This window comes from Mesorhizobium sp. B2-3-14 (genome assembly GCF_006442175.1).
GTDB classification, from domain to species: Bacteria; Pseudomonadota; Alphaproteobacteria; order Rhizobiales; family Rhizobiaceae; genus Mesorhizobium; species Mesorhizobium australicum.
This window is the reverse complement of record NZ_VFVP01000004.1, coordinates 163,460-274,544: the sequence shown is the minus strand read 5'-3', so window position 1 is coordinate 274,544 and position 111,085 is coordinate 163,460. Positions and strand designations below refer to the sequence as shown.

At 62.9% G+C, this 111,085-nt stretch carries 112 protein-coding genes, 3 tRNA genes and 1 pseudogene (1 of these 116 only partly in view); 64 read left to right on the top strand and 52 right to left on the bottom strand.

Annotation, left to right across the window (positions count from 1 at the left end; all coding sequences use genetic code 11):
- Positions 1-83 carry the final stretch of an AI-2E family transporter gene (locus FJ950_RS13110; RefSeq protein WP_015318277.1) on the top strand. The gene continues 1,126 nt to the left of window position 1, outside the view, so the window shows 83 of its 1,209 coding nt (coding positions 1,127-1,209); its start codon lies off the left edge, out of view; it ends in the stop codon at positions 81-83.
- Positions 84-93: 10 nt separating this feature from the next.
- Here the strand turns inward: FJ950_RS13110 and FJ950_RS13105 are convergent, their stop codons facing one another.
- From FJ950_RS13105 to FJ950_RS13095, 3 genes are all read right to left on the bottom strand, one after another.
- Positions 94-990, bottom strand: coding sequence for a DMT family transporter (locus tag FJ950_RS13105; protein ID WP_041163860.1), 897 nt, complete (start codon positions 988-990; stop codon positions 94-96).
- A gap of 131 nt (positions 991-1,121) precedes the next feature.
- On the bottom strand, positions 1,122-1,880 hold the full coding sequence (locus tag FJ950_RS13100; protein ID WP_015318275.1) for an arginyltransferase: 759 nt from the start codon (positions 1,878-1,880) through the stop codon (positions 1,122-1,124).
- A 139-nt stretch (positions 1,881-2,019) separates the two neighbouring features.
- On the bottom strand, positions 2,020-2,490 hold the full coding sequence (locus FJ950_RS13095) for an RDD family protein (protein ID WP_140617080.1): 471 nt from the start codon (positions 2,488-2,490) through the stop codon (positions 2,020-2,022).
- Positions 2,491-2,694: 204 nt separating this feature from the next.
- Here FJ950_RS13095 and sthA point away from each other — a divergent pair, with 204 nt between their 5' ends.
- Positions 2,695-4,083 carry a Si-specific NAD(P)(+) transhydrogenase gene (gene sthA, locus FJ950_RS13090; protein WP_140617079.1) on the top strand — a complete coding sequence of 463 codons (1,389 nt, stop codon included), beginning with the start codon at positions 2,695-2,697 and terminating at the stop codon, positions 4,081-4,083.
- A 1-nt stretch (position 4,084) separates the two neighbouring features.
- Here sthA and FJ950_RS13085 read toward each other — a convergent pair whose 3' ends face one another.
- From FJ950_RS13085 to FJ950_RS13065, 5 genes are all read right to left on the bottom strand, one after another.
- Entirely contained in the window at positions 4,085-5,194 is a 1,110-nt protein-coding gene (locus FJ950_RS13085) for a hypothetical protein (RefSeq protein ID WP_140617078.1), read from the bottom strand.
- Positions 5,194-5,811 (bottom strand): 5-bromo-4-chloroindolyl phosphate hydrolysis family protein, encoded by a 618-nt coding sequence (locus FJ950_RS13080; RefSeq protein ID WP_140617077.1) that lies wholly within the window; start codon positions 5,809-5,811, stop codon positions 5,194-5,196. The genes FJ950_RS13085 and FJ950_RS13080 overlap by 1 nt, the downstream gene beginning before the upstream one ends.
- 11 nt (positions 5,812-5,822) lie before the next feature.
- A complete protein-coding gene (locus FJ950_RS13075) occupies positions 5,823-7,352 on the bottom strand; it encodes a substrate-binding domain-containing protein (protein WP_246681318.1) in 1,530 nt (509 codons plus the stop codon).
- A 53-nt stretch (positions 7,353-7,405) separates the two neighbouring features.
- On the bottom strand, positions 7,406-8,485 hold the full coding sequence (locus FJ950_RS13070) for a toxic anion resistance protein (RefSeq protein WP_140617075.1): 1,080 nt from the start codon (positions 8,483-8,485) through the stop codon (positions 7,406-7,408).
- Positions 8,486-8,619: 134 nt separating this feature from the next.
- A complete protein-coding gene (locus FJ950_RS13065; RefSeq protein WP_140617253.1) occupies positions 8,620-9,783 on the bottom strand; it encodes a TCR/Tet family MFS transporter in 1,164 nt (387 codons plus the stop codon).
- Between the two features lie 112 nt (positions 9,784-9,895).
- Between FJ950_RS13065 and FJ950_RS13060 the strand changes: the two genes are divergently transcribed.
- Complete coding sequence (locus FJ950_RS13060; protein WP_140617074.1) at positions 9,896-10,516, top strand: TetR/AcrR family transcriptional regulator C-terminal domain-containing protein; 621 nt, start codon at positions 9,896-9,898, stop codon at positions 10,514-10,516.
- 27 nt (positions 10,517-10,543) lie between these two features.
- Here FJ950_RS13060 and FJ950_RS13055 read toward each other — a convergent pair whose 3' ends face one another.
- Complete coding sequence (locus FJ950_RS13055) at positions 10,544-11,203, bottom strand: alpha/beta hydrolase (protein ID WP_140617073.1); 660 nt, start codon at positions 11,201-11,203, stop codon at positions 10,544-10,546.
- A 201-nt stretch (positions 11,204-11,404) separates the two neighbouring features.
- Between FJ950_RS13055 and FJ950_RS13050 the strand changes: the two genes are divergently transcribed.
- A complete protein-coding gene (locus FJ950_RS13050; protein ID WP_140617072.1) occupies positions 11,405-12,601 on the top strand; it encodes an OpgC family protein in 1,197 nt (398 codons plus the stop codon).
- An 18-nt stretch (positions 12,602-12,619) separates the two neighbouring features.
- Here the strand turns inward: FJ950_RS13050 and FJ950_RS13045 are convergent, their stop codons facing one another.
- Positions 12,620-13,696: a substrate-binding domain-containing protein gene (locus tag FJ950_RS13045; protein WP_140617071.1), complete on the bottom strand. Its 1,077-nt coding sequence runs from the start codon at positions 13,694-13,696 to the stop codon at positions 12,620-12,622.
- 164 nt (positions 13,697-13,860) lie between these two features.
- Between FJ950_RS13045 and FJ950_RS29500 the strand changes: the two genes are divergently transcribed.
- Positions 13,861-14,004 (top strand): hypothetical protein, encoded by a 144-nt coding sequence (locus FJ950_RS29500; RefSeq protein ID WP_015318269.1) that lies wholly within the window; start codon positions 13,861-13,863, stop codon positions 14,002-14,004.
- Between the two features lie 60 nt (positions 14,005-14,064).
- Entirely contained in the window at positions 14,065-14,214 is a 150-nt protein-coding gene (locus FJ950_RS29495) for a hypothetical protein (RefSeq protein WP_181171193.1), read from the top strand.
- 15 nt (positions 14,215-14,229) lie between these two features.
- On the opposite strand, the gene FJ950_RS13040 is transcribed toward FJ950_RS29495, so the two are convergent.
- Entirely contained in the window at positions 14,230-14,592 is a 363-nt protein-coding gene (locus FJ950_RS13040) for a DUF423 domain-containing protein (protein WP_140617070.1), read from the bottom strand.
- Between the two features lie 32 nt (positions 14,593-14,624).
- Positions 14,625-15,878 carry a multidrug efflux MFS transporter gene (locus FJ950_RS13035; protein ID WP_140617069.1) on the bottom strand — a complete coding sequence of 418 codons (1,254 nt, stop codon included), beginning with the start codon at positions 15,876-15,878 and terminating at the stop codon, positions 14,625-14,627.
- Positions 15,879-15,993: 115 nt separating this feature from the next.
- On the opposite strand from FJ950_RS13035, the gene FJ950_RS13030 reads away from it, so the two are divergent.
- Both FJ950_RS13030 and FJ950_RS13025 read left to right on the top strand, forming a co-directional pair.
- On the top strand, positions 15,994-16,659 hold the full coding sequence (locus tag FJ950_RS13030; protein WP_015318265.1) for a GntR family transcriptional regulator: 666 nt from the start codon (positions 15,994-15,996) through the stop codon (positions 16,657-16,659).
- Between the two features lie 103 nt (positions 16,660-16,762).
- Complete coding sequence (locus FJ950_RS13025; protein ID WP_015318264.1) at positions 16,763-17,023, top strand: DUF982 domain-containing protein; 261 nt, start codon at positions 16,763-16,765, stop codon at positions 17,021-17,023.
- Between the two features lie 67 nt (positions 17,024-17,090).
- Here the strand turns inward: FJ950_RS13025 and FJ950_RS13020 are convergent, their stop codons facing one another.
- Entirely contained in the window at positions 17,091-17,237 is a 147-nt protein-coding gene (locus FJ950_RS13020) for a hypothetical protein (RefSeq protein WP_015318263.1), read from the bottom strand.
- Positions 17,238-17,432: 195 nt separating this feature from the next.
- Between FJ950_RS13020 and FJ950_RS13015 the strand changes: the two genes are divergently transcribed.
- Both FJ950_RS13015 and FJ950_RS13010 read left to right on the top strand, forming a co-directional pair.
- Positions 17,433-18,404, top strand: coding sequence for a glycosyl transferase family 90 (locus FJ950_RS13015; RefSeq protein WP_140617068.1), 972 nt, complete (start codon positions 17,433-17,435; stop codon positions 18,402-18,404).
- A gap of 137 nt (positions 18,405-18,541) precedes the next feature.
- Positions 18,542-19,513: a glycosyl transferase family 90 gene (locus FJ950_RS13010; RefSeq protein WP_140617067.1), complete on the top strand. Its 972-nt coding sequence runs from the start codon at positions 18,542-18,544 to the stop codon at positions 19,511-19,513.
- A gap of 23 nt (positions 19,514-19,536) precedes the next feature.
- Here the strand turns inward: FJ950_RS13010 and FJ950_RS13005 are convergent, their stop codons facing one another.
- Entirely contained in the window at positions 19,537-20,580 is a 1,044-nt protein-coding gene (locus tag FJ950_RS13005; RefSeq protein WP_140617066.1) for an aldo/keto reductase, read from the bottom strand.
- 282 nt (positions 20,581-20,862) lie between these two features.
- On the opposite strand from FJ950_RS13005, the gene ppk2 reads away from it, so the two are divergent.
- On the top strand, positions 20,863-21,783 hold the full coding sequence (ppk2, locus tag FJ950_RS13000; RefSeq protein WP_015318259.1) for a polyphosphate kinase 2: 921 nt from the start codon (positions 20,863-20,865) through the stop codon (positions 21,781-21,783).
- Between the two features lie 69 nt (positions 21,784-21,852).
- On the opposite strand, the gene FJ950_RS12995 is transcribed toward ppk2, so the two are convergent.
- The 4 genes and pseudogenes from FJ950_RS12995 to FJ950_RS12980 all read right to left on the bottom strand — a co-directional run bounded on the left by FJ950_RS12995 (position 21,853) and on the right by FJ950_RS12980 (position 24,966).
- Entirely contained in the window at positions 21,853-22,497 is a 645-nt protein-coding gene (locus tag FJ950_RS12995) for a dihydrofolate reductase family protein (RefSeq protein WP_140617065.1), read from the bottom strand.
- A 144-nt stretch (positions 22,498-22,641) separates the two neighbouring features.
- Positions 22,642-22,752: pseudogene (locus FJ950_RS12990) on the bottom strand (glyoxalase superfamily protein); the annotation flags it as partial.
- A 248-nt stretch (positions 22,753-23,000) separates the two neighbouring features.
- A complete protein-coding gene (gene hemB / locus FJ950_RS12985) occupies positions 23,001-24,032 on the bottom strand; it encodes a porphobilinogen synthase (protein ID WP_140617064.1) in 1,032 nt (343 codons plus the stop codon).
- A 112-nt stretch (positions 24,033-24,144) separates the two neighbouring features.
- The gene (locus FJ950_RS12980) at positions 24,145-24,966 is read right to left on the bottom strand and encodes a DUF2066 domain-containing protein (protein WP_140617063.1); all 822 of its coding nucleotides are present in this window, start codon (positions 24,964-24,966) and stop codon (positions 24,145-24,147) included.
- A 163-nt stretch (positions 24,967-25,129) separates the two neighbouring features.
- Between FJ950_RS12980 and FJ950_RS12975 the strand changes: the two genes are divergently transcribed.
- From FJ950_RS12975 to FJ950_RS12915, 13 genes are all read left to right on the top strand, one after another.
- Positions 25,130-26,170, top strand: coding sequence for an enoyl-CoA hydratase/isomerase family protein (locus tag FJ950_RS12975; RefSeq protein ID WP_140617062.1), 1,041 nt, complete (start codon positions 25,130-25,132; stop codon positions 26,168-26,170).
- Positions 26,167-26,589, top strand: coding sequence for a DUF6163 family protein (locus FJ950_RS12970; protein WP_140617061.1), 423 nt, complete (start codon positions 26,167-26,169; stop codon positions 26,587-26,589). Before FJ950_RS12975 ends, FJ950_RS12970 begins: the two co-directional genes overlap by 4 nt.
- 341 nt (positions 26,590-26,930) lie before the next feature.
- Entirely contained in the window at positions 26,931-27,446 is a 516-nt protein-coding gene (locus tag FJ950_RS12965; protein WP_013896002.1) for a winged helix DNA-binding protein, read from the top strand.
- A gap of 350 nt (positions 27,447-27,796) precedes the next feature.
- Entirely contained in the window at positions 27,797-29,050 is a 1,254-nt protein-coding gene (locus FJ950_RS12960) for a murein L,D-transpeptidase (RefSeq protein WP_015318251.1), read from the top strand.
- A gap of 135 nt (positions 29,051-29,185) precedes the next feature.
- Positions 29,186-30,826 carry a Na+/H+ antiporter gene (locus FJ950_RS12955; RefSeq protein WP_140617060.1) on the top strand — a complete coding sequence of 547 codons (1,641 nt, stop codon included), beginning with the start codon at positions 29,186-29,188 and terminating at the stop codon, positions 30,824-30,826.
- Positions 30,827-31,006: 180 nt separating this feature from the next.
- Positions 31,007-32,320, top strand: coding sequence for a serine hydroxymethyltransferase (gene glyA, locus FJ950_RS12950; protein ID WP_140617059.1), 1,314 nt, complete (start codon positions 31,007-31,009; stop codon positions 32,318-32,320).
- Positions 32,321-32,414: 94 nt separating this feature from the next.
- Entirely contained in the window at positions 32,415-32,996 is a 582-nt protein-coding gene (locus tag FJ950_RS12945) for a hypothetical protein (protein WP_246677731.1), read from the top strand.
- Between the two features lie 158 nt (positions 32,997-33,154).
- Positions 33,155-33,634 carry a transcriptional regulator NrdR gene (nrdR, locus tag FJ950_RS12940; protein WP_015318247.1) on the top strand — a complete coding sequence of 160 codons (480 nt, stop codon included), beginning with the start codon at positions 33,155-33,157 and terminating at the stop codon, positions 33,632-33,634.
- Between the two features lie 2 nt (positions 33,635-33,636).
- A complete protein-coding gene (gene ribD / locus FJ950_RS12935; RefSeq protein ID WP_140617057.1) occupies positions 33,637-34,773 on the top strand; it encodes a bifunctional diaminohydroxyphosphoribosylaminopyrimidine deaminase/5-amino-6-(5-phosphoribosylamino)uracil reductase RibD in 1,137 nt (378 codons plus the stop codon).
- Between the two features lie 6 nt (positions 34,774-34,779).
- Positions 34,780-35,397, top strand: a complete 618-nt coding sequence (locus FJ950_RS12930) for a riboflavin synthase (protein WP_140617056.1) — start codon at positions 34,780-34,782, stop codon at positions 35,395-35,397.
- 108 nt (positions 35,398-35,505) lie between these two features.
- Positions 35,506-36,000, top strand: coding sequence for a 6,7-dimethyl-8-ribityllumazine synthase (ribH, locus tag FJ950_RS12925; RefSeq protein WP_140617055.1), 495 nt, complete (start codon positions 35,506-35,508; stop codon positions 35,998-36,000).
- Entirely contained in the window at positions 35,997-36,497 is a 501-nt protein-coding gene (gene nusB, locus FJ950_RS12920; RefSeq protein ID WP_015318243.1) for a transcription antitermination factor NusB, read from the top strand. Before ribH ends, nusB begins: the two co-directional genes overlap by 4 nt.
- Positions 36,494-37,705 carry an MFS transporter gene (locus tag FJ950_RS12915; RefSeq protein ID WP_140617054.1) on the top strand — a complete coding sequence of 404 codons (1,212 nt, stop codon included), beginning with the start codon at positions 36,494-36,496 and terminating at the stop codon, positions 37,703-37,705. The genes nusB and FJ950_RS12915 overlap by 4 nt, the downstream gene beginning before the upstream one ends.
- Positions 37,706-37,719: 14 nt before the next feature.
- Here FJ950_RS12915 and FJ950_RS12910 read toward each other — a convergent pair whose 3' ends face one another.
- Positions 37,720-38,292, bottom strand: a complete 573-nt coding sequence (locus tag FJ950_RS12910; protein ID WP_023773263.1) for an NADPH-dependent FMN reductase — start codon at positions 38,290-38,292, stop codon at positions 37,720-37,722.
- A 248-nt stretch (positions 38,293-38,540) separates the two neighbouring features.
- On the opposite strand from FJ950_RS12910, the gene FJ950_RS12905 reads away from it, so the two are divergent.
- The 5 genes from FJ950_RS12905 (at position 38,541) to FJ950_RS12885 (ending at position 44,706) form a co-directional block, all read left to right on the top strand.
- Entirely contained in the window at positions 38,541-39,419 is an 879-nt protein-coding gene (locus FJ950_RS12905) for an ABC transporter substrate-binding protein (RefSeq protein WP_224691512.1), read from the top strand.
- Positions 39,420-39,455: 36 nt separating this feature from the next.
- The gene (locus tag FJ950_RS12900) at positions 39,456-40,619 is read left to right on the top strand and encodes an ABC transporter permease (protein ID WP_140617052.1); all 1,164 of its coding nucleotides are present in this window, start codon (positions 39,456-39,458) and stop codon (positions 40,617-40,619) included.
- Positions 40,616-41,554, top strand: coding sequence for an ABC transporter ATP-binding protein (locus FJ950_RS12895; RefSeq protein WP_140617051.1), 939 nt, complete (start codon positions 40,616-40,618; stop codon positions 41,552-41,554). Before FJ950_RS12900 ends, FJ950_RS12895 begins: the two co-directional genes overlap by 4 nt.
- A complete protein-coding gene (locus tag FJ950_RS12890; protein WP_015318237.1) occupies positions 41,551-42,300 on the top strand; it encodes an ABC transporter permease in 750 nt (249 codons plus the stop codon). The genes FJ950_RS12895 and FJ950_RS12890 overlap by 4 nt, the downstream gene beginning before the upstream one ends.
- 264 nt (positions 42,301-42,564) lie before the next feature.
- The gene (locus FJ950_RS12885) at positions 42,565-44,706 is read left to right on the top strand and encodes a sodium-translocating pyrophosphatase (RefSeq protein ID WP_023773259.1); all 2,142 of its coding nucleotides are present in this window, start codon (positions 42,565-42,567) and stop codon (positions 44,704-44,706) included.
- Between the two features lie 104 nt (positions 44,707-44,810).
- Here the strand turns inward: FJ950_RS12885 and FJ950_RS12880 are convergent, their stop codons facing one another.
- From FJ950_RS12880 to FJ950_RS12870, 3 genes are all read right to left on the bottom strand, one after another.
- Positions 44,811-45,794: a glycosyltransferase family 2 protein gene (locus FJ950_RS12880; protein WP_140617050.1), complete on the bottom strand. Its 984-nt coding sequence runs from the start codon at positions 45,792-45,794 to the stop codon at positions 44,811-44,813.
- Between the two features lie 16 nt (positions 45,795-45,810).
- Positions 45,811-46,356, bottom strand: coding sequence for a dTDP-4-dehydrorhamnose 3,5-epimerase family protein (locus FJ950_RS12875; protein ID WP_015318234.1), 546 nt, complete (start codon positions 46,354-46,356; stop codon positions 45,811-45,813).
- Positions 46,357-46,510: 154 nt separating this feature from the next.
- Positions 46,511-47,026 (bottom strand): outer membrane protein assembly factor BamE, encoded by a 516-nt coding sequence (locus FJ950_RS12870; protein ID WP_140617049.1) that lies wholly within the window; start codon positions 47,024-47,026, stop codon positions 46,511-46,513.
- Between the two features lie 114 nt (positions 47,027-47,140).
- Here FJ950_RS12870 and FJ950_RS12865 point away from each other — a divergent pair, with 114 nt between their 5' ends.
- The 8 genes from FJ950_RS12865 (at position 47,141) to FJ950_RS29490 (ending at position 52,365) form a co-directional block, all read left to right on the top strand.
- A complete protein-coding gene (locus FJ950_RS12865; protein WP_015318232.1) occupies positions 47,141-47,683 on the top strand; it encodes a ubiquinol-cytochrome C chaperone family protein in 543 nt (180 codons plus the stop codon).
- Between the two features lie 3 nt (positions 47,684-47,686).
- Entirely contained in the window at positions 47,687-48,235 is a 549-nt protein-coding gene (locus FJ950_RS12860) for a DUF177 domain-containing protein (protein WP_140617048.1), read from the top strand.
- Between the two features lie 113 nt (positions 48,236-48,348).
- On the top strand, positions 48,349-49,419 hold the full coding sequence (plsX, locus tag FJ950_RS12855) for a phosphate acyltransferase PlsX (protein ID WP_140617047.1): 1,071 nt from the start codon (positions 48,349-48,351) through the stop codon (positions 49,417-49,419).
- Between the two features lie 9 nt (positions 49,420-49,428).
- Entirely contained in the window at positions 49,429-50,400 is a 972-nt protein-coding gene (locus FJ950_RS12850) for a beta-ketoacyl-ACP synthase III (RefSeq protein ID WP_140617046.1), read from the top strand.
- A 101-nt stretch (positions 50,401-50,501) separates the two neighbouring features.
- Complete coding sequence (locus FJ950_RS12845; protein ID WP_010915609.1) at positions 50,502-50,825, top strand: integration host factor subunit alpha; 324 nt, start codon at positions 50,502-50,504, stop codon at positions 50,823-50,825.
- A gap of 215 nt (positions 50,826-51,040) precedes the next feature.
- Complete coding sequence (locus tag FJ950_RS12840; protein WP_015318228.1) at positions 51,041-51,580, top strand: MerR family transcriptional regulator; 540 nt, start codon at positions 51,041-51,043, stop codon at positions 51,578-51,580.
- An 88-nt stretch (positions 51,581-51,668) separates the two neighbouring features.
- Positions 51,669-51,971: a hypothetical protein gene (locus FJ950_RS12835; RefSeq protein ID WP_140617045.1), complete on the top strand. Its 303-nt coding sequence runs from the start codon at positions 51,669-51,671 to the stop codon at positions 51,969-51,971.
- 256 nt (positions 51,972-52,227) lie between these two features.
- Entirely contained in the window at positions 52,228-52,365 is a 138-nt protein-coding gene (locus FJ950_RS29490; RefSeq protein WP_157163662.1) for a hypothetical protein, read from the top strand.
- A 273-nt stretch (positions 52,366-52,638) separates the two neighbouring features.
- Here FJ950_RS29490 and FJ950_RS12830 read toward each other — a convergent pair whose 3' ends face one another.
- Positions 52,639-53,253, bottom strand: a complete 615-nt coding sequence (locus FJ950_RS12830) for a hypothetical protein (RefSeq protein ID WP_015318225.1) — start codon at positions 53,251-53,253, stop codon at positions 52,639-52,641.
- 276 nt (positions 53,254-53,529) lie between these two features.
- Between FJ950_RS12830 and FJ950_RS12825 the strand changes: the two genes are divergently transcribed.
- Positions 53,530-53,814 carry a helix-turn-helix transcriptional regulator gene (locus tag FJ950_RS12825; protein ID WP_015318224.1) on the top strand — a complete coding sequence of 95 codons (285 nt, stop codon included), beginning with the start codon at positions 53,530-53,532 and terminating at the stop codon, positions 53,812-53,814.
- 201 nt (positions 53,815-54,015) lie between these two features.
- Positions 54,016-54,477, top strand: coding sequence for a YbaK/EbsC family protein (locus FJ950_RS12820; protein WP_140617044.1), 462 nt, complete (start codon positions 54,016-54,018; stop codon positions 54,475-54,477).
- A gap of 98 nt (positions 54,478-54,575) precedes the next feature.
- Here FJ950_RS12820 and FJ950_RS12815 read toward each other — a convergent pair.
- The 5 genes from FJ950_RS12815 to FJ950_RS12795 all read right to left on the bottom strand — a co-directional run bounded on the left by FJ950_RS12815 (position 54,576) and on the right by FJ950_RS12795 (position 59,301).
- A tRNA-Pro gene (locus tag FJ950_RS12815) sits at positions 54,576-54,652 on the bottom strand.
- 36 nt (positions 54,653-54,688) lie between these two features.
- Positions 54,689-55,978 carry an O-antigen ligase family protein gene (locus FJ950_RS12810; protein WP_140617043.1) on the bottom strand — a complete coding sequence of 430 codons (1,290 nt, stop codon included), beginning with the start codon at positions 55,976-55,978 and terminating at the stop codon, positions 54,689-54,691.
- Complete coding sequence (locus FJ950_RS12805; RefSeq protein ID WP_140617042.1) at positions 55,975-57,510, bottom strand: undecaprenyl-phosphate glucose phosphotransferase; 1,536 nt, start codon at positions 57,508-57,510, stop codon at positions 55,975-55,977. The genes FJ950_RS12810 and FJ950_RS12805 overlap by 4 nt, the downstream gene beginning before the upstream one ends.
- An 86-nt stretch (positions 57,511-57,596) precedes the next feature.
- The gene (locus FJ950_RS12800; RefSeq protein ID WP_140617041.1) at positions 57,597-58,727 is read right to left on the bottom strand and encodes a glycosyltransferase; all 1,131 of its coding nucleotides are present in this window, start codon (positions 58,725-58,727) and stop codon (positions 57,597-57,599) included.
- 10 nt (positions 58,728-58,737) lie between these two features.
- On the bottom strand, positions 58,738-59,301 hold the full coding sequence (locus FJ950_RS12795; RefSeq protein WP_041163468.1) for a polysaccharide biosynthesis/export family protein: 564 nt from the start codon (positions 59,299-59,301) through the stop codon (positions 58,738-58,740).
- Positions 59,302-59,554: 253 nt separating this feature from the next.
- Here FJ950_RS12795 and FJ950_RS12790 point away from each other — a divergent pair, with 253 nt between their 5' ends.
- Positions 59,555-61,873: a Wzz/FepE/Etk N-terminal domain-containing protein gene (locus tag FJ950_RS12790; protein WP_140617040.1), complete on the top strand. Its 2,319-nt coding sequence runs from the start codon at positions 59,555-59,557 to the stop codon at positions 61,871-61,873.
- 80 nt (positions 61,874-61,953) lie between these two features.
- Here FJ950_RS12790 and FJ950_RS12785 read toward each other — a convergent pair whose 3' ends face one another.
- A complete protein-coding gene (locus FJ950_RS12785) occupies positions 61,954-63,183 on the bottom strand; it encodes a GNAT family N-acetyltransferase (RefSeq protein ID WP_140617039.1) in 1,230 nt (409 codons plus the stop codon).
- A gap of 90 nt (positions 63,184-63,273) precedes the next feature.
- Here FJ950_RS12785 and FJ950_RS12780 point away from each other — a divergent pair, with 90 nt between their 5' ends.
- Positions 63,274-64,332, top strand: a complete 1,059-nt coding sequence (locus tag FJ950_RS12780) for a polysaccharide deacetylase family protein (RefSeq protein WP_140617038.1) — start codon at positions 63,274-63,276, stop codon at positions 64,330-64,332.
- Positions 64,333-64,356: 24 nt separating this feature from the next.
- Here FJ950_RS12780 and FJ950_RS12775 read toward each other — a convergent pair whose 3' ends face one another.
- Positions 64,357-64,572, bottom strand: coding sequence for a DUF2842 domain-containing protein (locus FJ950_RS12775; RefSeq protein WP_015318215.1), 216 nt, complete (start codon positions 64,570-64,572; stop codon positions 64,357-64,359).
- A gap of 153 nt (positions 64,573-64,725) precedes the next feature.
- Between FJ950_RS12775 and FJ950_RS12770 the strand changes: the two genes are divergently transcribed.
- Entirely contained in the window at positions 64,726-65,820 is a 1,095-nt protein-coding gene (locus FJ950_RS12770; RefSeq protein ID WP_140617037.1) for a COX15/CtaA family protein, read from the top strand.
- An 84-nt stretch (positions 65,821-65,904) separates the two neighbouring features.
- Here FJ950_RS12770 and FJ950_RS12765 read toward each other — a convergent pair whose 3' ends face one another.
- The 3 genes from FJ950_RS12765 to speB are packed head-to-tail and all read right to left on the bottom strand — an operon-like array spanning position 65,905 to position 68,708.
- Positions 65,905-66,747: an aminoglycoside phosphotransferase family protein gene (locus FJ950_RS12765; protein ID WP_210242355.1), complete on the bottom strand. Its 843-nt coding sequence runs from the start codon at positions 66,745-66,747 to the stop codon at positions 65,905-65,907.
- Positions 66,744-67,670 carry an N-acetyl-gamma-glutamyl-phosphate reductase gene (gene argC, locus FJ950_RS12760; RefSeq protein WP_140617035.1) on the bottom strand — a complete coding sequence of 309 codons (927 nt, stop codon included), beginning with the start codon at positions 67,668-67,670 and terminating at the stop codon, positions 66,744-66,746. The genes FJ950_RS12765 and argC overlap by 4 nt, the downstream gene beginning before the upstream one ends.
- Before the next feature lie 30 nt (positions 67,671-67,700).
- A complete protein-coding gene (gene speB, locus FJ950_RS12755; protein ID WP_015318212.1) occupies positions 67,701-68,708 on the bottom strand; it encodes an agmatinase in 1,008 nt (335 codons plus the stop codon).
- A gap of 123 nt (positions 68,709-68,831) precedes the next feature.
- Here speB and FJ950_RS12750 point away from each other — a divergent pair, with 123 nt between their 5' ends.
- Together FJ950_RS12750 and FJ950_RS12745 are read left to right on the top strand one after the other, a co-directional pair.
- Positions 68,832-70,040: an acyltransferase gene (locus FJ950_RS12750; RefSeq protein WP_140617034.1), complete on the top strand. Its 1,209-nt coding sequence runs from the start codon at positions 68,832-68,834 to the stop codon at positions 70,038-70,040.
- A gap of 235 nt (positions 70,041-70,275) precedes the next feature.
- Positions 70,276-71,334 carry a glycerophosphodiester phosphodiesterase family protein gene (locus FJ950_RS12745; protein WP_140617033.1) on the top strand — a complete coding sequence of 353 codons (1,059 nt, stop codon included), beginning with the start codon at positions 70,276-70,278 and terminating at the stop codon, positions 71,332-71,334.
- A 67-nt stretch (positions 71,335-71,401) separates the two neighbouring features.
- Here the strand turns inward: FJ950_RS12745 and rpsI are convergent, their stop codons facing one another.
- The 3 genes from rpsI to FJ950_RS12730 all read right to left on the bottom strand — a co-directional run bounded on the left by rpsI (position 71,402) and on the right by FJ950_RS12730 (position 73,066).
- Positions 71,402-71,884 carry a 30S ribosomal protein S9 gene (gene rpsI, locus FJ950_RS12740; RefSeq protein ID WP_015318209.1) on the bottom strand — a complete coding sequence of 161 codons (483 nt, stop codon included), beginning with the start codon at positions 71,882-71,884 and terminating at the stop codon, positions 71,402-71,404.
- Between the two features lies 1 nt (position 71,885).
- On the bottom strand, positions 71,886-72,350 hold the full coding sequence (rplM, locus tag FJ950_RS12735; protein WP_010915638.1) for a 50S ribosomal protein L13: 465 nt from the start codon (positions 72,348-72,350) through the stop codon (positions 71,886-71,888).
- 251 nt (positions 72,351-72,601) lie between these two features.
- Positions 72,602-73,066 (bottom strand): PaaI family thioesterase, encoded by a 465-nt coding sequence (locus FJ950_RS12730; RefSeq protein ID WP_015318208.1) that lies wholly within the window; start codon positions 73,064-73,066, stop codon positions 72,602-72,604.
- A 154-nt stretch (positions 73,067-73,220) separates the two neighbouring features.
- Between FJ950_RS12730 and FJ950_RS12725 the strand changes: the two genes are divergently transcribed.
- The 6 genes from FJ950_RS12725 to FJ950_RS12700 all read left to right on the top strand — a co-directional run bounded on the left by FJ950_RS12725 (position 73,221) and on the right by FJ950_RS12700 (position 77,562).
- Entirely contained in the window at positions 73,221-74,045 is an 825-nt protein-coding gene (locus tag FJ950_RS12725; RefSeq protein ID WP_140617032.1) for an enoyl-CoA hydratase, read from the top strand.
- A gap of 4 nt (positions 74,046-74,049) precedes the next feature.
- Entirely contained in the window at positions 74,050-74,472 is a 423-nt protein-coding gene (locus tag FJ950_RS12720) for a VOC family protein (RefSeq protein WP_140617031.1), read from the top strand.
- Positions 74,472-75,254, top strand: coding sequence for an AAA family ATPase (locus tag FJ950_RS12715; protein ID WP_140617030.1), 783 nt, complete (start codon positions 74,472-74,474; stop codon positions 75,252-75,254). Before FJ950_RS12720 ends, FJ950_RS12715 begins: the two co-directional genes overlap by 1 nt.
- Positions 75,251-75,772 (top strand): CoA-binding protein, encoded by a 522-nt coding sequence (locus FJ950_RS12710; protein WP_140617029.1) that lies wholly within the window; start codon positions 75,251-75,253, stop codon positions 75,770-75,772. The genes FJ950_RS12715 and FJ950_RS12710 overlap by 4 nt, the downstream gene beginning before the upstream one ends.
- A gap of 158 nt (positions 75,773-75,930) precedes the next feature.
- Positions 75,931-77,211: an O-acetylhomoserine aminocarboxypropyltransferase gene (locus tag FJ950_RS12705; RefSeq protein WP_023773229.1), complete on the top strand. Its 1,281-nt coding sequence runs from the start codon at positions 75,931-75,933 to the stop codon at positions 77,209-77,211.
- Between the two features lie 6 nt (positions 77,212-77,217).
- Positions 77,218-77,562 carry a cupin domain-containing protein gene (locus FJ950_RS12700; RefSeq protein WP_140617028.1) on the top strand — a complete coding sequence of 115 codons (345 nt, stop codon included), beginning with the start codon at positions 77,218-77,220 and terminating at the stop codon, positions 77,560-77,562.
- 50 nt (positions 77,563-77,612) lie between these two features.
- Here the strand turns inward: FJ950_RS12700 and FJ950_RS12695 are convergent, their stop codons facing one another.
- Positions 77,613-78,863 (bottom strand): cytochrome P450, encoded by a 1,251-nt coding sequence (locus FJ950_RS12695; protein WP_140617027.1) that lies wholly within the window; start codon positions 78,861-78,863, stop codon positions 77,613-77,615.
- Positions 78,864-78,967: 104 nt separating this feature from the next.
- Here FJ950_RS12695 and FJ950_RS12690 point away from each other — a divergent pair, with 104 nt between their 5' ends.
- Complete coding sequence (locus tag FJ950_RS12690; RefSeq protein WP_140617026.1) at positions 78,968-80,071, top strand: FAD-dependent oxidoreductase; 1,104 nt, start codon at positions 78,968-78,970, stop codon at positions 80,069-80,071.
- A gap of 2 nt (positions 80,072-80,073) precedes the next feature.
- Here FJ950_RS12690 and FJ950_RS12685 read toward each other — a convergent pair whose 3' ends face one another.
- Entirely contained in the window at positions 80,074-80,667 is a 594-nt protein-coding gene (locus FJ950_RS12685; RefSeq protein WP_140617025.1) for a hypothetical protein, read from the bottom strand.
- 334 nt (positions 80,668-81,001) lie between these two features.
- Here FJ950_RS12685 and clpP point away from each other — a divergent pair, with 334 nt between their 5' ends.
- The 4 genes from clpP (at position 81,002) to FJ950_RS12665 (ending at position 86,356) form a co-directional block, all read left to right on the top strand.
- A complete protein-coding gene (clpP, locus tag FJ950_RS12680) occupies positions 81,002-81,631 on the top strand; it encodes an ATP-dependent Clp endopeptidase proteolytic subunit ClpP (protein WP_015318198.1) in 630 nt (209 codons plus the stop codon).
- Between the two features lie 295 nt (positions 81,632-81,926).
- Positions 81,927-83,201 (top strand): ATP-dependent Clp protease ATP-binding subunit ClpX, encoded by a 1,275-nt coding sequence (gene clpX, locus FJ950_RS12675; RefSeq protein WP_013532190.1) that lies wholly within the window; start codon positions 81,927-81,929, stop codon positions 83,199-83,201.
- 274 nt (positions 83,202-83,475) lie between these two features.
- Positions 83,476-85,887: an endopeptidase La gene (gene lon / locus FJ950_RS12670; RefSeq protein WP_015318197.1), complete on the top strand. Its 2,412-nt coding sequence runs from the start codon at positions 83,476-83,478 to the stop codon at positions 85,885-85,887.
- Between the two features lie 196 nt (positions 85,888-86,083).
- A complete protein-coding gene (locus tag FJ950_RS12665) occupies positions 86,084-86,356 on the top strand; it encodes an HU family DNA-binding protein (protein WP_015318196.1) in 273 nt (90 codons plus the stop codon).
- Positions 86,357-86,439: 83 nt separating this feature from the next.
- Here the strand turns inward: FJ950_RS12665 and FJ950_RS12660 are convergent, their stop codons facing one another.
- Entirely contained in the window at positions 86,440-87,462 is a 1,023-nt protein-coding gene (locus FJ950_RS12660) for an aldo/keto reductase (RefSeq protein ID WP_140617024.1), read from the bottom strand.
- Positions 87,463-87,652: 190 nt separating this feature from the next.
- On the opposite strand from FJ950_RS12660, the gene FJ950_RS12655 reads away from it, so the two are divergent.
- Both FJ950_RS12655 and FJ950_RS12650 read left to right on the top strand, forming a co-directional pair.
- On the top strand, positions 87,653-88,219 hold the full coding sequence (locus FJ950_RS12655) for an SIS domain-containing protein (RefSeq protein ID WP_140617023.1): 567 nt from the start codon (positions 87,653-87,655) through the stop codon (positions 88,217-88,219).
- 3 nt (positions 88,220-88,222) lie between these two features.
- A complete protein-coding gene (locus FJ950_RS12650) occupies positions 88,223-88,966 on the top strand; it encodes a creatininase family protein (RefSeq protein ID WP_140617022.1) in 744 nt (247 codons plus the stop codon).
- A 45-nt stretch (positions 88,967-89,011) separates the two neighbouring features.
- Here the strand turns inward: FJ950_RS12650 and FJ950_RS12645 are convergent, their stop codons facing one another.
- The 3 genes from FJ950_RS12645 to FJ950_RS12635 all read right to left on the bottom strand — a co-directional run bounded on the left by FJ950_RS12645 (position 89,012) and on the right by FJ950_RS12635 (position 92,791).
- On the bottom strand, positions 89,012-89,929 hold the full coding sequence (locus tag FJ950_RS12645; protein ID WP_015318192.1) for a carbohydrate ABC transporter permease: 918 nt from the start codon (positions 89,927-89,929) through the stop codon (positions 89,012-89,014).
- Between the two features lie 6 nt (positions 89,930-89,935).
- Entirely contained in the window at positions 89,936-91,057 is a 1,122-nt protein-coding gene (locus FJ950_RS12640) for a sugar ABC transporter permease (protein ID WP_140617021.1), read from the bottom strand.
- A 69-nt stretch (positions 91,058-91,126) separates the two neighbouring features.
- Positions 91,127-92,791 carry a sugar ABC transporter substrate-binding protein gene (locus tag FJ950_RS12635; protein ID WP_015318190.1) on the bottom strand — a complete coding sequence of 555 codons (1,665 nt, stop codon included), beginning with the start codon at positions 92,789-92,791 and terminating at the stop codon, positions 91,127-91,129.
- 277 nt (positions 92,792-93,068) lie between these two features.
- Here FJ950_RS12635 and ugpC point away from each other — a divergent pair, with 277 nt between their 5' ends.
- The 3 genes from ugpC to rbsK are packed head-to-tail and all read left to right on the top strand — an operon-like array spanning position 93,069 to position 95,532.
- Entirely contained in the window at positions 93,069-94,118 is a 1,050-nt protein-coding gene (gene ugpC / locus FJ950_RS12630; protein ID WP_140617020.1) for a sn-glycerol-3-phosphate ABC transporter ATP-binding protein UgpC, read from the top strand.
- Positions 94,119-94,145: 27 nt separating this feature from the next.
- Entirely contained in the window at positions 94,146-94,598 is a 453-nt protein-coding gene (locus FJ950_RS12625; protein WP_140617019.1) for an RbsD/FucU family protein, read from the top strand.
- A gap of 4 nt (positions 94,599-94,602) precedes the next feature.
- Positions 94,603-95,532: a ribokinase gene (gene rbsK / locus FJ950_RS12620; protein ID WP_140617018.1), complete on the top strand. Its 930-nt coding sequence runs from the start codon at positions 94,603-94,605 to the stop codon at positions 95,530-95,532.
- Between the two features lie 72 nt (positions 95,533-95,604).
- On the opposite strand, the gene FJ950_RS12615 is transcribed toward rbsK, so the two are convergent.
- Together FJ950_RS12615 and FJ950_RS12610 are read right to left on the bottom strand one after the other, a co-directional pair.
- The gene (locus tag FJ950_RS12615; protein WP_015318186.1) at positions 95,605-96,120 is read right to left on the bottom strand and encodes a hypothetical protein; all 516 of its coding nucleotides are present in this window, start codon (positions 96,118-96,120) and stop codon (positions 95,605-95,607) included.
- Positions 96,121-96,432: 312 nt separating this feature from the next.
- Positions 96,433-96,509: transfer RNA gene (locus FJ950_RS12610), tRNA-Asp, on the bottom strand.
- A gap of 217 nt (positions 96,510-96,726) precedes the next feature.
- Between FJ950_RS12610 and FJ950_RS12605 the strand changes: the two genes are divergently transcribed.
- Positions 96,727-96,802: transfer RNA gene (locus FJ950_RS12605), tRNA-Val, on the top strand.
- Positions 96,803-96,855: 53 nt separating this feature from the next.
- Here FJ950_RS12605 and FJ950_RS12600 read toward each other — a convergent pair.
- The 6 genes from FJ950_RS12600 to FJ950_RS12575 form a co-directional block, all read right to left on the bottom strand.
- Positions 96,856-97,626: an SDR family NAD(P)-dependent oxidoreductase gene (locus FJ950_RS12600; RefSeq protein WP_140617017.1), complete on the bottom strand. Its 771-nt coding sequence runs from the start codon at positions 97,624-97,626 to the stop codon at positions 96,856-96,858.
- 30 nt (positions 97,627-97,656) lie between these two features.
- Positions 97,657-98,652 carry an ABC transporter permease gene (locus tag FJ950_RS12595; RefSeq protein ID WP_140617016.1) on the bottom strand — a complete coding sequence of 332 codons (996 nt, stop codon included), beginning with the start codon at positions 98,650-98,652 and terminating at the stop codon, positions 97,657-97,659.
- Between the two features lie 117 nt (positions 98,653-98,769).
- Positions 98,770-99,810 carry a sugar ABC transporter substrate-binding protein gene (locus FJ950_RS12590; RefSeq protein ID WP_015318183.1) on the bottom strand — a complete coding sequence of 347 codons (1,041 nt, stop codon included), beginning with the start codon at positions 99,808-99,810 and terminating at the stop codon, positions 98,770-98,772.
- A gap of 39 nt (positions 99,811-99,849) precedes the next feature.
- Entirely contained in the window at positions 99,850-100,614 is a 765-nt protein-coding gene (locus tag FJ950_RS12585) for an ATP-binding cassette domain-containing protein (protein ID WP_135864119.1), read from the bottom strand.
- Entirely contained in the window at positions 100,611-101,777 is a 1,167-nt protein-coding gene (locus tag FJ950_RS12580) for an ROK family transcriptional regulator (RefSeq protein WP_140617015.1), read from the bottom strand. The genes FJ950_RS12585 and FJ950_RS12580 overlap by 4 nt, the downstream gene beginning before the upstream one ends.
- 192 nt (positions 101,778-101,969) lie before the next feature.
- Complete coding sequence (locus FJ950_RS12575) at positions 101,970-103,274, bottom strand: M23 family metallopeptidase (protein ID WP_140617014.1); 1,305 nt, start codon at positions 103,272-103,274, stop codon at positions 101,970-101,972.
- 301 nt (positions 103,275-103,575) lie between these two features.
- Here FJ950_RS12575 and FJ950_RS12570 point away from each other — a divergent pair, with 301 nt between their 5' ends.
- Positions 103,576-104,577 carry a sterol desaturase family protein gene (locus FJ950_RS12570; RefSeq protein ID WP_140617013.1) on the top strand — a complete coding sequence of 334 codons (1,002 nt, stop codon included), beginning with the start codon at positions 103,576-103,578 and terminating at the stop codon, positions 104,575-104,577.
- Positions 104,574-105,713: a GNAT family N-acetyltransferase gene (locus FJ950_RS12565; protein ID WP_015318178.1), complete on the top strand. Its 1,140-nt coding sequence runs from the start codon at positions 104,574-104,576 to the stop codon at positions 105,711-105,713. The genes FJ950_RS12570 and FJ950_RS12565 overlap by 4 nt, the downstream gene beginning before the upstream one ends.
- Positions 105,714-105,752: 39 nt before the next feature.
- On the opposite strand, the gene FJ950_RS12560 is transcribed toward FJ950_RS12565, so the two are convergent.
- Complete coding sequence (locus FJ950_RS12560; RefSeq protein WP_015318177.1) at positions 105,753-106,220, bottom strand: peroxiredoxin; 468 nt, start codon at positions 106,218-106,220, stop codon at positions 105,753-105,755.
- A gap of 95 nt (positions 106,221-106,315) precedes the next feature.
- Here FJ950_RS12560 and FJ950_RS12555 point away from each other — a divergent pair, with 95 nt between their 5' ends.
- On the top strand, positions 106,316-109,696 hold the full coding sequence (locus tag FJ950_RS12555; RefSeq protein WP_140617012.1) for a DUF3971 domain-containing protein: 3,381 nt from the start codon (positions 106,316-106,318) through the stop codon (positions 109,694-109,696).
- Between the two features lie 76 nt (positions 109,697-109,772).
- Here FJ950_RS12555 and tyrS read toward each other — a convergent pair whose 3' ends face one another.
- Positions 109,773-111,026 carry a tyrosine--tRNA ligase gene (tyrS, locus tag FJ950_RS12550; RefSeq protein ID WP_140617011.1) on the bottom strand — a complete coding sequence of 418 codons (1,254 nt, stop codon included), beginning with the start codon at positions 111,024-111,026 and terminating at the stop codon, positions 109,773-109,775.
- Between the last annotated feature and the right edge of the window lie 59 nt (positions 111,027-111,085).

The following is a 111,085-nucleotide window of genomic DNA, read 5'->3' as shown; positions in this document are numbered from 1 at the left end:
TCGTGCCGCCGAATGAAATCGAAGCCGGTCCACAGATCGAGGTCCTGCCCGAACCCAGCGTGGTCAAGAAAGCCAGCGCCTGAATCTCGACCTCTACGCCGGATGGTGTACCGCGAGGTCGCCGCGGCGCTTGCGCCCATCATGCAACTGCCAGAGCGAATGGGCGACGAGCGTGACGATCAGGATGCCGCCGCCGATCAGGCTGTTGCGGGTCGGCGTCTCGGCAAAGATCATCCACACCCAGATCGGCGCTAGCACGGTTTCGAGCAGGTAGAACATCGCCACTTCCGGTCCTGAAATGTATTTCGGCCCGGCGGCGAGGCAGAAGAACGAGATCGGCATGATGACGGCGCCGTTGAAGATGATCCACCATGGCGCGTTTACGTGAAAGCCTTCGCCGCTCACCATGAAGGCCGCCAGCCCAAGCGGCAGAAGTACGCCGATCAGCGAGGTGAATCCCATATCTTTGCCGCTGGCTCGCGAGAGGGTGATGGCCACCGCGATGAAGAAAGCCGAGCACAGCGCCATGAAATCACCGAACAGCTTGCCGCTGCCAACCGAACCGCCGACGATGACCAGCACGCCGAGAATCATGACCAGCATGGCCGCGATCGTCACCGCTCCCGGCCTTTCCCGTAGGAATATCCAGGACAAGAGTGCGGCGAAGACGGTGTTGAAGGCCAGGATGAACACCAGGTCGGCGGTCGAGGTGTGGAAGACCGCGGTAACGAAGGTGATCGAGGTCAGCCCATAGCATATCGCCACGATCAGCCCGGACCAGCCGGGGATAAGCGGCGGGACATTCCGGCTCAGCGCGCGCCAGACCGACCAGATGATCATCGCGGCGATGAAGGTGGTTCCGGTTCGCAGCAAAAGGATGGTCCACGCGCCGCCATCCGCAAGGCGGATCAACGGTATGTCGACGGTCAGTATCAGTCCGCCGATGGCGGTTATCAGAAGGCCCTTCTGGTGATCATGGTGAGAGGACATGCAGGAACTTTCGCAATTGAATTGCAGGCGGCCGGTCGGCGCAAGCGCGCACTCTCTCCAGCCGAGCGGCTGAAAGACCAGCATCCCCTGCCTTGAAACAGTTTAAGCGTGGATCGGGGGAAAACTCAGCGTCAGACCGCTTCGTTGGTATAGCGCTCCCAGCCTTTTGGGCCGAGATGCTCCTGCGGCATGAAGCGCATCTTATAATTCATCTTGCGCGAACCATTGACCCAGTAGCCAAGGTAGACATGGGGCAGCCCCATCGCCTTGGCACGGGCGATATGGTCGAGGATCATGAACGTGCCGAGCGAGCGGCTTTCGAAATCGGGATTGAAATAGGAATAAACCATCGACAAGCCGTCGGCCATCTTGTCGGTGAGCGCCACCGCTATGAGTTCACCCTGGCCTTTGCCGGTGATGAAGGTGTCGGGTCCGCGCCGCCGGTATTCGATCACCTTGGTGTCGACATGGGTATCCTCGACCATCATGGCGTAGTCGAGCACCGTCATGTCGGACATGCCGCCGCGGCGGTGGCGGGCATCGAGATAGCCGCGAAACAGTGAATATTGTTCGGTCGAGGGCTCGGCGTTGTGCATAGCGCCGACGAGGTCGGAATTGTGCTGCAGCACGCGCTTCATGTTGCGGCTGGCGGTGAACTCCTGTGCCAGGATACGCACCGACACACAGGCGCGGCAGGTCTCGCAGGCTGGTCTGTAGGCGATGTTCTGCGAGCGCCGGAAGCCGCCTTGCGTGAGCAGGTCGTTCATCTCCGAGGCCTTGTCGCCGACCAGATGCGTGAACACCTTGCGCTCGAACTGGCCGTCGAGATAGGGGCACGGCGACGGCGCGGTCAGGAAGAACTGCGGCGACTGGGTCGGGTGCTGCGTCATCGAGCCTTGGAAACACTCCTTCGAATCGCTCTACCTTTGGCTCCGGCGGCGAAAAATTCAACAGGATTGTGAAGGTGTGGGCAACTCAACACCTTCACATTTGCGCTCAAGGGGGCTGCGGCTTTGCTTCAGGGCGGTTTCAGCGGCCGGTGCGGCTGACGACGGTGCCGAGCAAAAGATCGTGCAGCGTGCGCTTGCGGTCCGAGAACAGGGTCACCAGCAGGACCAGCGGCGACAGGATGACGTTGCCGGCCCAGAACAATACGGAATGGACGACCGCGGTCAGCCCGTCGATGCGGGTGCCGTCGAGACGGTCGAGGCGGATGCCCATCATCTTCATGCCCGTGGTGGCCTGGTCGGCGCTGCCCAACGTGTTCCAGATGTAGAGGATGGCGACTGCCGGCATCAGGACGCCGAACAGCATCCAGCCCAGGCCGAGGGTCAAGAGCCCGAGGAAGAACACCAGGATGGCGACCGGAATGCTCAGCAGGCCGACGATGAGATAGTCGAGCACGAAAGCCAGAATGCGCCTTGTGCGCACGCCTTCAAAAGCCCTGACATCGTCGAGCCGGGTGTTGATGATTTCGCCGTCGAGAACGCGAGCGTTCATGTCATTTCCTCGTAACAGGGGCCTGCTTAGCCTGCGCCCCACCGCACCAGAAATGGTGAAGGCTCATGGTGGAATCAAGATCGGACCGTTTCGCCGCGGCGCCAGGCGGGACAGAATGGGCTGAGGGTCCGAAGCGGTTGAATTTGCAGCACGGATGGCGTTAGCTTGCTGCGGCGCAACAAGACGCCGAGGGGACGGGGCAATATGGACTACGACATGCTGGTCATCGGCAGCGGCCCCTCCGGCCGCCGCGCCGCCGTGCAATCGGCCAAACTCGGCAAATCGGTGCTGGTGGTCGACCGGGGCCGGCGCCTTGGCGGCGTCTCGGTGCACACCGGCACCATTCCTTCCAAAACGCTGCGCGAAACGGTGCTCAATCTCTCGGGCTGGCGCGAGCGCGGCTTCTATGGACGCGGCTATCGGGTCAAGCAGGATATCTCGGTCGGCGACCTGATCGAGCGCCTGCACAAGACACTCGACCATGAGGTCGAGGTGCTGCAGCATCAGTTCATGCGCAACACGGTCAAAAGCGCGCGCGCGGCGGTGAAATTTCTCGGGTCCAACAAGGTCAGCCTGACATCGGACAATGGCGACTACAGCGAAGTCGGTTTCGCCAACGCACTGATCGCCGTGGGCACCAGGCCGCATCGGCCTGGTGACGTGCCCTTCGACAAGACCCGTGTCTTCGACAGCGACGAAATGCTTGAACTCGACCGCCTGCCACGCACGCTGACGGTGATCGGCGCCGGCGTCATCGGCGTCGAATACGCCACGATCTTTTCCGCGCTCGACGTACCGGTGACCCTGGTCGAGCCGCGCAACTCCATCCTCGATTTCGTCGACCGGGAGATCGTCGACGATTTCATCCACCAGATGCGCGACCGCGGCATGACGATAAGACTGGGCAGCGCGGTCAAGGAAATCCGCTCCAAGCCGGATGCCGCCGAGGTGGAACTGGCCGATGGCCGCACCATCCGCTCCGAGGTCGTGCTCTACGCCGCCGGCCGCACCGGCAATGTCGGCAGCCTCGGCCTCGACGTGGTCGGCATCGAAGCCGACTCCAGGGGCCGCATCAAGGTAGATCCCCAGACGTTTCAGACCAGCGTGCCGAACATCTACGCGGCCGGCGACGTCATCGGGTTTCCGAGCCTCGCCTCGACCTCCATGGAGCAGGGCAGGGTGGCCGCCTGCCATGCCTTTGGCGTGACCCTGCCCGCGCCGCCGGAGACCTTTCCCTACGGCATCTACGCGGTGCCGGAGATATCGACGGTCGGCCAGTCCGAGGAGCAGGTACGCCAAAGCGGCGGCGCCTATGAGGTTGGCGTCGCGCGCTTCCGTGAGACGTCGCGCGGCCACATCATGGGCGTCGACACCGGCTTCCTGAAGCTGTTGTTCTCGATCGAGACGCGGCGCCTGCTCGGCGCGCACATTGTCGGCGAGGGCGCCACCGAACTCATTCATATCGGCCAGGCGGTGATCAATCTCGGCGGCACGGTCGACTTCTTCGTCAACAACACCTTCAACTATCCAACCCTGGCCGAGGCCTACAAGATCGCCGGCCTCGACGCCTGGAACAGGATGGGGCGAGGGTAGATCAGCCTTCCAACTGCGACAGCAGCGCCAGCATCACGTCGGCAGAGGGCATCGGCAGCACCGCCTCGATTTCCGCCGGCCGCACGCCGGCGATCGCGGCATCGGCGCCGCCGCTGACGGTGCCGAGCGGCCCGCGAAAACCGTGTTTCGACCAGGCAAGCTCTTGCAGCTTTGGGCTGGTCAGCGCCTCCAGCAGCCTGTCGACCGCGGGGTCGACGACGATCAGCGGATGCGCCGAATAGACGGTTGGCCTGGGGTAGAGAATCTCGGGCTTGGCGCCCATGCCGGCCTGCACCCTTTGCCAGCGCGCGGGATCGGCGAGCGCCCATTCCACCAGTTGGTTCTCATAACCCACCACCATCGGCTCGGCACCGAGACCGCCGGCGATGTATTGGTCGAACAGCTTTCCCGACGAGGACGACTTCAGCCCCATGCTGCGGAAGATCGCCTTGGCCTGGTCGCCGTGCTGGGCAAGCAGTTCCTGGGTCGCCACGTCGCCGCTCATCAGGCTGAGCACCAGGCCGGCGAACATGAAACCGGAGTTGGAGCGGTTGGGATCGGTGGAGACGATGCGGGCGCGGCCATAAAGCTCGTCAATGCCGAGATCGGCCCAGTTCTTGCCGGCCAGAATGGCGTCGAGCAAGGCCTTGAGATCGAGCTGGTTGTAGCCGCCCTTGGCGGCGACCGTGACCAGCCCGCTCTTCTTCAGCCCTTCGACTACAGGTCCCCAGGTGTAGACGACGATCGGGGAGTTGAGCACGACCTGGTCGTTGCGGATCGAGACACCGCTCTTGCGCGCGAGGTCGACCATGATCGAGGAAGAGGGCCACAGGAATTGCGGTTTTTGGGTGAGCAATGCCGGCTCGCGCACCATCTCCACGGAACCGGCGACACGCGCATCGAGTTCCAGCCCGTAGCCGCCAAGCGCATGCACGACGTCCGGATCGGCCAGGAATGCCTGCTTCTCGCCGCCGATGAAGCCGAACAGATGCGCTTTGTTGCCAAGATAGCCACGGAACTCGGGACGATCCTTCAGCGTCAAATAGCCGCCGGTGCCGGCAGCGGCGGCACCCAGCAGACCCAGTCCGAAAGCGCGGCGCGAAATGGCCATCAGCGTCCGATATCCTCTTTCAACGACTCCTGAATGAGTCGCAGGTCGACGTCGAGCGTGCCGAGTTCGCTGTCGGCCAGGCTGTCGGCATAATGCACGAAGGCGTCCTGAAGCTTGGTGATGACGGCGCCGACATTGGCGAGCCGGACCTTGCTGGGTGCACGTCGGTTCGCCAGCGTCGCGTAGCCTTCCGCCACTTCCGCCGCCTGCGGCACGTAGTAGGTGAGGAAACGCCGCACCGAGGGCGCGGTTTCCGGCTTCGTCTCGACTTTGGAAATCACGTCGGCGGCGATGTCGGACAGGTTCTTCACCTTGGCTTTCATGTCCTTGTCGGCGATCGAACCGGCCGTTGCCGACAGCCGGTCCGCGGCTGGCTGCGCTTGCGCCAGGAGTTCGCGGGCGAAGGCCACTTTGCTGCCGCTGAGGGTGCTGAGGTCGAGCCCTTCGAAAAGCTGTCGCGGCGCCAGCACGAACACCAGTCCGGCAAAGACGAGGGCCGCGATGATGGCCGACACCAGGAACGGGAACTGGGTCAGAAAACCCAAGCCGACAAGCAGCACCGCAGATATCCCGCCCGCCGCGATCCAGTTCCAGTCATTGCCGAACAAGCCACGCATCCCGGCAGGCTCTAATTGTAGCCGCGCGCGGCGCGGAAGGCGCCGGCCAGATCGCCGCTGCCATCGAAGACCCGTGCCGACGTCGCCTTGGCGAGACTGTCGAGCTGGCTCTTGTCGGCGTCGCCGAAGGTGACGCCGAAGACCGGCACGCGCACGGCGGCGTTGCGCCAGTCAGCGAGAAACAGGTCCGCGCCGCCATCGGTGCGGCCATCGGTCATGATGACGATGGCCGGGAGGTATTTCGAAAGATCCGCCGTGGCAACGATCTTCTGCAGGGCCTGGTCGGCACAGGCATACATATCGGTGCCGCCGCCGGCGCGTTGCTGGGCAACGTCCGCCAGCAGCTCGCTCTGGCCCGCCGAGTCGCCTTTCGCCTCGAATGTGTCGCGCACGACGGCGTCGAAAGGCAGCACGAAGATGTGGTCGGACGGCGTCCATTGCACCAGCACCTCGCTTGCCTTTTCCGGCGTGAACAGGAATTGGGCGGCGGCCTGCAACTGTTTCTCGCCCTGGTCTTCCATCGAGCCGGAAAAATCGAAGCACAGCGCCGTCAGCGAAGGCTTGCGCAAGGCCTCCTGGTAGAGGTCGAGCGCCTTGCGGATCACGGCCGGCTCCGGCATGCGGATCGACGTCACCAGCTTGCCGGGATCAAAATTCCAATCCGGCTCGGCGGCGGCCTGGATGGCCGCGCCGCCGAGCGGCAGCCGCCGACCGGTATCGGCGATGCGTTTGCGTGCCGCGTCCGACTGCAGATAGGCGAGAAGGTCGGTGAAGAATTTTTCGACATCGGCTCCGCGTCCATGATCGATGAAACCCAGCGGCGAGTCGCCGACAGCGACGCCGTCGGCCGGATAGATGGCATAGAGCGGCTCGTTGCCCATCTGCTTGAGTTTGTCGTTGGTCTCCTTCAGCGTCGCCTCGTAGTTCCACATCGCGTCGTAGACGGTGCCCTTGCCGGCGCTGTCGACGTAAAGATCGGCGAGCCAGCCCGACGAACCGGACGAACGCTCGACGCCTTGCAGCAAGGCACTTACTGTGTCGTGCACGGCGGGATTGTCGAGGTCGCCCGGCTCGATCACCTGCTTGCCGCCGAGCGCGCTGGACAGCATGGCGAGATAGGCGCTGGCGCCCGAATTGGACTGCGTCGCCGACGTCATCAGGAATTTCAGCTTGCCGTCCTTCACCGCGGCCAGGATGTCCTTCATGAAGACCGGCTTGCCGACCAAGCCGAGTTCGGTGGCCTTGGATTTGCGCACGCCCAGAATGACCGGCATCTGCGCGATCGACGTCAGGTTGCGCACCTTGCGGCCGCTGTCGAACAGGTCGACCCAGACGCTGGAGGCCGGCCAAACCGCATCCTTGTCGAGGCCGCCAGGCTTTTGCAGTCCGAGCCCGATGTCGAGCGAGCCTTGATAGGAAATGGTGCAGGTCGCGCCTTGCTTGGCGCAGAATTCCTGGACGATCGGCTCCAGCACCGTATTCTCGGAGCCGGAGACGATCGAGAATTTGACTTGGCTGGAATTGCAGGCCGTCAAAAACATCGCGAAGGCGAGCAGCAGAACGGACGTCAGCGTCTTCGGCATGGCGGTTCCGATCAGGACTGGGTCAGCGCTTTCTTCAAGTCGATCGTCATCTGGTCCATCTGTTTTTCGGCGTCGGCCCGCTTCTGGCGGCCCTCCTGCTGGACTTTCAGCACACCTTGTACCGTGTCGATGAGATCGCGATTGGCCTGCGCCAGCGTCTCGACGTCGACGATGCCGCGCTGCGCCTGTTCCTCGACCGAAATCGCCTGGTCCTTCATCATTTTCGACGTTTGGCGGATCATCTCGTTGGTTGCGTCGGTCACGGTCTTTTGCAGTTCGAGCGCCGACTTCTGGTTGGTCAGCCCAAGCAGGATGACCATCTTCTGCTTCCATGCCGGCACGGTCAGCGCCGAGGTTGCTTGCAAATTCTCGATCAGTGTCTCGTCGCCCGACTGGACGATGCGGATCTGCGGCAGTTGCTGGATGCCGAGCTGGCGCGCCTGCACCAGGTAGAAGATCCGCTTTTCCAGGCGGTCGAGCGCCTGCACGGCGTCCTGATAGGTTTGCGCCTCCAGCGTGCCTCCAGTGTCGCCGCTAGCGGTATCCGCCGCGGCCTTCAGCTTCGGCAACTCGTTGGCGCGGTAGTCATCGACGAATTTCTTGCCGGCCTGCACATAGGCATCGAGCTTGAGGATGGAGCCCTTGGTCTGCTCATGGAGGTCGTCGAGCACGGCAATGTCGCGCCGCAGCGTGTCCTTGTGACGGTCGAGTTCGAGGCCGATGCGATCGATCTGTCCCGCCACGTCCTCGTATTTCTCCTTGAAGCGCTCGAGCCGCGCCTTGAACGAGGAGAACAGGCCGCTGAGGAAACCCTGGTCCTTGAGCGAGGCCGGATCGAGATTCTTGGCCTTCATGATGATGTCGGTCAGGAGATCGCCGGTGTCGCCGAGGTCCCGGTTGCGCAACTGGGACAATATCTTGTCGGCATAGTCGCTGACTGCCTGCTGGGCACGGTCGCCATAGACAGAAATGCCGGCACGGTCTCTGACGTCGATCGTGCTTTCGATTCTGGCGATGTCGGACGGATCGGCTACGATTGCCGGCAATGTCGAAGTGTCGTCGAGCAGAGTGATGCTGTTCTTGTCGGCCATGCAGACTTCCCCTCGGTAACAGCATCTCGATAGGTAATCTGTGACAGTGATATGTCGCCGCTGTGGAAAACGGTAGTCCGAGGCCGTTTTCGGCGGTGAACAGTGCCGTCTTCCGGCCTAGCGTCAAGAAATATCTATTCGGCGGCCTCCCGCACGGCTGGAGATGACCCGGTTCGCAGGAGCAATGGCAGGCACAGCACATAAAGCGCCGCCCCCGCGATCCAGACTGTGCCGGGAAAGACGGTGCGCGTGCGGAAATAGAGCATGGCGATGATGAAGGGTCCGAACACCGAGACCAGGCTGGTCATGCTGGTGAGCACGCCCTGCAGCCGTCCCTGATGGTCGGCGCCGACGCGTGAGGTCAACAGCGACTGCAATGCCGGAGCTCCGATCCCGCCGAGACAGAACAGCGGCAGCAGGGCGAAGGCCATCCAGCCCTGCCAGGCCAGCGCTATCGATATATAGGCCGTGCTGTCGGCGAGGATGGCGATGATCAGCGCTGCTTTCTCGCCCCAGCGCTCGGTGATCGGCCCGGCAACAAAACCCTGGGCTCCAGCATGGAAGAGCCCGAACAGCGCCAACGAGATGCCGACGGTGAACAGGTCCCAAGCGAATTTGCCTTGGACATAGAGCACCCAGATGGTGCCGCCGACTTCGCCGACCAGGGCAAGAACGGCGAAGGCACCAAGCAGCGGCAAAAGGGCCGGGAAAGTCAGCGCCCAACGCAACGGCGCCAGCGGGTTGAAAGACGGCATTTCGCTTGCGCCGCCCGCGCGCTTCGGTTCCGGCAGCAGGAAGAAAGCCAGTACCAGGTTGATCCCGTTGAGTGCTGCCGCAACCAGGAAGGGCGTGCGTAGCCAAACGTCACCAAGCAGGCCACCGAGCGCCGGACCGGCTATGAAGCCGACGCCAAAGGCGGCGTTGAGATGGCCAAAACCCCGAGCACGACGATCCTGGCTGCTGATATCTGCCATGTAGGCGGAAGCTACCGCCATGCTGGCGCCGGTGACGCCCGCGATCAGCCGGCCAACGAACAGCAGCGGCAGTGTTGGCGCGAAGGCCATGAACAGATAGTCCGCCATCGATCCCGTGAGCGAGACGAGCAAGACCGGCCGACGGCCGTAGCGGTCGGACAGGGCGCCGAGCAGCGGCGAAAAAAGCACCTGCATGGCGGCGTAGGCCGACAGGAAGGCGCCAAAAATCCAGCCGATATCGTCGACATGGCCGACCGTGCGCAGCAAGCCCGGCAGCACCGGCATCATCAGCCCGACGCCCACGGCGTCCAGTGCCATCGCCATCAGGACGACGAGATAAGCTCTTTTCACGATCGGACTCAGGAATTTATCGTTGATAAGGAAGGTTTATCACTGATAAATTCACGGCGCAAGCTGGAGGACCAGACGGATTCGCATGAAACTGGACAAGACGATGATCGTCGACGAAGCGCTAGGCTTGCTCAACGAGGTTGGCATCGATGCGCTGTCGACCCGCCTTTTGGCGCAGCGGCTCAAGGTGCAGCAGCCGGCACTCTACTGGCATTTCAGGAGCAAGCGCGCCTTGCTCGACGCGATGAACGAAGAGATCTTGCGGCGCGGCCATCGGCATCGAACACCACGGCTCGGCGAGACCTGGCAGGATTTCGTGCGCAAGAATGCCCGCAGCTTTCGCAGCGCCCTGATTGCCTATCGCGACGGCGCGCGTGTCCACGCCGGCACGGAAGCGGATCCGCAAGAGCTCGGGCACTTCGAGCGGCTGCTGGAATTCCTGGCGGGCGAGGGCATGGCGGCGATTCCAGCCATGGAATTGCTGATGACGGTCGGCCGCTACACGGTCGGCTGTGTCACAGAGGAGCAAGCCGAATATCCGTCAGGTCCGGGGCGTGGCGAAGCGCTGGATGCCGCGGCGCATGATCATCCGCTCTTGCGCGAAGCCTTGGTGCACTACCGTGCCGGCGGACACGAGGCGCTGTTTGAAAGCGGGCTCGCCCTGCTGATCGCCGGGGCAGAAGTTCGAATGGTGGCCGAACGCTGATTGGGCAGCGAGCGGTCGCAAAGGCGGTCAGCCTCCCTGTGCCGCTCCGGCCAGCCATCGCTCGACGATCGCGGCGTCCGGGTCGCCGATTTCGTGGCCTGATGGAACGATCCGGGCGTCGATCTCGCTACCGTGCCGGCTGAGCAGCGTCACCAGCGCCAACGCGAAAGGCCCGTAGGTCTCGTCCGCCGCCCCGGCAATGATCAGCGTCCGTGTGCCCATGAGGTCCGTTGAAGGCACCTTGTCGAGCACCGGCATTGGCCTCAGCAGCGCCGCGCTCCGGACAATGCCGGGATGGAGCAGCATCAGGCTCGAAACCAGATTGGCGCCGTTCGAATAGCCAATGAATGTCGCGTGGGCGAGATCGAGCCCATGGCGCGCGGCGACTTCGCTTGCGAATGCCGCGAAGGCGGCGGTTTCGACACGGATGCTTTGCTGGCCGAAGCGCGTCGGCGTGATTCGCTCGAACCAGCGAAAACCGTCCTCCTGCGGGATGCGGCCCCGTACCGCGATCAGGGGGGCGTCGGGCGCGATGCGCCTCGCCAGCGGCACCATGCTTGTCTCGTCGACACCCGATCCATGCAGCAGGAACAGGCACGCGCGGCCGCTTTTGCCGGCACCGAGGAGGCGATAGGGAAAGGCTAGATCCAGCATCGGAGGGCCATTTTCGACACTGGCGCCAGTCATACCGCATCCCGTTGATTATATGAGGCTTCGCTCAATTTGCCGGCTTCAAAACGCAATATTTTCATGCTCCGCGAAAGTTGATTGAACCAGGCTCATTCCGGCCCGTTTCTGCGCCGATACACTCCCTGTGGGAGGAATCGAAGCGGTGCGTCGGGGGTCGCATTGCTGGACATGAACAACCAGCTTTGAGGCCTTTTGTCGATGACTACCCCTGTTTCGCCAGATCGCGATTTGCGTATCTTGGAACGCGACACGCGTATCGATGTATTGCGCGCGCTGGCACTGCTCACCATCTTCGTCGACCATGTGCCGGGCACGGCTTTCGAGACCCTGACCTACAAGAATTTCGGGTTTTCGGACGCGGCCGAGGCGTTCGTGCTGATATCAGGCATTTCGGTCGCACTCGCCTACGGCACAAAGTTCCGGCCGGGTGGCCGGCTTCTGGCGACCTTGAAAATGTGGCGGCGGGCCGGCGTGCTCTACGTCGCCCACATCGTCACGACGATGGTGGTGATGGCCCTGTTCTGCGCCGTGGCGGTGTTTGCCAAGCGGCCGGAACTGCTGACGCTCATCAACATCGAGCCCTTGATGAAAAACACGCCGCAAGTGCTGGTCGGCATCGTCACGCTCGGCCATCAGCTCGGCTATAACAATATCCTGCCGGTCTATGCGGCGCTGCTTTTGATGGCGCCGGCGTTCGTCCTGTTCGTCAGCTCCAGGCCCGCCGCGGCGCTTGTCGTGTCCGGCACGCTATGGCTGGTTGCCGGAATTTGGGAGATCGCTCCGCCCAATTACCCCGAGCCCGGTTTCTGGTTCCTCAACCCGTTGTCCTGGCAGTTCCTGTTCAACATCGGCCTTGCCGCCATGCTGCATGTCAGGCGCGGCGGTGTCATTCCGGTCAACCGCTGGCTTGTCGGCGCGGCCGCGACCTATGTGCTGGCGGCTCTGGTGTGGGTGCATAGCCCGCTCTGGGGACAGATAACGTGGTTCAACCTGCCGGTGGTGATCGGCGGCTTCGACAAGACCTTCCTGTCGTTGCCGCGGCTGTTGCACGTCCTGGCGGTCAGCTACCTCGTCGTCGCCCTGCCGACGGTGTCAAACCTGTTCCGCACCAGCCCCGACCATCCGCTGGCCATACTGGGCAAAAGATCGCTGCCGGTCTTCATCGCCGGCACGGTGATCGCCATGGTCGCGCAGGTGATGAAGCTGATCAATCCGGGCGGGCTCGTCTATGACAGCCTGCTGATATCGGCCGGCATCGCCATGCAGTTCGCGCTCGCCTTCTATCTCGAATGGCTGTCGACCATCGGCGGTTCGGGCAAGGCCCGCACGGCCCAAACGGTTCCCTCGCCGGTTCGTGCGCCTTTGGGGACTGCCATGGCAAGAGCCAATCGGTAGGCGGTTCGGCCGTGCGGTTCAGCCGCGTGGCGAAGCCGTCGAGGCTCGCACGATCAGTTCGACCGGCAGTTGATGCCGGCTGACCGGCCCGTCGCTCTCCAGGATCGCCCTGACGGCAAGGCGGCCCATCTCGGCAATCGGCTGGGCGATCGTGGTCAATGGCGGCTCGGACACCGCTGCTTCCGGAACACCGTCGAAGCCGACGACGGAAACGTCGTCAGGCACGCTCAGCCCGCGTGCGCTCAGCCATTCGAGCGCCACCAGGGCTATTCTGTCCGACATGGCCAGAATGGCGGTGGGCGGCGTGTCGGAGGCGAAGATGGTCTCGAGCCCCGCCTTCGTGCTCGCCACGTCGTTGGCGGTCTCGTAGACAGGCACTTTGGACATGTCGACGCCAACCCGCGAAAGCTCCCGGAGATAGCCGGTGAGGCGATCGCGCGTTCCGGCATAGGTCGCCGCCCGAACCTGTTCGGCCGAAACAAGGCCCGTCCTGTTGTCGGCGAAGGGCAGGGCCATGACGGCGAAGCGGCGATGGCCGAGATCCGTGAGATGGCGGGCCGCCATGCCGGCGCCGGCGATGTTGTCAACTCCGATCGCGGCGACCGAGCCGTCCTCGGAGTCGAGGTCGAGCGCGACGAAGGGCAGCTTGCGCTCACGTGCCAACTCCACCAGGCGCGAGCCACCTTCGATGCAAAAGACGATGAAGCCGTCGACCAGAGCGCTCTGGATGTTCCAGGCAAGCTGCTCGTTGTTGGCGGCCGAGACCAGGGAAATGCCGGCTCCGGTCGCATCGCAAGCTTGCGAGATGCCCGCCATCATGACGCGCGCAAACGGATCGTCGAAGAAATAGGAGAGGGGCTCGGCGGTGGCCACGCCGATGGCGTTGACCTTGCCGGCCCGCAGCAGCCTGCCCTTTGGATCGGGGCCGCCATAACCCATTGCCTCGGCCGCGGCGCGAACCCGTTCGCGGACTTCCTCGCGCACGATCTCGGGGCGGCTGAATACGTTGGACGCGGTGCCGTGCGAAACACCGGCGGCCTTGGCGATGTCGGCCAGCCGTACGGGTCGTCGATTGCCTGCGGTGAGTGACGCCATTTGTGCGTGCCTCCTGACATCCATGTAGCACGTTCTTCCGCCGCATCTAGTATTTTCGTTGGATCGATTCAAATTTTGCTTGACCTGCGCCGGTTTCGATCCTAGGTTTGAATCGATCCAAGTGACAGCTTGTTCTGCTGAATAGCCAAAAAGGGAGGAGCGCCATGCATCCCGTCAACTACCTGTTCGCCGACATCTACCGCAACGACTGGAATATCGGGTCAGCCACCAACAAGGCTAGGCATCGTGGTGAGACGGGCCCATGGGTTCGCGATCTTCGCTTCTTGGTGGCGCGCAAGCGGAGCTGATCAAACCGACTTTTTTCGCGCCCGACGATTGGATCGATTCAAAGACAAGGAGGATGAGTCATGCATCCCATCAAGCATCTGTTCGAAGATATCTACCGCAACTACTGGGGCATCGCACCGGCCACACAGCGACCGGAAGCGCGACGGCGGGTGAAACCTGCTGTTGGCGGCCGTGCCCTTTGGGTCCGCCCGGAACGCCGCCGGGATTGACCTCAAGCAATCATTTCAGGGTCGTGGACGTGCCACGGCCGAGATCGCTATCGCCAGCCAGCCTGCAATGAGCAGGGTGCCGCCGATCGGCGCCGACATCGGAAACAGCCTTGAGCCCCAGAAATCGCGGGCGAGAAGATCGCCCGCGAAGAGGAGCAGCCCGGCGAGCAGAATGAGGCTGGCGATGCGCAGCCAGCGGTTCGCGCCGATAAGGCCGATGGCGAGGAAGACCGGCGCATGCATCAGCAGGAACGACGCGGCGGTGCCGGTAAAGGCGCCGCCGCGGTGGGCGGCGGCCGCCGAAAGCGCCACCCCCGCCGCGCCGACGAGGCCGCCGGCAAGCACGAGGAGGCGGCTGCCGTTTGGATCGGGGTTCATGGCCGGCGTGCTCCTTCTTTCTTCAGCAAGCGTCAGGGCTTGCGCGCTTCCAGCGCCATATGCCGCGTCCGCCGCGATTGGACGATCCAGTTGTAGGCCGCCCCGAGCGCCATCAGCACCGACGTGCCGAGAAACACCGCCGGCATGCCGAAATGGCCGCCCACAAAACCGCCGGCCAGTGGCCCCGCGACCTGTCCGACATACTGCGCCGAGATCGCCAGGCCAAGCACGTTGCCGCCAACGCCGTCGGGGATGTTGTGCCTGATGACACTGGTGATGCAGGGCAGGAGGCCGCCCAGCGCCAGGCCCATCAGGAAACGCAGGCCGATAAGCTGCCAGCTATTGGTGACAAAAGCCTGCGGGATAAGGAGCAGCGCCGAAACCGCCAGTGCTCCCACGACAACGTTCCAGTGCCCGATCCGGTCCGCGAGCTTGCCGAGCCAAGACGCCGAGAGGATGGTGCCCAGCGCGGCGGCCGACATCACAACGCCGGCGACGAGCGTCACCCTGCTCTGGTCCTCGATGAGCTGCTGCACATAGACGGTGATGATCGGCTCGATCGACATTGTGGCGAAGGCGAGCAGCATGCCGGTGGTCAGCATGGCCACGACCGGGCGCTTGTCCGGGATCTGCGACCAGCCGCTTTTCGGCTTTGCCGCCGACACCGGTTTGGCTGGCTTCGGACGCGGGCTCTCCTTGATGAGGAAGGTCGTTGCCAGGAAGGCGAGGAAGATCACACCGCCTGACAAGAGGAAGGTGGCGCGAATGCCGATCACCGGCGGCAGCACGCCGCCCAACAGGGGACCGACCAGCGAGCCCGCCGTAATGCCCGCCGACAGCACGCCAAGCGCCCAGCCGGAACGCTCCTTCGGCGTCTGCATGGCCACCAGTATGGTTGAACCGGAGGAGTAGCCGCCCGCGAAGCCGATCAGCAGGCGCAGCAGCACCAGTTGCCAAACCGTCTCGACCATGCCCGTCAGCGACATGCAGATCGCCATGCCGAAGGAGGCGCGCACCAGCATCACCTTGCGCCCGTAGCGGTCACCCAGGCGCCCCCATAGCGGCGCTACTGTGGCCGCGGCGAAGAAGGTGGCGCCATAAGCGACGCCGGACCACTGCACGATTGCCGCGTGGCCCTGTGCGCCGAGCTGTTCGACATAGAGCGGCAGGAATGGCAACAGCAGGGTCATGGCGATGAGCGTGCTGAACGAGCCCGCGAAACAGACCGCGAGATTGCGCCGCCAGTGAATGTTGTAGCCGCTTTGCTGCGTGTCTTCCTGCGTCATGCCCTGCCTGCCGGGTATCAGCGCTTGTTGCGGATACCATTTTGGGATACCAAACTGGTCTCCGTCATGAACTTCACGCCGGTCGCTGTCAATGCGGCTTCGGAAAGGGCGCGCGATGTCGCAGATGCAGAATGTCGAACGGCAGCTTCGCGAGATGATCCTGGCGCTCGAGATCGGGCCGGGAGAGCGGCTGACCGAACGCTGGATCGAAAGCCAGTTCGGCGCCTCGCGCACGCCTGTCAGGGCGGCGCTGCTGCGGCTGGAGACCGAAGGGCTGGTCGGCAGGGACGGGCGCGGCTGGACCGTTTCGCCCATCAATCTGGCCGAACTCGAGCAGGTTGCGGTCTATCGCGAGGCGGTCGAGATCGCGGCATTGCGGCTGACGTGCGGGCAAGCCGACAAGAGCGCCATCGATGTCATCGAGGCGATGCTCGATTCCTGCGACGAAAATACGCCGCGCGAGGAGTGGCATCGTGTCGGCATGGATTTTCACATCGAGCTGGCGCGGCTCTCCGGCAACGAATTCCTGTTCCGGGCGGTTCGTGACGCGATGACGCGCCTGTCGCGCGCCCGCTGGCTGGAAGTGCGTGACGAGACGGCCCTTGGCCGTGCCTGGGTCGAACATCGCGCCATTCTTGCCGCGACACGCCTCGGTCAGGCCGATGAAGCCGCGCGGCTGCTGTCGGCCCACATCGTCGGCAGCCGTGATCGGCTGGTGACGTCGCTTGCCAACGATCGACGTGGCCTTCGCGCCAGGGGATTTGCCGTCGTCGCCGCTTAATGCGGTCCATGCGCTGCGGCGCGCTGGCCGGAAAAACAGACGGGTCTGACGTGAAGCGCACTTTCGGCCTCGCTTCAAGGAAGCCGATGGCGTAAGAGCGGCGATGGAAAACAACCGGTTTGAAACACCTGTGACCGTCAAATCCGTCACGGCGGGAAGCACTCAGCTCTTGCGTTCGGCAAGGGAGGCTTCCGATTACCTCCTCAACAACTGGCCCGGCAAGCGCAGCCCCAAGCATCGTGCGGCGCTGCAGGCCTGTCACGACGCGCTCGCCGGCGACAAGCCGGCGATGAATGCCAGGCGCGCTTTCATCGCCGCGGCGCGGGAAGTGGATGTCTTCATCAGCGACAAGGCGCCAGCCTGATATTAGCTCGCGGTTTGGGCTGACAATTGGATTTGAGGCTCGGCCCGCATTAGCGGGCCGGATGCCGTTAATCCTTCGTTTCGGTCTCAGTCTCGGTTTCAGGCTTCGTACGTTCGCGCGCGGCAACCTTGGCCGCCAGCTTTTCAGCCTTCTTGGCCGCTTTCTGGCGGTCGCGCTCCTTGCGTTCCTGATCGTAGTTTGGTGCTCGCGCCATGTCGGCTCCTTTTGTGACTGCCTTGCGGCCCTGAGCCTGCCTAGGAGCATTAGCCGTCAAACACAACAGCCGAAGCGACAATGCGTGGCTGCGGCATCGAAGAGATGGGGCGCTTGCCAGATCGGCGCCACAATGATGTAGGACATGCGGGCGCCAATGAATTGAGAACCGCCCGTTTGTTTTGATCAGTGACCGATGGCCACAATTTCGCGGACCGCAGCAAAAATTTTCTATTATGCGAGAAACGTCGCGCGCGATGTCGCTCCGCAAGCGTTGTTTCGTGCCCGGCTGGCTGGCCGTCTCGAAAGGGCCAGGCTTTCCGGTGAGGCGGCGCGCCGCAGGCTGAATTACTACAACAAGTTGCAGGATGGTTTCGCGCCAAGCGCCGATGCCATGCGCATCGGCAAACTGCCCTTCACGCCGACCATGTACTATTACGACCTGAAGGAGTTCGCCCGCTACTTCGATCCCGGCCTGCTCATCGACCTGGAATTCGGCGACGTCAGGAATGTCCCCAAGGTGCCTTCGATCGTCAAGGACCGGCCAATCTGTGCTGACGACAAGAACGCGATCATCATGAAACTCGACAAGTTTCGTCATTTCCAGATGCCGGCTGACGCGATGTCGTTCGCCGACAAGCTGCCGTCCGTTGTCTGGCGCGGTGATCTCAACAATCCGATCAGGACAAGATTTCTGAACGCTGTGCGCGACCTGCCGTTCTGCGATGCCGGTTCGCACAAGCCGAACGCACCGCCCGAATACGCCAGGCCTTTTCTCAGCATCAGCCAGCACCAGCGCTATCGCTACATCGTCTCGCTCGAGGGCAACGACGTGGCGACCAATCTCAAATGGATCATGAATTCGAAGTCGCTCTGCATGATGCCGCCGCCGACCTATGAGACATGGTTTGCGGAGCGGCAGCTCGAAGCCAACGTCCACTATGTGCCGCTCGCGGCGGATTTCTCGAACCTTGAGGACCACGTCGCCTATTTCGAGCGGAATCCGGCGGAGGCGGAGCGCATCATCGCGGCTGCGAACGCCTATTGCCGGACATTCGACGACGAACAGACCGAGCAGACGATCTCCCTGCTGGTGCTCTACAAATACTTCGTGCTGTCGGGCCAGATCAAACCGGATGCCGAGGTGTGGCGCTACATAACGGGCTAGTTGCGGCGCTCGGTCGAGGCCGCCAGCCGCATTCGGGCGCTATCGGAATGCGTGGCTGGATGGTAGGGCAATCATGCTGCGGGAACCATCCCGACCTTCACTTGTTCAACCGCGTTTATCTTTGATCAAAAGAGTCCATGGCCACCCTCCAACGAACGACGGCAAAGGTCTTCTACTATGCGCGGAACGTCATGCGCGATATCGCGCCCCAGGCGATCTTCCGGCGGCGATTGGCCAGCCGCCTGCAGCAGGCCAGGCTCTCGGACGAGGCCGTGCGCCGGCGACTGAATCACTACAACAAGCTGCAGGACGCTTTTACACCAGGCCCGGATGCTGTGCGCATCGACAAGATACCGTTTGAACCGAGCATGTACTATTACGACCTGAAGGAATTTGCCCGCTATTTCGATCGATCATTGCTCATCGACCTGAAGTTCGGCGATGTCATCGGCGTGCCCAAGCTGCCGACCCTCGTCAAGGACCGGCCAATCCGCGCCGACAACGGCAATGCCGTCGTCATGAAGTTCAACAAATTCCGCCACTTCCACATGCCCGTCGATACCGTCGCCTTCGCCGACAAGCGCCCTGCCGTGGTCTGGCGCGGCGACCTCAACAACCCGATCAGGACACGGTTCCTGGATGTCGCGCGCGACTTGCCGTTCTGCGATGCCGGTTCGCACAAGCGCAGCGCACCGGCTAAGTACAGCAAGCCTTTCCTCAGCATCAGCCAGCACCTGCGCTATCGCTACATCGTCTCGCTGGAGGGCAATGACGTGGCGACCAACCTCAAATGGATCATGAATTCCAACTCGCTCTGTCTGATGCCGCCGCCGACCTACGAAACATGGTTCGGCGAGAGCCAGCTCGAGGCCGGTGTCCACTATGCGCCGCTCGACCCGGATTTTGCCGATCTCGGCGAAAAAGTGCGCTATTTCGAAGCGCACCCGGCCGCGGCGGAGCGCATCATCGCCGCAGCCAATGCCTATTGCCGCAAATTCTCCAATGAACGGGACGAGCATGCGATCTCCTTGCTCGTCCTCTACAAATATTTCGTGCTCGGCGGCCAGATCGAACCCGATCCCGAACTCTGGCGGTTTATCGGCGGCTAGCTCTGCTCTCGGCCTGACGCCGATCAGATATCGCTGCGGTCGAGAACCAGATCGGCGGGGCCGAAGCGATCCTTCGCTGTCAGTTGCTGGTGCCAGTAGGGGTAGAGCAGGGGCGGCCGGCTGACCGCGTCGAGGCGCTGGCGTTCTTCGGTGCCGAGCTTCAGGGCCGCCGCCGCAAGATTGTCCTTGAGCTGGACGTCATTGCGGGCGCCGATCACCAGCGAGGAGACGGCAGGGCGGCCGAGCAGCCAGGCAAGCGCCACCTGCGCCGCCGAGACGCCATGATCCTTGCCGATCTCGACCAGCACATCGACAATCCGCCACAGCCGGTCCTCGTCGCGGATCGGCGGCTCGAACCAGCCGGCAAGCTGGCGAGCGGTCGGGCTGTCGCGGCGGTATTTGCCCGACAGCAGGCCGCCGGCGAGCGGACTCCAAACCAGAACGCCCAGCCCCTGGTCGACCGAGATCGGCAAGAGCTCGTACTCGGCCTCGCGCGCTTCCAGCGTATAGTGGATCTGCTGGGTGACGAAGCGTTGCTGGTGACGGCTGTCGCTGATGGAAAGCGCCTTCATCACCTGCCAGCCGGAATAGTTGGAGCAGCCGATGTAGCGCACCTTGCCCTGGCTGACCAAACTGTCGAGGGCGGCAACGGTCTCCTCGAGCGGAGTGAGGCCGTCCCATTGGTGGACGAAATAGATGTCGATGACATCGGTCTTCAAGCGCTTCAGGCTGCTCTCGCATTCACGGATCAGATGATGGCGCGACAGGCCCTCGTCGTTCGGGCCCTTGCCGATCCGCATCCGCGCCTTGGACGCGATCAGCACATCGTTCTTGCGCTTGCCGCCGAGAGCTTCGCCTATGATCTCTTCGGAGAGGCCGTTGGAATAGACATTGGCGGTGTCGATGAGGTTGATGCCGGCATCGATGCACATATCGATCATCCGCTTGGCTTCGGCGAGATCGCTGTTGCCGACCGCGGCGAAGGGCCCGGCGCCGCCGAATGTCATGGTGCCAAGCGTCAGTGTCGAAACCTTCAGGCCGGAACGGCCAAGGGTGCGGTATTCCATGTCAGATCCTCACGATTTTGTTGAAGAGGCGTGCCGGCAAGGCAGGCCTGGAAGGCGACCGCGCATTTGTAGGACAATTCGGCCGGCTTGTCGCCATGCGACGACGGTCGATCGATCAGACATCGCGGAATTTGCAACGTCGGCAATTGCGCCTGTGCTGCAATAAAACCGTCACCGCCGGCCTATATTGAAGTCGGCTCAGGTGTTTCCATTCCCGGCCGCCGGCCAGCAATTTGGAGCGCCCAGTGGTAACCGACAGGGCTTGCAAGCGGAGCAGTTGATATGACCGAGCTGAAACAGAATTCCCCTGCCAAGGACTGGCTTGAAGCCGAGCTCGCCGACACGCTCGACGAGGACTATGAGCTCGAAATGTCGGAGCCGGCCCTCTCGATGGAGATCGCCAAGATCTACAAGAACTCGCATCCGCCTTCGATCGATCGCATGCAGTATTTTCGCGACCTGATCAGCCTCCAGTCCGAATTGATCAAGCTGCAATCCTGGGTCGCCTACCACAAGAAGAAACTGGTGGTGATATTCGAGGGCCGCGACTCCGCTGGCAAGGGCGGCGTCATCAAGCGCATCACACAGCGGCTCAATCCGCGTATCTGCCGCGTCGTGGCGCTTCCGGCTCCGACCGAACGCGAGAAGTCGCAATGGTATTTCCAGCGCTATGTCCCGCATTTGCCGGCAGGCGGCGAGATCGTTTTGCTCGACCGCTCCTGGTACAACCGCTCCGGCGTCGAACGGGTAATGGGTTTTGCCAGCCCCGAGCAGGTCGAGGAGTTCTTCCATGACGTGCCGGAGTTCGAGCGCATGCTGGTGCGCTCGGGCATCACCGTGGTCAAATATTGGTTCTCGATCACCGACGAGGAACAGCAAATGCGCTTCCTGATGCGGATCCACGACCCGATGAAACAGTGGAAGCTGTCGCCGATGGACCTGCAGTCGCGGGTGCGCTGGGAACACTACACCAAGGCCAAGGAGGAGACCTTCGCCCGCACCAACATTCCCGAGGCGCCCTGGTTCATCGTCGAGGGTAACGACAAGAAGCGCGCGCGGCTGAACTGCATCGACCATCTGCTCAAGCAGCTGCCGTATGAAGAGGTGCCGCACGAGGAGATCACGCTGCCGGAGCGCGTCTTCAACCCGGAATACGAGCGCCAGGTGCTGCCGCGCGAGCTTTACGTGCCGGAGAAGTATTGAGCGAGAGTTTTGTCTTTCTCCCCGTATAGTGACGGGGAGAAATGGGCTTTCGTCGAGGGTTTCTCCACCTTACGCCCGTTTGATGACGACGTGCGTGGCCAGTGCCGTCGCAACCTGTTCGCTGCACTGGTAGCCAAGATTCAGCATGTTGAGGCCCGCAAAAAGGTTCTCGCCTCTGCCAAGCAGCACCGGCGAGATCGCCACGTGCATGTCGTCGATCAGCTTTTCCTGCAGATACTGCCGGATGGTGGAGATGCCGCCGCCGACCCGCACATCCTTGCCTGACGCGGCGGCTTTGGCCTGTTCGAGAGCCGAATGGATGCCGTCGGTTACGAAATAAAAAGTCGTGCCGCCTTCCATCACGATGGGATCGCGCTTGTAATGCGTCAGCACGAAGGTCGGGACGTGATAGGGCGGATTGTCGCCCCACCAGCCCTTCCAGCTGTCGTCAGGCCACTCGCCCCGGATCGGCCCGAACATGTTGCGGCCGAGGATCCAGGCGCCGACATTCTCGAAGCTGCGCGCCGCAAAGTCTTCGTCAACGCCTGTCTCGCCGCCTTCCTGGCCAAACATCTTGCGGAAGGTGCGAGTGCTGAAAGCCCATTTGTGCAGGGCCGGTCCGCCGACACCGAGCGGATTTTCAAGGCTCTGATCGGGGCCGGCGCCATAGCCGTCAAGCGACAGGCTGAAAGCGTTGACGCGAAGTTTGGACATGAGAACCTCCTCCTTGAGAACCAGTTGTCTTTTGCAAGTGGTTTCTTCTAGCAAACTGATTTTGAATTGCAAGTGGTTTTTCGAGCCGGAAAAGGTATTTCCGATTGCCGCCAAGCTACGGCCGCCGCCTCATTGGCCGGTCGGTTGGCGCGCGACGATCTCAAGGGCCTCGCTGTGGCTGATCGTCAGTCTGCGGGCGGCAAGCGCCTCCCGCATGGCTTTCGCCATCGTCTTGGCATCGCGATAGGCAAGCATGTCCGTTTCTTCGGGTCACGGCGAAGCCTTTGTCAGTGCCCGCAATGCCGACACCTTCGCCCGACGGAGAAACGGGTCAGGAAGCATCCTCAGGAGGCGTTCGCCATACCTCTTGGCCGAGGTGCGGGCTGCCGGCCGCTCCCATCATAGCTGCAGCCGCCAGTTTTTGTCAGCGGGTTTTCGATAGAACCGCCGACCAGTCGAAAGAGTGGTGACATCTACTGAAGTGCCTTGCCCGGGAAGTCGGGCTACCCCTTCAGCATCACAGCCACTTCGGGTGCGAAATAGGTCAGGATGCCGTCGCAGCCGGCGCGCTTGAAGGCGAGCAACGATTCCAGCATCGCCTTCTCTCCATCGATCCAGCCATTGGAATCAGCCGCCTTGATCATCGAATATTCGCCCGAGACCTGGTAGGCGAAGGTCGGCATCTGGAATTCGTCCTTCAGCCGGCGGATGATGTCGAGATAGGGCAGGCCGGGCTTGACCATCAGCATGTCTGCGCCCTCGGCGAGGTCCTGTTCGGCCTCGCGCACCGCCTCGTCCGAATTGGCGTGGTCGATATAATAGGTCTTCTTGTCGCCCTTGAGCAGACCGGCGGTGCCGACCGCCTCGCGATAGGGGCCGTAAAAGGCCGACGCGAACTTTGTGGCGTAGGACATGATCGCCACGTCCTGGAAACCGTTGGCGTCGAGCGCGTCGCGGATGGCGCCGATACGGCCGTCCATCATGTCGGACGGCGCGATGATGTCGGCGCCGGCCGCCGCCTGGATGACGGCCGCCGCCGCGACTTGTTCGACGGTCTCGTCATTGACGATGATGCCATCGCGCAGGATGCCGTCATGGCCATGGCTCGTGAACGGGTCGAGTGCGGCGTCTGTGATGATGCCGATCTCGGGTACCGCGTCTTTGATGGCGCGTGTGGCGCGGTTGATGATGTTTTCAGGGTCGAGGATGTGGGAACCCGTCTGGTCGCGCAGGCCGAGATCGACGTTGGGGAAGGTGGCAAGGGCCGGGATGCCGAGCTTGGCCGCCCGTTCGGCCTCCTTGACGGCAAGGTCGACCGAAAGCCGGAAGACGCCGGGCATGGCGGCAATCGGCTCTCGGACATTCCTGCCCTCGACGACGAAGATCGGCCAGATCAGGTCGTCGACCGAAAGCCTGTTCTCCTGCACGAGCCGGCGCGACCAGTCGGCCTTGCGCATGCGGCGCAGGCGGCGGCTGCCGGTGACGTCATCGACGCTGCGCGTGCCGGCAGCTTTTGCTGGGGTGAATTTGTTCATGGCCAAAACTCCGGATCCGCGGCTTTTACCACGAGCCCTTGTGCTGACCAATGCGACACGTTTGTGCCAGCGCCGAAAGCTGCCACAGCGCTGTCCCGCCACGCCTATTGGTTCAGGGCTGCCCGTTGCCCGAAAGGATCTGTGCCGCGCCTCCGATTGCCACACGGAACGCGTCGTCGAAGCTGACACCGCGCACCTGCCAACGATAGGTCTTGCCGTGATCGGCCAGTCGCCAATCGGCGACCCAGCCCAGTTCCTTGTCGCTCCACACGATGGTGCCGGCGAGCGCTCGGTCGCCTCCGGCTTGCTTGGCCACTCGATCCAGCCTTGCCATGTCCGTCGCGCGCAGCGCTTCTTCGCCCAAGCCGGCAAGTTGCGCGGCCTTGGGAAACGCGACATGCATCAGCATCGGCCCGCTGGCATTGACGAAGGATTCGCGCATCGTCTCGCCACGCCCTTCCTCGGCGCTCAGCATGAAATGCCGCGCGCCTTGTTCGGTCGTGAGGAAGACGGTGAGTGTCGGCCGCTCGCCAAGCCAGGGCCTGCTGCCGAGCGACGCCAGCAGCCTGTCGATCACATCAGGCTTGTAGAAGCAGGTGAGATCATGCGGCCGGTCATGCGTCCCTTGCTCGTCATGGATCGGAATGCCCTCCATCCGGTCATGGTAGCGGAACGAGTCGACAAAGCTGCCGGCCTTGTCGCGCAGCGCGTCCATTTCGCGTCTGGCAAGCAGCCGCTGATCGCCCGAAACACGGACGAGCACCTTGTCGAGGCAGGTCCTGAAGCCGAGCTGACGATTTTCTTCACCCTGGCCGGTGACAATGGTCTGCGAGTGGTAAAGGTCGCCAAGGTCGGCTGCCCCCGCGGGGACATTGGTTGCCCACAAAAACGACAGGCAACTCAGAACAAAGGCAAAGCGCAAAAAATGCGGCATGGCTAACTATCCTGCTCTCGGCCTGTCGTAGCGGCCACCAATGTCTAGCATCGGCGACCGCTAGCCGCCAAGATCGAGGCGGCCGGGCTGCAGCCATTGACGCACCCATGTGCCGCCTTTAGCACTTCAGTCCCGCAGGCGCGGGAACAAGGATTCTCTGGCGATGGATTTTGGTGGAGGCGACGAAATTCGCTTCGAAAGGTTGGGCAGGGCCGGGGTCGTCACGCTGACGCGGCCGCAGGCGCTCAACGCCGTCACCCATCGCATGATCAAGGCACTGGGCAAGGCCCTGCGGTCTTGGGAGCGCGACGAGGGTGTGGATGTCGTCGTGGTCAAAGCCGAGGGCAGGGCGTTTTCGGCCGGGGGCGACATCCTGCACATCTACGAAGCCGGCCGGGCTGGAAACCCACCGGTCGAATTTTTCGCCGACGAGTATCGCCTCAACGCCTACATCGCGCGTTTCAAGAAGCCCTATGTGGCGCTCATCGACGGTATCGTGATGGGCGGCGGGGTCGGCATTTCCTTCCACGGTTCGCACCGGGTGATGACCGAGAATGCCCAGTTCGCCATGCCGGAGGTCGGCATCGGTTTTTTCCCGGACGTCGGCGCCAGTCATCTGCTGCCCGACCTTGGCGGTTCCTTCGGCATGTACCTGGCGCTGACCGGGAACCGCATTCGTTATGGCGATGCGCTGTGGTCGGGGCTGGCCACCCACACCATCAAGGCTGAAGACCAGGCAAGCTTCCTCGATCGGCTGGCGCTGACGGGCGATCCGGAATCGGTGCTGCGCGGTTTCTTTGTTCCGGCCAAGCGGGAGACCGACAGGCCGATCCTGGAGGCGATCTCCCGCCATTTCGCCCAACCGTCGCTGCCGGATCTGATCGACAGCCTGGACCGCGCGGGCAATGACGAATTCGCCACCGGGACGCTGGCAACGATCCGCACGCGCTCGCCGACCAGCCTTCGCGTCGCCTGGCGACAGATCAGCGCCGGGCAGACATTGTCGATGGACGACTGCATGAGGATGGAGTTCCGCATCCTGAACCGGATGCTGGCCGGCCACGATTTCTACGAAGGCATCCGCGCCGCCATCATCGACAAGGGCTCGAAGCCGCAATGGCGGCCGGCAGCGATCGATGCGGTTAGCGAGGCGGATGTCGAGGCCTATTTTGCCCCGCTCGGCGATCGGGAGCTCGAGTTGTGAGCGAAGTGACATCGAGACGCGTCATCCTGCAGCCCTCGACGGTCGAGGTGATCTTCGCCTGGTTCCAGCGCGTCATCGCGGGCTACTGCCTGCTGTTCGGCATCCTCTACTGGATCAAGCTGATCGGCTTCTATCCGGGCCCGCTGTGGCGGTTCGACCTTATGCCGGTGCATTGGCAGGTGGCGGCGGTGATGCTCGCCGTGTTCTTTCCCTTCGCTGCGGCGGGGTTGTGGATGCTGGCGTCCTGGGGTCCGGTGATCTGGTTCATCTGCGCGGTCACGGAGACGGTCATGTATGCCGCCTTTCCCGAGCTTTTCGGCCATCGTCTGCTGATTATCGTCTCGCATGCCTGCGTGGCGCTGCTCTATATCGTCTTTCGCGTCGTCATCTACCTGCAGAAACGACCGGCACGGCACTAATGCATGTCGCCCCGAAGTGTCCTCGGTTGCGGGACAACGACATGCATAAAATCAGAAGCCTGCGGCAGGTCGGGCGAATCCTATTCGCCGCGACATGCTGCAAGCCCTTGTACGCGTTGACGACCTGGCGACCGCCTGAATCCGGCGCGGCGATCATTGCCTAAATCTTTAGGTTAATCATCCTTGCTCGGGTGACCGTTCGTTAAGCGTCTTGCGAAACCTCTTACCGGTAAGCTCTTGTTAGCCCTAGCGTTTAAGTCGAATTTTATGAGTATTCGATAGTGTCGCGATCAAGGTGAAAAACAAAAAATCACCAAGGCGACAAACGAGAGGCAAAGACAATGATCAATTCGCGTCCGGCGGCGAAGACCGCCAACGTTTCCGACGATCGCCGCGAGGCTATCCGGTCCCTGTACATGGAATCGCTGCAGCTGGTCGAGCGCCTGCACCGCCGTCTGCTTGATGTCATCAAGGACGAATTCGACCGCAACGGCCGCTCCGACATCAACGCCATCCAGGCGCTGCTGCTCTTCAACATCGGCAATTCCGAGCTGACCGCCGGCGAACTGCGCTCGCGTGGCTATTATCTCGGCTCGAACGTCTCCTACAATCTGAAGAAGCTGGTCGATCTCGGCTTCATCAACCACCAGCGCTCGCGCATCGACCGCCGTTCGGTCCGCGTCTCGCTGACGCCGAAAGGCAATGAAGTGGCAGACGTGGTTGCCGGTCTCTATGAGCGCCATGTCGGCTCGATCGAACAGGTCGGCGGCATCAACACCGACGAGTTCAAGCAGATGAACCGCGCTTTGCAGCGGCTCGACCGCTTCTGGAACGACACGATTGCCTACCGGATGTAAGAGCATCCAGGAAACGGAGCCGCGCCGCAGAAGCGTGGCCGAAACAGCGACCTTCAGTCAGGGCCGGTGCCGAAAAGCACCGGTCTTTTCTTTCTTGCGTCCGGCCAAAGCAAATTACGGGCCAAGGCCACGTTGCCGCCATATTCCAATGGAACCGAGAGCGGCAGTGATGCTGTGGTGAAGACCATGCGTCCACCCGCAACCGTGTCGCGCCCCTTGCCTTGGTCGCCAATGTGATACGGACCATGGTTGGCTAATTGTTAAGATTGCCGATTTTAGAGTGCGGGCGAGATCGCGCGATGGTTGACGCAGCAAGTGATCGAACCGCCACAAGAATGTCTGGAACGTCCATGAGAACCAGCCGCCGCTTTTTCCTTTCCGGAGCCTCCGCGCTCGCCGCCGCCGTGATGGCTGGGCGTGCGAATGCGCAGGATGTGATCGGGGATATCCTGAAATCCTCGGCCCGCGGCAACTGGGACGATCAGTTCGATGCCCGCGCCAGCGAAGGTGGCAAGGTGGCCTCGACGCTGCCCATCTTCAGTCCCCAGACCGTCGCCTTCACCGAGCAGGCGGTCGCGCAGTATCAGAACATTGTCGGGCAGGGCGGTTGGACGGACGTTCCCGCGACCAAGAAGCTGCAACTCGGCGTCGACGATCCGGACGTGGTGCCGCTGCGCAAGCGCCTGATGGTTGCGGGCGACCTGTCGCAGAGCGCCGGCATTTCGACGGCTTTCGATTCTTACGTCGATTCGGCGGTCAAGCGCTTCCAGTTGCGCCACGGCCTGCCGGCTGACGGCTCGATGGGCAAATACACCTACGCCGCAATGAACGTTTCGGCGCAGATCCGGCTCGGCCAGTTGCAGACCAATCTGCAGCGGCTGAAGGAAAAGGCCGGCACGCTGGGCAGCCGTTATGTGCTGGTCGACATTCCGGCGGCGCAGATCGAAGCGGTCGAGAACGACCGCGTCGTGCTTCGCCACACCGCGATCGTCGGCAAGATCGATCGCCAGACGCCGATCGTCAATTCCAAGATCAACGAGATCATCGTCAATCCGTACTGGAACGCCCCGGTCTCGATTGTGCGCAAGGACATCATTCCGCTGATGCGGAAGGATCCCGATTATCTCAAGAACAGCCATATCCGCCTGTTCGCGCCCGATGGCAGCGAAGTCGATCCGATGAATGTGGACTGGTCGACGGACGATGCCGCCAAATACCGTTTCCGCCAGGATCCCGGTTCCGAAAACGCCATGGCGTCGGTCAAGATCAATTTCCCGAGCCCGGACGGCGTCTACATGCACGACACGCCGCAGCAGAGCCTGTTCGGCAAGATGATGCGCTTCGATTCCTCGGGCTGCGTGCGTGTCCAGAACGTGCGCGATCTCGTCACCTGGATCCTTCGCGACACGCCCGGCTGGGATCGCCAGCATTTCGAGGCGGCCATCAAGACCGGCCAGAACACGCCGATCCAGGTCACCAACCCGGTGCCGGTGCATTTCCTCTATCTCTCTGCCTGGTCGACAGGACCCGGCGTCGTCCAGTTCCGCGACGACGTCTATGCGCTCGACGGCAACAGCGAACTGCAGATCACGTCTTCGCTGTAACGAGCTGATATTTTTTCCAAAAAGCCGCTCTCAGGGGCGGCTTTTTTGTTGCGGACGCCGTCAGATCCACTCATTCGACCGGCTGGACGAAGCTCAGGCGATTGGCGGTGGTCGGCAAACAGCCGGGATCGTGCCATGGACGTCGCCATCTTCATTCTCGTCGTGCTCGTCTTCGTTGCGCTGTCGGGCGCGCTCGTCCGGCTGGTTCGGGTGCCGCTGCCGGTGCTGCAGATCGCCATCGGCGCGGCCCTTGCCTGGCCGGCCAAGGGCCTGCATGTCGAGATAGATCCGGAGCTTTTTCTGCTGGTGTTCATTCCGCCGCTCCTGTTCGGCGACGCCTTCGCGGCGCCCAAACGCGAACTCGTCGCCTTGCGCGGACCCATACTCGATCTCGCCGTCGGGCTCGTCTTCTTCACCATTGTCGGCTTCGGCTATGCCTTGCATTGGCTGGTGCCGAGCATTCCGCTCGTCGTCGCATTCGCGCTGGCTGCCGTGCTGTCGCCGACCGACGCCGTGGCGGTGTCCGCGATCGTCGACAGGAATGTGGTTCCGTCCCGGCTGATGCACATATTGGAGGGCGAGTCGCTGCTCAACGACGCGTCGGGCCTGGTCATGTTCCGCTTTGCGGTGGCGGCGGCATTGACCGGCAGCTTCTCCTTCGCGGGAGCCTCGCTCAGCTTCCTCTACGCCGTCGCCGCCGGCATCCTGGCCGGTGTCGCGGCGCTGTTTATCGCCGCCAAGGCGCTGCAGCTGCTCAACCGCATCGGCGGCGTGCCAGCGGAGGCGCAGGTTCTCGTCATGATCCTGCTGCCTTTCGTCGCCTATCTCGGCGCCGAGCATGTCGGTGCTTCGGGCATCCTGGCGGCGGTCACTGCCGGCCTGTTGACCGGGGCTTCCGGCATGTACCGCTTCCTCGGTGTGTCGGCGCGCATGCAGACCCTGTCGCTTTGGGCGACGCTCACCTTCGTCTTCAATGGCGCTCTGTTCATCCTGCTCGGCCTGCAGCTTCCCGACATCATCCGCAAGGTCCCACCGGAACTGTCCAGCCGTCATTGGCTGATCGAGCCGGTGGCGACGGTGCTGATCCTGACGCTCTGCCTGATCGGACTGCGCTTCCTGTGGATCTGGGTCGGCGACATCGCCCAGGCGATCGCGGCGCGCATCGGCAAACGCGAGGCCGAGCCGTTCGGATTTCGCGTCCGGCTTGCCGGCTCCGTGGCCGGCGTGCGCGGCGCCATCACATTGGCGGGCATCCTGTCATTGCCGCTCGCTTTGCAGGACGGCTCTCCCTTTCCGGCACGCGATGTGGTGATCTTCCTTGCCGCCGGCGTCATCATCTGCTCGCTTCTGATCGCCAGCCTTGCCTTGCCCAGGGTCGCGCGGGGGCTGGTCGAGCCGGGCCAGGATCCGGCGGCGGCTGAAGAGCGCCGTGCGCGCGTCGGCGCCGCCAATGCGGCGATCGCCAGGATCGAGAGCATCGCCAATGAGGCGGGCGAGGGCGAAGCGGTCCAGGCTCGGCTGGCCGTCGCCGACAGCATCGTGGCAGGTTACCGTAGACGCATCGCGGCTTCGGACGAAGCCGACGAGGCCCGCGCCGAGGCTCGCGAGGCCGGCAGGCTGGAACTGGAACTCAGGGTGGCCGGCATCGAAGCCGAGCGCTCCGCGCTGCGCGCCATGTTCCGCAGCCAGGAGATCAACGATCACACGATGCGCGCGCTGTTTTCTGAAATCACCTTGACCGAGGCCTTGTTGAAGCAGCGGCGGGACAGGAAATAGCGATCCGCCGCGATCCGTTGGCGCAAACCGGCCAGCAAATTTCGCGCTGCAAACGTGGCGAGCCCAAAACAACTGTGTTAATGGCCCGGCGAACGCAATGCATGTCGCCCAAGGCCGTTGAGTGGTTCGGGACGACGGCGTGCACGAATTTGCCCTTCCAACCCTAGGGGAACTCAGGCCATGGCAACAGCAGCGGCGGCGTCCAACAAATTCGAATCCTTCTTCGAAACCACTTTGGAAGATGCCGATCCGGAGATCTTCGGCGCCATCCGCAACGAGCTCGGTCGCCAGCGCCACGAGATCGAACTGATCGCCTCCGAAAACATCGTCTCGCGCGCCGTGCTCGAGGCGCAGGGGTCGATCATGACCAACAAATATGCCGAGGGCTATCCGGGCAAGCGCTACTATGGCGGCTGCCAGTTCGTCGACGTGGCCGAGGAACTGGCCATCGAGCGTGCGAAAAAACTGTTCGGTTGTAACTTCGCCAACGTCCAGCCGAATTCCGGCAGCCAGATGAACCAGGCGGTGTTCCTGGCGCTGCTGCAGCCCGGCGACACTTTCATGGGCCTCGACCTCAATTCCGGCGGACATCTCACCCATGGCTCGCCGGTCAACATGAGCGGCAAGTGGTTCAAGGTCGTCTCCTATGGCGTGCGCAAGGACGACCATCTGCTTGACATGGACGCCATCGAAAAGACCGCGCACGATACCAAGCCGAAGCTAATCCTGGCCGGCGGCACAGCCTATTCGCGCATCTGGGACTGGAAGCGTTTTCGCGAGATCGCCGACGCCGTCGGCGCCTATCTGATGGTCGACATGGCGCACATTGCCGGCCTCGTTGCCGGCGGTGTGCATCCCTCGCCCCTGCCGCACGCCCATGTGGTGACGACCACCACGCACAAATCGCTGCGCGGCCCGCGCGGCGGCATGATCCTGTGCAATGACGAGGATATCGCCAAGAAGATGAACTCGGCGGTGTTCCCCGGCCTGCAGGGCGGACCGCTGATGCATGTCATCGCCGCCAAGGCGGTAGCCTTCGGCGAAGCGTTGAAGCCGAGCTTCAAGGTCTATGCCGAAAGCGTGGCCGCCAACGCCAAGGCGCTTGCCTCCAGCCTCAAGGAAACGGGCCTCGACATCGTCTCCGGCGGCACCGACAACCACCTGATGCTGGTTGATCTCAGGCCCAAGAACGCCACCGGCAAGCGCGCCGAGGCGGCCCTTGGCCGCGCCAACATCACCTGCAACAAGAACGGCATCCCCTTCGATCCGGAGAAGCCCTTCGTTACCTCTGGCGTGCGGCTCGGCACGCCCGCCGGCACCACGCGCGGCTTCGGCCAGGCCGAGTTCCGCGAGATTGGCAAGCTGATCGCCGAGGTGCTGGATGGGCTCAAGGTCGCCAATTCCGACGAAGGCAATGCCGCGGTCGAGGCGGCGGTCAAGTCCAAGGTCGTCGCATTGACCGATCGATTCCCCCTCTATCCCTATCTCGGTTGATCGCTTATCTCGGTTGACCGGGCGCGAAGCGTCATCTTTTATCCACCGGCATCGCGTCACCCCTGATCGGGTGACGCATCGAACCGGAGAATTGATGATGCGCAATTTCTGTCTTGCTTCTCTCGGCGCCTTCGGTTGGCTGGCCGCCTGCGGCCCCGTTTTGGCGCAGACGCAGCCCGCCGCGGACATGCCTGCCACCAGCACTTTCGGCCGGTGGACGACAATGGTCGATACGCTCGACACCGGCCAGGACGCGCACAAGACCTGCGCGGCTTCCACAGCCTTCTTCGATGCGAGTGGCAATTCGGGCACGCTGACATTGTCGATCTCGACCGGCGACGCGCTGCCGCCCGATGCTTATCCGGCAATCTTGATTACCATCGACAACAAGAGCCTGCTAACCGGCAAGAAGATCGCGGCGACTTTCGGCGATCCCGGCGTCAAGGTTTCGACGACTGTCTATTCCAATGACGCCGTCAACGGCCGTCCGAGCTGGACGATCGACAACCAGGCCAAGGCCAGTCTTGCGCTGCTGCGGGCCATGCGCCAGGTTACCTCGCTCGATGTGGCTTTCGGCAAGCAGGCTGTCGCCAGCATTCCGATGGACGGTTTTACAAAGGCCTATCGCAATCTCGGCGCGTCTTGTGGCTTTCCAACTAAGGACGTGGCGCCATAGCGGGCTGGCCGGCGCAACTGCTTGCCGTGCTGGCAATCTTCCTCGCGCCTCGCTATCTCTGAGGTACGGCAGGCCGTGGAAAAGCGGAACTGCTTCAATCCGCACCGGAAAGGTTCTAAGCCTTTCACCCCGCCAGATTCGCGAACCCAAGGCTCTCCATGCGCTGTCCCTATTGCCAGTCCGAAGATACGCAGGTGAAGGATTCGCGCCCCGCCGAGGATGGCGCGGCGATCCGCCGGCGGCGTGTCTGCCCCGATTGCGGCGGCCGTTTCACGACGTTCGAGCGCGTGCAGTTGCGCGACCTCGTCGTGGTCAAGAAGTCGGGACGAAAAGTGCCGTTCGACCGCGACAAGCTGTTGCGCTCGGTCGAGATCGCGGTGCGCAAGCGCAATGTCGATCCCGAGCGCATCGATCGCGCGGTGACCGGGATCGTGCGCCAACTGGAAAGCTCCGGCGAAACGGAAGTGGCCTCGGGGGAGGTCGGCCGGCTGGTCATGGATGCGTTGAAATCGCTCGACGATGTCGCCTATGTGCGCTTCGCCTCGGTCTATCGCAATTTCCGTGAGGCCAAGGATTTCCACGAGCTGCTCGGCGAGCTGAAGGGGGACGAAGAAAAGAGCGAAGAGGACGCCGGCTGAGCATGGCAGCACCGCAACGCAGCGAGGCCGAACAAGCGGCCCTTGACCGCCGTTTGATGGCCGCGGCCTTGCGGCTGTCGCGCAAGAACGCCGGACGCACCTCGACCAACCCTTCCGTCGGCACGCTGATCGTGCGCGATGATGGGACCGGGCCGATGATCGTCGGAACCGGCGTCACCGCCGTCGGCGGCCGGCCGCACGCCGAGACCGAGGCGCTTGCCGAGGCCGGCGAACTCGCGCGTGGCGCAACCGCCTATGTCACGCTCGAGCCTTGCGCCCATCACGGCCGCACACCGCCTTGTGCCAACGCGCTGGTCAATGCCGGCATTGCGCGTGTCGTGGGTGCCGCCAGTGATCCCGATCCGCGGGTCTCCGGCAAGGGTTACGCCATCCTGCGCGAGGCCGGTGTCGAAGTGGTCGAAAAGGTCCTCGCCACGGAAGCTGCCGAACAGATGGCGGGCTATTTGATTCGCTCTCTGAGAAAGCGCCCGGAAGTAATTCTGAAGCTTGCGCTTTCCAGCGACGGCAAGATCGGCAGGGAAGGCGCCGGCCAGGTCGCGATAACAGGGGACATGGCGCGCCGCGAAGTCTACCTGATGCGCGCCGAGGCGGACGCCATCCTGGTCGGCATCGGCACGGCGCTGGAAGATGATCCGGCACTGACGGTGCGTTTGCCCGGACTGGAGAACCGGTCGCCGGCACGCATCGTGCTCGACCGCCAGATCAGGCTGCCGGAGGGCTCGAAGCTGGTGTCGGGCGTCGATCGCGTACCTCTTTATGTGGCGGCTTGCCTGGAGGCAGATCCGCAGCGCCGGGCCGTGCTCGAGCGCGCCGGCGTGCGCTTCATCGGTACGGAGACGCACGAGGGCGGCGTCGCATTGCCGGAGCTGCTCGAGGATTTGGCGGCGCTTGGCATGGCAAGCGTGCTGGTCGAGGGCGGCGCCAAGGTGGCGAGCGCCTTCCTGGCCGACGGGCTGGTCGACCGCATCGTGCTGTTCCAGGGACCGGAAGCGATCGGCCAAGACGGCATTGCATCGCCTGTCGACGCTGACCATATTCCGGCGGGTTTTCGCAAGCTGCGCGAGATGCGGTTCGGCGAAGACGGTTACGCCGAATGGATCAGGGATTTTCAGGGATAGCGATCGATGTTTACCGGGATTGTCACCGATATCGGCACCGTGGCCGCCACCAAGCCGCTGCGGGAAGGGGTGGGACTGCGCATCGACACCGCCTATGATCCCGAGACCATCGCCATCGGCGCCTCGATTTCCTGCGGTGGCGTCTGCCTGACGGTCACCGCTTTGCCCGACAGCGGCTCGAACGCGCGCTGGTTCGAGGTCGAGGCCTGGGAGGAGGCGCTCAGGCTGACGACGGCGGCGGGTTGGAAATCGGGCACCAGAATCAATCTGGAGCGGGCGCTGAAGATCGGCGACGAGCTTGGCGGCCACATCGTTTCGGGCCATGTCGACGGTACCGCCGAGATCGTTGAACGCAGGGACGAGGGCGATGCGGTGCGCTTCACACTCGAAGCGCCGCGCGATCTGGCGAAATTCATCGCGCCGAAAGGCTCCGTGGCGCTGGATGGCACCTCGCTCACTGTCAACAGCGTGGCGGGCACCCGCTTCGACGTGCTGTTGATCCATCATTCGCTGACCGTCACCACCTGGGGCGAGCGCAAGGCAGGCGACCGCGTCAATCTCGAGATCGATACCATGGCCCGCTACGCCGCCCGGCTGGCGGAGGCGGCGAAAGAGGGGCTTTGATCGCCTGCGGGACAGTCCGACCCACGGCAAGCTGATACGCGTCGGGCAATCTTCCGCTTGCGATCAAACCGGCTTCGGCCTAAGTCACCGGCGACTCCGGAGACATCTATGGCTGGCACATCCCAACACGGCAAGGCGTTCATTCGTCCCAAGAAGAAGGCTCACCTCCTCGTCATCGAGGCGCGCTTTCACGACGACCTCGCCGACGCACTGCTCGATGGCGCGACAAGCGCGCTCGACGAAGCGGGCGCGACTTACGACGTCGTCACCGTTCCCGGTTCGCTTGAAATTCCCGCGGTGATCACCTTCGCGCTCGACGGCATGGCCGAAGGCGGGACGGGCTATGACGGTTTTGTCGCCCTCGGCACGATTATTCGTGGCGATACCTATCATTTCGACATCGTCGCCAATGAATCCAGCCGTGCGCTCATGGACCTGTCCGTGCAGGACTCGGTCTGCATCGGCAACGGTATCCTGACCACCGAGAACGATGTGCAGGCGTGGACGCGGGCCAAGCGCTCCGAAGGCGACAAGGGCGGCTTTGCCGCGCGCGCGGCGCTGACCATGATCGCGTTGAAGGAACAACTGGGAGCGCAATCGTGAGCGAACCCGCTTCGCCCGGACAGCCTGCGGTGCGCCACGCCAACAAGCGCGGCGCTGCCCGTCTGGCCGCCGTGCAGGCGCTCTATCAGATGGATGTCGCCGGCAGCGGCGTGTTCGAGATCACCGCCGAGTACGAGGCGTTCCGTCTCGGCAAGGAAGTCGACGGCGCGCTCTATCGCGAGGCGGACGCGCAGTGGTTTCGCGCCATCCTGACCGGCGTCGTCGAGAACCAGAAGACCATCGATCCGATCATCCGCCAGGCGCTGACCGACGACTGGCCGCTGTCGCGCCTCGATTCGACGCTGCGTGCCATCCTTCGCGCGGGCGTCTACGAACTGATGAAGCGCGAGGACGTTCCTGTCGCGGTCATCGTCACCGAATATGTCGACATCGCCAAGGCCTTCTACGAAGAAGACGAGCCGAAGCTGGTCAATGCCGTGCTCGACCGCGTGTCACGCCGGGTGCGTGGCGAGGGACGCGGCAAGGACGCTTCGTGACCGCCATCGCCGTCGAGGCGGGCAAGGAGGCGCGGCGCACCGCGCTGATCCTCGCTGCCTCGCAGGCGATCATCGGCTCGGCGGCTCCCATCGCCATTTCCATGGGCGCGCTGGCCGGGCAATATCTGCTCGGCGCCGACAAATCCCTGGCGACCGCGCCGATCACCGGCTTCAATCTCGGTGTGGCGCTAGGCGCCTTGCCCGCGGCCGCCATTATCCGCTGGCTGGGGCAGCGTGGCGGTTTCATGACCGGAACCGTGGTCACCGCGCTCGGCGGGCTGGTCGCCACCCTGGCTCTATTCCACGGCAGCTTTTGGCTGTTCGCGTTCGCGTTGCTCGTCATCGGTGTCGGCGGCGCCTTCGTCCAGCAGTTCCGTTTTGCCGCGGCCGACAACGCGCCGCCGGCGTTCAAGGCCCGCGCCATCTCCTTCGTGCTCGCCGGTGGCATCATCACCGCCATCGTCGGGCCGCAGATCGTCATCTTCACGCGCGAATTATTCGCACCAGTCATGTTTGCCGGTTCCTTCGCCTCGATCCTGCCGCTGGCGGCTGTCGGCGCCGTCATCCTGTCGTTCCTTCGTTTGCCGTCGAGGACCGCGAGCAAGGTGGACGTTGCCGACGGCGATGCCCGACCCCTTTCCGAAATCGTCACCAAGCCGCGTTTCGTCGCGGCGCTCTTCTGCGCCGTCGGCAGCTACGCGCTGATGAGTTTCGTCATGACCGGCGCGCCGCTCGCCATGGTGGGCTGCGGCCTGTCGGAGGACGATGCGACGCTGGGCATCTCCTGGCACGTCATGGCGATGTTCGGGCCAAGCTTCTTCACCGGCTCGCTGATCCATCGTTTCGGCGCCGAGCGCATTGTCGCCCTCGGCCTGCTGTTGCTGATCGGCTGTGCCGTCGTTGCCTTGTCGGGCCTGGCGCTGTGGCAGTTCTGGACGGCGCTGATCCTGCTCGGCCTCGGCTGGAATTTCAGCTTCATCGGCGCCACCGCCATGGTGGCGGCCAGCTACCACCCTTCCGAAAAGGGCAAGGTGCAGGGCTTCCACGACTTCGTCCTGTTCGGCTCCGTCGCCTGTGCGTCGCTGATGTCGGGCATGGTCTACAACGCCTGGGGCTGGACGATGCTCAACTGGATGATCTTTCCGGTCGCCGCACTTTGCTTCGTGGCACTCGGCGCGCTGAAGATCACAAGCTTGCGGCCGGCTTGACGCGAATTCGAAAGCTATGCGTCCGGCGGCAGAACCTGAAGCACCCGCGCTATGAACATATGGAACTCAGCCATGTAATTGCGCAGGAAATCCTCAGTGGATTCAACCGTCACCTCGCCGTCATCCGTGATCAGTCCCGGCGTGAACTGGATATAGGCTTCGGGCGCGTTCATCTGCGGTGAGTTGCAGAAACTCAGCACGCTGCGCAGGCTTTGTTGGGCGACAGCGGTCGCGATCGCGCCCGGCGATGTTCCGATGACGGCCGACGGTTTGCGCGCGAATGAATTCTTGCCGTAGGGGCGGCTGGCCCAGTCGATCGCGTTCTTCAGTCCGCCGGGGATCGAGCGATTATACTCCGGGGTGACGAACAGCACGGCCTGGACGGAGGCGATCGCCTTTTTGAAAGCCTGGGCGGCCGGCGGGAAATTGGCGTCGTAGTCGTAACTGTAGAGAGGCAGATCCTTGAAGCCGATTTCCGTCATTTCGAGCTCGGGAGGGGCAAGTTGAACAAGCGCCTTCGCGAGCTTGCGGTTGATGGATGCCTGGGCAAGGCTGCCGATGAGATAACCGACCTTGTGTATGGCCATGACACGCTCTCCGTGTTTGCCGCCACCCTCGTGGCATTATTCACCCGATAGCGGCCAATCGCCAGCCCGCTGTTGCCGCCAAGCCCAAATCGGCGCGTCCGGAACAAAAATATTGCGCTGGTCCCCCTTCTTATGAAACCGTGTGCCCCGACTGGCCGTTGAAGCCATGCTCATATGCGGCCACCGCATTCCGGTTTACAGCAAGGGGTTTCACAATGTTTTCAGTCAAGGTTCTGGCCAGCGCGGCGATGGCGCTCGCCATCACGGCGGCTTCCGCGAGCGCTCAGGTCGTCGTCTCCTCGAAGATTGACACCGAGGGTGGCGTGCTCGGCAACATTATCCAGCTCGTCCTCAACGCCAACAACATCAAGACCACGGACCGCATCCAGCTCGGCGGCACGCCCGTGGTGCGCAAGGCGATCACCGCCGGTGAGATCGACATCTATCCCGAATACACCGGCAACGCCGCCTTCTTCTTCGAGAAGGCCGATGATCCCGTGTGGAAGGATGCCGCCAAGGCCTATGAGACGGCCAAGAAGCTTGACTACGACGCCAACAAGATCGTCTGGCTGTCACCGGCACCGGCCAACAACACCTGGGCGATCGCCCTGCGCAAGGAAGTGACGGACGAGAACAAGCTCGTCACGCTGTCGGACTTCGGCAAATATGTCGCCGGCGGCGGCAAGGTGGTCCTGGCGGCCTCCGCCGAGTTCGTCAATTCGGCGGCAGCCCTTCCGGCCTTCCAGACTACCTACGGCTTCACGTTGAAGCCGGACCAGCTGATCACCCTCTCTGGTGGCGATACGGCGGCAACCATCGCGGCCGCCGCCAACCAGACCAGCGGCGCCAATGCTGCCATGGTCTACGGCACCGACGGGGGCATCGCGCCATCGGGCCTCGTGGTGCTGACTGACGACAAGGGCGTGCAGCCGGTCTATCAGCCGGCGCCGATCATCCGCGAATCCGTGCTGAAGGAGCATCCCGAGATCGAAACGCTGCTGAAGCCGGTCTTCGCCAAGCTCGATCTCGTCACGCTGCAGGAGCTGAACGGCCGCGTGCAGGTCGGCGGCGAGCCGGTCAAGGGCGTCGCCGAGGACTTTTTGAAGAAGAACGGGTTTTTGAAATAGCGACGCGTCGATAGCGACGTCAGGGCGAGGCGCCTTATGACCCCGCGTTTCGATAAGCTCGGCGTGGTCATCGCTGCACTCGCTGCTTACGCCGCGTTTCTCGCGCCGTTCGCCACCTTCCGCGCGAACCGCATCGTTCCCGGCCAGGCACGCTCTATCGTCGAGGCACTGCCGCAGGCGATAGGGCCGTTGCTGCTCGCAATCATTGTCGCGGCGGCAATCATCGCGCTCCTCAAAACGCCGCTCGTCTTGCGCCTTGCGGCGAGCGTCGTGACGCTTGTCGCGCTGGCGCTGCTCATCGGCGTCGCCGGCACATTCCTCACTCCAGCCGGCAATACCTTTGCTCGGGTCTCGCCGGCATCCGGCTTCTGGATTCTCATCTTCGCCTTCACGCTGTTGCTCGCCGACGTGCTGACCCGGCTCAACCTGTCGCCCTCGGCGCGCGTCGGCGTGCTTGTCGTTGCGGCGCTGGCCATCGGCTTGCTGCTGATTTCGGGACGCTGGGACAGCCTCTCGATCCTCAAGGAATACTCCAACCGCGCCGACAGCTTCTGGGCCGAAGGCTCCAAGCATGTGACCCTTGCTCTCGGCTCGTTGCTTGCCGCCGTGATCGTCGGCCTGCCGCTCGGCATCCTGTGCCACCGTGTCGAGAGCCTGCGGGCCGGCGTCCTCAACGTCTTGAACATCATCCAGACCATTCCCTCGATCGCGCTGTTCGGGCTGCTGATCGCGCCGCTTGGCTGGGTCGCGGCCCACGTTCCGGGGGCCGCCGCGCTCGGTATCAGGGGCATCGGCACGGCGCCCGCCTTCGTCGCCCTGTTCCTCTATTCGCTGCTGCCGGTGGTGGCCAACACCGTGGTCGGCCTTGCCGGCGTGCCGCGTGCCGCCAATGACGCGGCGCGGGGCATGGGCATGACGGACCGCCAGCGCCTGTTCGGTGTGGAGTTTCCGCTGGCCTTTCCGGTGATCCTCACCGGCATCCGCATTGTGCTGGTGCAGAATATAGGCCTTGCCACCATCGCCGCGCTGATCGGCGGCGGCGGTTTCGGCGTGTTCGTCTTCCAGGGTGTCGGCCAGACGGCGATGGATTTGGTGCTGCTTGGCGCAGTGCCGACCGTGGCACTCGCCTTTGCCGCCGCCATCATCCTCGACGCCGTGATCGAAATGACCGCCACCAAGCGCAGGGTTGAAACGGCATGATCGAAATCGAAGGCATCACCAAGCGCTATGACGCGACCACTGTCGTCGACGACGTCTCGATGGTCGTCGAGCCGCGTACGGTCTGCGTCATTGTCGGCACCTCGGGGTCCGGCAAGACGACGCTGCTGCGCATGATCAACCGGCTGGTCGAACCGACCGCCGGCGTCATCAAGCTCGATGGTGCCGACAACCGATCGGTGCCGGGGTACGAACTGCGCCGCAGCATCGGCTACGCTATCCAGGGCCACGGCCTGTTTCCGCATCGCACGGTGGCGCAGAACATCGCTACCGTGCCGGTGCTGCTTGGCTGGGACAACGCACGCATCAAGTCCCGCGTCGACGAGCTGATGACGCTCTACCAACTCAACCCCCAGGAATTTGGGCCGCGCTACCCGCATGAACTGTCCGGCGGCCAGCAGCAGCGCGTCGGCGTTGCCCGCGCGCTCGCCGCCGAACCCAACGTGCTGTTGATGGACGAGCCGTTCGGCGCACTCGACCCGATCATCCGTACCAAGGCGCAAGAAGATCTGCTGGCAATCCAGAAGCGCTTCGGCACCACCATCATCCTCGTCACTCATGACATGGAGGAGGCCGTGCACATGGGGGACAAGATCGCGGTGATGGATGCCGGCAAGCTCGTGCAATATGCAAGGCCGGCGGAGATCCTGGCGAACCCGGCCAGCAGCTTTGTCGAAACCCTGGTCGGAGCCAGCGAAAAACCATTCAGGCTACTGTCGCTGGGGCGGGTACGCGATGCGGTGGAGCAGGGCGGTGCCGAAGGCGAGGCGATCCCCGGTGACGCCAGCCAGCGTGACGCGCTCGCGGAACTTCTCTGGTCCGGCAGGCCGGCGCTGCCGGTGAAGGGTGCCGACGGCCAGCCGATCGGCCGCGTCACCGTGGACGGACTGGTCAAGCGCGCGGCGAGGCCGGCATGAAGGCTTGGCTGCCGCTGCTGCTCAGGCTTGCGCTGGTGGTGTTGCTTGTTGCCTTCATCACCAGTCCGGGGTGGTTCGAGCCGTTGCTGAAGCCGCTGACCGAAAACAACGCTCCTGTAATCTACAACCAGGGCAGCCTGCTGACGCTGACGCTGCTGCATCTGCGCACCGTGTTGATCGCGACCGTCGCGGCCACCATCGTCGCGGTGGCGCTCGCCATCCTCGTCACCCGGCCGGCTGGCGTCGAATTTCTGCCGTTGTCGCGCAGCCTGGTCAACATCGGCCAGACCTTTCCGCCCGTGGCGGTGCTGGCGCTCGCCGTGCCGGCAGTCGGCTTCGGGGAGAAGCCGACGCTGATCGCGCTGTTTCTCTATGGACTGCTGCCTATCTTCGAGAACGCACTGACCGGGTTGACGACGCTGCCGGCTAACGTCGTCGAGGCGGCGCGTGGCGCCGGCATGACCGGCTGGCAAAGGCTCACCAAGGTCGAGTTGCCGCTCAGTGCACCGATCATCCTTGGCGGCATAAGGCTCTCCGTGGTGATCAGCCTGGCCACGGCCACCATCGGCTCGACGGTGGCCGCCAAGACGCTCGGTGAGGTGATCATCGCCGGCCTGCTATCCAACAATCTCGCCTTCATCCTGCAGGGCGGCCTGATCGTGGCGGCCCTTGCCGTGCTGATCTATGACGGACTGTCGGCGGTAGAGCGCTACACGGCGCGCCGGATGGGCCGCGAAGCGGAATGATCCTCGGGCAGACCGGCGGTCTTGCCCCGGATGGTTCCCTGGCGTGATTTCAATCGATCTAAATCGAAAGCCCTTTCGGCTCTGCCGTCGCGGTTTTTGTCTTTTGGGCGAAAGCCGGGCAAAAACCGAACAATATCTTGACGTTCGCGGCCCTGTTTCGCATACACCGATGCGAAGAGGTGGATTCCGCGCGCGGAATCCGGTCTTTGTCTCAACGGCCCAGGGAGGGGTTCTTTTGGGCCAACAATCGAGGAAAATTCGGCAATGACCATTATTTCCGCCGTCATCGCCTGCGGCCTGCTTTCAATCCTATACGCCATCTGGGCGACACGTTCGGTCCTCGCGGCCGATCAGGGCAATGCACGCATGCAGGAAATCTCCGCCGCCATCCGCGAAGGCGCCCAGGCCTATCTGGCGCGCCAATACACCACCATCGCCATCGTCGGCGTGGTCGTGCTCGTGCTCGCCTGGTGGCTGCTGTCAATCACCGCCGCCATCGGCTTCCTGATCGGCGCCGTTCTGTCGGGTGCCGCCGGCTTCATCGGCATGCATGTTTCGGTGCGGGCCAATGTACGCACCGCGCAAGCGGCTTCCAACAGCCTCGCCGCCGGCCTCGACATCGCTTTCAAGTCGGGCGCCATCACCGGCATGCTGGTGGCTGGCCTCGCTCTGCTGGGCGTTTCCATCTATTATCTTATCCTGACTCATTTCATGGGTCTTCAGCCCAACGATCGTATCGTCATCGACTCGTTGGTCTCGCTCGGCTTCGGCGCCTCGCTGATCTCGATCTTCGCCCGTCTCGGCGGCGGCATCTTCACCAAGGGCGCCGATGTCGGCGGCGATCTGGTCGGCAAGGTCGAAGCCGGTATTCCGGAGGATGATCCGCGCAACCCGGCCACCATCGCCGACAATGTCGGCGACAATGTCGGCGACTGCGCCGGCATGGCCGCCGACCTGTTCGAAACCTATGCGGTGACGGTTGTCGCCACCATGGTTCTGGCCGCCATTTTCTTCGGTGGCACCGCTGTCCTCGGTGCGGCGATGCTGTATCCGCTCGCCATCTGCGGCGCCTGCATCCTGACCTCGATCGTCGGCACCTTCTTCGTCAAGCTCGGCTCCAACGGCTCGATCATGGGCGCGCTATACAAGGGCCTGATCGTGACCGGTCTGCTGTCGATCGTCGGCCTCGGCGTCGCCACCTCGGCCACGCTCGGCTGGGGCGAGGTCGGCACCGTCGCCGGCATGACGATCACCGGCAAGAACCTGTTCATCTGTGGCCTGATCGGCCTCGTGGTGACCGGGTTGATCGTGGTGATCACCGAGTACTACACCGGCACCAACAAGCGCCCGGTCAACTCCATCGCCCAGGCGTCGGTGACCGGCCACGGCACCAACGTCATCCAGGGCCTCGCGGTCTCGCTGGAATCGACGGCACTGCCGGCAATCGTCATCGTCGGCGGCATCATCGCCACCTACCAGCTCGGCGGCTTGTTCGGCACGGCGATCGCCGTCACCACCATGCTCGGCCTCGCCGGCATGATCGTGGCGCTCGACGCCTTCGGTCCGGTCACCGACAATGCCGGCGGCATTGCCGAAATGGCGGGCCTTCCCAAGGAAGTGCGCCACTCCACCGATGCGCTCGACGCCGTCGGCAACACCACCAAGGCGGTGACCAAGGGCTACGCCATCGGTTCGGCCGGCCTCGGCGCGCTGGTGCTGTTCGCAGCCTACTCGAACGACCTGAAGTTCTTTGCCGCCAATGGCGACAAATATCCCTACTTCCAGGGCATGGGCGAAATCTCCTTCGATCTCTCCAACCCTTACGTCGTCGCCGGCCTGATCTTCGGTGGCCTGATCCCGTATCTGTTCGGCGGCATCGCCATGACGGCGGTCGGCCGCGCGGCGGGCGCCATCGTCGAGGAGGTGCGCAAGCAGTTCCGCGAGGATCCGGGCATCATGGCCGGCACCTCGAAGCCGAACTATGCGCGCGCGGTCGATCTCCTGACCAAGGCGGCGATCCGGGAGATGATCATCCCGTCGCTGCTGCCTGTGCTGGCGCCGCTCGTCGTCTATTTCGGCGTGCTGCTGATCTCGGGCTCGAAGGCGTCCGCCTTCGCAGCGCTCGGCGCCTCGCTGCTCGGAGTCATCGTCAATGGCCTGTTTGTCGCCATCTCGATGACCTCGGGCGGCGGCGCCTGGGACAACGCCAAGAAGTCATTCGAGGACGGGTTCACCGACAAGGACGGCGTCAAGCACCTCAAGGGCTCCGAGGCACACAAGGCTTCGGTGACCGGCGACACCGTCGGTGATCCCTACAAGGACACCGCCGGCCCGGCGGTCAACCCGGCGATCAAGATCACCAACATCGTAGCGCTCCTGTTGCTGGCCGTGCTCGCGCACGGCTGAGCGGGAGCGGTTGAATAACCCGCGGGGAGCGATCCCCGCGGGTTTTTCATGTCAGCTGACTGGTCGCTTGGTCCGGCATCTGGACGCCGCGTGCGCGACAGCCGCTATTCTCCGGTTTCTTCCCGCTTGCTGCCTCTGCGGTACATAGCCAACAGATCATCCACGGTCGGCTCCCGTTCAGGCATGGGTGGCAGGCCGCGTACCTTTCGCAGCATGGAGACAAAAGCACCGCGTTGGTATTTGCGGCGAAACTCGACGGATCTCGGATGAACGCCGCATGCAGCCCAAACCCTGCGTTTCAGATAACTGGATTTCTTCAGGCGAGACGGCACCGCCGCCGCGGCAAGAACGTTGACACGCAGGTCGTCCGGTATGCGCATGCGGTCGATGAGTTCCTCCTGCTCCATTGCCGTGTCTTCGAGATAACTGCCGCTGCGCTGGCCGGAGAAGATACTCAGCACCGTCAGGTGCGGCATGGTCGCGATCACGGCTCCCTTTCGCCAGGCCCGGAAGAGCCAGTCCTGCGAACTTTCGCATGAGCATTCGCTGGCAGGCCGCCAGGGGCCGAGCCAGTCCAGCGACGCCCGCCTGACCACCTGTGCCGATCCGTATCCGGCCGTGACGACGGGATCGTAAAAACCGTCTTTGCCCATTCCGTAAATCGAGGTCTTGAGAGCATCGTCTCTCGTCCGCACCGGTTCGATGATGGCGCCACGAGCGATGACGACATCCGCGCCGGTCGCATCGATCCATCCCGTGGTTGCCGCCAGATGATCCGGAAACCAGAGGTCGTCGTGATTGAGCACGGCGACAAGCCGGCCGCGCGCCCTGGCAAAACCGATATTATTGGGGCCGGATTGCTCGCCGAAATTGACGGGCAGGTCGATATAGAAGATGCGCGGATCGGCGAATTCGGCGATGATCGCCGGTGTCTCAGGGCGACAGTCGTCGCCGATCACCAGAATTTCAAAATCCTGCAGCGTCTGGCGCAAGACGCTGAACAGCGTCTGTCGCAAGGCTGCGGGACGATTGTGGGTGGCGATCACCACCGAGACGAGCGGCACGCGCTGCCCTGTTGCATCGAACAAGCGCGATCCTTCCACGCTACACCAGCTTGTAGGGGATTTGTTCGGTGTCCGGTGGCAGGCGCCAATGGTCGGGCGCGTCGTAGGCATAGGCCTTGTCGACGAGATTGAGCAGCAGGGCGATCTCCGGCCCGAGTGCCGTCACGCCGTGCCACACGCCTGGCGGGATTATGACGATCGCCGGCCGCAACGCGCCGAGTATCTTGTGCCACACCGTGCCGAAACTGGGCGAAGCCTTCCGGCCGTCATAGAGCGATATGCGGACGCTACCGGCACAGCAGAACAGCCGATCCAGCGTCACCCTGTGCGCATGCCAGCCGGTTACCGCGCCTGGATACATCGTGCGTTGAAACACCTGGCCGACAGGCGATGGATCAAGTCCCCACTCATCCCGAAAGACCTCGGTCAAATAGCCGTTGGATGTAGCGACCGGCCTGATTTCCTTGATTGTGACGCCATCGATCGACGGCGGATCGATGGCAAGCCAGTCTGATGTCACCGTCTGCCGGTCGGGTGTCCCAGTCGCCATCCAGCCAACCGGCATCGCATGGTCGTCACTGCTCATGTCCAAATCCCCCAGTCTGACGGTTTGATATGGGTTTGCCCCATCACTGGCAAGCCGGGCCCCGTTAACAAAAACCCGTGGGATCGCTCCCACGGGTTTTTGGTCGCCTGAGACATTTCTGTTCCCCAAAGTCAAGGAAGCAGGATTCTAGGGATCAGGGGGTGCCGCCGCCGGGAATGCCGGGCGCCAGCTTGCTGGCTCCGTTGATGATCTGGCTGAGGAAGTTCTGGTCCTTGCCGCCGGTTGGCGTGGTGCGCGAAATGAAGTCGAAGATCTTGCCGTCCTTCAAGCCGTAATTGGCGATCTGGGTGACGCGGCTGTCCGGGCCGAAATAGACCGCCAGCACTTTCTGGTCGACCAGCCTCGGCTTGTCGAACGCGACGTAGCGCTTGCGCGTCTGCGAAATATAGTAAAACGCCTCATTGTCGAAAGTCGCCGTGGTCGACGGCGTGCCGAGTGCAAGGAGCACCTGCTCGCGGCTGGAACCGACCGGCACGGAATCGATCGCCTGCTGATCGAGGACATAGCCTTGCGTGAACGTCTCGCTCGGATTGAGGTCGCCGATCATCTTGTTGGTGTGGCATGCCGACAGCGCCGCTACGATAGCCAGCAGCGAGATCGCGCCGGCAGCCCTGGAATTGAAACTCGACTTGAAATTCAGCGCGCGCAACAACAATTCTCCATTATATCGCCGCAACTTGCGCTGGGCCGCAAAACCGGTAAACCAGCTTGCTTGCCGATGCAACAAGGCCAATTCAACAAACGGTCCCCGGAGACCATCCCCATGTTCCAGCGCCTTTTTGGCCGCGAACGCCACGCCAACCGCGCCATCACTGACGCGCTTTACGCACAAATCGTGGCGGCGGCGCGGCAGACTGTTTTTTATTCCCACTGGAATGTGCCGGACACGCCGCTTGGCCGTTTCGAGATGCTTTCGCTGCACATGTTCCTGGTCCAGCACCGCTTGCGCGGAGAGGACGGCGTGGCGCAAGAGATCGCGCAGGTGCTGATCGACGAATTCTTTCTCGACGTCGATCATTCGCTGCGGGAACTGGGCATTGGTGACGTGGGTGTGCCAAAACGCATGAAGAAGCTGGCGAAGATGTTCTATGGCCGCACCGCCGCCTATGATGATGCGCTGGAACGAAACGACCATGACGGTCTGACCGCGGCACTTGCCCGCAATGTCCGTCCCGACGCCGGCGGCTGGCCGGAAGCGTCACGTTTGGCCGGGTATGTCGCCGACGCCAGCCGGCAACTGAGTGCGCAGCCGACCGAATCGATCGTTGCCGGCACTGTGGCGTTTCCCGTAGCCAACGGAGGCTGATCGATGAAAAACGTGGATATGCAAAGTCCGGTATCCTTTTTCGCCAATGTCGCGCGTCTGCCGCACAAAGGGCTGCCGGTTGTGATCGAGGCCGATGCCGCGCAGCGCGCGGCACTTGCCGAGGCCCATGGGCTGCTGTCGGTCGAAGCCTATCGCGCCGAACTGCTGGTTACGTCATGGAAGCGCAACGGCGTTAAGGTCAGCGGCCGTGTCGAGGCGGACATTACCCAGGCCTGCATCGTCACGCTCGACCCCATCGAAGCGCATGTTGAAGAGCCGTTCGAGGCGCTGCTCTTGCCCGAGGACTCCAAACTCGGACGGCAGGGATTCGAAGGTGGCGGCGAAATCCTGCTCGATGCCGACGGCCCCGACAGTCCCGAGACATTTTCGGGCGACACCATCGATGTCGGGGCACTTGCCGAACAGTTCTTCGGCTTGGCCATCGATCCGTATCCGCGCAAGCCCGGCGCCTCGATCGGCGCCGATGACGACACCGGACCGGCCGAGAATGAATTTCAGCAAAAACTGCGATCCTTGCTGCGAAAATCCTGAAAACCTCGCTCGCGACGGAAAAGTCGGTTGTGCGACAGCCTAAAACCGCTATTTTCGCCGAACCTTTGCGATCACTAAAACGACTTGCCGCCTAACCGTGAGATGAATACCGCGTGATCAGGATTTCCATCGATGCCATGGGCGGCGATCACGGACCAGCCGTGGTCATTCCGGCGCTCATGACGGTCGCGACCCGCCGTCCCGACATCCGCTTCGTCATCTACGGACGTGAGGAACTGGTGCGCCCGGAACTCGCCAAATTCCCCAAATTGTCCGAGGTCAGCGAGTTCTTCCACTGCGAGATCGCGGTCAGGATGGATGACAAGCCGAGCCAGGCGCTGCGCCATGGCCGCTGGAAATCGTCGATGTGGAAGGCGGTCGAGGCGGTGAAGTCGGGCGCCGCGGATGCATGCATCTCCGCCGGCAATACCGGCGCGCTGATGGCGATGTCTAAATTCTGCCTGCGCACCATGGCGACCATCGACCGCCCGGCGATCGCGGCATTATGGCCGACATTGCGCGGCGAAAGCGTGGTTCTGGACGTCGGCGCCACCATCGGCGCCGACGCGCACCAGCTCATTGATTTTGCCATTCTCGGCACCGGCATGGCGCGTTCCGTGTTCGGCATCGCCCGACCCACGGTTGGCCTGCTCAATGTCGGTGTGGAGGAGATCAAGGGCCAGGAAGAGGTCAAGGAGGCGGGACGCATGTTGCGCGAAGCCAATATGGCCTCGATGAATTACCATGGCTTTGTCGAAGGCGACGATATCGGCAAGGGTACGGTCGACGTCGTCGTGACGGAAGGCTTTGCCGGCAATATTGCTCTCAAGACGGCGGAAGGCACCGCGCGCCAGATAGCTGGCTATCTACGCGCCGCGATGAGCCGCACCCTTATGGCCAAGATCGGCTATGTCTTTGCCAAGGGCGCCTTCGACCGCCTGCGCGAAAAGATGGATGTCGGCCGCTCCAATGGCGGCGTCTTCCTGGGGCTGAACGGCATCGTCGTCAAAAGCCATGGCGGTGCCGACTCGGACGGTTTCGCCGCGGCGATCGAACTCGGCTATGACATGGTGCGCAACAATCTGCTTGATCGCATCGAGGCCGACCTCGACCTGTTTCATGCGCGCAACCCGCATGCCCTGACATCAAGGAAATCCGACGTCGTTACCGACGCAAGGGAATAGGAAAGAATTTTGATCAGATCAGTTGTGCGCGGCACGGGCGCCGCGCTGCCCCGCCGCATCATGAAGAATGCCGATTTTGAAGGTATGGTCGAGACCTCCGACGAGTGGATCGCTCAGCGCACCGGCATCCGCCAGCGCCATATCGCGGCTGATGACGAGACGACGGCTTCGCTGGGCGAGGCCGCGGCGCGTGCCGCCCTTGCCGATGCGGGATTGACCCCGGGCGACATCGATCTGGTCGTGCTGGCGACCTCGACCCCCAACAACACGTTCCCGGCTACCGCGGTCGAGATCCAGAACCGGCTCGGCATGCAGCACGGTTTTGCCTTCGACATGCAGGCGGTATGCTCGGGTTTCGTCTATGCGGTGACGACAGCCGATCTCTACATCCGCGGTGGTCTGGCAAAGCGCGTGCTGGTGATAGGCTCGGAGACCTTCTCACGCATCCTCGACTGGAGCGATCGCTCGACCTGCGTGCTGTTCGGCGATGGCGCCGGTGCGGTCGTTCTGGAAGCCGGTGAGGGGGCCGGCACGATCGCCGATCGCGGCGTCCTGGCGGCCAGCCTGCGTTCCGACGGCTCGCACAAGGAAAAGCTTTTCGTCGACGGCGGACCGTCGACGACGGGCACGGTCGGTCATCTGCGCATGGAGGGCCGCGAGGTCTTCAAGCACGCGGTCGGCATGATCACCGATGTCATCGAGGCGACCTTCTCGACCGCCGGTATTACCGCCGACGATCTCGACTGGTTCGTGCCCCATCAGGCCAATAAACGGATTATTGACGCTTCGGCAAAAAAGCTTGGGATAGCAGAGCAAAAAGTGGTGGTGACCGTCGATTTGCACGGTAACACCTCGGCTGCTTCCGTACCGCTGGCGCTGTCGGTGGCCGTCGCCGACGGCCGCATCAAGAAGGGAGATCTGGTGCTCCTGGAGGCGATGGGCGGCGGCTTCACCTGGGGCGCCGTTCTGGTTCGCTGGTAAGTGCAGAACGGTCCGGTTTCGGTCCTTGACCTTGCCGGATCAATTACTTAGGCTCTGCCGTTGTTGTGCCGATTTTATGTTTGAGCTGATGGGACGGTCGCATGGGGGGAAAGACACTTACGCGCGCCGACCTTGCCGAGGCCGTCTACCGAAAGGTCGGTCTGTCGCGCACTGAATCCGCCGAACTCGTCGAGGCGGTGCTGGATGAAATCTGCGAAGCGATCGTGCGCGGCGAGACGGTGAAGCTGTCGTCCTTCGCGACATTTCATGTCCGCTCCAAGAATGAGCGGATCGGGCGCAATCCCAAGACCGGGGAGGAAGTACCGATCCTGCCGCGCCGGGTGATGACCTTCAAATCGTCCAACGTCCTGAAGAACCGCATCCTGCGTTCCCACCAGAACAGCAAGGCCAAGGGCGGCAAATAGCCTCCATTGCACGGTTGAAAACCGGCTCCGCGACAACGGCGGACTTGAATATTGCTTCACAAACCGCTGAAATAAGGCCCGATTCGGCAGCATGGCCGGATGGGTGTTCTGGCTTATGATCGATTCCGCACCTGCGGAACTAGCTCTTCTCATTGTTGAGCGGGATCTCGTCGGAGCACCGTTCCGGGCTACACGCCAGCGTGAGGATTTCGCCCATGGACAAGAGCCCTGACGCCTTCCGCACCATCAGCGAGGTCGCTGAAGATCTCGACCTGCCACAGCATGTGCTGCGTTTCTGGGAGACGCGCTTCAACCAGATCAAGCCGATGAAGCGTGGCGGCGGCCGCCGCTACTACCGGCCGCAGGATGTCGAACTGATCAAGGGCATCCGCCATATGCTCTATGACCAGGGCTACACCATCAAGGGCGTGCAAAAGCTGCTGCGGGAAAACGGCAATCATTTTCTGGTCGCCATCGGCAATGGCGACATGGCCGCCGTCGAGGCGATCTCGCAGCGCAAGCAGGCCGATCAGGTGCCGCTGACGCCGGCAGCCCAACCGCGCGGCGGAGATGACGAACTGGTTGGCCAGCCAAGGGTCAAGCCCAGCCGCCGCTTTTTCGGCCTGGGCAAGGGCGACGAGGAAGGTCCGGTTGCGCCGGACGCGTCGAAGCTCTCGCGTGACAACCGCGCGCTGCTGCAGGAAGCGCTTTTTGACCTCCTGGAATGCAAGCGCCTGCTCGACCAGGTGCGCTGACCGCCGCGAAGCGCTTTAAAGCCTCGAAACTGGAACTCGCTTTGGGGTGAGGCGTTACGTTTCCTTCTGCAAGACAAGGAAACGCATGATGGCATCATTTTCGACCCTTTCGGACATCGACCTCGAAAAGCAGGTCGCGGCTCTCTCGAGGGAACTCGCCGCGTTGCGCAAGGCAGTGTCGAAGCGGGGTGGCGCTTACTATGACGACGGCCGTGATGCTGCTCTTGATACGTATTCGGATCTTGCGGAGCGTCTGCGCGATGCCATGCCGGCAATCCGCAAACAGGGCAGGGTGATCGAGAAATCGGCACGCGAACATCCGGCGGCGGCCGCAGCGGTCGGCCTTGTCGTACTCGGTCTGGTCGCCAGCCTGCTGTTCAGCCGGCGCTGACTGCTACCCAAGAATTTCCAGAGAGAAAATGGCGGCTCGCCCTCCGGGCGCGGCCGCTATTCCCATTGACGTCAGCGGTTGCGATACCGCTCCGGAATCTGGCCGAAGCGCGTCGGCATAGAGGCGCACGGCACCGCTGTGCTGCCGGTGCAGAAAGGCGGATCGATCGATCCGCCACAGCCGCTCGATTTCCGCGGCGATCGCCGGGTTTGTCTAGTAGTCCCGGCCTGGCATTGTGACCAGGAGAAAACCAGCCTTGGACAAGAAGCCAGGGCTGGTCTTCTCGTTGCGGTGCTTAGGCCTTGTTGCCCATCTTCTTCATGTGATGATGGTGGTGGCGATGATGGTGACGGTGATGATGGTGGTGACGATGGTGATGATGCTTTGCCATTGAGGCCGCGTCCGCGCTTGTCGCGCCGACCACCGGCACCGCGAAAGCCATTGCAGCTGCAAGCCCGAGGGCCGAGAGGAGGGATTTCTTCATTGGATCGTTTCCTTTTTCGCAAGCAGGTATCGATCGGGCCGATATCCCGACCGCCGCGAACGGAATTACGCTCCTGAATTTTTTCGTCAGTATTTCCCGATTGTAGAATCTTGTTTCTGAACTGTTTCCCAGGAACCGGCTTCCTGCCCCATGATCGCCAGGGCCGAAGCCGGCTGCTTTGGCTTACATGGGCGGGATCACACCATTGTTTCCGACCACGACGCGGCTGGAACTCAGCGTGCCGTCCGCCTCGCGCTGAGCGGTAACGAAGACCGTCGCACTTGGTTTGAGATCGGTCGGGGCGGCCGGCGCGAACGTCACGACAGGCGTTCCGTCGGGGATCGAGATATTCTTCGTCTGCCCATTGTCATAGGTCAGCGTCACGGCACGCCCGTTTATGTCGGTGACGTCCGCGACGGTCCCGTTGGTCATGCGGCTGTTCGGCTCCAGGTCCCAAGGGCGATCACCCTCTCCAGTGCCTTTCAAGGCCGCTGGAAAGACCACCACTTCCAGCGCGCCGCTGCCGCCGTCAGCCTTGGAGACGGAGGCGATGCCGACGAAATCGCCCTGCTTAATGTCTTTTACCGATGCGTTGGCGACGCCTGAAAGCTTCCAGCCGTCTTTCAGCTTGATCGCGGCCGTATCGCCTTGACGGGTTTTCACGGTCAGCAGCGACGGCTCGAAACTGACCACCGTGCCGCGCACGCGCAATGTGTCCGCCGCGTGCGCGCTGGCTACACCGATGCCGGAAAGCATGGAAATGGTGCCGAGCACGAGGAGAGGTGTCTTGAGGTTCATTGGAGTATCCTTTTGGGAAAGGCTGGCCGGAAGGAATGGTTTCACGCCAGCGACGTCGAGATAACGAACGGGTGGGGCGAAACTGCCGGGCAAAACCCGCTCGCGCGTTCAAAACAACTTGATCGGGACAGGGCGTGGCAGCCCCATGGGCATCCGGGTCACGATGCCGTGACGGCCAGATTGGCGCTTGGCAAATCGCTGGCGAGAGGGCATCTTCCTGCTCGTCTCAGGCAACATCCCATTTTGATCAAACGCTTTCAGCCAACGGAGTTGCCAATGCCCAACAATGCAAAAAGCCACGCCCCCTCCGAACCATTAGCCAACGAGATCGGACCGGACTACAACGCCCTCAGGGCAATGCGGGAAACGCGCGGGTACAGCCTCGAAGCGCTTTCGCTGACCTGCGGCCTCTCGGTCGAAGAAATCGAGGATATCGAGAGCGGCCGGGCGGCCGACCCGGCGAAGCTGCGTCGTATTGCGTCCGCGCTTCGTCTGCCGCAGGAAGCTCCTATTGCTTCCGCCGTACCGACGCTGGCCGCACAAGGCCGGCCTCAGGCATAGAATCGGCGCCAGGCATGCGCGAGAAACCCGCCAAGGTCCGCTTGGCGGGCTTCTTGTGGATGCCATGGCGTTCGCCTGCAGGCCGGGCTTGCCGATTTGCAGAACTTGCCGGTTTGCAGATTGCACGTGTCCATATGCGCGGCACCCATCCGCGCCAATCGCATCCGCCGTGCAGCGGGTCTGAACCGTGAGTTTTTCGACATGAGCCTGGATTCCGTCGGTGCCTTCTTCGCGGCTCGCGCGCCTGATATCGAGGTCGTCGTCACGCAATCAAGTTCGGCGACGGTGGCGCTGGCGGCGGAGGCGCATGGTGTGTTGCCGGCGCAGATCGCCAAGACGATCTGTCTTCGCGTCGGCGAGCGCACCATGCTGGTCGTGACCAGCGGCATCGCCAGGCTCGACAACCGCAAGTTTAAGGACCAGTTCGGCGGCAAGCCGCGCATGCTGGACGCGCAAGAGGTTGTCGCTGCCACGAGCCATCCGGTCGGCGGCGTCTGCCCGTTCGGCCTGCCGTCGCCGCTGCCGGTTTATTGCGACGTCTCGCTGCGCCAATTCGACGAAGTCGTCCCCGCCGCCGGCGCCACCAATGCCGCTGTCCGGATTGTACCACAGCGCATGGCCGATCTTACCGGTGCCGAGTGGGTCGATGTGTGCCAAGCGTAGCGCCGGATCCAATCCAGAGCCGGCGGGCAAAGGAACAGGCGATTCGAAAATTGGGTGATGCGGCAGGGCGGACTTTTGGGGACAAGTCCTGCATAAAATGGTCGGAGTGGCCGGATTCGAACCGACGACCCCTTGACCCCCAGTCAAGTGCGCTACCGGGCTGCGCTACACTCCGGACCGGTCGCGATGTATCGTGATAACCCGGCTCGGGTCAACCGAAATTCGGCGTTAATCGTGCCGGTGCGGATGTGATGGCTGGTGGACCCGGCAATACCGGCCGCAATAGCCGCTGATGGCGGTATTCGAGCGCTATGGCGCCCCAGATCAAGCCGAGCAGCAGATACATATGGCGCCAGTGGTCGATGTCGATGAAGGTGCCGAGCCCGACATTGCCGATGAAGGCGACGTAGGCGCATAGGAGGTAAGGCTGCCACGGCCGGTCGCGCAGCAGGATGCGGAATCCGGCTGAGATCGTCCAGATGACCAGCGTCAGGAACGAGACGAAGCCGAGCCAGCCATAGTCCATCAGCATCTTCAGCCAGATGTCGTGTGTGTCCTCGCCGAAGATCGTGCCGAAGACCAGCGGCCCGATGCCGAATGGGTGCTCCATCGCCATCTGAAAACCGAGCGTGTAGCGGGCGAAGCGGCCCAGGCGTGCGGTGTCGTAGCTCTGTTCCAGATGCGCGCGGCTGGAGAACATCTCCGACACACCGGGCAGTTGCAAGATGATGATGATTGCGATGGCCAGCAGCGACAGCGCGGCGATCGTCATGATCACCACCCGGAGCCGGAACATGCCGCTGGCGCTCTGCAGGAACAGGCAGCCGGTGAGCAGGATGGCCGAGACCGCGAACATGCCCCAGGCACCACGCGAGAAGGAGAAGAAAATGCCGGCGCTGATGATCAGCAGCGGCACAGCCAGCAGCGGCATACGCGTGACTGGGCCCGTCAGCAGCAAATAAAGCAGATAGATGCCGGGCAGCACCAGGAACGGCCCGAACACATTCGGGTCCTGGAAGGCGCCGGCGGCGCGGTCGTATTTGGTGAAAATTTCGGCACCGGGGAAGGCGTGGAAATAGCCCGCTATGCCAAGCAGCGACGTCGCCACCGCTGAAACGACATAGGCATTGAAGATCAGCCGGTAGAGGTTCGGCTGCGTGGCCGTAACCGATGCGAAAAACACCGCGCTGAAAGCGAGAAACAGCGACACGGCAAGATAAAGCGGGGTGTTGGCGAGATCCGCCATCTGCGTCATGGAAATCATGCCGCCGATGTTCATCGTCACCAGCAGCACCAGAAGCGGCATGGCCGCGCGCGATATCCTCAGGCCGAACAGCGCCCAGATGGCGATCAGCGCGGCCATGTAGATTTCGTAAGGCGCCGGCTCGCTGATGACGAAGCCGGACAGAAGAATGCCGAGCACGACCGCGCTCGAGGAGATCAGCGTGATCAGCTTGGCGTTGACCGCCGCGCGCGGCAGATCATGGCTGATCGCGCTCAATAGGCGTTTTCCGTGTTCAAGAGCCGGACCGGCGTCAGGAACAGGATCCGCAGGTCGAAAAGCAGCGACCAGTTCTCGATGTAGTAGAGGTCGTATTCCGTCCGCATGCGGATCTTTTCATTGGTGTCCATCTCGCCGCGCCAGCCATTGATCTGCGCCCAGCCGGTGACCCCGGGCTTGACCTTGTGGCGCGCGAAATAGCCGTCGACCACCTCGTTGTAGAGCAGGTTGTGCGACTGCGCGGCAATGGCGTGCGGACGCGGACCGATGAGCGACAGTGAGCCCAGCAGCGAGTTGAAGAACTGCGGCAGTTCGTCGATAGAGGTCTTGCGGATGAAGCGGCCGACACGGGTGACGCGCGGATCGTTCTTGGTCACCGTCTGCTTGGCGGTCGGATCCGACCGGTCGGTGTACATGGAGCGGAACTTGTAGACCTCGATGATCTCGTTGTTGAAGCCATGCCGCTTCTGCTTGAACAGCACCGGTCCCTTGCTGTCGAGCTTGATGGCGATCGCGGCGGCCAGCATCACAGGCGAGAACACGACGATGCCGATGAGGCTGAAGATGATGTCGAAGGCGCGCTTGGCGACCGAATCCCAATCGTTGATCGGCTTGTCGAAGATGTCGAGCATCGGTACTGAACCGATGTAGGAGTAGGCGCGCGGACGGAATTGCAGCGCGTTGGAATGCGCCGACAGCCGGATGTCGACCGGCAGCACCCACAGTTTCTTCAGCAATTGCAGCACGCGCGATTCGGCGGTCAGCGGCAACGACACGATCAGCATGTCGATGCGGGCAATGCGGGCGAATTCGATCAGTTCCGAAATCGTGCCGAGCTTGGGATAACCGGCGACGAGGGATGGCGAACGCTTGTCGTTGCGATCGTCGAAGATGCCGCAGATGCGGATGTCGTTGTAAGGCTGCTTTTCCACCGAGCGGATGAGCACTTCCGCCGCCTTGCCGCCGCCGACGATGACGGCGCGCCGTTCCATGCTGCCATCGCGCGCCCAGCGCCGGATCAGCCTCGACATCACCAGCCTGAGACCGTAGAGGCAGATGAAGGCGACGACGAACCAGGTGCCGAACAGCAGGCGCGAATAGTCTTGCGACATCTTCATGGCGAATGCCGTCAGCGCCATCAGCGCGAAGGTGCCGGCCCAGACCAGCAGGATGCGCCCAAAATTGGCGAGCGGCCGCATCAGGGACACCACCTGGTAGCAGTCGGTGACATCGAGCAGCACCACGGCGAGGAACGATGCGGCGGCGATCGTCAGCGGATATTGCCAGGCGAGATAATTGAAGAATCCGACATAGTAGAAATAGACGCCGAGCCCCGAGACGAACAGCACCGCGAATTCGACCATGCGCAGCACGCCGCTGACCATGATCGGCGACATCGTATCGCGCCGGTATTGCGACGCGACCTGCCGGGCAACGTCGTTCATGCCGCCGGGCTTGTCGCCATCGGCAGGCCCGTCGAAGTGACGCACCGCTTCTGATGAAAAGCGGTGCGCGGGGTCGATCTCGTTCATGGAACAGTCCGCAAGCTTCCCAGGGTGATTAGCAAAAGAGAGCTAAGAAACCCTTGAAACAACCTGTGGCTTTGGACGGGCCCGAGCTAACTTTCGAGCGCGGCGAAGTAGGCCTTCTCGATTTCGGCGGCCATGACGTCGGCGCCGAAGCGCGCCCTGAGCGTGGATTCGTCAGGCATCAATCGGCGATAGGTGGCAAGGTCGCCCAGCGCCTGGCTCATTTTGTCGGCGAGCTCGGCCGGATCCGGGCGAATCAGGGCGGGGGAGCTTGAACCGAAAATCTCCGGTATGCCGCCGACCGAGGTCGCGATAACAGGTCTTGCCGCGGCAAGTGCCTCCAGCACGGTATAGGGCATGGCTTCCGCGCGCGAAGGAACGACGACGAGCGCCCCCAGCACAAAGGCCTCCCGGGCCGGCATTGGCGGCAGGAAACGGACATTGTCTTCAAGCCCGAGGCGTTTCACCTGCGCGCGGTAGCGGGGCAGGTCGTCGCCGTCGCCGACCATCACCGCACTCGGTGCGCGGCCGAGCCGGGGAGCGGCGGCGGCCAGGGCATCGATGAAGATATCCGGGCCCTTGAGGTCCCGCATCATGCCAATATAGAGCAAATCAGCCGCATCGGCCCTGGCGGCTACCGGCTCGAATTCGGTGGTGCGAAGTCCATTGTAGACCAGCGTGTTCGGGATCGGCGGTTCACCCACCTTCCTGCGGTAGGTCCGCCGCTCGTAGTCGGAGACGAACAGCAGGCAATCGGTGAAGCGCGCCATGAGATACTCGAGCGCGAAGAACAGCTTTCCGGTGGCTGTGTTCTCGTCATAGTGGAGAGAGCCGCCATGCGGCGAATAGAGGCGGGCTACGCGAGACCTTGATACCCGCAACAATGAGCCGAACAGACGGGCATAGGCGCCACCCTTGGCGCCATGTCCGTGCAGCACGTCCGGCCGCAATTCCTTGATGATCCTGTAGGTGCGCCGGGCCGAGGCGAGGTCGCCCGGGCCGACGTGACGCTGCATTGGCGTACGATGAACGCCGAGCGCCAGCATGTCCTTCATCTGCCCGAAAAGATGCTCCTCGAATTCACCGCCGGTGGTCGAGTCGCAGACGATGCCGACCATGTGGCCGGCGGCGACCTGCGCTTCCGCCAGGTCGCGCACGTGCCGGAAAATTCCTCCCACGGGTGAGCGAAAGCAGTGGACGATCCTGAGCTTGTCCGCCACGAGGTGTCTGTCAGAACAGACGTTCGCGGACGTAGACGGTATCTCCCGGCAGCAGGGGATCGGAGGTGACCACACGGCCAGTTATCACCTTGCCGTTGATATCGCGGGTGATGTCGACGCTCTCCTGGTTGGCGCGTGGCGTGAAGCCCCCGGCAATGGCGATGGCCTTCTGCACCGTCAGGCCGGGCACGTAGGAATACTGGCCGGCGGCGCCCACTTCGCCCATGACGAAGATCGGCCGGTAACGATCGATCTCGACCGAGACGTCGGGGTCGCGCAGATAGCCCTGCCGCAATTTGTCGGCGATCTCCTTTTCCATCTGCTGCGCGGTATGGCCCCGTGCCGGTATGGCGCCGACGAGCGGGAAGGAGATATAACCGGACTGGTCGACGCTATAGCTGTTGGTCAGGCCCTCCTGTTCGAACACAGTGACGCGGACCCGGTCGCCTGCGCCGAGGCGATAGGGCTGTTCGAGGACCTCGTGGAAGGCGGCCGGCGTCGGCCGGTAGCTGGAACAGCCGGCGAGCATCGAAACGGCAAGCAGTGCGCGAAACAGGGAAGCAGTGCTTTTCATGACCGGACAGGTACCTTCGACTGGCCGCTGCGATGTCGCAGCAAACATCTGGGATCGGGTCCGTTATCATCCTGTTAGGGTTAATGGCCGGTAAAGGAGCGCGCCAATAGCGTTTTAGCAGGCAAGGTTTTGCTATTTTATCGATTTTTTGTCGGCCCCGGCAAAATCCTAACGGAAGCTTACCGTGGTCTTAACGGCTGGGTTACCATAGTTGTTTACGGTGCATGCTGATCCAGTTTCGGAGTAGGGATGCATGTCCGTTCAATCCGCGGCCGCAGACGTCGACGTTGATCTTAGGCAGCTCTTCGCCAGCCTGGGACGCAACTGGCTGCGGATTCTGGTCTTCGTTCTGGTGGTGACTGGGCTTGCCTTCGTGGCTGCATCGTTCGCGACCCGCCATTACAAGGCCCAGACGCAGGTGGAGATCGCCCCGCGAGAATCGGTCTACACGCGGCCCGCCAGCAGCAATCCAGACAGCGACAAGCCGATCCTCGACGAGCAGGGCGTTGCTACCCAGGTCCAGATAATTTCGTCCAACGAGATCCTCAAGCAGGTCGCGCAGAAGCTCGGCCTGTCGCGACTGCCCGAGTTTGACGAGACGATCAACATGTCGTCGCTGAGTCGCGTGCTGATCCTGCTTGGCCTGAAGAACGACCCGATGGATGTTCCGGCCGATGAACGTGTCCTGAAGAAGATGCGCGAGAAGCTCAACGTCTACGGCGTTGAAAAGACTCGCATCATTGCCATCGAGTTCTCCTCGGAAGATCCGAAGCTCGCGGCCGCCATCCCCGATGCCATTGCCGCCGCGTACATTGCGGGGCAGGGCGCGGCCAAGAGCGAATCGAACACCGCCGCCGCCGACTTCCTGGCGCCCGAGATCGCCGACCTGTCCAAGCAGGTCAGGGATGCCGAAGCCAAGGTCGCGGCTTACCGCTCGCAGTCCGACCTCCTGATGGGCGGCAACAATTCCACCCTGGCCACCCAGCAATTGGCCGAGCTGTCGACCGAGTTGTCGCGGGTGCGGGCCAACCGGGCCGCGGCCGAAGGCACGGCCGAGAGCGTGCGCAAGGCGCTGCAGAACGGCGGATCGCTGGATTCGCTGCCGGAAGTGCTGTCTTCCGATCTGATCCAGCGCTTGCGGGAGCGCCAGGTCGAGCTGCGCGCCAACATCGCCGATCTGTCGACGACGCTGCTTGACAATCATCCGCGTGTTCGCGCGGCCAAATCGCAACTGACCGATCTCGACGCGCAGATCCGCAGCGAAGCCCAGAAGATCATGAAGGGCCTGGCGATGCAGGCCGATGCCGCCAAGGCGCGCGAAAGCCAGCTCGTCGCCGACGTCAACACACTCAAGGCTGCTTCGGCGCAGGCCGGTGAGCAGCAGGTCGGTCTCGACGCGCTGCAGCGCGATGCCGCCGCCAAGCGCCAGCAGCTCGAACTCTACCTGACCAATTATCGCGAGGCGGCGTCGCGTCAGGATCGCAACTATATCCCGGTCGACGCCCGCATCGCCTCACCGGCTTCGGTCCCCGCAGAGCCATACTTCCCCAAGGTCGGGCCGATCGTCGGTGCTGCCGCCGCGGCTTCCCTTCTGCTGGCGGCCGTGTTCACGCTGCTGCGGGAGCTTTTCTCGGGCCGTGCCATGCGCCCGGCCAGGGGCGCGCGATTTGAGCCGATCGACGAGGTGACGATGCCGCCGGCCGCCTATCAGGAGCCGTCCACCCGCCTCGAACCGGCTGTCGCCACTGAGCGCGCCACTCGCACCGCCGACGTATCATGGCCCGAAACGGTCATGGAAACTCCGGCGCAGCCGCGGTCTGCCGCCGAGTTCGAGCCCGTCGCCAAAGCGGAGCCTATCGCCGAGCCTGAACCGTTGGCCAAATCCGAATCCTTGACCAAATCTGGACCCGTGGCAGAGCCTGAGCCCATGGCTGAGCCGGAACCCGTGGAGGTTCGGCGGCCGCGCTCCGTGCTCGGCGAGATCGACGTCGAGAAGGCAGCCGAGAAGCTGATCGCCAGCGGGGCCGCGCGCGCCATATTCGTTTCCCCCGAGGGCGATGAAGCGGCGGCGTCGGCGATCCTGGTGGCGCGCGAGGTTTCCGACGCCGGACTGCGCGTCCTGCTGCTCGACCTCACTGCCTCAGGGGCTGCCTCGCGCCCGATGCTGGACAGCGGGCTTTTCCCGGGCATCACCAATCTGCTGGCGTCGCAGGCGCAGTTCAGCGACGTGATCCATGGCGACCTCTATTCCGACTGCCATGTCATCCCCGTCGGCACGGCCGATCCCGTCCGTGCCATGCGTGCCGCCGATCGGCTGCCGATCATCATGCAGTCGTTGACAACAGCCTACGATCTGGTGGTGGTCGAGTGCGGGCCGGCCGATGCACAAGGCATCAGCCGTTTGGGCGGCGAGGCCACCGAGGTGTTCTTGTCCATGCTGGAGGCCGACGACGAGGTGACGCAGGCCGCGGTCAAGCTGATCGAGAGCGGCTATCCCGACCTGACACTGGTGACGCCGCTCGGCCACGAGCCGCCAGGCAATCCGGTGCCGGGGCGGCGTTCGGCTGCTTGAGATAACAGCTGTTCAGAGGCCCATCAGGTCTATTCGAGTTCCAGCGTCGTCACATCGAATATCCTGTTGGCGTATTGGGGCTAGTTTTCGTCTTCGGTGGGCACGGGCGCTGTCTGTCCAACGGCCTTGCGGCGCAGCAGCTTGGTGAGCTTCCAGATTGTCGGGCTGCTCTTGACAAAGGCCTTCAGCCGCGCGCCCTGGCGAAGCGCCTGTCCCAGCGCACGGCCCTTGAGCGTCAGCGGGACGAGGACGTCGAAATGCCGGGTTTCGATATCGCACCATAACCGTTTGTAAGGCTCGTCTCCGACGGAGAAATCATAAACCGCGAACCCGCTCCGGCAGGCATCCTGGATGTTGTCGAAGAACAGGAAGTCGCCCGGGCTGGTGTGGGCAAGATCATCCTCGGCGATCGCTCCGAACTCGCAGATCAGCCGCCTGCCCGAGCGGCTCGCTCCAGTGACGGCGCGCAGCTTGCCGGCGACTTCCAGCCCGTGCAGCACGAAGCAAGGCTTGTCCTCGGCAAGTGCTTGCTTGAACAGCCCGCGGAAGAAGGCGCGTGTCCGGTCGTCACCGAAGACGTTGGCGATGCCCATCTTGCGGAAGCGCTGTTCCTTCATATCGAAGAACGCGTCGAGCAGCCTCTCCACGTCGCCGTCGCTGCTCGCCTCGATGCGCCGGTAGCTACCGACAGCCTCGAACTTGCGCGTCTGCGAACGATGCTTCTTGCGTTTGCGCTTGCCGCTGGCGCGCAGCAGCAGCGCATCGAATCCGCCGCTGAGGTCGACGGCCAGCGAAAGATTGGGGCTGGCGAAGTGATCGAGCGATGCCAGCGGATTGGCGGTGCCGTCGAGATCGGGCAGCAATCTTTCCAGCGCGATGAGATCGATATCGGGCCGGAATCTGGCGATCGCCGCGAGCATCGACTGGATGGCTGTGAGGTCGCCGCTGGCCAGCCATTGCGGTTCGGCGGCGCAGAAATTGCCATTGGCGTGGCGGCCGCCCATGAACTGGGCGACCCGCAACGGGCCGCGCTTGACCACCTCCAACGCCAATGCGAAGGCCGGCTTGCCCTCCAGTTCCAGCGTGGCAATGAGCAGGTCGGGCCTGACCTTGGCGGCCCAGTTCAACACCCATGCCGCACTTTGCGCTGGAGCACAGAGCGCCGAACGACAGAACGTCGCATATGCCGCGAGCCCCTCGGCGGCGGCAATGGAAACCGACGGCCCCGCGGCATTTCTGGGTAGTGTGCGTGGCGTGGCCTGGCTCGCCGCGAGCCGCTTGCCGTCAAATGACGCGGTTGCGTCAACCATACCTCAATCCTTAAGGCGTATTGATCCCGATTTGGGGGGGCGCTCGGGCGTATTCCGTGCTTGGTTAGCCTAGGCGCAAAAGGTGAATGAATGATCGACGGTGGGGAGGCAATCCGGAAACTGGCGCTCAACGTCGCCCGTTATACCGGCCTCGCACCGCTGGCCAGGCCGTTTGTCGGCGGCATCGGCGCCATCCTGATGCTGCATCGCGTGACGGCGACGCCCGAAAAGCCCGACAGCGTCAACCGGCACCTCAACATCGCGCCCAGTTTCCTCGATGCCGTGATCGCCGACATGAAAGCGGGCGGCTATGCCTTCGTTTCGATGGATGAAGCGGTGGAGCGTATCGAGGCAGGCGGCAAGGGCGGCCGGTTCGCCACCATCACCGCCGACGATGCCTATCGCGACAACATGACCGAGGCCCTGCCGGTGCTGGAAAAGCATGGCACGCCGCTCACCATCTATGTGGCGCCCGGGCTGATCGATGGCTCCGCCCACCTTTGGTGGGATGTGGTGGAGGATATCGTCAATGCATGCGACCGCCTGACTTTGGCCACATCGAACGGCCCTGCGGTGATCGATTGCGGGACCCCCGCCAGGAAACATCAGGCCATTGCCCGCTTGCATGCCTATTTCACCACCGAGGTCCGCGAGGAAGACCTGCGGACCGTGCTGCGCGGTCTCGCCGCGTCGCATGGTGTCGACGCCGACGCCCCGCGCCTGCGCACGCTGATGAACTGGGATGAGATCCGCGCCGTCGCCGCGCACCCTCTGGTGACGATAGGCGCCCACACGATCAGCCACAGCAATCTGAAGCGGCTTTCCGAGGCCGATGCGCGGCGCGAGATCGGCGCCGTCAAGGACATGCTGCGGACCGGACTTGGCGAGGAGCCGCGCCATTTCGCCTATCCCTATGGCTATGCGAGCGCCGTCGGCTGCCGCGAAGTGGGCTTTGCGCGCGACGCCTGCTATGCCTCCGCCGTGACCACCCGCCACGGCGTGCTGCGCGCCGAACATGCCGGCTTCCTGCATGCCTTGCCGCGCATTTCGGTCAATGGCCGCTACCAGAGCCTCGCCCACATCCGCACCATGCTGTCGGGCGTGACGACCCCGCTCGCCAATGCCGGCAAGATGCTTGTTACAGTCTGACGTAAGGCATGACTGGGCAGGGCTTCAGCGCTTAGTCCGCGGCTCCAGCATCAGCCATTTGATGATGCCCATTGCCGGCAGCACCCAGAGCAGGCCGCTGACGAGGAAGAACAGGAATTGCACCAGTGCGCCCGATTCCGACAGGCGGGCGACGGCGAAGATCGAGGCGACCAGCGCGTAGATGATGACCAGCGCCAACAGCAGGAACATTCCGATCAGTTTTTTCAGGCGAATGGGCATGTCTTGGCCTCGTTGATGGCTACCGCTTAGGCCCAACGCAAGGCACGCGCAACCCACGACACCGGGCGCGACGGCGTGCCGCGCTGCGCGGCCTTGCCAGCAGGAGTGCGATGGTTCACCAATCCGCGACATTCAACCTGCCGGGACATATCCATGGCCGCCATCACCGCCGCCGCGCCTTATCAGGCCCGCGACCGCGACCTGCACAACCGGGCACTCGTGCGCGGCTGGCTCTATGTCGTGCTCCTGGTGCTGTTCGCGCTGGTGCTGGTTGGCGGCGCCACGCGGTTGACCGAATCCGGCCTTTCGATCACCGAATGGCAGCCGATCCATGGCGTCGTCCCGCCGCTCAACGACGCCGAGTGGCAGGAGGAATTCCAGCGCTATCAACAGATCCCGCAATACGCCGAACTCAACAAGGGCATGAGCGTCGAGGCGTTCAAGTCGATCTTCTGGTGGGAATGGGCGCATCGCCTGCTGGCGCGCAGCGTCGGCCTGGTCTTTGCCTTGCCGCTGCTGGTCTTCTGGGCGACGCGTCGCATCGAGCGCGGCCTTGGGCCGAAACTGGTCGGCATTCTGCTTCTCGGCGGCCTGCAGGGGGCCATCGGCTGGTGGATGGTGGCGTCCGGCCTGGTCGACCGCGTGTCGGTGAGCCAGTACAGGCTGGCGACGCATCTCACGCTGGCGGCACTTATCTTTACCGCGACCATGGTCGTCGCGCGTGGCCTTGCGCCGCATTCCGAGCCCGCGGCCGATCGCTCGACGCAGCGGCTGGCTGGTTTCATCGTGCTTCTGGCGCTGGTCCAGATCTATCTCGGCGGCCTGGTTGCCGGTCTCGACGCCGGCATGAGCTACAACACCTGGCCGCTGATGGACGGCCGGATCATTCCCGGCGATCTGCTCGTCCTCGAGCCGGCGTGGCGCAATTTCTTCGAAAGTCCGAAAACGGTGCAGTTCATCCATCGGCTTGGCGCCTATACGGTCTTCGCCGTCGCGCTCTGGCACATGATCGCCACGCGTCTGCGTCTGCCCGGCTCAACGCATGCGCGACGCGCGACACTGTTGTTCGTTCTAGTGCTGGTGCAGGCTTCGATCGGTATTGGTACGCTGCTGATGCAGGTGCCACTGCACATGGCGCTGACCCATCAGGCTTTCGCGCTCGTCGTGCTGGGCTTTGCCGCCGCGCATTGGCGCGGCACCAAGGGCGCCTACCCACTGCCGACACGGCCACCGATGAAACGCAGATAGATTCTCTATGGTCTCTTGGCAGCTGCAACAGTCTACATTGCAGTCGAATGCCTCGCTACGTCTACCGCTATGTGACTACTGCGCTCAGAAGGTGAGCCGCACCGTCCGGATCGCCGTCGCGATCGACAGTTCTCGGTTCTCCTCGATGGCATTGTCGTCCTCATGGTGCCAGGCCGCGGACAGGCAGCCATAGGCGAGCGCATGGTCCAGTATCGCTGCCGGTGATTGCCCCAGCGTCCGGGCGAAGATTTCGGCCATATGCGCGATCCGCTCCGGGGCTAGGCAAAGTGCATCGCGATCGAGCGGGTTGTAGAACATGTTGGCGGCCTCGAAGCCGGGATCGCCGAGCACGCCCTTCGGATCGATCGCTAGCCAGCCGCGCGGTCCCCGCAGGATGTTCTCGTGATGCAGGTCGCCATGCAGTGGCCTGATTTCATGCGGATTGGCCAGCAGTCGATCCGCGATGGCCGCGGCCTCGACATAGAGGCTGTCATCGCCGATGCCGCGATCGGTTGCGGCCTTCTTGAAAAGACTGGCGAACCGCTCCCTGAGTGGCTGAAGCTCGGGCGGGTAGGGATGATCGGATGGCGAAAACAATGTCGCCATCACATCCGCCGCGATGGCGGTCGCTGCGTTGTCGCCTTGTTCGTCGAGAACCTGCGACAGAAGTGTGTTCCCGCCATATTCGAGCAGCACGGAGTGCCCGTCGCGGCCGAGAAGCCGCACCGCGCCTTCGCCGCGCCGCCAGGCAAGGAAATGCTCGCCGCGCAACTCGTCGGCAACGTCGTCGAACGGCTTCAGTGCCTTCACGATGGCCGGTGCGCCGTCCTCGAGTCGCACCTTCCAGATGCGGCTCGAAAAGGTCTCGGCCATGAGTTCCGGTTCGCTGACCTTCCAGCGCGCTGGAAAGGCTGGTGCATCCATCAGAGACCGAGCATCAGGTCCATGTTCTGGACGGCCGCACCCGAAGCGCCCTTGCCGAGATTGTCGTAGACCGCCAGCAGCAGCGCCTGGGCTCTGCTGTCGTTGGCAAAGACATAGACCTTCATGCGGTTGGTGCCGTTGTAGATCTCCGGATCGATGTCAGGCACGCGTTCCAGATGCGTATAGGGCGCCACCTCGACCACGCCGCCTTGGATCGCGGCGAAATGGTCCGCAATGGCGGCGTGAAGTTCGGCACCCGTCGGCACGCGGTCGAGGCCACCGAGCTGCAACGGCACCACCGTAATCATGCCTTGCGCGAAATTGCCCACCGCCGGCTGCATGATCGGATCATGCGACAGCGTCGCATAGGCCTTCAATTCCGGCACGTGCTTGTGCTGCAGGGTCAGGCCATAGGGCAGGAATTCCGAAGCGTCCTCGCCCTTGGCGACATAATCCTCGATCATCGGGCGCCCACCGCCCGAATAGCCCGTAATGCCGTTGACCGCGATCGGGAAACTGGCCGGCAGCAGGCCTGCGGTGACCAGTGGCCTGAGCGTTGCGATCGGCCCCTGCGGCCAGCAGCCGGGATTGGCGACGCGCTTGGCCGTGGCGATCTTTTTCGCCTGCTCCTTGTCCAGTTCGGCGAAGCCATATTCCCAGCCTTCGGCCACGCGATGCGCGGTCGACGCATCGATGACCTTGGTGGTTTCGTTGGCGATCAGCGAGACGCTTTCCTTGGCCGCATCGTCGGGCAGGCATAGGATCGCGATATCGGCGGCGTTGAGGAATTCGGCGCGGGCGGCCGTTTCCTTGCGGCGCTCGACCGGGATGGAAATGATCTCCAGATCGCCGCGCTCGGCAAGCAGCGCCCGGATCTGGAGGCCGGTGGTGCCGTGCTCGCCATCGATGAAGATTTTCGGTTTCATTGCCTGATCAAATTCCCTGATATCTCGAAACTATATGCCGTTGCCATGATTGACCGTGGCGCCATTGTGGTTGCCGTTGTTCAGCTCCTCGAGCCGGGCCTTTCGCTCGGCCAGCAGACCGAGATATTGCATGGCCACCATCGAACCGGCGATCGCCGTTATATCGGCGTGATCGTAGGCCGGCGCAACCTCCACGACATCGGCCCCGACAATATCGACCTGGTTCAGCTGGCGCAGCGTCGACAGGATCTTCGCCGACGACGGGCCGCCCGAAACCGGCGTGCCGGTTCCCGGCGCATAGGCCGGATCCAGGCAGTCGATGTCGAAGGTCAGATAGGTCTTCTTGCCACCGGTGCGATCGACGATCGCGTAGGCGATGTCGGAGGCGCGCATTTCCTCGATTTCATGGCCATGGAGAATCTTGATGCCGAATGTGTCGGGCGCATGGGTGCGAATGCCGATCTGGATCGAGCGATCGGGATCGATGATGCCTTCCTTGACCGCGCGGCCGACGAAGGAACCATGGTCGATGCGCTTGCCGTCATCGGGCCATGTGTCCTGATGGGCGTCGAACTGCACCAAGGCCAGCGGTCCGTGGATGGCGGCGTGCGCCTTGAGCAGCGGCCAGGTGACGAAATGGTCGCCGCCGAGCGTCAGCAGGAAGGCGCCCGATTTCAGGATCTTGGCCGCCTCGCGCTCGATCGTGCCGGGCGTCTTCTGATGGTTGCCCGAATCGAGCAGGCAATCGCCATAATCGACCACGGCAAGGTGTTCGAACAGATCGCGCGAGAACGGGTATTGCGGGTCGTTGTCGAGGATCGCGGAGGCGCGGCGGATCGCCTGCGGCCCAAACCGGGCGCCCGGTCGGTTGGTGACGGCGGCGTCGAAGGGAATGCCCCACACCACCGCATCCGCGCCCTTCACGTCCTTGGTGTATTTGCGCCGCATGAAAGACAGCGCGCCGGAGTAGGTCGGCTCGAGGGCACCACCCGTTTTGGAGCGGGCGGTGAAGGCATGGTCGATGGTGTTGGTCGCCATTACGGGTCCTCGTTTTCATCGGGGTGCAACAACTACAGAACCGGCATGGAAGATGCCAGTCACGGCTTGGGGAGACGAAACCGCGCCGCCCGGGTGCCACGGCAAGACAGGACTTGTATCATCATGACGCAGACCGCGTTTCTTAATCCGTCGGATGCCGTGGTGTCGACCCACACCGGTACGATCGCCGGCGATCGGTTCCGGGTTCTCGATTCGTGGCGCGGCATCTGCGCGTTGCTGGTGGCGCTGTTTCATTTCCCGACCGCCTCGACGATCTCGCAGAGCAACTTTATCGGTTCGTCCTATCTCTTCGTCGACTTCTTCTTCGTCCTTTCCGGCTTCGTCATCGCCTCCAGCTATGCCGATCGGCTCGGCCGCACTCAGGAGGTCTGCCGCTTCGCGCTGGTCCGTTTCGGCCGCATCTATCCGCTGCATCTGGTCATGATTGCCGCCTTTGCCGCCTTCGAGCTGCTGCGGCTCGTGCTGCCGCAGCTGCATGGCACGGGTGCTGCTCCTTTCACCGGTGGCTTCGACCTCAGGAGCTTGGCTGCCAATCTCCTTTTGCTGCAAGGTGTCGGCTTCGAGGATCGGTTGACCTGGAACGCCCCGAGCTGGAGCATCTCGGCCGAGTTCTTTGCCTATCTCCTGTTTGCCGGCGTGCTCTTCATCGCCGGCGCGCGCGCCTGGATATGGTTGGTCGCCGCCGCTGTCACCGCGCCGCTGTTCCTGCTCGGCTTCTCCACGCATCATATGGATGTGTCCTATGATTTCGGCTTCATCCGCTGCCTCTACGGCTTCTCGCTGGGCGCCCTGCTGGCCTGGTTTCAGCATGATTCCATTGCAGGAGCGCGACAGGTTCTGGCCGCAAACGGCCCGAGGATGAGCTGGACTGTTGCCGAAATCGTCATGGTGGTCGTCATCGCTCTCTTTGTCTCGCTGGCGGGCGACAATGACGCCGGCATCGCCGCGCCCCTGGTGTTCGCCTTGGCGCTGTTTCTCTTCGCCCATGAAGGCGGCTGGATCAGCGCGTTGCTGAGGACGCCGTTGATGCTGACGCTCGGCGCGCTGTCCTATTCGATCTACATGGTCCACATCTTCGTTCAGGCGCGCCTGATCAATGTCGCCGGGCTGGTCGAGCGCAAACTCGGCCTCGGCCTGGTTGGCGACATCGTACTGCGTGGCGAGCCCGCGACCGGCTTTGGCGCCGGCTGGACGGGGACCGTGGCGATCGTCGTCATGTTCGCCGCCACCATCGCCGTGTCGTGGGTGACATGGCGCCTGGTCGAAATGCCTGCGATGGCCTGGTTCCGCCGGCTGTCGAAGCGCGTCTGACCCGCATCGCCATCCAACCGCTAATGCATGTCGCCCAAAGTGAGCTCGGTTTGGGCAAGACGACATGCATAAAATCAGGAGCTTACAGCGGTCGGGCGAATCCGATTCGCCGCGACATGCTGTAAAGCGCGGCGCCTAAATGCGTTTCGACGCGACGCGCTTTAGCCGGCTTCGTTCACCGGGATGTCACCGATGTCGCTTATCCCCGGCTCGATCCGGCAAGGAGCGATTCTCGATGCGGACGATCTGGCTGAGCCTTCTGCTTTCCACGGCACTCTCTGCCACTTCGGGTCAAGCCTTGGCCGGCGAAACCCGCGCCAGGCAGATCCTCGACCGCTTCGAACATGCCAACCAGTGGCGCGACCATGTCATGGTGGCCGCCCATCGCGCCGGCAGCATGCAGGCCGGTAAGACGCTCTATGCGGAGAATTCGCTTGCCGCCGTGGAAAGCTCGATCGCGATCGGCGCTGAAATCGTCGAGGTCGACATCCGGCGCTCGAAGGACGGCGCGTTCATCGTCATGCATGACAGCTGGCTCGACCGCACGACCACCTGCAAGGGCGAGGTCATCAACTACACGCTGGCCGAGTTGAAGAGATGCCGGCTGGTGATCGAGGGCACCCATGCCGTCACCAACGAGACCGTCTCGACATTGCGCGAGATGCTGATGGCGACACGGGACAGAATCCTCATCAATCTCGACAACAAGCTCGAAGTCGGCGACCTCCCGGGCATGATCGCGATAGCGCGCGAACTCGGCATGGCCGAGCAAGTCATCGTCAAGGAAAACCTTTGGGACCAGAACAGGATCAGCACGGTGAAGGCGGCCATGACTGCCGCAGGCGGTGGCTTCCAGTTCATGCCGATCATCGCCGATGACGCGGTCCATGATGCGGGCTTCGCCTCGACGGTCGACCACGTCTTCGCGCCGCGCGCGATCGAACTGATCAACTGGCGGGCGGGCGCCGAGACGCTGACCGAAACCGGCGGGCCGCTGTTCAGCACGCGCATGCGCGCCGAGGCGGTAAGGGGCGACTGGCATATCTGGGCCGACACCTATGCCATCGTCAACAAACCAGGCGGTTTCCTCGCCGGCGGCCGTGGCGACGAACTGGCGGTCCAGGCCAGCCTGCCGCGCGAAGCCTGGGGCTTCTGGGCCGATCGTGGCGCCACCATCATCCAGACCGACGAGCCGAAAGCGGCGATCGGCTGGCTGGCGGCGAATGGTTATCGGGTGCCCTATGCCGGCACGAGCGAACGCATCGAGCCAGCCGCGACCGCCAGCATCAATTGATCCGCCGCGTCCAAGCAAAAAGGCCGCTCGGAGGCGGCCTTTTCGGTTGTCCGAAAATTCGAAACGGTTAGCGCTTCGAGAACTGGAAGGAACGGCGGGCCTTCGCCTTGCCGTACTTCTTGCGCTCGACGACGCGGCTGTCGCGGGTCAGGAAGCCGCCCTTCTTGAGCACGGCGCGCAGCGCCGGCTCGTAATAGGTCAGCGCCTTCGAGATGCCGTGACGCACCGCGCCGGCCTGGCCGGAAAGTCCGCCGCCGACGACGGTGGCGATGATGTCGTATTGGCCCGAGCGGTTGGACGCGATGATCGGCTGGTTGAGGATCATCTGCAGGACCGGACGCGCGAAATAGGTCGCGAATTCCTTGTCGTTGACAACGATCTTGCCGGAACCCGGCTTCACCCAGACGCGCGCGATGGCGTTCTTGCGCTTGCCGGTGGCGTAGGCGCGGCCCGACTTGTCGAGCTTCTGGACGTGGACGGGGGCGGCGGCCTGCGTGTTGGTGTTGCCGGTGGCGGCGCCCAGTTCTGCGAGCGAGGAAAGCTCAGCCATCTTATGCGACCTTCTTGTTCTTGGAATTCAGCTTGGCCACGTCGAGGACTTCTGGCTGCTGGGCGACATGCGGATGCTCGGCACCTGCATAGACGCGCAGGTTCTTCATCTGGCGGCGGCCGAGCGGGCCACGCGGAACCATGCGCTCAACGGCCTTCTCGACGACACGCTCGGGGAAACGGCCCTCGAGCAGCTGACGCGCGGTGCGCTCCTTGATGCCGCCGGGGTGGCCGGTGTGCCAGTAATAGACCTTGTCGGTGAACTTCTTGCCGGTGAACACCACCTTGTCGGCATTGATGACGATGACATTGTCGCCGTCGTCGACATGCGGGGTGAAGGTCGGCTTGTGCTTGCCGCGAAGATGATTGGCGATGACAGTGGCGAGACGGCCGACGACGAGACCCTCGGCGTCGATCAGGATCCACTTCTTCACCACATCCGCAGGCTTCTGCGAAAAGGTTGTCATGTTTTCTGCTCTCGGTTCTGACCTTCGGGAGTGAAGGCGTTTCTTGTTGCTTGGATTGGCGAAAGACGCTTGTCATCAGCCAATAACAAAATTGGCGAAAGACGCTTGTCATCAGCCAATAACAAAACGGCGGCCTTTGCGGGCCGCTGCTTCGCGAAGGCTTATAGGCGAGCGGAGTAACAGCGTCAAGGTAGCGGAAAAGTCCTGTAGCGCAGAAAAGGCTGTAGAAACAGCATGTTGGATTAAAGGTATTATTTTACCACATTGGCGGCGCTCTGCGGCGGGATCGAGTAGGTGCCCGTGGCATGCGCGATCGTGTGTCCTTCCGGGCCGGCAACGATGTCAATATCGAACACCATCAGGCTCTTGCCGAGCTTCAGGATACGGCAATGGCCATCGATCGGCCCGGCTTCGGCCTTGCGCACGAAGTTGATGTTGAGGTTGGTGGTGACCGAGAGCGCATCCGGCCCGGCATGGCTGAGCACGCAGACATAGCCGCCAATGTCGGCCAGCGTGAACAGGGCAGGGCCGGACACCGTGCCGCCGGGACGCAAATGCCGTTCACCGGCATTGAGCCGTACGATGCAGCCGCCTGGAAACACGTCGATCGCCTCGTAGGCGGCGGCACTCTCGTTGAGTTGGGGAAAGACGGTTTCCATCAACAAATTGATCTGCGCTGCGGTCAGCACCGGCTTGAGGTTGGTCTGGGCGGGCATCTCGGTCTCTCGTTCTGCGCCAAGCCTGTATGGGCGCAGCCGGGTGTTTCTGGCAACATATACATCATGCTGGCGCAAGCGATGGGTGTTGGACGAAACCCGATCCGATATTAGATACTCTGCCTGCACGACCGGAATCGCGGAGATCTTAGCCATGGCCGAAATCCTTGCCATCAAGCCTGCTGCCGCCGACGAGGGCCCGGTCACGACAAGACGGGAGAAGGGCGTGCTGCGCCTGACGCTCGCCAATCCGCCCGCCAATGCCCTGTCGCTTTCGGTGATGGCGGCGCTCGTGGCGGAGTTGGAACACGCCAAGGCGGACAAGGCCGTTCGCGTTATTGTGCTGTCGGCGGCCGGCAAGGTGTTCTGCGCCGGCCACGACCTCAAGGAAATGACCTCGCGGCGTGCCGATGCCGATCGCGGCAAGGCCTTCTTCGAAGAGACCTTTGCCGCTTGCGCCATGCTGATGCAGACGATCGTGCGCCATCCCTTGCCTGTCATCGCCGAGGTGGACGGCCTGGCGACAGCCGCCGGCCTGCAATTGGTCGCCAGCTGCGACCTGGCGATCGCCTCGCATGAGGCGACCTTCTGCACGCCGGGCGTCAACATCGGCCTGTTCTGCTCGACGCCGATGGTTGCGCTGTCGCGCAACGTCTCGCGCAAGCAGGCGATGGAGATGCTCTTGACCGGCGAGACGATCGACGCCGCGACCGCCAAGGAATTCGGCCTCGTGAACCGCGTCGTGCCGCGCGAGTACCTGAATCAGATTGTCACCAAATACGCGCAAACCATTTCTTCCAAATCCTCTTTGGTGATCAAGACCGGCAAGGAAGCTTTTTACGCGCAGGCCGAGATGGGCTTGGCCGATGCCTATGCCTATACCGGCCGCGTCATGGTCGAGAACATGCTGGCGCGGGACGCGGAAGAGGGCATCGGCGCTTTCATCGGCAAGCGCAAGCCGGAATGGACGGACGAATAGGATCATGGAACCGCGCATTTCCATCATCACCATCGCCACCGAAGATCTGGATCGTGCCGTGCGCTTCTACGAGGCGATGGGTCTGAAGCGCCACGCGGGGATCACCGACGGTGTCGCCTTCTTCCAGATGGGCGACGCCATCCTCGGCCTGTTCCCGCGCCCCAGCGCCGAGGAGGACTCCGGTATCACCTTCGCCCAGGCGCCCTCGGCCGTCTATCTCGCCTACAACACCCGCTCCGATGCCGAGGTCGACGAAGTGCTGGCGCAGGCGGAAAAGGCCGGCGGGCGCATCATCAAGCCGGCCGGCCGCGCCTTCTGGGGCGGCTGGTATGGGTACTTCGCCGATGCCGACGGGCATGTTTGGGAGGTGGCTCATAACCCGGCCTTTCCGATCGCGGACGACGGCACGATTTCGCTGCCTGATTGATGGCCTACCGCAAGCAACTGACACGGCTCAAGGCACCGTACCTCAAACGGATTTTGCTCGACCGGGAGCGGGTTACGGACTGGGAAAAGTATCCGTGGAACCTGCCGCTGTTTCGCGGCCACGCGTTCGAGCTCGAATTCACCACGCCCATCACCATCATCGTCGGCGAGAACGGCACCGGTAAATCCACGCTGCTCGAGGCGATCGGCGCGCTGGCCGGCTATGACGAAGCGGGCGGCGGCAAGGGCTACCGGCCGGTCGACCATTCCGGCGCCATCGACGAGAGTGGCGCCGCACTGGCCAACACATTCCGTGGCCACTGGTTGCCAAAAGTCACCGCCGGCTGGTTCTTTCGCGCCGAATCCTTCTACTCGGTGGCCCGCTACCTCGACCAGGCAGCGCTGGAAGATCCGTTCAAGCCACCGCCGCCGGATTTCCTGTCCTGGTCGCATGGCGAAGGCTTCATCCGCTTCTTCGAGGAGCGCTGCCGCAGGCAAGGCATCTATATCCTCGACGAGCCCGAGAGCGCGCTTTCGCCGACGCGCCAGATCGAATTGCTGAAGATGCTGCGGCGCATGGACCAATCGGGCACCGCGCAGGTGATCATGGCGACCCATTCGCCGCTGTTGATGGCCTGTCCCGGCGCGCAGCTGTTCCGCATCAGCCGCTTTGGGCTCGAGCTTGCCGACTTTCGCGATACGGACCACTTCCGCATGCTGCGCGATTTCAGCAATGACCCCGATGGTTTTCTCGCCGAGGCGTTGTATGAGGACGAGACATGAATCACGATAGCTACGACAACACCTATATCGGTGGCATCCTCAATTCGGTGAAGTCGATCGCCATGGTCGGGGCGTCGGCCAATGATGTCAGGCCGAGCTATTTCGTCCTGAAATACCTGCTGGCCAAGGGGTTTTCGGTGTTCCCGATCAATCCTGGCCAGGCCGGCAAGGAAATCCTCGGCCGAATGACCTATGCCAGGCTGGCCGACATACCGGAGCCGATCGACATGGTCGATATTTTCCGCAATGCCGCGGCGGTCCCCGGCATCGTCGACGAGGTGTTGCAACTCGATCCCTTGCCGAAAGTCATCTGGATGCAGCTTGCCGTGCGCCATGACGAGGCAGCCGCCCGTGCCGAAGCGGCCGGCATCAAGGTGGTGATGAACCGCTGCCCCAAGATCGAGTATGGCAAGCTCTCCGGCGAGATCGGCTGGACCGGCGTCAATTCCGGCGTGCTGTCGTCCAAGAAGCCGCTGATGCGCCAGGGTTTTCAGAGTTTCGGCGTGCGCCAGAAATAGGCGCGGCGCAGAGGCGCAAAAAATTATTCCGCGGAACGCCGCATTATCCTGCGGTGTGATCGAAGGATCGGCGCCGAAAGGTATTTTCTTCTTTGCATTCGCACGTCGCCTTCGCCAAGAATGCGCGGCCAATTTAGGAAGTTCAAAGGGAGGTTTCAGTGACCCGTTCGCCAGGTTTCAACACGCTCGCCGTCCATGCCGGCGCCAAGCCCGATCCGGCCACCGGCGCGCGCGCCACGCCGATCTACCAGACGACCTCCTTTGTTTTCGATGACGCCGACCACGCCGCTTCGCTGTTCGGGCTAAAAGCTTTCGGCAACATCTACACCCGCATCATGAACCCGACCCAGGCAGTGCTCGAAGAACGCGTCGCGGCCCTCGAGGGCGGCACGGCCGCCCTTGCGGTCGCTTCCGGCCATGCCGCGCAGGTCATCGTGTTCCACAATCTGATGCAGCCCGGTGACAATTTCGTCGCCGCCAACAAGCTTTACGGTGGTTCGATCAACCAGTTCGGCCATGCCTTCAAGAATTATGGCTGGGAGGTGCGCTGGGCCGAAACCAACGACATCTCGACCTTCGAGAGCCAGATCGACGACAGGACGAAGGCGATCTTCATCGAGAGCCTGGCCAATCCGGGCGGCACCTTCGTCGATATCGAGAAGATCGGCGACATCGCCCGCAAGCACGGCCTGCCGCTGATCGTCGACAACACGCTGGCCTCGCCCTATCTGATCCGGCCGATCGAGCATGGCGCCGACATCGTCGTCCACTCGCTGACCAAGTTCATGGGCGGCCACGGCAATTCGATCGGCGGCGTCATTGTCGACGGCGGCACCTTCGACTGGTCGAAGTCGGGCAAATACCCGATGCTGTCGGAACCGCGCCCCGAATATGGCGGCCTCGTGCTGCACGAGACCTTCGGCAATTTCGCTTTTGCCATCGCCGCGCGCGTGCTCGGTCTGCGCGATCTCGGCCCGGCGATCTCGCCGTTCAATGCCTTCCTTATCCTGACCGGCCTCGAGACCTTGCCGCTGCGCATGCAGCGTCATTGCGACAATGCGATCACGGTCGCCGGCTGGCTGTCCAACCACCCCAAGGTCGCCTGGGTGAATTATCCCGGCCTGCCCAGCGACAAGAACAACGCGCTGCAGAAGAAATATTCGCCGCTGGGCTCCGGCGCCGTGTTCACCTTCGGCCTCAAGGGCGGCTACGAGGCGGGCATCAAATTCGTCGAGGCACTCGAACTGTTCTCGCACCTGGCCAATGTCGGCGACACCAAGTCGCTGGTCATCCACCCGGCATCGACCACGCACCGCCAGCTTTCCGACGAACAGAAGGTCAAGGCTGGTGCCGGACCCGACACGGTGCGGCTGTCCATCGGCATCGAGGATGTCACCGACATCGTCGCCGACCTCGAACAGGCGCTCGCCAAGGTCTGACCTGATATGACCGCGTTTCTTTCCGTCGACACCAAAGGCGTCGAACCCGAATCCGGCGCGCCGGCGCCGGATCGCCTGATCTCGGGCGATCCGAAATTCCGCACCTGGAACGTCGAGGAGCGCGACGGCGGCCTCTATGCCGGCATCTGGGAATCGACCCCGGGCAAGTGGCGCATCGTCTATGAAGAATGGGAGTTCTGCCACATTCTCTCAGGTGTTTCGGTAATCGCCGAAGAGGGCGGCCAAGCGCGCACCGTCAAAGCCGGTGACAGCTTCGTGCTGCGGCCGGGCTTCAAGGGAAGCTGGGAAGTGCTTGAAACGACTCGCAAGGAGTATGTGATCAAGCTTTGAAGCTTGATCACATATCGAGAATCCGATCGGATTTCCGGGCAACTCGCTAGCTAAAAATGGACGGCAAGTCGTTCCAGCCCATGGAAGTGGTATGTGTCGCGGAAGCGCGGCTGTTCGGCGAGATGCAGTTGCGGGTGCCGCTCGAACAAGGTCCTCAGCGAAACCTGCAGTTCGAGGCGGGCCAGCGGCGCACCGATGCAGAAATGGATGCCGGCGCCGAATGATACATTCTTCTGGTCGGTGCGCTCCGGCCGGAAGGTCTGCGGTTCGGCGAAGGCATGCGGATCATGATTGGCCATGCTAAGCAGAAGTCCGATCGTCTGGCCCGGCCGCACGACGATGCCGGGCGCGATTTGGATTTCCTCATAGGCATAGCGCATGAACATGTGCAGCGGCGCATCGAAACGCAGGCATTCCTCGACCGTTGCTGCCGTCAGTTCGGGTGAGGTAAAGAAGCGGCGCGGGTCGCCGCCTTGTGCCAGGATGGAGTGGATGGCATTGCCGGTCTGGTGCACGGTTGCTTCGTGGCCGGCGTTGAGCAGCAGGATGGCCGAGGAGACCAGCTCGTCCTCTGACAGTTTCTGGTCGTCCTCCTGGGCCGAGATCAGCAGCGACAGCAGGTCATCGCCCGGCTTCTTGCGCCGTTCGGTCACGTAGCCGCGCAGGAAATCGGAAAATTCGCCCGCGGCACGGTTGGCCGTCTCCTCGGTCTCACGGGTGCGGCCGTGGATATACATGGCGACCATTTGATGCGACCAGTCGAGCAGTCGCGGCCCCATCTCCACCGGCACGCCAAGCATTTCGGCGATGATGGTGATTGGCAGCGGGGAGGCGAAGGCCGGCAGGAGGTCGACGGCCTTGCCAGGTTCGAAACGATCGATCAATTCGTTGGCGAGCGCCTCGACGCGCGGCCGTAACCGTTCGACCTGACGGGAGACGAAAGCCCGGTTGACCAGTGTTCTCAGCCGCGTATGGACCGGTGGCTCCAGCTCGAGCATAGAATTGGCTTCGATGCCGTCGAATGCCTTGAGATGGGTCCTGTCTTGTCCGACACCGCGGCTGTCGGGGATGCCGGCCGGGTTCTGGCGGCCGAAACGGCGGTCGCGCAACAGCCGGTTGACGTCGCCGAAGCCGCCAAAGCACCAGAAGCCGAACTCTTCCCAGAAAAACGCATTCGAGGCTTCGTGCAGGAAGCCGTAGGCCTCGTAAGGGTTCAGGAAGAAAGCCGGTTCGCGCGGGTCGAGTCTGAGCTGGCGAGTGGCTGGATCAAAGGCCAGATAGGAGAGCGTCGATTTGGTCATGCCAGACCCATAGCGCGGCTTGCCAGCCCGGTTCCAGACCGTATGTTGCGTCCGACAGCCCGATGCATTGAGCCAGGCAGTAGGGTTGCGGAAGGTCTGAACGGATGAATGTGATCGTTGTCGGCGCGGGTATCGCCGGTCTGTCCACGGCGTGGTCGCTGGTCAAGGCGGGCCACGCCGTGTCGGTTGTCGAGCAGGGGCCGATCCCCAATCCGCTGGCGGCATCGGGCGACCATCACCGCATCATCCGCCGCGCCTACCGCGCTGGAACCGGCTATGGGCTGCTGATCACCGAAGCCTACGAGGCCTGGGACGAGATGTGGGCCGATCTCGGCGAGAACCACCTCGACGCGCGGGGCTTCGTCTGCGTTTCGCGCGAGCCCGGCGACGAGGCCGAGGAATACCGCGAGGGCCTGGAAGAGGGAAAATTCCCTTTCGAATTGCTGGGACCGGAGGCAGCCGTAGAGCGCTGGCCGTTCCTTGAGGCCGGCTCGTTCCGCTACGCCTATTTTTCGCCCGAGGGCGGCGCGCTGCATTGCCGCAAAATAGCGGCCGGGCTGGCCAAATGGCTGCGTGCCAATGGAGCCAACGTCTACGAGCACAGCAAGGTGACGGAGATCGATGCCGAGGCCGGCCATATCGTGCTCGAATCCGGCGAGACGATGCAGGCCGACCGCATCGTCGTTACCGCTGGCGCCTGGGTGCTGAAGCTGTTCCCCGAACTCGGCGGCGAATTGAAGACCTTTCGCACCGCGCTCGCCTATGTCGAGCCGCCGGCCGATCTCAGGGCCGCCTGGGAGGCGGCGCCCGTCATTCTCGATGTCGGCGGCACGACCGACGGCTATATGATCCCGCTTACGCGGGGCGCCGGCATGAAATTCGGCTCGGGCCTGCACAAGGTGCCGACCAGCGACGCCGACTGGAACCGCGAGCCGGTGCCCGGCGAGGGCGAGGCGATCCGCAACCTGTTTTCGCCGCCGATCGCCCGCATCGAGGAGTACAAGGTGACCGAAGTGGTCACCTGCGCCTATACGTTCACCGATGACGAGAAATTCCTGGCGCATGAGACCGGCAAGTGCCTGGTCGTCTCGGCGTGCTCGGGTCACGGCTACAAGTTCGGCGCGGCGGTCGGGCGTCGTGTGGCCAAAACCATTGGCGATGGCGATGTCGTCGGTCTTAAGGCCTGGCTGCGGGCCGAGGTGGCCTAAGCCTAGTCCTGGCAGTGCCTTGGAATATGCACCCGCCGCCAGCCGGATGAGCCTTCGCGCACCAGCACGCGGCGCGGGACGGTCTGGTACGCGGCGGGAATATCGATGACGCGCCTTTGCTCGGGCCGCACCAGCACCTCCTCGGCGATGCTGTCATATTGCGCCGGAATGACGACGCGCCGCGTGCGCTCGGGCTGGATCACCACCGTCTCGGCGACGCGTTCAAAGCGTGCCTTGTGCCAAACCTTGCACAACACGCGGCGGCCATGGATGACGCGCCATTCCCAGGAATAGCCGCCGCCATCGACCCTGACGGTGTGATAGACGGTCCTGGTGGCCGCAGGCACCACCTCATACCGAACCTGGGCCGGCACAGTCATCACCACTCGCTCGCGCGTGCCATAGATCGGCGGATCATAGTCGACGATCTGCTGGCCGGGAGGGCTGACCATGACGTCTTCGTAGACGGTGTCGTAAACGGCCGGTGTGTGGACGGGCTCGTAGCATTCGACGGCGCGACCACCGGCCGCCGTTTGCGAAATCGAGCCGAGCATGGTCATCCCTGCAATGGTGAAGCATGTGGTTTTCCCGGACATGGCACTCCCCGTCTGAACTGTAGGCACAAGTTCAACGTTGAATTGTAGGGGAAGCCGTTGCGGAGAAAAGCGGTTTTGGCGCATTTCGTTAAGTGACGAGGTTAAGAAACTGCTACCCTGGCGGGGCCGGTCGGTATTTGAGGTCGGCGTGGCATCAGCTGCTGCTAATTCTTGCCCGGAAGCTTGATTCGACTTACCCAGATGGCTAGGACGGGTCGGCCTTGCACAAGGATGAGCCGGCATCCTATTTACATCTTAACGATCCAGAACCGATTCTGCCCGAGCTGCCAGCCTGTCCGGCGCCGGAATCCCACCGCGAGACAAGAGATAACTGATGAAGAATCCCGTCGAAACCTACATGAACCTCGTTCCGATGGTGGTCGAACAGACCAATCGCGGCGAGCGGGCCTACGACATTTTCTCGCGCCTCCTCAAGGAGCGCATCATTTTCATCACCGGTCCGGTCGAGGACGGCATGGCGACGCTGGTCTGCGCGCAGCTCCTGTTCCTCGAAGCGGAGAACCCGAAGAAGGAAATCAACCTCTACATCAATTCGCCGGGCGGCGTCGTCACCTCGGGCATGGCGATCTACGACACCATGCAGTTCATCAAACCGGCCGTGTCGACGCTGTGCATCGGCCAGGCGGCCTCGATGGGCTCGCTGCTGCTGACCGCCGGCCACAAGGACATGCGTTTCGCCACGCCCAACGCCCGCATCATGGTTCACCAGCCGTCCGGCGGCTTCCAGGGGCAGGCGTCCGATATCGAGCGTCACGCCCAGGACATCATCAAGCTGAAGCGTCGTCTCAACGAGGTCTATGTCAAGCACACCGGCAAGAGCTATGAGGACATCGAGAAGACGCTCGACCGCGACCATTTCATGACCGCCGACGAGGCCAAGGATTTTGGCCTGATCGACAAGGTCATTTCGTCGCGCGAGGCGGCCGAGGGAGCGTTGGCATAAAGGCTAGTTGGCAGTTGGATGGCACCATCACGCGCTTTTGGCGTGTCTTGCGTCATTTCGGCCACAATTGGCTGTTCCCTCGGAGGTCGGGATTGCCTACGTTAAGGCTATGTTGATTTTCGACGGCTTAGCTTTGCGTGGGGAAGCTGCGAATCATTGCCACGTTTTCTGATTTGTGTTTCGTACGGAATACGTTGCGGGAGCCGGAAGACTGGCGGCGGCGGATTCCCGCGATAAATAGAGTATGCGCCCTTTCAGCCAGACCATCGGCGGGCGGCCATGAAAGGACATGAAAATGAGCAAGGTCGGCAACAACAGCGGTGATTCCAAGAACACGCTTTATTGCTCGTTTTGCGGCAAGAGCCAGCACGAGGTGCGCAAGCTGATCGCCGGTCCGACGGTGTTCATCTGCGACGAGTGCGTCGAGCTGTGCATGGATATCATCCGCGAGGAGAACAAGACCTCGATGGTGAAGTCGCGCGAGGGCGTGCCGACCCCGCAGGAGATCCTCAAGGTTCTCGACGACTATGTCATCGGCCAACCCTACGCCAAGCGCGTGCTGTCGGTGGCCGTCCACAACCACTACAAGCGCCTCGCGCATGCCGGCAAGAACAACGATGTCGAGCTGGCCAAGTCCAACATCCTGCTGATCGGCCCGACCGGCTGCGGCAAGACGCTGCTGGCACAGACGCTGGCCCGCATCATCGACGTACCCTTCACCATGGCCGACGCCACGACGCTGACCGAGGCCGGTTACGTCGGCGAGGACGTCGAGAACATCATCCTGAAGCTGTTGCAGTCGGCCGACTACAATGTCGAGCGCGCCCAGCGCGGCATCGTCTACATCGACGAGATCGACAAGATTTCACGCAAGTCCGACAATCCCTCGATCACCCGCGACGTGTCGGGCGAGGGCGTTCAGCAGGCGCTGCTCAAGATCATGGAAGGCACGGTCGCTTCCGTGCCGCCGCAGGGCGGCCGCAAGCACCCGCAGCAGGAGTTCCTGCAGGTCGACACCGCCAACATCCTGTTCATCTGCGGGGGCGCCTTTGCCGGGCTGGACAAGATCATTTCGGATCGCGGCAGGAAAACCTCGATTGGCTTCGGAGCTGTCGTCGCCTCGCCGGAGGATCGCCGCACGGGTGATGTTTTCCGCCTGGTCGAGCCCGAGGATCTGTTGAAATTCGGCCTCATTCCAGAGTTCGTCGGCCGTCTGCCGGTCCTGGCGACGCTGGAGGATCTCGACGAGCCGGCACTGATCCAGATCCTGACCGAGCCGAAGAATGCGCTGGTCAAGCAGTACCAGCGCCTGTTCGAGATGGAAAATGTCGATCTGACCTTCCACGAGAACGCGCTTTCTGCGATCGCCAAGCGCGCCATCGAGCGCAAGACCGGCGCGCGCGGCCTGCGTTCGATCATGGAAGCGATCCTGCTCGACACGATGTTCGAACTGCCCGCGCTCGAAGGCGTGCGTGAGGTTGTGATTTCGGAAGAGGTGGTGACCGGCAGTGCCCGGCCGCTCTACATCTATTCCGAACAGAAGGAAAAGAAGGGCAATGTCAGCGCCTGATATGGCACTTGGCCCTATATTTTTATGGAACGGCGCCCCTGCGGCGCCGTTTTGCTGTGAGGAACCGGCACAGCGTCGCGATGGAGTGGATTGGGGACGATGTTAACTCTTGATCTTTGCCCTGCCTGCCTCCACCTAACACGAGAAGGCCGAGGTGCCCGATTTCTGTGCTGTAAAACTCCCGTCATAAACGGTGGTAGGCGGAACGATCCCCGGTCGTTAATATGAGATTCGCGGTTGGCCTGATGGTGGCCGCGACATGAAAGGTTGGACAATGGCCAAAATATCCAAGGCTCCCAGCGACGGCGTCTTCGCGGTCCTCCCACTGCGCGACATCGTGGTGTTCCCGCATATGATCGTTCCGCTCTTCGTCGGGCGCGAAAAGTCGATCAAGGCGCTGGAAGAGGTGATGGGTCAGGAAAAGCAGATCCTGCTTGCCACCCAGATGAATGCCGCCGATGACGATCCCGAGCCCGATGCGATCTTCGACATCGGCACGCTCGCCAATGTGCTGCAATTGCTGAAGCTGCCCGACGGCACCGTCAAGGTCCTGGTCGAGGGCGCCTCGCGCGCGAAAATCGTCTCCTTCACCGACCGTCCCGACTTCCACGAGGCCAAGGCCACGGCTCTGGTCGAGCCGGAAGAGGAGGAGGTCGAGGTCGAGGCCCTGGCCCGCTCGGTCGTCACCGACTTCGAGAACTACGTCAAGCTGAACAAGAAGATCTCGCCCGAAGTGGTGGGTGCCGCCAGCCAGATCGACGACTATTCCAAGCTCGCCGACACGGTTGCCTCGCATCTTGCCATCAAGATCCCTGAAAAGCAGGAAATGCTGGCCACGCTTTCCGTCAAGGAGCGGCTGGAAAAGGCGATGGGCTTCATGGAAGCCGAAATCTCCGTCCTGCAGGTGGAGAAGCGCATCCGCTCGCGCGTCAAGCGCCAGATGGAGAAGACGCAGCGCGAATACTACCTCAACGAGCAGATGAAGGCGATCCAGAAGGAGCTCGGCGAGGGCGAGGACGGCCGCGACGAGGCCGCCGAGATCGAGGCTCGCATCAAGAAGACCAAGCTCTCCAAGGAGGCCCGCGAAAAGGCGGATGCCGAATTGAAGAAGCTCAGGACGATGTCGCCGATGTCGGCCGAATCGACTGTCGTGCGCAACTATCTCGATTGGCTGCTGTCGATCCCGTGGGGCAAGAACTCCAAGGTCAAGCAGGACCTGGCCTACGCGCAGAACGTGCTCGACACCGATCACTTCGGCCTCGACAAGGTCAAGGACCGCATCGTCGAGTATCTTGCCGTGCAGAGCCGCCAGAAGAAGCTGAAGGGGCCAATCCTGTGCCTCGTCGGCCCTCCCGGCGTCGGCAAGACCTCGCTCGGCAAGTCGATCGCCAAGGCGACCGGTCGCGAATTCATCCGCATGGCGCTTGGCGGCGTGCGTGACGAGGCCGAGATCCGTGGCCACCGGCGCACCTATATCGGCTCGATGCCCGGCAAGGTCATCCAGTCGATGAAGAAGGCCAAGAAGTCCAACCCGCTTTTCCTGCTCGACGAGATCGACAAGATGGGCCAGGACTTCCGTGGCGATCCGTCGTCCGCGCTGCTAGAGGTGCTCGACCCCGAACAGAACTCGACGTTCATGGACCACTACCTCGAGGTCGAATACGACCTGTCGAGCGTGATGTTCGTGACCACGGCGAACACGCTGAACATCCCTGCGCCCCTGATGGACCGCATGGAGATCATCCGTATCGCCGGCTACACCGAGGACGAGAAGATCGAAATCGCCAAGCGGCACCTGATGCCGAAGGTGATCCGCGATCACGCGCTGCAGCCAAAGGAGTTCTCCGTCGGCGAGGACGCGATCCGCGCCATCATCCAGACCTACACCCGTGAAGCGGGCGTCAGAAGCCTGGAGCGCGAGCTGATGAAGCTCGGGCGCAAGGCGGTGACCGAGATCCTGAAGACGAAGAAGAAGACGGTGAGCATCACGGCGGCGAACCTCGCCGACTATCTCGGTGTTCAGCGCTATCGCTTCGGCCAGGTCGAGGCTGACGATCAGGTCGGTGTCGTCACCGGTCTTGCCTGGACGGAAGTCGGCGGCGAGCTGCTGACGGTCGAAGGCGTCATGATGCCCGGCAAGGGCCGCATGACGGTGACCGGCAATCTGCGCGACGTCATGAAGGAATCGATCTCGGCGGCGGCCTCCTATGTCCGCTCGCGCGCCATCGATTTCGGCATCGAGCCGCCGCTGTTCGACAAGCGCGACATCCACGTGCACTTGCCGGAAGGCGCCACGCCGAAGGACGGTCCGTCCGCCGGTGCCGCCATGGCCACGGCCATCGTGTCGGTGCTGACGGGTATTCCGGTGCGGGCCGATGTGGCGATGACTGGCGAGATAACGCTTCGCGGCCGCATCTTGCCGATCGGCGGCCTCAAGGAGAAGCTGCTCGCCGCACTGCGCGGCGGCATCAAGAAGGTGCTGATCCCGGAAGACAACGCCAAGGATCTGGCGGAGATCCCGGACAACGTGAAGAACGGCATGGAAATCATTCCGGTCTCACGCGTCGGTGAGGTGTTGCGCCACGCGCTGGTGCGGATGCCGGAGCCGATCGAATGGGTCGAACCGGTCAATCCGCCGGCTTCCACGGACACGAGCGATGACGCTGGAAAGTCGCTTGCGCATTAGTTTTTTCTAAGGTTGCAGCGCACAAACAGAAAGCCGGGCCTCGCGCCCGGCTTTTTCATGTGAAAAACCCCGGAATTCCGGGCTTTTTCCGCTATTTTCCTGCCTTTTCGACTTGGTTGCGGGAACGCTTCTTTCTAAAGTCCGTTTCCTGCCGGATGAGTCGTGAGTTCCGGTGTTCTCATGGAAGGGAATTTTTATGAACAAGAACGAACTGGTGTCCGCTGTCGCCGACGCCGCGAGCATTTCGAAGGGTGACGCGCAGTCTGCGGTCGATGCAGTGTTTTCTGTCATCTCCGGCGAACTGAAGAAGGGCGGCGATGTCCGGCTTGTCGGCTTTGGCAATTTCACCGTGTCAAAGCGCGCCGCATCCACCGGCCGCAACCCGCAGACCGGCGCCGAAGTGAAGATCCCGGCGCGCACCGTGCCGAAGTTCTCGGCCGGCAAAGGTCTCAAGGACGCCGTCAACTAAGCGCGTTTTTATTTTTGAAAAAACCAGAAAAGCCGGGCTTGCCCGGCTTTTCTTTTCGGCGTATTGGGCCGGACGGTAGCTCCTCAAGCTGTCGGGGCGTCGGCGCGCATGAGGCCTTCGTTCTTGAGGTCGGCCCAGAGCGCTGCAGGGAGTTTGGCGTCCAGGAGCGAGCGGTTGCTCTCGACCTCTTCAGGCCGCTGACCGCCGGGGATGACCGAAACCACCGACGGGTGCAACAGCGGGAACTGCAGGGCGGCTTCGATCAACCTGACCCCATGGCGCTTGCAGACGGCCTCGATGCGCGCCACGCGATCGAGCACTTCCTGCGGCGCCTCGGAATAATTGTAGTAAGCGCCGGACTTCGGTCCGGTGGCCAGGATGCCGGAATTGTACGGGCCGCCGAGAACGATGCCGATGCCGCGTTTCTGGCAAAGCGGCAGGAACGATGTCAGCGCCTCCTGTTCCAGCAGCGTATAGCGCCCGGCAAGCAGGAACAGGTCGAAATCGCCGCGCTCGGCCAGGGTCTGGGCCACCTGCCATTCGTTGATGCCGCCGCCGAACGCCTTGATGACGCCCTGGTCGCGCAAGGCGAGCAGGCCATAATAGCCCGAACGCATGAACTCTTCGATGCGCCGGTCGGACGCCTCCTTGCTGCCGTGGGTGAAGATATCGACATCGTGCACGAACAGGATATCGATGCGGTCGACGCCAAGCCGCTCCAGCGAGGCCTCGAACGAGCGCATGACGCCGTCATAGCTGTAATCGTAGACCTCCTTGCGCGACGGCGTGTCGAAGAACTTGCCGATGCCGGTGCGCTCTTCTGGCGGGCAGGCGCGCATGATGCGGCCGACCTTGCTCGACAGCACGTAGTCGTCGCGCTTCCTGGATCGCAGGAACGGATTGAGGCGCGTTTCCGATAGGCCGAGCCCATAGAGGGGCGCGGTGTCATAATAGCGGCAGCCGGTCGCCCAGGCGGCCTCCAGCGTCGCATTGGCATCCTCGTCGGAGACGGCGCGGTAAAGATTGCCGAGCGGCGCTGTACCGAAACCCAGCTCCGTGAAGGTGATGCCGCCATTGCCGATGCGGTCGAAATGCCGTGTCTTCATATCTTGAAATTTTCCCGGATTGATTTGTCTGACATGACACTATCACGCTCGTGGCTTGGCAAAAGCGCCGCTGAGCGTTGGACACGCATTTTCCCGGTTGCTAGCATGAACCAAATCAAGCTGTTCCGGGGAAAAGCGTGATCAGGAATTGCCAATCCAATTCGATTGCCGGCGCGCAGGCGGCGCGGCCGTGAGCAACTCCAGCTCGGAGATGTTCAAGACCGCGCTCGACGAGCTTGGCGCGGTGCTGGCGCGCGTCGATGGCGATCGGAGCGACGCCGCCTGTGGGATGCTGGTCGGTGCCAGACAGATCGTCGTCTATGGCTGCGGCCGCGAGGCCTTGCAGGTGAAGGGCTTCGCCATGCGGCTCTATCATCTGGGCCTGCCGGTTTCGGTCGTCGGCGACATGACCACCCCGCCTGTAGGGCAGGGCGATGTCCTGCTTGTCAGTTCCGGACCCGGCGAAACCTCGACCGTACTCACCCTGATGCGCATCGCGCGCGAGGCAGGCGCCACCGTCCTGCTCCTGACCGCCCAGGCAGGCGGCAGCGCCGCAGGGCTGGCCGATTTGACGCTGCTGATCCCGGCGCAGACCATGGCCGACGACCAGGGGCCGCAAAAGACGTCGGTGCTGCCGATGGGCTCGGTGTTCGAGGGCGCGTTGTTCGTGCTGTTCGAGATCATGGTGCTGAAACTCAGGGAGATGACCGCGGCGTCGCCGGAAGCCATGCGCGCCCGCCACACCAACATGGAATAGATCATGCGCTATGAACTGATGCTGCCGCACCAGATCCGAAAGGCAATCGCCCAGAATTGGCCGGTCGCGCTGCCGCTCGGCGTGCTGGAATACCATGGCGAGCACATGGCCGTCGGCATGGATACGCTGGCAGTCATCAAGACGCTGGAGCTGTTCGAAAAAGAGAGCGATGTCGTCATCCTGCCGCCCTTCTACTATGGCGCGGCGAGTTACGCGGTGGCACCGCCGGAAGGCAGCGGCTCCGTCCAGGTCGGCGGCAATCAACTGGCGCCATTCGGCGAGGCGCTGTTCTACAGCCTGCTGCGCATTGGGTTTCGCAACATCCACGCCATCATTCATCACCAGACCGAGAATTTCGCCGCCGGCATGCCGACGGATCTCGCCTTCAAGACCGCAGGCAGACAGGCGATCTTCCGCTTCCTCGAGAAGCAGCGTGGCGAGGGCTGGTGGGGTTCAGAGACGATGGCCGACTATTATGCCGGACATGCCGAGGGCGAAAACTTCTTCAACTGGGTGCAGGTGCACCCGCTGATGCCGACCGCCATGAACGGCAAATATCCGTTCGACCATGCCGGCATCGGCGAGACATCGCTGATGCTGGCGCTATGCCCGGAAGCGGTGGACGCCGCGCATTTCGCGGACAACAAAAGCTGGTATACGGCAACTGCGGCGGAAGCCTCGGCAGCACTTGGACAGAAGGGCGTCGCCATGATCATGGATCATCTGCGCGCGATCCTGAAGGCTTAGATTAGCGCGACCTTTCTCCGACCGAGGGGAGGTGAAGACGCCCGGTCACTTCACCGCGCCAGCGGTCATGCCCATGATCAGGTAGCGCTCCAGGGCGATGCCGATGACGGCAAGCGGCGCGATCGCGGCCGTGGCAAGCGCCGCCATCGACCACCAGTTGATGCCTTGCGAGCCCGTCTGGCTGGCGACCATGACGGGAATAGTCTTGGCGTCCGTCGAGGTCAAAAGGGCGGCGAAGAAGTACTCGTTCCAGCACAGCACCATCGCCAGGATGAAGGCGGCCACCATGCCCGGCAGCGCGATCGGCATGACGATACGGAAAAAGGCGCCCCAGATCGACAGGCCGTCGACGAGGGCTGCTTCCTCGAGTTCGACGGGGATGGAATTGAACTGGTCGCGCATGATCCAGATGACGATCGGCAGCACCATCAGCGTGTAGAGCAGGATCAGTCCGACGCGGGTATCGAGCAATCCGACTTCACGGTAGAGCACCAGGAAGGGCAGGGCCAGCACCACCGGCGGCAGGATGAGCTGCGACAGGAAGAAGAAGGAGATGTCCTCGTTCTTGAACCAGGCGAAATGGTAGCGGTAGCGGGTCAGGCCATAGGCGGCGAGGCTGCCGATGATGATCGCCAGGCTCGACGCGCCAACCGAGGTGATGACGGAATTCATGAAGCGCTTGAGGAATTCGTCGCGCACCGTCGATGTCTGCAAGATCGAGTCCGGCGACAGGCCGAGCGATCGCCAGCCTTTCCAATCCGGCTGGAAGTCGACGAACGGGATCAGGTGGCCCTGGGTGACATCCACCGCCGTCTTGAAGGATGTGGTGATGGTCCAATAGATCGGAAACAGGCAGATGAAGCCCCAGCAGGCGAGCGCGCCATAGATGAAGACGCGGCTGGCGAGGAAGCTCGCCGGCGAGCGGATTTCGGATGCGACGTAGTCGGTGGTCTGAACGCTCATCTCTACCTAATTCACATTGCGGACGAAACGGCCGGCGAACTTCAACAGCCAGGTCACGAACACCACGATGATGACGAGATAGGCCATCGCCAGCATGGTGCCATAGCCAACATTCGAGCGGTCGCGGTATTCGCGGTAGATGAAGCTCGAGACCGAATCGGTGGCGCCGCCCGGACCGCCCGAGGTGACCGTGATGATGATGTCGGCAAGCTTCAGCTTGAAGATGATGCGCAGGATCACCGCCGTCACCGACACCGGCAGCATCAGCGGGAAAGTGACCTGCCAGAAGGTTTGCCAGGCCGTGGCGCCGTCGACACGTGCCGCCTCCAGCACCTCGCGCGACATCGCCTGCAGCCCCGCCAGCAGCATGATCATCATGAACGGAATGAAGGTCCAGGCGTCCAGCAGCATGATCGAGATGCGGGCGGTGATCGGGTTCGAGAAGAAGGCCGGGTCTTCCCAGCCGAGATGGCGCGCCAGCGTGGCAGCGGGTCCAAAGCGGTATTCCATCAGCGACTTGCCGATCATCCACGACACCGCGACCGGCGACAGCATGAGCGGCATCAGGAACACCACCCGGAAGAACTTTCGAGCCCGGATCTGCGCGTTGAGGAGCAGTGCCAGGCCAAAGGCGATGACATATTCGACCAGCACCGCCAGCACATAGAGCACCATGTTGAACAGGGCGTTGCGGTAGTAGGGGTCGGCGAGCATCTGCCAGAAATTGTCGAGCCCGTTGAACCTGCGGCCGCTGAAGGAGGAGAGGTTCCAATCGGTCAGCGCGATGTAGAAGCCGAACAGGGTCGGGAAGATCACCATCGCAATGGTGAACAAAAGGGCCGGCAGCAGGAACAGCGCGCGCTGGCCGTCCTCGCCGCGTGTCAGAACCTGGCCGATGCCGATCGCCACACCCCACAGCACATAGGCGTAGACCACGGGCCGCCATGTCTCGAAGCCGATCGTATCGACCTCGGTCTTGTAGAGGATCTGCACCACGATCGTTGCCAGCAGGCCGAGCGTGGCGATCGCCATCAGCGCCCAGCCCAGACGCCTGCGGCCCGGCGGGATCAGATCATAGGGGGCGGCGTCTGCCGGCCACCGGGTCGCGGTCGAAGTCTGGTCAGCCACAAATCTCGCCCGTTTGGAAGGGAAGGCTGTGGCCCGGCGTTGCCGCCGGACCACGGTTCACAGGGCAGCCTACATGCCGAGCGAGGCCTTGTAGAGCTTGATCTGCTTGTCGCGGCCAATCTGGTCGGTCAGCTTCTCCCAGGCGGCTGCGATGGCATCGGCGCCTTCCTGCGCCTTCATCTTGCCGGCGAAGGTGTTGGCCAGGATATCCTCGGCGGCGCTGTAATACTGGAAGATGCCGGGGATGCGCGGCTCGATCGCCGCGTTGGGATGGTTGTAGCTGTCGCCTTCCGACTTCAGGTATGAGGTGATGAACGCCTCGTCGTAGCCGGCCGCCACCCATTCCGGAATGTCGAAGTGCGAATTGCGGTAGGGTTGGAAGCCCGACGGATACATCGCCGTCCAGATCGACAGATCCTTGCCGCCGAGATGGGCGGCGGCCGACCATGCCGCCTTCTTCTTCTTTTCGTCGCTATCGACGCGGGCCATGACATAGACGCCCCAGCCGAGATAGGCGCAGTTGGGCGAATAGTTCGGTCCGCTGGCAAGCTTCTCCCACTTGCCGGTCTTGGAGTTGTAGACATCGTCGGAGCCCGGCAGGATCGAGAAGCCGGTGACATCGCCGATGACCGAGCTGTCATTGGTCTTGACGTTCGAGCCGACGTCGCCCCACCAGGGGATCATCGAGCCGGTGCCGGCCAGGAACTGCTGGAAGGCGGTGGTGTTCGGGTCGGCATTGATCTGGTCGGCCGGCTCCGACGGCAGGGCGTCGATGACGTCCTGGATGGCGCGTACCCAGGCCGGATTGTTGATGCGTGGCTTCATCGTGTCGGCGTCGAACAGCCAGGCCTTGTCGTCGGGATGCTTGGCGTAGGCGGTGGCACGGCTGCCCAGGAAATAGAAGCCGAACCCACCCCAGGGCTTGGGCGCGTCGAGGTAGCCGTAGACATCCTGGCCCTTGAACTTCTTGCCCTTGAGGAACTTGGTCACGGCCTGAACCTCTTGCCAGGTCTTAGGCACGCCCCATTCGCTCGTCGCCCCGCCATCCTTCCACTGCTTGGCGAGGTCGGCATCGGCAAACACGTCGGTCCGGTAGTTGAAATTGTGCGCGTCGCCGTCGATGGTGACCCGGTATTGCTTGCCATCCCACGTGCCGACGGGCGGCTTGAGGTAGTTGACGAGATCGTCGAAGTCGATCTGCTTCTTGACCCAGTCGGGCATCTCCGAAGTCAGGCCCTTGCCGCAGACGTCGCCCTCGAACGGCGCGCCCATCTCGATGATGTCGAAGTCGACGGTGCCGGTGGCGATCGACTGCTGCAGGCGGGCGTTGTAGTCGGCCTGCGCCAGGTCGATCCAGCTGATCTTGGCGCCGGTATAGGTCTCCCATGGCTTCAGGAAACCACGGAACAGCACATTGTGCAGGTTCTGGTTGTTGAGGCCCATGAAGGTGAGCTCGACGCCGGCGAACTCGCCTTCCTTGACATTGGCCTTGGTCGCCTCCAGGCAAAGCTCGCCGACCTTCTGGAAGTCGGCGTCTGTCGGCTGGCCTTTGCCAACCCCGGGGATCTGCAGGATTTTCGAGCGCAGTTCGCTTGCGGCGGAAGCCGGGCGCGTCAGCGCGCCAAGTCCGGCGCCGGATGCGGCGGCGATCGCGGCCATCGAGGCCGCGCCCTTCAATATGTCGCGCCTTGTGGCGCCGGCACGTACCAGTTTGTCGTAAAGACCTACTCGCATGGACTATTTCCTCCCAGAACGTTAGTCGTGAATCGAAAGTGCCAATCGTGCCGGGCGCTGGCCTTTTTAGAAGCGAAATCAGGACCCCGGCCTGCGTCGCTTCGCGTTCCGTTTTTTCGGGTAGAGTACCGGCGTTCGGATTGGCGCTCGTCACTATTCTCACAACCAAACGCCGTGTCAACGAGGACGGGTTTTTATCTATAAGAGACCGACTTGCCCTGACCGGTCGCGTTGGTTAGCTTCTGCGCCTGCGGCCAGTGGAGCCGATGGGGGAACGATGGCTCAAGTCGCGATCAGCAATGTGGCCAAGGCGTTTGGAACCGTCAAGGTTCTGCACCAAGTCAGCGTCGACATTGCCGATGGCCAGTTCGTCGTGCTTGTCGGCCCGTCCGGTTGCGGAAAGTCCACGCTGCTCAGGATGGTGGCGGGGCTGGAGACCGTCTCCGGCGGCACGATCGCCATCGGTGACCGTGTCGTCAATCACCTGCCGCCCGCAAAACGCGACATCGCCATGGTGTTCCAGAACTATGCGCTCTACCCGCACAAGACGGTCGAGCAGAACATGGCCTTCGCCCTCAAGCTGCGCAAGACCGATCCGGCCGTGGTTGCCGAGCGGGTCAAGCGCGCCGCCGACATCCTCGACCTCAGCCCCTATCTGAAGCGCTACCCGCGCCAGCTTTCCGGTGGCCAGCGTCAGCGCGTCGCCATGGGGCGCGCCATCGTGCGCAATCCGCAGGTATTCCTGTTCGACGAGCCGCTTTCGAACCTCGACGCCAAGCTGCGCGTCCAGATGCGCACCGAGATCAAGGAACTGCACCAGCGGCTGAAGACCACCACCATCTATGTCACCCACGACCAGATCGAGGCCATGACGATGGCCGACAAGATCGTCGTCATGCGCGATGGCCGCATCGAACAGGTCGGCGCGCCGCTGGAGCTTTTCGACAGGCCGGCGAACCTTTTCGTTGCCGGCTTCATTGGCTCGCCGTCGATGAACCTGCTCAAGGGTACCGGGCGCAAGGGCGGCGTCGAGATTGCCGGAACGCTATTCCCGGTCGCTCCGAACAACACCGTCGAGGAAGGGCGCTCCGTCGTCTATGGTGTGCGCCCCGAACATCTCGAAATCCATCCCGAAGGCGTGCCGGCGAAGATTTCCGTGGTCGAGCCGACCGGCTCGGAAACCCTGGTGTTCCTCCGCTTCGGCGACGGCGAGATGGTGGCGCTGTTTCGCGAGCGCCATGACTTCAAGCCCGGCGATACGCTGAAGCTCCGGCCAAGGCTCGACCATATCCATCTGTTCGACGCCGAGACCGGCAAGCGTCTCTGATCTCAAACGCACTCCACGAGGACCATCATGCTCAAAGGGATCGATCCGTTGCTCAATGCCGACGTGCTCCAGGCATTGCGGGCGATGGGGCATGGCGACGACCTGATCATCGCCGACACCAACTTCCCGTCCGATTCGGTGGCGCGCCAGACGGCGCTCGGTCGGGTGCTCCGCATCGATGCGCCGGCGGCGCAAGTGGTCAAGGCGGTGCTGTCGCTCTACCCGCTGGACACGTTCGTCGATGATTCCGCCGCCCGAATGGAGATCGTCGGAAAGCCGGACGAGATCCCAGCCGTGCAGAAGGAAGTGCAGAAAGAGATCGATGCCGCGGAGGGCAAGTCCTGGCCGATGGTGCCGGTCGAGCGTTACGCCTTCTACGAGCGCGCCAAGCAGGCCTATTGCGTCATCCAGACCGGCGAACGCCGCTTCTACGGCTGCTTTGCCTTCCGCAAGGGCGTCGTGCCGCCGGATGCGGAGTAGCGGCATGGCCTCGGGCAAGCCGGTCGTCATCCTCGGTGTGTTTGTCGCCGACACGGCCTACAGGGCCCAGCGCCAGCCGCGCATGGGCGAAACGATCCTTGGCAATTCCTTCAAGCTGGGGCCAGGCGGCAAGGGGTCGAACCAGGCCGTGGCCGCTGGCAAGCTGGGGGCCGACGTCGCGTTCCTGACCCGCCTCGGTGTCGATGCCTTCGCCGACATGGCCAAGCGGACCTGGAAGGATGCCGGCGTGAAGAGCGCCGCCATCGACACGCCAGACAGCTACACCGGTGCCGCCTATATCTTCGTCGAGGAGGGGAGCGGCAACAATGCCATCATCGTCAGCCCCGGCGCTGCCATGCTGATCACGCCCGAGGACATCGAAGCCAATGCCGACCTTATCAGGGGGGCCGGTGTTTTCGTGACGCAGCTCGAACAGCCGATCGATGCCGCGCTGCGGGCATTGGAGATCGCACGCGGGGCCGGGGTGACGACCATCCTCGCTCCGGCACCGGCGGCAAAGCTACCCGACCGCATCTACACGCTCTGCGACTATCTTACACCGAACGAGACAGAGACGGAGGAGTTGACCGGGCTGAAAGTTTCTTCGGTCGAGGAGGCTCGCGCCGCCGCCGGCAAGCTGCTCGAAAAGGGCGTCGGCACGGTCATCGTCACGCTGGGCGAAAAGGGCGCGCTCCTGCACACGAAGGACCGCTCCGAGCATGTTTCCGCCATCAGTGCCGGCCCTGTCGTCGAAACCACCGGCGCGGGGGACGCCTTCAACGGCGGCTTGGCCGCAGCACTTTCGCGCGGCGTGGAGCCGCTGGAGGCGGTGCGCTTCGCCTGCGCCGTGGCCGGCATTTCGGTGACCCGTCCAGGCACGGCACCGTCTATGCCGACATCGCAGGAGGTCGAGGCGTTGCTGGCCAAGCGCTGAGGCTTGCTCAGAGCTCGCGGGGACCCCGGAGCCCAGACCGTTCTGGCCTCCCGGTCAGTGGGCGTTGAGAAGCTACTGCATGACGTAGCAGCGCTTTCCCTGGTCGGGAGCGGGATCGCCGAATGCATCGTTGTCGCATTGGACGCCATTGCGGAACACGTCCTGCGTGAACCGGCCGCGGGCGCCATACCTGACCACCTTGCGGCCATAGAAATCGCAGAATTCGCCTTCCTCGGCGCAGACCGCCCACTTCTCGCGGCGTGGCTGATCGTAGTCGTCGTTCGACTCGTCACGGTCGCGCTTCACGATGAAGCAGAACTTTTCCTTGCCCGGCGCGGGATCGCCGAAAACGCGGTTCGAACAGGGTACCGCGTTGCGCTCGATGTAACGCGAGGTCGTGCGGCCCCTGGCGCCGTAGACGACCTCGGCGGGATAGGGCAGGCGGCAGATCTCACCCTCGCGAGCGCATCGCTGCAGCCGGTCGGCCGACGCGGCGGCGGGAAAAAGGACGGATGCGGCCGTCGTCGCGCCACCCAGGCAAATCAGCGTGAATATCGTGCGCGTGGAAATGTTCGGTGCAATTGACATTACGTCCTCCATGCCATTCCGGCAGCATACTGCAATGTGGCTGCCTGCGGCATGAATCGAGCGTTTTGTGGGCGATTGCGCAAGCAGATTCGCAACGACCAAGTCGTCCGCTGTCCGCAGGGCCTCTTCGTCCGTTGCTTGGCGACCCACACGAATCGCGTCGTGGATTCCAAGGCATCGCTCATGCAAGAGTGATTTTGGAGCCGAGAAGAACCGGGCCGAAGAAGGTCTTCGGACGCTGTTCCTGGAGAGATCTTTGACAATTTTATCGGCATTTCCCCGGAGCCAAGGATCATCATCCTTGAGGGGAAATGGCGCGAGTGACGGGGCTCGAACCCGCGACCTCCGGCGTGACAGGCCGGCACTCTAACCAACTGAGCTACACCCGCGCATTGACGAGCACGTGTCAGCCGTGTTCGTCGTTGGGGCGCTGGATAAGGGGTTCGCTACCGGGTGTCAAGCGCACCAAACCATCATAACGCCAAACAGGAGAAGGTTTTTTGACAGCCGGCATTTTGTTCGCAAATCCGGCCTGCGAACAGGGCATCCCGCACTCATTTGGCCTTGCGAAGCAGGTCCCGACCGCTTAAAGGTCCGGCCCGGAGCGGGCGATTAGCTCAGTTGGTAGAGCGCTTCGTTTACACCGAAGATGTCGGCGGTTCGAGCCCGTCATCGCCCACCATTCAAACTCACATTTCAAGTCAGCTGAGAGCCGGCCGCTGGCGCCTCGCGGTATCACGGCGGCACCATACGGAAATCCTTCCCCTCGGGCAGCAACTGTCCGCCATCGACGACAATGGTCGTGCCGGTGATGTAGCTGGCGTCGTCCGAGGCGAGGAACAGGAAGGCGTTGGCCACGTCGCGTGGGCTGCCGAGCCGGCCGAGCGGGATCGAATCTTCCATGTTCTTGATATAGGCGGCGCCGCGATGCTCCTGGATGGCTTCGGTGAGGATATTGCCGGGTTCGACGCCGTTGACGGTGATGCCGTAGCCGGAGAATTCCAGTGCCGCGGCGCGAATGAAGCCGTTGATGCCTGCTTTTGTCGCCGAATAGTGGCCATGGCCGGGGCTGGTGACATGCGGGCCGGTGATGGAGGAGGTGTAGAGCATGCGGCCAAAGCGCTGCGCCTTCATCGGCACCAGGGCCGCGCGGCTGGCGTTGAAGGTGCCGCGCAAATTGACCGCCATGACGCGGTCCCAGTCGTCGGCGCTGGTGTTCTCGATCAACTGCCAGGGATAGATGCCGGCATTCTGGACGATGATGTCGAGGCGGCCATGGTGTTTCAGCGAAAGCGCCACGGCGGCCTCGGCGTCGCTCATTTGCGAGATGTCGGTGCGGATGAAGGGGACGCCAAGCTCATCCGCACTTGCCCGCCCGGCCTCGGTCTCGGAGTCGGCGAGCACCAGCCTTGCACCTTCCTCGGCGAAGCGCAGCGCGATGCCCTTACCGATGCCGCGCGCGCCGCCGACGATCAGCGCCACCTTGCCTTCCAGTCGTCCTGTCATGCGAACCGTCCTGTCACGCCAATCCCCGTCTCACGCCAATCGTTGGCGAATGGTTTGCTTGAATGCATCGAGCAGCACGGCTGCTAGCACCAGCAGGCCATGGATGACCTGGGTAAAGTTGGCGGGCAGGCCCATCAGGTTGATCGCCGTGTTGATGGCAGAAAGCAGGAGCACGCCGGCGTAGACGCCGGGCAAGGTGCCGACGCCGCCCTTCAGGCTGACGCCGCCGATAACCACGGCCGCGAAGGCGTTGAACAGAAGGCCGACGCCCAGATTGGCGGTGGCGCCCGAGGTGCGGATCGCCAGCAGCCAGCCGGCCAGCCCTGCGATGGCGCCGGCGAGCACGAAGGCGATGATCAGGTTGCGGTTCACCCGGATGCCGGCACGGAAGGTCGCGGTTTCATTGCCGCCGATCATCACCAGGTGCCTGCCGAACGGGGTCTTGGCCATGATCAGCGAGAACACGACGAAACAGGCCACCGCGATCCAGGCGGTAAGCGGCAGACCGATCAGGCGCTGGATGCCGAACCAGCGGATGGCGGGTGCCAGATCCTGCGCCGAGCGGCCGCCCGAAATGACCAGCACCAGGCCGCGCACCCAGATGTAGGAGGCGAGCGTGATAATAAAGGCGCTCATCTTGACCTTGACCACGAGATAGCCGTTGAAGGCGCCGATGAGGCCGCCGACGGCCAGCGCCAGCAGCAGCGAGACCGGAACCATCAGCCATCCCGGGTGCAACTGCACGCCGAGGCCAATGCCCGAGGAACAAAACAGGATGCCCACCGCCATGGCGCTGAGAGCGGCGACGGATTCGACCGACAGGTCCATGTGCCCGGCAATGATGACCAGCGCCAGGCCGATCGACATCACGCCGAGCACGCTCGACGCCTCGATGATGTTGGCGAAGATGCCGAGCTGGAAATAGTTCGGGATGAACAGCGAGAAGACGACCAGGACAAAAAGCAGCATGAACCAGACGAGGTTGTCGAGGACGAACTCCAGGGCGTGGCGTGTGCGAGGGTTCATGTGTCGATCCGGTTGGCGTGCGGGATCAAGGCCGCGGCAGGTTGCCTGCGTCTCGTTTCATGCGGGCAGGGGCAGGGCTCCGGGCCTCGTATGGCCCGGAGCGGTCGGGCCGCCTGTCTATTCGACCGGCTTGACGGTATCCGTCGGCGGCTTCTGGTTGCCCCAGAAAGCCGGGTTGTCGACGTTTTCCTTGGTGATGGCGGCACCCGGGATCTTGATGTTGGGGCCCCAGGCTTCCTTGGTGAGGGTCGATTTCAGGCCAAGCACATCGTATTCGCCGGGCTTGATCTCTTCCTTCTTGACGACCTTGTCCATGAACATGGCGACGGCGGCGGCCTGTGCGTAAAGCGGCTGCTCGACTTCGACGTTGAGCCAGCCCTTGCGGATCAGGTCGAGGCCGACCGGTGCGCCGTTCGAGCTCATCAGCATGACGTCGCCCGGCTTCTTGCCGGCGGCCTCGAGCGAGGCGACGGCGGCGACCGACAGGTGTGCGGCATGGCTGAAGATCAGGTCGATGTCGGGGTTGGCCAGCATCTGGTCGGCAACGATGGTGCCGGCGTTGCTGGCCTCCCACTGCATGGCCGGCAGCGAGATGATCTTGACGTCCGGGAACGCCTTCATCTTCTCCTCGAAACCCTTCTGGATGTCCAGCGTGTAGGGATCGCCGGGATCGCCAAGCACCTGCAGGACCTTGCCCTTCACCGAGCCGTTCTTGGCTTTCAGAAGCTTTTCGGCCTGCTCGGCGGCGACGTAGCCGATCTCGACGGTGCCCGCGACCGACGTGAAGTCGGACGGTGTCGACGTGATCTGGCGGTCGAACTCGACCACCGGAATGCCGGCCGCGCGCGCGGCCTCGATCGATGGTTTCAGCGCATTGAAATCGACGGCGGCCAGGATGATCGCCGCCGGCTTCAGCGCGATAACGTCGTTCATCTGCGATTGCTGCGCGTCGGTCTTGTTGTCGGCGTTCAGCGTCTTCATCTCGTAGCCGGTCTGTTTCAGGAACAGCTCCAGCGCGCTCACCGAGCCGGTCTGGAATTCGTCGAGCAATGTCGGCACCATGTAGTAGACGATACCCTTGGACTGGGCGAATGCCGGCGTCAGCGTGGCAAAGGCCAGTGCCAGGATACCGAAGACAGCAAGAAGTATTCGCTTCATGTCGTTGGCTCCCTGTTAAGCCGGACCCCTCTTTGTCCCTCAGCCCGCCGGTCCGGCACCGGCAAGCGTCTCTCCGGTGATCATGTTGATCACCGCATCGGGACTTGTCTTGTTGCGTGCGACATCGCCCGCTACGACGCCTTGCCGGATGACCACGATCCGGTCGGCGACCTGAAAAGCCTGCTGCATGATATGGGTGATGATGACGACGCCGATGCCCTGGCTCGCCACCTGGCGGATCATGTCGAGACCGCGCCGGGTCTGCTCGACGCCAAGTGCGGCGAACGGCTCGTCGAGAAGCACCAGCTTGCCGCCCCAATGCACGAAGCGGTTCAGCTCGATGGCCTGCCGCTGGCCGCCCGAGAGATGCTCGACATTGGTGCGCAGTGAAGGAATGCGGGTCCCGGCGCTGGCCAGCGCCTTGCCGACGACGGCTTCCATGGCGCGCTCGTCGAGCACCGGAATGCCGAGAACCTTCCTGGTGATCTCGCGGCCCATGAAGAAATTGGCCACCACATCGACATTGGTGCACAGCGACAGGTCCTGGTAGACGGTCTCGATGCCCGCCGCCTTGGCTTCCGCCGGCGACCGGGCCAGGAATTCCTTGCCCTCGAACAGCATGCGGCCGGAGGTCGGTTCGAGACCGCCAGCTATGATCTTGACCAGCGTCGACTTGCCGGCGCCATTGTCGCCGAGCAGCGCCACCACTTCGCCCTTGCCGATGGAAAAGCTGATCCCCTTCAGCGCTTCGATCGCGCCGTAGTTCTTGGTCACATTGTCGAGCACCAGCAGGGGTTCGCTCATGCGGCAATCTCCCTGGCCGAAAGTATGTCGCGGCCGCGCTCGCGTTCGGCGGCGAACATCTGGCCGAAGCGTGGCGACAACACCCCTGAAACGGCGAGCGCCGCCGCGCCGCGCAGCACGGCATGCTGGCCGCCGCTGGCGACGATGACGCGCGGCGTCTTGCGGTCCGCGCGGGCCGAAACCGAATTGTGCAGCGGTTCGGCCGCGTCCGCCAGGCGCTCGAGCAGTTCCGATGCCGCCAGGCCGCCGAGCACGACCGTCTCTGGATCGAAGAGGTTTTCGATGATGGCGATGGTGTTGCGGAAGGTCGGGCCGACTTGCGCCACCCAATCGGCGTCGCTGCCGGCCCGGCGGCCTCGCGCCTCGAGCGAGAGGTAGCGCTCGAGGCAGCCTCGGTTGCCGCAGGGGCAAAGCTCGCCATCGGGGACCACGGGAATGTGGCCGATCTCGCCCGCATTGCCCCAGGCGCCGCGCAGAACGCTGCCGTCATGCATCATCGCGCCGCCAAGCCCGACGCCGAAATAGAGATAGTAATAGTCGGAATGGCGGGCTCCGATGCCATAGAGCCGCTCGCCCATCGCGGCGGCGGCCATGTCGCTCTCGAAGAATGCTGGCAATCCCGTCGCGGCCGTCAGCCGCTCACGCAGCGCCACATGCTTCCAGCCGGTCATCGTGGTCGGGCCGACAAAGCTCATGGAGTCCACGTCGAACGGGCCGGGAAGCGCCATGCCGACGCCGATGACGCGGCCGCCGGGCCGCTTGCCCGTGAGGTCGCGGACCATGGCGCCGATCTGGTCGAACGCGTGATCGGGCGTCGCGTTGGACGCTTCGCGGCGTGAACTCTCGATAACGTCGCCGCTGAGATTGATCAGCGCGGCGTCTATTCCAAGCGGCGTCAGGTGGATGCCGACGGCATAGCCGCCTTCCGGGTTGATGCGCAGCGTTGCCGGTGGCAGGCCACGTCCCTTCGGCTCTTCGCGCACGGACAGGATGTAGCCCTGTTCCTCCAGTTCGCGAACGATGGTCGACACGGTCTGCACGGTGAGCCCGACGTGCCTGGCGATGTCGCCGCGTGCAATCGGGCCATGACGGCGGATGGACTCAAGCACGATGCGCCGGTTGTATGGCCGCCCGAATTCCTGATTGGTCCCCCGCAATGCCATGCCTTGCGCCCCCACTTGACGTAAGGTTCGCATCAAACATTTATTTAGTCAAATGGAATTCAAAAATAATCCGGAAGCTGAGGAGCCGCGATCCTATGGCGGTTTACGGGGTGCGGGATACCGCATGACGAGGAGAGGTGTGCTCGACCGGGACCGACGGCTCCGGATTCAGCAAGCGAGCGGTTGATCTTCCTAGAGGTACTGGGCGACTTTCTTGCCGACGGTCAAGAAGCGCAGCGGATCGATCGCCTCGCCATTGTGGCGCACTTCATAGTGCAGATGCGGGCCGGTCGAGCGCCCGCTGCTGCCGGTCTTGCCGATGACGGCGCCGGCGTCCACTTTCTCGCCTACCGTCACGTCGATCTCGCTGAGATGTCCGTAGCGCGTGGCAAAGCCATTGCCATGGTCGATCTCGACCATGCGGCCATAGCCGCCATTCCAGCCGGCCTTGGTGACGATGCCGGGCGCGGTGACCTTGGCCGCCATGCCGATCGGTGCCCTGAAATCCATGCCCGAATGCAACGCGGCCGTGCCGAGAATGGGATCGGTGCGCACGCCGAACGGACTGGTGACGGAGTGGCCAGGGGCAGGGTTTGCAAGCGGTAACCGGCGCGCTTCCTTCTTGAGATGATCGAGCGTATCCAGCGCCTCGTCCAGTTCCTTGACCTTGCTGTCGAAGATCATCGACGAGTCGAGCGGAATCAGCGGTCCGCCGACGTCGCTTTCGTTCTTGCCGAAATCACTGTCGACCGGCAGTCCGGCCGTCTGCAGCGCCTGCTGGATGGCATCGGCGCTTTTGTAGGCGTTGTCCGCGAGCGTGTTGATGCGGCTGAGCTGTTCATTCTCGATGGATTTCAGCGACTGGTTGATCGAGACGAACAGCCTGTCGGCGCGATCGGCGGCTGAGTCGCTGGGCAGCGGATCGGTGCGGGTCGACCACAAGGAGAAGGGCCTTGTGTCGGCGGTGCCGAGGTCCGCGCCCAGGCTGGCAACCGCGTAGTTCCGCGCTGGCTGGCTGATGCTGCCGGTCACCTCGGCGCGCTTGTCCGGCTTGGCGGGCGCGGCCGGATCTTCGGCGGGCACCGTTCCGACATCACCTTCGGCGCGTTCGAGCAGTGGGCCGAGACGGCCATGCCGCTGGCTGAGCTGCGTCTGGCGCTCGAGCAATTCGCTGACTTTGGTCTCCATCAGTTGCTGGTCGAGCAACTGCCTGCTGGTGATGCGGTCGACCTGGGCGCGAAGCGCCGAAATGCGGTCCTCGTAGGCCTGCTGCATGCGCGCCTGGCGCGCCGTGGTGGCGCCGATCAGGTCGTCGCGCAGCACGAGATAGGATGTGGCCAGGAGGTAGCCGATGGCAATGGCGGCGAGTGCTGAACCGATGAATGCCGCCAGCCAGGGACGGATCGTGAAGTGCCTGATCTCGTTGCCCCGGGCGATGATGATCGTGTGCGGTTCCTTGCGCCTGCCGAAGACTGCGGACTGACCGGTTGCGTTCACGGGACCAAGCTTTCGTTACGACACCACGACCGCCTGATTACACATTATTAGGGTTAACAAAGGCTTGCCGTATCGGCAGCGCGACGCCGAATGCACTCAATGCAGGCGAGAGGTTGCATGGAAATCGCCAGCTACGGCCGCTACGTCGCGAAATCGTTGGCGAGGAGCACCAATGTTCCGCCAGCAGCGGTCAGTCACGCGCTGAGCAAGCTCCAGGTTTCTTAACTGTATTCGATTGCATTTAATTGACTCTTTTCGAGTAAAGACCTGCTGGTATTTCGGATTCACCGTGGCGGTAGGAATGCTGGACGACCTGGTTGGCAAGATCCTCGACAAGATTTCGGGCACCAGTCTGCTGGCGACCGGGCTTTTGCTGCTGACGGCCCTTGTCAGCGCGCTCGTGGCTTATTGGCGCACGGTCGAGGAGAAGAGCTGGAAGGAATTTTTCGAGTTCGTCGTCCCCCATGAGGTCATCACCCATCCCTCCGCGAAGGCCGACCTGCTGTTCTGGATCACCAGGAAGGCCCTGATGCCTTTCCTGATGCTGCCCGCCGGAATTGTCTTCGTCACGGCGGTGGGCTACGGGACCAACTGGCTGTTTTCGACACTGTTCCAGTTTCAGCCGCCTCTGATCGAGGGGCCGGCAGGACCGGTGACGGTGCTGATCTTCACCATCAGCATGCTGCTCGCCTACGACATTTCCTATTATCTCTATCACGTCGCCCAGCACCGCTACCCCCTGCTTTGGGAACTGCACAAGGTGCATCACTCGGCCGAGGTGCTGGTCGGGATCACCAAGGACCGGGTCCATCCGCTCGACGAGTTGATGAACCGAGCCTGGGACGGGCTCATCGTGGGGCTGTGCTTCGGCATTTGGTCGCTGATTTCGCTGAACCTTGTCGAACTGACCGTCTTTGGCGTCAACGTCTATGTCATGCGGAACATCCTGATGATGGATTTCGTCAGGCACACGCATTTCAAGATCTCGTTTGGCCCGCTCAACAACTTAATCCTGTGTCCTCATTGGCACCAGCTGCATCACAGCGTCGATCCGCGCCACTACGACAAGAATTTCGGGCTGCTCTTCTCGTTCTGGGACCGGCTCTTCGGAACATTGTGCGTGCCGAGGCCCGACGAGGACTTCAAGTTCGGACTGGTCGACCGCGATGTGCGCGACTACCAGTCGCTCGCCGGCCTTTATGTCATGCCGCTGAAGCGGATGTGGGGCCATGTTGCCAGGCGCATCCGGCCAGGAAAGCGACAGCCACGGACCGAGCGACCATCGGAAGGGACACGGCCATGAACGCTCCCGTCACGCTCTCCATCCCGCGGACACGCACCTTCGAAATCGTGACATCGGCGGTGCGCCTGGCCGAGATCGCACCGGCCTGGAGCGCGCTCTGGCAGCGGGCTGGCGGGCTTGTCTTCCAGCATCCCGACTGGATCGCGGCCTGGTGGCGCACCACCCCGCATCAGGAGCGGCGCGCCCTCAGGATTGGGCTTGCCTGGAACGGCGACCGGCTCGAGGGCGTGATAGCGCTCGCGACCTTCAGGCGCTCCGGCATCCGCATGCTCGAATGGGCGGCGAAGGATCACAGTGACTATGGCGACGCGCTGGTTGCACCCGACAGCGACCCGCAGGCGATCTCCCGCCTTTGGCAGCATGTTTTCGATCAGGGCGGCTTCGACCTGATCTACCTCAACCGTCTGCTGCCGGATGCCGGGGTTCATGCCCTGCTGCACCCGGCCCATGGCAAAGCGCTTCGGCCCAACCACCGCGGTGAAATCAGCTATCGTGTCACTGGTCCCTGGCAGAGTGGGGCGGAATGGTTCGAGACGTTGTCGAAAAAGGGCCGGCAGAACTATCGTCGCGGCCGCAAATTCATGGAAGAGAGCGGCGCATTGCGTTTCCGCCTCCTGGATGCGGATGACCCGCGTGAGCCGGTGCTCGAGCGGGTCGCGACGCTGAAGCGGCTCTGGCTCGTTCGGCATGGCCGCGCTTCGGATCTGTTCGATGAGGGCTCGCCGGTTCTCGCCGCGCTTATTTCCGTGCTGGCCGACCTCGGGCTGTTGCGCATTTTCGTGCTGGAGCTTGACGACACGATCATCGCGGTCTCGATCAACTTCGAGCAGCACGGCACGATGATGGCTTTCGTCACCACCTACGATCCCGAACACGAGCGCGCCTCGCCGGGTATGGTGCTGATGATGGACTATATCCAGTGGTCGCTCGACCGTGGCCTTGCCACGATTGATTTTCTCTGCGGCGGCGAGGATTTCAAGCGCCGCTTCGCCACGCAATCAGTCGCGCTGTCGTCGATGATGGGTGCGCGCGGCTTGCGCGGTCATCTCGCCGCACTGGCCGATCATGTGGACCATGTTTCGAAGTCCTGGAAGACCCGGCGGCAGCCGAAAGCCGACGCGGTGCCTGACGAATAGCGCCACGATCGTCGTTTGCGTCGTGTGCTTTGGCGACGCTCAAAGCGCGCGAACGGCTTCCAGAACGGCCTCGGCATGGCCCTTGACCCGGACCTTGCGCCAGATCTTGGCGATCCGTCCGTCACGGCCGATCAAGAATGTCGCGCGCTCGACGCCCATGTATTTGCGGCCATACATCGATTTCTCGACCCACAGGCGGTAGGCCTCGATCACCTTGCGCTCCTCGTCGGCGGCAAGATCGATGGTTAGATCGTATTTCGATTTGAACTTGTCGTGTTTCTTGGCGCTGTCGGGCGACAGGCCGATGACGACAGCGCCGGCCTTCTCGAATTCCGGCTTCAGCCGCGAGAAGCTGATCGCCTCTTGCGTGCAGCTTGTCGTGTCATCCTGAGGATAGAAATAGAGCACGACTGGCTTGCCGGCGGATGCGGCCAGGCTGAGCGATCCGCCGCCGTCCCGCGGCAGATCGAATTGCGGCGCGGGATCGCCTACTTCGAGGTCAGCCATATCGATGCCCTTGTTTGAGGTTACGCGCGAAGCCACACCGATATAGTGTCGACCGGGGATTCGTCCACGAGCGAGTTTGTACAACGGAAGATTGCGTGGATCAGGAGCAACCGCAGCACGAGAAGATCCGGTTCAGGCGGGACGAAATCACCGACCTGGGGGCCCTGCCGTCCGCGTGCCGCGTCCCGCCTCTTGGCCAGGCGGCGATCGGCCGCGGCTTTCGCATCCTTTCGCGAGTGTTTGCCGGCGTGGTCGCGTTCATGCTGCTGGCCGCGACGGCGGTCTATCTCATCGGCCTTTCCGGCATTGGTTCTGACCGGCTGCGCGTCGAGGCGGAGAGCGCCATCGAGAGGCTGGCGGGCGTCGACGTCAATGTCGCTGTCGGGCCCGCCCGCATCACGCTCGACAGTTCGAGCTTCGTGGCGCTGCAGGTGAGCGATGTCAGCCTGAAGACATCGGACGGCAAACCCATGGCCGATGCCGGGCGTGTGCGCTTCGGCATCCGCCTGGTGCCGCTTTTGTGGGGCGAGGTGCGGCTGACCAGCGCCAGGATCTCCGATGCCCGCATCGTCATGGCGGCGATGCCGTCCGGCGGCGACTGGACCGCGGCGCTGCGCAACGAGAACGGCCTCGTCGATCCGGAGAAGCTGTCGGACGCGGTGTTCGGCTACATCCATCGTGCGCTCGACGCCGTGCGGGAAGATTCGATGCGCCGGATCGATCTCAGCAATGTCGAGTTCGTGCTGCCCGACGCGGGATCGATCAAGCTGGTCAAGATCACCGACGCCACCGTGATTCAGTCAGGGCCGGGCGGCATGGAGTTCACCTCCGACGCGGACGTCGACGGCAGGACAGTCACCGTTGTAGCTTCCGCCACCCGTAACATCGCGGCGCATCGGGTGACGGCGTTGGATGTCAGCATCAATCTGGCGGATGCCGGCGCCACCGCTGCCGGCTCCGGCAAGCTTGGTGCCGTCGCGCTGAAGTTGACAGGATCGGAAGGGTCAGGTGCCACCGCATCACGCTTGACCGCCGCCCTTTCGTCCACCGGGTCCGTGCTGGATCTTGGCACACGCGGGCTGCTGCCGGCGGATGCCGATGTCAATGCGACGCTTGTCTATGGCTCCAACAAGATCCAGGTCGACAGGCTGCTCTTGAAAACCGGCAGGTCTTCATTCGATTTCGGCGGCTCGATCGGGCCAAAACCAGCAACCGGGGTGGCTGGTGAGGAACCCTCCTACCGTTACGATCTGACCAGCGACGGTTCGACCCTGGCGCCATCGGAATCGCCTGAGCCCGCGCTGATGTTCCTGGCGCGCATCGCCGGCGTCTACCAGCCGCAAAGCCATAAACTGGTGGCCGAGCAGATCGCGGTTCGGTCCGCCGGGAGCAGCGAGGTGCTTGGCACCGCGGCTGTGGAATTCGTCGAGGGCAAGGCTCCCGGGATCAATCTGGCGCTCAACATCCATGACATGCCGGTCTCGCACGTCAAACAGCTGTGGCCGTGGTTTTCGGCGCGCAATGCGCGGCTCTGGGTGCTGAACAATCTGTTCGGCGGCCGCGTGGTCGATGCCAGCCTCCAGTTCCAGGTGGTGCCGGATCGCCTCGGCAATGGCGTGCCGCTTTCCGCCGACGAGGTCTTCGGCCGCTTCCAGATCGAAGGCGCGCGTTTCGACACTGCCGGCCGCATCCCGCCGATCCGCGACGCGGTGGGCGTGGTCGGATTCCACGGCAACGACGTCGACGTCTCCTTGTCGTCGGGCACCGTCTTCATGCCTAGCGGCCGCACGGTGGCGGCCAGCAATGGCACGCTGACGGTCAAGGCCGCCAACCGTCCGCCGGTCATCGGCGCACTCGACATCGATGTGGAGGGGGAGGCGCCGGCCGTCGCCGAGCTTGCCTCCTACGAACCGATCAACGCCATGCGCCATGTCGGCATCCTGCCTGAGAATCTTTCCGGCAGCGTCACCGGCCACGTCAAGGCGGATATTCCGCTGCAGTCGGGCGTCGATACGGCGAAGCTCGATTGGCTGGTGTCGCTCGACTACACCGGCCTGTCCCTGGCCAAGCCGTTCGAGGGGCAGGCCGTGACGGACGCGGACGGCTCGATCACGGTCGACCCGCAAAAGGCTGTCATTTCGGCCAAGGCATCGCTGAACGGCATTCCGGCCGAACTCGATCTCGTCGAGCCGTTGGTGGATGACGGGCCGCCGCGCAGCCGCAAAGTCGCCCTTGTGCTCGACGACAAGATCCGCGCTGCCGCCATGCCCGGCCTGACGCCGCTGCTTGGTGGAACGGTGAAGGTCGCGATCGACAAGAGTGGCAGCGGCAACCAGAACGTTTCGGTCGACCTGACCAATGCCAGGCTGGACATTCCCTGGGCCGGCTGGAGCAAGGGGGCGGGGGTTCCCGCCAGCGCCACCTTCGTCATGACCAAGGCCGGCGACACCACGACGCTGTCCGACTTCGACCTCGGTGGCAAGACATTCTCCATCGATGGCAGCATCGTGCTGGTCAACGGCGCGCTGTCGTCGGCCAAATTCAGCAGGGTCACCCTGAACCGGGGCGATGACGTTTCCGTGTCGGTGAAGCGATCGGGCAAGGGCTATGCGGTCGGCATCAATGGCAATGCGCTTGATGCTCGTTCGCTGATCAAGCAGTTCACGTCCGATGTGGACACGGCGACCAAAACGACAGGAACAGACAATATTTCAGTCAGTGCGGACGTCAATCAGCTCACCGGTTTTCACGACGAGCAACTCTCCAACCTGAAGCTCGACTACAGTGCGGCCGGTTCGCGGGTGAACGGACTGAAGGTCAGCGCGACGGCGAGTTCGGGTGCCGCCATCGCCATCAGCAACACCACCGGCGACGGCAGGCGTTCGCTCAATGTGCAGTCGGCGGACGCCGGCGCCATCCTGCGGTTCCTCAACATCTATGAGCACATGGAAGGCGGATCGATCACGCTGGCGCTGACCGGGGGCAGCGACGGGCCGATGAAGGGCAAGGTCGACACCAGCAACTTCTTCATCGTCAACGAACCCAAGCTCGCCTCCATCGTCTCGACCACGCCGGCCGGCGACAGCCGCAGCCTCAACCAGGCGGTGAAGGGCAAGCTCGACACGTCGCGGGTGAAGTTCGAGCGCGGCTACGCCGAAATCGACAAGGGCAGCGGCTATCTCCGGCTGACCAATGGCGTGCTGCGCGGCCCGCGCATCGGCACGACCTTCCAGGGCATCCTCTACGACCAGAACAACAATATGGATATGACCGGCACCTTCATGCCTGCCTACGGTCTCAACCGCATCTTTGGCGAATTGCCCATCGTCGGCGCGCTTCTGGGCAATGGCCGCGACCGCGGCCTGATCGGCGTCACCTACCGCCTCAGGGGCAATGCCAACAAGCCCGTGCTCGACGTCAATCCGCTGTCGGTGATCGCTCCGGGGATATTCAGGTCGATCTTCGAGTATCGCTAGAGCGAAACGGTTTTCCGCCCGGAATTGCCTCAAGACAAATAGTTGGAGCCGTTTCCGGGAAACGGCTCCAAGGGCCTTAGGCCGGCCTGACCAGGATGTGTTTTTTCCTGCCCAATGAAAGCTTTATAACGTTTTCCGGACTCAGATCCTGAAGCGTCACCAGCCGGCGGTCGTCGCCGACCGGCTGGTTGTTCAGGCGCACGGCGCCGCCCTGGATGTGCCGCCGTGCCTCGCCATTGGATGATGCCAGCCCGGCGCTGACCAACAGCGACAGGATGCCGACACCGGCTTCGAGCGCGGCCTTGTCCGCCTCGACGGCCGGCAAAGTGTCGGCGAGAGCGCCTTCCTCGAAAGTCTTTCGCGCCGTCTCGCTGGCCTGTTCGGCGGCCGCGCGGCCATGCAGATGGGCGGTAATCTCGGTCGCGAGGATCTTCTTTGCCTCGTTGATCTCGGAGCCGCCCAGCCGCTCGAGCCGTGCGACCTCGTCCAGCGGCAATGTGGTGTAGAGTTTCAGGAACCGGGCAACGTCGGCATCCTCGGTGTTGCGCCAGTACTGCCAGAACTCGTAAGGGCTCAGCATCTGCGGATCGAGCCAGACCGCACCCGACGCCGACTTGCCCATCTTGGCGCCGGACGAGGTGGTGAGCAGCGGCGTGGTCAGCGCATAGAGTTGCGCATCTTCCATACGGCGGCCGAGATCGATGCCGTTGATGATGTTGCCCCATTGGTCGGAGCCGCCCATCTGCAGGCGGCAGCCGAGGCGCTTGTAGAGTTCGACGAAATCATAGGCCTGCAGGATCATGTAATTGAATTCGAGGAACGAAAGCGATTGCTCGCGATCGAGCCGCAACTTGACGGAATCGAACGCAAGCATGCGGTTGACGGAAAAGTGCCGGCCGACATCGCGCAGGAAATTGACGTAGTTGATCTCCATCAGCCAGTCGGCATTGTTGACCATGACCGCGTCGTTCGGGCCACTGCCGAATTTAAGGTAGGGCATGAAGTTGCGGCGGATGCCGGCAAGATTGTCGTCGATGTCTTGCGGCGTCAGCAGCTTGCGCGCCTCGTCCTTGAAGGAGGGGTCGCCGATCATCGAGGTACCGCCGCCCATCAGTGCGATCGGCCGATGGCCGGTCTGCTGCAGCCAGTGCAGCATCATGATCTGGATCAGCGAGCCGGCATGCAGGCTCCTGGCTGTGGCGTCGAAGCCGATATAGGCCGTCACCGTCTCCTTGGCGAAGAGTTGATCGAGACCGGCATCATCCGAGGTCTGGTGGATGAAACCGCGCTCGCTCATCGTGCGCAGGAAATCGGATTTGAAGGCAGGCATGGTTTTTTCCCGAAAGCGTGTGCCCGTCCAGCGCGGGCATGTGTGAACGCGCGCGTTTA

Bases quoted from the DNA above. Each gene is read 5' to 3' on its own strand.
- ribH (WP_140617055.1), top strand. From the start codon at position 35,506: ATGGCTGGCACATCCCAACACGGCAAGGCGTTCATTCGTCCCAAGAAG.
- FJ950_RS13075 (WP_246681318.1), bottom strand. From the start codon at position 7,352: ATGTTTTTGACGGCCTGCAATTCCAGCCAAGTCAAATTCTCGATCGTC.
- FJ950_RS12830 (WP_015318225.1), bottom strand. From the start codon at position 53,253: ATGAACCTCAAGACACCTCTCCTCGTGCTCGGCACCATTTCCATGCTT.
- FJ950_RS13020 (WP_015318263.1), bottom strand. From the start codon at position 17,237: ATGGCGCGAGCACCAAACTACGATCAGGAACGCAAGGAGCGCGACCGC.
- glyA (WP_140617059.1), top strand. From the start codon at position 31,007: ATGGCAACAGCAGCGGCGGCGTCCAACAAATTCGAATCCTTCTTCGAA.
- FJ950_RS12560 (WP_015318177.1), bottom strand. From the start codon at position 106,220: ATGGCTGACCTCGAAGTAGGCGATCCCGCGCCGCAATTCGATCTGCCG.
- FJ950_RS12745 (WP_140617033.1), top strand. From the start codon at position 70,276: ATGCGGACGATCTGGCTGAGCCTTCTGCTTTCCACGGCACTCTCTGCC.
- ppk2 (WP_015318259.1), top strand. From the start codon at position 20,863: ATGACCGAGCTGAAACAGAATTCCCCTGCCAAGGACTGGCTTGAAGCC.
- FJ950_RS12790 (WP_140617040.1), top strand. From the start codon at position 59,555: ATGTCCGTTCAATCCGCGGCCGCAGACGTCGACGTTGATCTTAGGCAG.
- FJ950_RS29500 (WP_015318269.1), top strand. From the start codon at position 13,861: ATGCATCCCGTCAACTACCTGTTCGCCGACATCTACCGCAACGACTGG.
- FJ950_RS12625 (WP_140617019.1), top strand. From the start codon at position 94,146: ATGCTCAAAGGGATCGATCCGTTGCTCAATGCCGACGTGCTCCAGGCA.
- FJ950_RS29495 (WP_181171193.1), top strand. From the start codon at position 14,065: ATGCATCCCATCAAGCATCTGTTCGAAGATATCTACCGCAACTACTGG.
- FJ950_RS12775 (WP_015318215.1), bottom strand. From the start codon at position 64,572: ATGCCCATTCGCCTGAAAAAACTGATCGGAATGTTCCTGCTGTTGGCG.
- FJ950_RS12955 (WP_140617060.1), top strand. From the start codon at position 29,186: ATGGACGTCGCCATCTTCATTCTCGTCGTGCTCGTCTTCGTTGCGCTG.
- FJ950_RS13030 (WP_015318265.1), top strand. From the start codon at position 15,994: ATGTCGCAGATGCAGAATGTCGAACGGCAGCTTCGCGAGATGATCCTG.
- FJ950_RS12825 (WP_015318224.1), top strand. From the start codon at position 53,530: ATGCCCAACAATGCAAAAAGCCACGCCCCCTCCGAACCATTAGCCAAC.
- FJ950_RS12685 (WP_140617025.1), bottom strand. From the start codon at position 80,667: ATGTCCGGGAAAACCACATGCTTCACCATTGCAGGGATGACCATGCTC.
- lon (WP_015318197.1), top strand. From the start codon at position 83,476: ATGGCCAAAATATCCAAGGCTCCCAGCGACGGCGTCTTCGCGGTCCTC.
- clpP (WP_015318198.1), top strand. From the start codon at position 81,002: ATGAAGAATCCCGTCGAAACCTACATGAACCTCGTTCCGATGGTGGTC.
- FJ950_RS13025 (WP_015318264.1), top strand. From the start codon at position 16,763: ATGGAAAACAACCGGTTTGAAACACCTGTGACCGTCAAATCCGTCACG.
- FJ950_RS12995 (WP_140617065.1), bottom strand. From the start codon at position 22,497: ATGTCCAAACTTCGCGTCAACGCTTTCAGCCTGTCGCTTGACGGCTAT.
- hemB (WP_140617064.1), bottom strand. From the start codon at position 24,032: ATGAACAAATTCACCCCAGCAAAAGCTGCCGGCACGCGCAGCGTCGAT.
- FJ950_RS12600 (WP_140617017.1), bottom strand. From the start codon at position 97,626: ATGACAGGACGACTGGAAGGCAAGGTGGCGCTGATCGTCGGCGGCGCG.
- FJ950_RS13005 (WP_140617066.1), bottom strand. From the start codon at position 20,580: ATGGAATACCGCACCCTTGGCCGTTCCGGCCTGAAGGTTTCGACACTG.
- FJ950_RS12590 (WP_015318183.1), bottom strand. From the start codon at position 99,810: ATGAAGCGAATACTTCTTGCTGTCTTCGGTATCCTGGCACTGGCCTTT.
- FJ950_RS12945 (WP_246677731.1), top strand. From the start codon at position 32,415: ATGATGCGCAATTTCTGTCTTGCTTCTCTCGGCGCCTTCGGTTGGCTG.
- FJ950_RS12975 (WP_140617062.1), top strand. From the start codon at position 25,130: ATGGATTTTGGTGGAGGCGACGAAATTCGCTTCGAAAGGTTGGGCAGG.
- FJ950_RS12645 (WP_015318192.1), bottom strand. From the start codon at position 89,929: ATGAGCGTTCAGACCACCGACTACGTCGCATCCGAAATCCGCTCGCCG.
- ribD (WP_140617057.1), top strand. From the start codon at position 33,637: ATGGCAGCACCGCAACGCAGCGAGGCCGAACAAGCGGCCCTTGACCGC.
- FJ950_RS12980 (WP_140617063.1), bottom strand. From the start codon at position 24,966: ATGCCGCATTTTTTGCGCTTTGCCTTTGTTCTGAGTTGCCTGTCGTTT.
- FJ950_RS13035 (WP_140617069.1), bottom strand. From the start codon at position 15,878: ATGACGCAGGAAGACACGCAGCAAAGCGGCTACAACATTCACTGGCGG.
- FJ950_RS12595 (WP_140617016.1), bottom strand. From the start codon at position 98,652: ATGAACCCTCGCACACGCCACGCCCTGGAGTTCGTCCTCGACAACCTC.
- ugpC (WP_140617020.1), top strand. From the start codon at position 93,069: ATGGCTCAAGTCGCGATCAGCAATGTGGCCAAGGCGTTTGGAACCGTC.
- FJ950_RS13010 (WP_140617067.1), top strand. From the start codon at position 18,542: ATGGCCACCCTCCAACGAACGACGGCAAAGGTCTTCTACTATGCGCGG.
- rpsI (WP_015318209.1), bottom strand. From the start codon at position 71,884: ATGGCTGAGCTTTCCTCGCTCGCAGAACTGGGCGCCGCCACCGGCAAC.
- FJ950_RS12720 (WP_140617031.1), top strand. From the start codon at position 74,050: ATGGAACCGCGCATTTCCATCATCACCATCGCCACCGAAGATCTGGAT.
- FJ950_RS13095 (WP_140617080.1), bottom strand. From the start codon at position 2,490: ATGAACGCTCGCGTTCTCGACGGCGAAATCATCAACACCCGGCTCGAC.
- rbsK (WP_140617018.1), top strand. From the start codon at position 94,603: ATGGCCTCGGGCAAGCCGGTCGTCATCCTCGGTGTGTTTGTCGCCGAC.
- FJ950_RS12890 (WP_015318237.1), top strand. From the start codon at position 41,551: ATGAAGGCTTGGCTGCCGCTGCTGCTCAGGCTTGCGCTGGTGGTGTTG.
- FJ950_RS13050 (WP_140617072.1), top strand. From the start codon at position 11,405: ATGACTACCCCTGTTTCGCCAGATCGCGATTTGCGTATCTTGGAACGC.
- FJ950_RS12715 (WP_140617030.1), top strand. From the start codon at position 74,472: ATGGCCTACCGCAAGCAACTGACACGGCTCAAGGCACCGTACCTCAAA.
- FJ950_RS13085 (WP_140617078.1), bottom strand. From the start codon at position 5,194: ATGGCCATTTCGCGCCGCGCTTTCGGACTGGGTCTGCTGGGTGCCGCC.
- argC (WP_140617035.1), bottom strand. From the start codon at position 67,670: ATGAAACCGAAAATCTTCATCGATGGCGAGCACGGCACCACCGGCCTC.
- speB (WP_015318212.1), bottom strand. From the start codon at position 68,708: ATGGCGACCAACACCATCGACCATGCCTTCACCGCCCGCTCCAAAACG.
- FJ950_RS13040 (WP_140617070.1), bottom strand. From the start codon at position 14,592: ATGAACCCCGATCCAAACGGCAGCCGCCTCCTCGTGCTTGCCGGCGGC.
- FJ950_RS12770 (WP_140617037.1), top strand. From the start codon at position 64,726: ATGGCCGCCATCACCGCCGCCGCGCCTTATCAGGCCCGCGACCGCGAC.
- FJ950_RS12840 (WP_015318228.1), top strand. From the start codon at position 51,041: ATGGACAAGAGCCCTGACGCCTTCCGCACCATCAGCGAGGTCGCTGAA.
- FJ950_RS12650 (WP_140617022.1), top strand. From the start codon at position 88,223: ATGCGCTATGAACTGATGCTGCCGCACCAGATCCGAAAGGCAATCGCC.
- FJ950_RS12905 (WP_224691512.1), top strand. From the start codon at position 38,541: ATGGCGCTCGCCATCACGGCGGCTTCCGCGAGCGCTCAGGTCGTCGTC.
- FJ950_RS12730 (WP_015318208.1), bottom strand. From the start codon at position 73,066: ATGCCCGCCCAGACCAACCTCAAGCCGGTGCTGACCGCAGCGCAGATC.
- FJ950_RS12725 (WP_140617032.1), top strand. From the start codon at position 73,221: ATGGCCGAAATCCTTGCCATCAAGCCTGCTGCCGCCGACGAGGGCCCG.
- FJ950_RS12780 (WP_140617038.1), top strand. From the start codon at position 63,274: ATGATCGACGGTGGGGAGGCAATCCGGAAACTGGCGCTCAACGTCGCC.
- nrdR (WP_015318247.1), top strand. From the start codon at position 33,155: ATGCGCTGTCCCTATTGCCAGTCCGAAGATACGCAGGTGAAGGATTCG.
- FJ950_RS12585 (WP_135864119.1), bottom strand. From the start codon at position 100,614: ATGAGCGAACCCCTGCTGGTGCTCGACAATGTGACCAAGAACTACGGC.
- FJ950_RS12695 (WP_140617027.1), bottom strand. From the start codon at position 78,863: ATGACCAAATCGACGCTCTCCTATCTGGCCTTTGATCCAGCCACTCGC.
- FJ950_RS12835 (WP_140617045.1), top strand. From the start codon at position 51,669: ATGGCATCATTTTCGACCCTTTCGGACATCGACCTCGAAAAGCAGGTC.
- FJ950_RS12580 (WP_140617015.1), bottom strand. From the start codon at position 101,777: ATGGCATTGCGGGGGACCAATCAGGAATTCGGGCGGCCATACAACCGG.
- rplM (WP_010915638.1), bottom strand. From the start codon at position 72,350: ATGACAACCTTTTCGCAGAAGCCTGCGGATGTGGTGAAGAAGTGGATC.
- FJ950_RS13105 (WP_041163860.1), bottom strand. From the start codon at position 990: ATGTCCTCTCACCATGATCACCAGAAGGGCCTTCTGATAACCGCCATC.
- FJ950_RS13065 (WP_140617253.1), bottom strand. From the start codon at position 9,783: ATGGCGATGGCACTGGACGCCGTGGGCGTCGGGCTGATGATGCCGGTG.
- tyrS (WP_140617011.1), bottom strand. From the start codon at position 111,026: ATGCCTGCCTTCAAATCCGATTTCCTGCGCACGATGAGCGAGCGCGGT.
- FJ950_RS12660 (WP_140617024.1), bottom strand. From the start codon at position 87,462: ATGAAGACACGGCATTTCGACCGCATCGGCAATGGCGGCATCACCTTC.
- FJ950_RS12565 (WP_015318178.1), top strand. From the start codon at position 104,574: ATGAACGCTCCCGTCACGCTCTCCATCCCGCGGACACGCACCTTCGAA.
- FJ950_RS12750 (WP_140617034.1), top strand. From the start codon at position 68,832: ATGACGCAGACCGCGTTTCTTAATCCGTCGGATGCCGTGGTGTCGACC.
- sthA (WP_140617079.1), top strand. From the start codon at position 2,695: ATGGACTACGACATGCTGGTCATCGGCAGCGGCCCCTCCGGCCGCCGC.
- FJ950_RS12635 (WP_015318190.1), bottom strand. From the start codon at position 92,791: ATGCGAGTAGGTCTTTACGACAAACTGGTACGTGCCGGCGCCACAAGG.
- FJ950_RS12875 (WP_015318234.1), bottom strand. From the start codon at position 46,356: ATGAGCAGTGACGACCATGCGATGCCGGTTGGCTGGATGGCGACTGGG.
- FJ950_RS12860 (WP_140617048.1), top strand. From the start codon at position 47,687: ATGAAAAACGTGGATATGCAAAGTCCGGTATCCTTTTTCGCCAATGTC.
- FJ950_RS12570 (WP_140617013.1), top strand. From the start codon at position 103,576: ATGCTGGACGACCTGGTTGGCAAGATCCTCGACAAGATTTCGGGCACC.
- FJ950_RS12845 (WP_010915609.1), top strand. From the start codon at position 50,502: ATGGGGGGAAAGACACTTACGCGCGCCGACCTTGCCGAGGCCGTCTAC.
- FJ950_RS12885 (WP_023773259.1), top strand. From the start codon at position 42,565: ATGACCATTATTTCCGCCGTCATCGCCTGCGGCCTGCTTTCAATCCTA.
- FJ950_RS12910 (WP_023773263.1), bottom strand. From the start codon at position 38,292: ATGGCCATACACAAGGTCGGTTATCTCATCGGCAGCCTTGCCCAGGCA.
- FJ950_RS12930 (WP_140617056.1), top strand. From the start codon at position 34,780: ATGTTTACCGGGATTGTCACCGATATCGGCACCGTGGCCGCCACCAAG.
- FJ950_RS12865 (WP_015318232.1), top strand. From the start codon at position 47,141: ATGTTCCAGCGCCTTTTTGGCCGCGAACGCCACGCCAACCGCGCCATC.
- FJ950_RS12615 (WP_015318186.1), bottom strand. From the start codon at position 96,120: ATGTCAATTGCACCGAACATTTCCACGCGCACGATATTCACGCTGATT.
- FJ950_RS13060 (WP_140617074.1), top strand. From the start codon at position 9,896: ATGAAACTGGACAAGACGATGATCGTCGACGAAGCGCTAGGCTTGCTC.
- FJ950_RS12665 (WP_015318196.1), top strand. From the start codon at position 86,084: ATGAACAAGAACGAACTGGTGTCCGCTGTCGCCGACGCCGCGAGCATT.
- FJ950_RS13070 (WP_140617075.1), bottom strand. From the start codon at position 8,485: ATGGCCGACAAGAACAGCATCACTCTGCTCGACGACACTTCGACATTG.
- FJ950_RS13100 (WP_015318275.1), bottom strand. From the start codon at position 1,880: ATGACGCAGCACCCGACCCAGTCGCCGCAGTTCTTCCTGACCGCGCCG.
- FJ950_RS12710 (WP_140617029.1), top strand. From the start codon at position 75,251: ATGAATCACGATAGCTACGACAACACCTATATCGGTGGCATCCTCAAT.
- FJ950_RS12700 (WP_140617028.1), top strand. From the start codon at position 77,218: ATGACCGCGTTTCTTTCCGTCGACACCAAAGGCGTCGAACCCGAATCC.
- FJ950_RS12795 (WP_041163468.1), bottom strand. From the start codon at position 59,301: ATGAAAAGCACTGCTTCCCTGTTTCGCGCACTGCTTGCCGTTTCGATG.
- clpX (WP_013532190.1), top strand. From the start codon at position 81,927: ATGAGCAAGGTCGGCAACAACAGCGGTGATTCCAAGAACACGCTTTAT.
- FJ950_RS13015 (WP_140617068.1), top strand. From the start codon at position 17,433: ATGGCCACAATTTCGCGGACCGCAGCAAAAATTTTCTATTATGCGAGA.
- FJ950_RS12785 (WP_140617039.1), bottom strand. From the start codon at position 63,183: ATGGTTGACGCAACCGCGTCATTTGACGGCAAGCGGCTCGCGGCGAGC.
- FJ950_RS13080 (WP_140617077.1), bottom strand. From the start codon at position 5,811: ATGCGTGGCTTGTTCGGCAATGACTGGAACTGGATCGCGGCGGGCGGG.
- FJ950_RS13045 (WP_140617071.1), bottom strand. From the start codon at position 13,696: ATGGCGTCACTCACCGCAGGCAATCGACGACCCGTACGGCTGGCCGAC.
- FJ950_RS13055 (WP_140617073.1), bottom strand. From the start codon at position 11,203: ATGACTGGCGCCAGTGTCGAAAATGGCCCTCCGATGCTGGATCTAGCC.
- FJ950_RS12690 (WP_140617026.1), top strand. From the start codon at position 78,968: ATGAATGTGATCGTTGTCGGCGCGGGTATCGCCGGTCTGTCCACGGCG.
- FJ950_RS12895 (WP_140617051.1), top strand. From the start codon at position 40,616: ATGATCGAAATCGAAGGCATCACCAAGCGCTATGACGCGACCACTGTC.
- FJ950_RS12820 (WP_140617044.1), top strand. From the start codon at position 54,016: ATGAGCCTGGATTCCGTCGGTGCCTTCTTCGCGGCTCGCGCGCCTGAT.
- FJ950_RS12960 (WP_015318251.1), top strand. From the start codon at position 27,797: ATGAGAACCAGCCGCCGCTTTTTCCTTTCCGGAGCCTCCGCGCTCGCC.
- FJ950_RS12900 (WP_140617052.1), top strand. From the start codon at position 39,456: ATGACCCCGCGTTTCGATAAGCTCGGCGTGGTCATCGCTGCACTCGCT.
- FJ950_RS12965 (WP_013896002.1), top strand. From the start codon at position 26,931: ATGATCAATTCGCGTCCGGCGGCGAAGACCGCCAACGTTTCCGACGAT.
- FJ950_RS12805 (WP_140617042.1), bottom strand. From the start codon at position 57,510: ATGAACGAGATCGACCCCGCGCACCGCTTTTCATCAGAAGCGGTGCGT.